The following is a 112,919-nucleotide window of genomic DNA, read 5'->3' as shown; positions in this document are numbered from 1 at the left end:
AGCACGCCGAGCGCGTACGCGCCGACGTCGCGATGCCTTTCCAGGGACCTCATGCCGAATCCTCGTGCCGTGAGTGCGGGTGGGGGTTACTCATTGCTCCTTGCCCCCACCCGTACGCAGTCGGCAGCCGTTTCACTCAAGGCACGTACAGAATCGTAATCAACGGATTCGGAGCGGCCGGGCCCGCGGATTGGTGCCGATTCAAAAAAGATGGATGGCGAGATGTCCGAGGGGCAGACCGAGCCGCCAGGCGGGGGTCCACACCTTCGGTCCGTCGTCCTCGCCGAACACCGAGCCGCCGCCGGGCACCGCGTCCAGGTCGGGCGCGAGCAGCTCGGTCTCCTCCAGCCAGCGCCAGGCCTCCGTGGCCAGGTCCAGGTCGGGTGACGGCGCGCCCGACTCGATCGCCTCGGTGGCCAACCGCGCCATGCGGTCCCCCACCCAGTGCTGCCACGGCTGGTCGTACGCCGTCAGCGAAAGCCAGTTCTCCAACTGGGACACGACCCGGATGCCCGACAGTTCGCCGTCCGTGTCGGAGAGGTAGATCGTCAACGCCAGCGCGTCCCGGCCGGCCCGGAACTCGAAGGACGTCGGTGGCATGAGATCGCCGGTGCGCAGCAGCTCGTCGGCGATGTACTCGGCGTACAACCAGGCCATCGGGACCGCCAGTTCCCCGCTACCGGCCCCGCCCGTGCTCTCTTGACCTCTGTGCAGCATCCCGTCCTGCCTTCCTCCGGTGCGCGCGCGTGGCCCCGACCCCGGGTCCGTCCCTCTCCCGGTGCGGAACACGGATGAAGACAGCTGATTGCTCAAACATGGTCCTCAGCAAGGCGCTTTACCGAGGTTTGACCTGGCTTACGGTTTCATCGCAGGTCGGGTGCATAACCGGGCAGAACCCGGCGCAGGGCGCGCAGCGCGTAGTACGCCCGCGATTTCACGGTACCGGGTGGAATGCCGAGGGTCTCGGCGGCCTCCGCCACACTCGCCCCCTGGAAATACACCAGCACCAGGACTTCACGGTGTTCCGGGGTGAGAGTCTTCACAGCCTCCCGCACGTCCAGCGCCGCGGCCGCGCGTTCGGCGTGGTCGCCGATGGCCCGGGTGTTCTCCAGGACGGCGTCGTGCACCTCGGGCGGCCGCGCCTGCCGGGCCCGGCGCGCGTCGATGGCGAGGCGCCGGCCGACCGTCAGCAGCCAGGGCAGGACGGAGTCGAAGTCGTCGGCGCGCAGCGCCTCGGGATGCTGCCAGGCGCGTACGAGGGTCTCCTGCACGAGGTCCTCGGCCCGTTGCCGGTCGCCGTCGCTGAGCCGCAGCAGCAGCGCGAAGAGCGGGCGCCCGTGCTCGCGCTGGAGTGCGGCGAGCTCGTGCTCGGCGGTCGTCGTCCCGTCGGGAAGGGTGGTTCCGGCCGTCATGGCCGTATGGCATCGCAGGGCCGGGCCCAGGGACAGGGCGAGCGCCGGGATCTGCGGCGGACGGTCGATCGGGTCGGCGAACGGTGCGACGAACGGTCCGTCACCCCCATTACCCCACCCGGATGGGTCAATCGGGACGCCTGAGTTGTTTGCGACCCCGCTTCAGTTCGTACCCATTGATCTGTAAATCGGACAAGGCTTGCGACTCTGGGGTGCTCCTGATGATCAATCGCAGACGCCAGGTGGTCCTGGCCCTGACCGCCCTCCTCGCCACCGCAGCCGCCTGCCAGAACCACGTACGGCAGGAGAACGCCGCCCCGACCGGCCGGCCGGCACCCACCGTGCCCGCTCCCGGCGGCGGCTTCACCCTCGTCGCCTCGGGTGACGTCATGCCGCAGAAGTCCGCGCTGGACCACGCGAACCTCGACGCGGGGGGCAACGGCCACGACTTCCGCCCGATGCTGGCGGGCGTCGAACCCGTAGTCTCCCACGCCGATCTGGCGCTCTGTCACCTGGCGACCGTGACCGACGCGGAGGGCGCGGAGTCCGGCTCCGCCGCCGTCACCTCCCCGCCGCAGCTCGCCGAGGGCCTCGCGGCCGTCGGGTACGACAGCTGTTCCACCGCCTCCGACCGCGCCCTCGACGGCGGCGTCGACGGGATCCAGCGCACCCTCACCGACCTGGACCGCACGGGCCTGCGGCACACCGGGACCGCCCGCACCCAGGCCGAGGCGGACGGCGTCACGCTGCTCAACGCGGGGCGGACCAAGGTCGCCCACCTCTCCTACACCTTCGACGTCAACGGCAACGTCCTGCCGCCCGGGCAGCCCTGGGCGGTCAACCTCCTCGACGAGAACCGCATCCTCGCCGACGCCCGCGCCGCCCGGCGGGCCGGCGCCGACGTGGTCGTCCTCTCCGTGCACTGGGGCACCGACGGCCAGGACGCCCCCGACCAGCAGCAGCTCACCCTCGCCAAGCGGCTCACCGCGGCCGGCACCGGCGGCCGCCCCGACATCGACCTGATCCTCGGCACCCATGCCCACATCCCGCAGGCGTACGAGAAGGTCAACGGCACCTGGGTGGTCTACAGCCTCGGCGACCAGATCGCCGGCGAGCTGAACAACCGCCAGGGCCGCCAGGACCCGCGCGGCAACCAGTCCACCCTCGCCCGCTTCACCTTCACCCCGCCCAGCCGTCCAGGCGGCCGCTGGGAGGTGGCCAGGGCCGAGTTCATCCCGCAGCTGTACGACGTCGACTCCGGCCGGGTCGTCGACCTGAACGCGGCCATCGGCCAGGGCGCCGACTACACGGCCGTACGCGACGGCATCCGGGACGTGGTGCTCGGCCGCGGTGCCGCCAAGGACGGGCTGGTGATGGGGGAGTAGCGGCACTCACGGCGCGTCGGGCACCCGCTGCACCTGGGGTGCTCACTCCACGTCGACGTGGTCGAACGTCCGCAGCAGCTGCTTCAGCACCCGTACGCACGCCGTGATCTCGGCACCGGTCAGACCGCCGCCGATCTGCCGGTTCACCGCGTGCTCGCGGGCGAGGATCGCGGTGATCACGGTCCGGCCCGCGTCCGTGAGCCGGATCAGGGAGGAGCGCTGGTGCGCCGGGTTGGGGATGACCTCGGCCCAGTCGCGCGCCACCGCGTCGTTCACCGTGCGCTGCACGAACTGCCGGCTCAGCGCCATGATCCGGCCCATCTGGGGCACCGTCATCGGCCCGAACCGGAGCAGCAGGTCCAGTACGGAGCGCACGCCGACGGAGGCCCCCTCGATCTGCTCGCCCAGCTCGATCTTGCGGAAGGCGCGCCGGTAGAGCGGGCCGATGAGGTCGTACACCTCGGTGATGCGCTCGCCCAGCTCGTCGGGGGCGAGGGGCTTGTCGATGTCGTTCACCCGGCCATCATGCACCGGGCCGCGGTGACACCCGAGGTGTCAAAGTCATCATGACAACCCAGTTGTCAAAACTCTCCGAAGATGACACCTTGGTTGTCATGAATGGTGCTGCGGACCTCCGCTTCTTCCCGTCCTCGGACGGCGACCTCGCCTACCTCGACACCGGATCCGGCGACCCGGTGGTCCTGCTCCACTCCGGGTTCACCGACCACCGCTTCTGGGCGGAGCAGATCCCGGTTCTCGCCGCCGGGTACCGGGTGATCGCCCCCGACGTCCGCGGCCACGGGTCCTCCGCCAACGCGACCGAACCGTTCCGGTGGGCCGACGACCTCGCCGGGCTGCTGCGCCATCTCGACGCCGGGCCCGCGGTCCTCGTCGGCGTCTCGATGGGCGGGGTGATCGCCACCGACACCGTGCTGGAACACCCCGAACTGGTCCGCGCGGTGGTCACCTGCGGGGCCGCCACCGGCGACTTCCGGTACACGGACCCCTGGCACACGGAACTCCAGGCCGAGTACGCCCGCACCCTGGGCTCCGGTGACGTCGAGGGCTGGCTCGACGCCTTCGTGCGGGGCGTACGGGGCGAACACCGTGACCTCGGTGCCCTCGACCCGGAGATCCCGCGCCGGCTCCGCGAGATGGCCGCACACACCCTCGCCAAGCACACGCCCGGCGAGACGGACCGGCATGTGCGGGTGACCGAGTCCTGGCCCCGGGTCGGGAAGATCGACGTTCCGGTCCTCACGGTCAACGGCGGCCTGGAACCGGCCGATCTGCTCGCCGCCGCCGAACGCCTCGCCCGCGAGGTCCCCGACGGCCGCGCCGAGGTCGTCGAGGGCGCGGACCACTACCCGAACCTGGAGCGGCCCGAGGCCTTCAACGACCTCCTGCTCGGCTTCCTGCGTGGGCTCTAACGCCCGGCCAGCCGCGACCTCTTGTACGAGTAGCCGAAGTAGATCACGCACCCGATCACGAACCAGACCGCGAACCGGACCCAGGTCTCCCACGCCAGGAACGTGATCAGCCAGATCGAGAAGACGACACCCAGCGCCGGCACGAACGGCATCCAGGGGGTGCGGAAGCCGCGCGGCAGGTCCGGCTGCCGGTAGCGCAGCACGATCACCGCCACGCACACCACCACGAACGCCAGCAGGATGCCGATGTTGGTGAGTTCGGCCGCCTCGCCGATCGGCACGAACCCGGCGAGGAGGGCCGAGGCCGCGCCGACGATCCAGGTCACCCGGGTCGGCACGTGCCGCGCCGGGTGCGTCTTCGCGAACCAGGAGGGCAGCAGCCCGTCCCGGGACATCGAGAACCAGACCCGGGTCACGCCCAGCATGAAGGTGAACATCACGGTGAGGATGCCGATGATCGCGCCCACCGCGATCACGTCCGCCAGACCGCTCAGCCCCACCGACTTGAAGGCCGTCGAGAAGCCGCTCTCCGGGTCGATGTCCTTGTAGTCCTGCATGCCGGTGAGGACCAGACAGGCCGCCACGTACAGCACCATGGAGATCGCCAGTGAGTAGATGATCGCCTTCGGCATGTGCCGCTGCGCGTCCTTCGACTCCTCGGCCGCCGTCGACATCGCGTCGTATCCGAAGACCGCGAAGAAGACCGTGGCCGCCCCCGTGAATGTCCCGCCGACGCCGAACGGGAAGAAGGGGTGGTAGTTCCCCGAGTCGATGTGGAACATCCCGACACCGATCACCAGCAGCACCACCAGCACCTTGAGCACCACCACGACCGTCTCGAACCGGGCCGCGCTGCGGATGCCGAGGTTGAGCAGGTAGGCGATCAGCAGACAGAGCACCGCGGCGAACAGGTCGACCCGGTGACCGGCGCCGGTGCCGGGCGCGCCCAGCATCCACCGCGGCAGTTCCGCGCCCATCTCCTCGACCAGGAAGCCGAAGTACCCCGAGATGCCGATCGCGACCACCGCCACGATCGCCGTGTACTCCAGGAGCAGGTCCCAGCCGATGAACCAGCCCGCGAACTCACCGAGCACCGCGTAGCCGTACGTGTACGCCGAACCCGCCTTCGGGATCATCCCGGCGAACTCGGCGTACGACAGCGCCGCGCAGGCGCTCGCCAGGCCGGCGATGAGGAAGGAGACCAGCACGGCCGGACCGGCCGTCTCGTTGGCGACCGTGCCGGCGAGGGTGAAGATGCCGGCGCCGATGATGCCGCCCACCCCGATCGCGGTCAGCTGCCACAGCCCGAGCGATCTGTCGAGCCGGGCCCCCTCGCCGGCCTCGGACTCCTCGATGTGTTCGATGGGTTTGCGACGGAGAATCCCTTCACCCATACGGAGCCTGGCCATGTGCCTCACCTCTTCGCTGATCGCGAACGGCTGACGGCGGATCATGATGGCTCAGGGGCGTCACGGACGGAAGACGCCACGCACGCTCTCGGCCCAGCCGGGCACCCAGGTCCGGGTCGTGGGACGCGGCGGCCGGGCACCGGCGAGATGGGCGCGCAGCACGGCCAGCGCCGGGTGCGGGTTGGCGGCCGTCCAGAGCAGGGAGTGCGGGTAGACGGGGGTCGGGTCGAGCAGCGGGATGCGGCGCAGATCATGGCCTTCCGGCCAGACCAGCCGGGTCCGCTCGCTCACCAGCGTCGCCAGGGTGCCGGAACCGGCCACCGCGTCCTGCACCGCCCCGCTGAAGTTGGGGCCCGAGGAGTCGATGGTCAGGCCGAACTCGGCGGCGAGGGAAGCGTAGTAGGCGGCCCACTCGGTGCCGTCCACGATGCCCGGCATCCAGATCCGGTGCCCGGCCAGTTCCCCGGGCGAGACCGCGTCGCGGCCGGCCAGGACATGCCCCGGGCCGGTGAGCAGCTGGACCGGCTCGTCGTACACCCGGGCCGCCTCGACGCCCCGGGGCAGCGGCCGGCCGGGCATGGCGACGGCCCGGAAGGACGCGTCGGCCGCACCGGAGCGCAGGGCGGTGAGCGCCGAGTCCACGTCGAAGAGCGTGACCACCTCCAGGGCGATCTCCGGGTGCGCCTCGTGGAAGCCGCGCAGCAGCGCCGCCGGGGCCAGCCGCGCACCGACCACGTCGACCCGCAGGGGGCGTCGCCCGGACCGTACCGAGGCGGTCGCGCGCTCCTCGGCCAGCAGCAGCTCACGGGCGTGCGGCAGGAAGGTCCGGCCGTCCACGGTCAGGTCCGCACCCCGGGGGGTGCGGGTGAACAGCCGTACCCCCAGCTCCTTCTCCAGCGCCGCGATCCGCTTGGAGACGGCCTGCTGGGTGACCGCCAGCACGGCGGCGGCCTCCTGGAACTGTCCCGAGTCGGCGACGGCGACGAAGGTGCGTACGGCTCTGAGGTCCACGCCCGACACCGTACAACCGATGGTTGTGACGGACACCCGGCGGGTTGTTTGATTCGGCGGCCACCTGCACGTTTTCATGTCCCGGGTCAACGGGAGGTTGTGCATGGGGCGGCGGTTCGGGTGGCTGTGGGCCGCGTATTCGGTGAGCGTGTTCGGCACCTGGCTCGCGTTCGACGCGTTCCCGCTGATCGCGGTCCTGGTGCTGCACGCGAGCGCTGCCCAGGTCGGGCTGCTCGCGGCGACCGGGCCCGCGGTGGGCGCCGTGGTGGCGCTGCCGCTCGGCCCCTGGCTCGAGTTCCGTCGCAAGCGGCCCGTCATGGCCGGGATGGACCTCCTGCGGTGCGCCGCGCTGCTGAGCGTCCCCGCCGCCTACGCGCTCGGCGGGCTCGGCATCGCTCAGCTGACGGCCGTCTCCGTGGTGGTCGCCGCAGCGGACATCACCTTCAACGCGGCCTCCGGGGCCTTCCTGAAGTCGCTCGTGCCGCGCGACCGGCTGCTGACCGCGAACGCCCGCTTCGAGTCCACGATGTGGACCGCCACCGTCCTCGGGCCCCCGCTCGGCGGCGTCGCCATCGGTGTGCTCGGCCCGATCACGACGGTGGTCGCGAACGCGGTCAGCTTCCTGCTGTCGGCCCTGGGCATCCGCGCCGTCGGTGACGGCGAGCCGAGCCCCCGGCGCAAGGGGGCCGAACGCCTGCGGGCCGCCGATCTGCTCGACGGCTGGCGGCACATCCTCACCAGTGCGGAGCTGCGGCCCCTGTTCCTCAACGTGGCCCTGGTCAACGGACTGATCATGGCCACCGCGCCCCTGCTGGCCGTCCTGATGCTCGGCCCGCTCGGCTTCGCGCCCTGGGAGTACGGCCTCGCCTTCGCCGTGCCCTGTCTGGGCGGCCTCCTCGGCTCCCGCCTGGCCCGCCCGCTCGTCGCCCGCCACGGACAGCGCCGTGTGCTGCTCACCTCGGGCGTGCTGCGCGCCGTGTGGTCCCTCGGGCTGGCCTTCGTCCGGCCGGGGCTGCCCGGACTCCTGCTGATAATGGTCACCGAACTGGGACTCATCCTCTGCGCCGGAGTCTTCAACCCGGTGCTCGCCACCCACCGCCTGGACCACACCCCGGACGACCGGACCGCCCGCACCCTGTCCGCCTGGTCGGTCGGCACCAAGGCCTCCATCGCCACGCTCACCGCGCTGTGGGGAGTACTGGCGGGCCTCACCGGGACGCGCACCGCGATCGCCGCGGCCGGGGTCCTGCTGCTCGCGACCCCGGCACTGCTCCCGCGTGCCCCGGCCCGGGCTACGGCACCACCGTCACCGGCCACCGTCCCGCCTTCACCAGACGGATCGCCACCGAGCCGATGAACCGGTGGCCGGCCTGCTCGGAGGCGCCCACCACGACGGCGTCCGCCTTCAGTTCGTCGGCCGCCTTCACCAGCCCGGCATAGGGGTCGCCGCGGAAGGTGTGGAACTCCCAGCGCACCTCGAATATCCCCTTGAGCCGCTCGGTCGCGTCCCGGATCTGGGCGACCAGGTCCTCCGCGATCTCGTCGGTCGTCTCCGCCACCGGGGCCCCGAGCGCCGCCCCGGCCGCCAGGACCGGCTGCACGTACACCACGGCGAGCAGCGCGCGCTGCCGCCGGGCCAGACCGGCGGCGTAGGAGGCCGCGCGCCACGAGGATTCCGAGCCGTCCACACCGGCCACGATGACCTTGGGCCCGTCCGTGCCCCGCTCGAACTGGTGTTGTTCCGCCACGCCCCGAGGCTATCGGAATTCACCGGTCCGGTGAGTGCCCAGGGTGGCCCGCCGCGCGCCGCACGGGGGCGGGTCGGTGGGAGCGGCGCGAGCAACCACCCACCAGCCCGCACCCGCCCTTCGAGCTCTGGCCGCTCGACGGGCGAGTCCGGCGGGCGCTTCCTACAGTCGGAGCATGAGTGCCGCCGTCGAACCCGCCCCGGGCAAGGAGACCGCTCGGCCGCCGCGCCCGCCTCGCGGCGGACGGCTCACCTGGGTGCCCGAGGCCTTCGGCACCTTCTTCGGCGCCCTCGCCCTGCTGTGCGCCCTGCTCTCCGTCATCGCCCCGCTGCGCGCGCTGCTCCGCCCGGTCGTGCACTTCCTCAACGCCGTCGTCGTGCCCGTCAGCCCCAACCTGGCCTACGCCGTCTTCCTGTTCCTGCTGGGCGGCGCCACCGCCGCCCGCAAGAAGGTCGCCTGGTGGCTGGTGGTGATCTACCTCGGCCTCCTGGTGCTGGCGGACCTCCTGACCGTCGCCTTCGGCTTCGACTGGTACTCCTTCAGCTCACTGCTGGTGTGCGGACTGGCCCTCGCCCTGCTGATCGTGGCCAGAGGCGAGTTCTACGCCGCCTCGCGCCGGGCCGCCGTACGCCGGGCCCTCGGTGTCCTCCTCGCCGGACTGGTCGTGGCGATCCTGGCCGGCTGGGGGCTGGTCTCGCTCTTCCCCGGCTCGCTCCCGCACGGTCAGCACCTGGCCTGGGCGGCCGACCGGGTCTGCGGCGGTCTCGTCGACGGCGGCAGCTACGGCGGCCGCCCGCCCCGGTTCGTCGCCTTCCTGCTCGGCCTCTTCGGCGCCCTCGCCCTGCTCAACGCCGCCGCGACCCTGTTCCGTTCGCAGCGCCTGGAGGCGGCCCTGCACGGCGACGACGAGACCCGTGTCCGCGCGCTCCTGAAGGCCTACGGCGACCGGGACTCCCTCGGCTACTTCGCCACCCGGCGCGACAAGGCCGTGGTCTTCTCGCCCAGCGGCAAGGCCGCCGTCACCTACCGGGTCGAGGCCGGCGTCTGCCTGGCCAGCGGCGACCCCGTGGGTGACCCGGAGGCCTGGCCGCACGCCGTCGCCGCCTGGCTGGACGTGGCCCGCCGGCACGCCTGGGTGCCCGCGGTGATGGGCGCCTCCGAGGACGGCGCCAGAGCCTACGTCCGCGCCGGGCTCGGCGCCCTGCAACTCGGCGACGAGGCGATCCTGCACGTCGCCGACTTCGACCTCGGCGGCCGGGAGATGCGGGTCACCCGGCAGGCCGTCAACCGGGTCCGGCGCTCCGGCGCCACCACCCGGGTGCGCCGCCACGCCACCCTCACCGAGGCGGAGATGGAGGAGGTCGTCGACAAGGCCGACGCGTGGCGCGACACCGAGACCGAGCGCGGTTTCTCCATGGCCCTGGACCGGCTCGGCGACCCCGCCGACGGCGACTGCCTGCTCGTCGAGGCCCTCGCCGAGGACGGCCGGCTGCTCGCCCTGCTCTCCTTCGTGCCCTGGGGCGGCGACGGCGTCTCCCTCGACCTGATGCGGCGTGACCGCGCCGCCCCGAACGGCGTCATGGAGTTCATGGTCGCCGACCTGTGCGCGGCCGCTCCCAAACTGGGCGTCCGCCGCGTCTCGTTGAACTTCGCCGTCTTCCGCTCGGTCTTCGAGGAGGGCGCCCGCATCGGCGCCGGACCGGTGCTGCGCCTGTGGCGCCGGCTGCTGCTGTTCTTCTCCCGCTGGTGGCAGCTGGAGGCCCTGTACCGCTCCAACGCCAAGTACCGCCCCGAGTGGTACCCGCGTTTCATCTGCTACGCCGAGACCGGCTCCCTCGCCCGGATCGGCGTCGCCTCCGGAATCGCCGAAGGCTTCGTCTCCGTACCCTCCTTGCGCAAACTCTGGGGAAAGGGGCGCCCGAAGACCGGACCGCGGCCCGTCGAGGCGCAGCGGTCTTCACCGGTGCCCGGTCTCGACGGAGGGGACGAGGCCGGCCCCGGAGTTCCGGAGCCCGGCCTGCCGGACCAGTTCCGCGTCCGGCGCGGCAAGCTGGACCGGCTGCGCGCGGCGGGTGTCGACCCCTACCCGGTGACGACGGTACGGCCCACCCGGGCCCTCGCCGAGGTCCGCGACGGCGAGCGGGCCACCGTCGCCGGACGGATCATGCTGGTCCGCGACTTCGGCGGCATCGTCTTCGTGACCCTGCGCGACTGGTCGGGCGACCGCCAACTCGCCCTCACCAGAGCCGAGTCCGGTCCCGCCCTGGCCCGCTTCACCGCCGAAACCGACCTGGGCGACCAGATCACCGCCAGCGGCCGGGCCGGCCTCAGCGACAAGGGCGAGCCCACCCTCTTCGTCACCGACTGGCAGCTCACCGCCAAGTGCCTGCGTCCCCTGCCCGACAAGTACCGGGGCCTCACCGACCCCGAGGCCAAGGTCCGCCGCCGCTACCTCGACCTCGCCACCAGTCCCGCCGCCCGCGCCGTCGTCCGCACCCGCTCCACCGCCGTACAGGCACTGCGGCAGGGCCTCCTCGACCGCGGTTACCTGGAGGTCGAGACGCCGATGCTCCAGCAGATCCACGGTGGCGCCAACGCCCGCCCGTTCACCACCCACATCAACGCCTACGACCTCGACCTCCATCTGCGCATCGCACCGGAGCTGTACCTGAAACGGCTGTGCGTCGGCGGGATGGAGAAGGTCTTCGAACTCGGCCGCACCTTCCGCAACGAGGGCGTCTCCCACAAGCACAACCCCGAGTTCACGATGCTGGAGGCCTACCAGGCGTACGCCGACTACGACGTGATGCTCGACCTCGCCCGCGAACTGATCCAGGGCGCCGCGACCGCCGCCCTCGGCTCCCCGGTGGCCCGCCGGGACGGGCGGGAGTACGACATCTCGGGGAGCTGGCCGGTCAGGACCGTGTACGGGGCGATCTCCGAGGCGCTGGGGGAGGAGATCGGCCCGGGCACCGAGCTGCTGCGGCTGCACCGGCACTGCGACCGGACCGGGGTGCCGTACACCGCCGACGACGGGCCCGCGGACGTCGTCCTGGAGATGTACGAACGCCTCGTGGAGGAGCGGACCGAGCTGCCCACCTTCTACAAGGACTTCCCCACCGACGTCTCCCCGCTCACCCGGCAGCACCGCACCGACCCGCGGCTCGCCGAGCGGTGGGACCTGGTGGCCTTCGGGACCGAACTCGGCACCGCCTACTCCGAGCTGACCGACCCCGTCGAACAGCGCCGCCGGCTGACCGCCCAGTCGCTGCTCGCGGCCGGCGGGGACCCCGAGGCGATGGAGCTGGACGAGGACTTCCTGGACGCCCTCGAATACGCGATGCCGCCCACCGGCGGTCTCGGCATCGGCGTCGACCGGCTGGTCATGTTCCTCACCGGCCTGACCATCCGGGAGACGCTCCCCTTCCCGCTGGTGCGCCGCCGCTGAACCCCAAGTTCCCCGACAGTCGGCCGGCCAGGGGCACTTGACCATTTCTTTCCGAAATCTCCGCGCGCTGGTCCGTGCGGGTGTTTTCGTGCCGCCGCACCGGTGTCTAAGTGGTGCGCCCAAGCCCGGCCGGGCGACTGATGAGTCATGCAGAAGGATCAGTTGTTCACCCGTCGCCGGCTTCTGCTCGCCGGAGCGGCCACTCTGGGTGCCGCGGGCACCGCGGGAATCGTGCTGGCGAGCGACGGCGAGGAGGCGGCGGGCACTGTCGCCGCGGCCGCCGGACCACCGGCCCGGCAGGCGCTCAAGTCCTCCGCCTTCCGGCTCCAGCCGCTCACCGGATACGGCCCGCCGCCCACCGCGCCGCGCAAGCTCAAGGTCCGCAGGCAACCCATCCTGCGGGTCCCGGGAAGCGGCCGGCGCATGATGCTCACCTTCGACGACGGACCCAACCCGGCCTACACCCCGCACATCCTGGACACCCTCGCCAAGTACGACGTGCACGCGACGTTCTTCCTGTGCGGGGAGTGCATCGTCGAGAACCGGGAGCTGGTGGCACGGATGGCCACCGAGGGCCATGTCGTGGGCAACCACACGTGGACGCATCCGCTGCTGACCACCCTGACCCGCCGTGAGATCCGCGACGAGATGGAGAGCACCAGCGACGCCATCGAGGACACCTACGGCGAACGCCCCCAGTGGTTCCGCGCCCCCTACGGCGCCTGGAACCGCGCGGCCTTCCAACTCGGCGCCCAGATGGGCATGGAGCCCATGGCCTGGACCGTCGACAGCACCGACTGGACCACCCCGGGCACTCGCACCATCGTCGACACGATCGAGAAGGGCGCCGGCCCCGGCGTCGTGGTGCTCTCCCACGACGCCGGGGGCGACCGCTCACAGAGCGTCCAGGCCCTGCGGGAATATCTGCCCTTCCTGCTGGACAACGGCTACCACCTGACGGCGCCGCGCCGCCGCACCTGACCCGGATCCGGGCCGCCCGGCCGGGTCCGGGTCAGCGGGCCTCGACCAGGCGGGCGAAGACCACCACGTTCCCGTCGTAACCGTTCTGCTTCGAGAATCCGCCGCCGCAGGTGATGACCCGCAACTCCGCTGTGCCCTTGGAGCCGTAGACCCGGTCGCCCGGGAAGTCGGCCTTCGCGAAGACCTCGATGCCGTAGATCTCGAACACCGCGGTCTTCCCGTCGGTGCGGTCGACCTCGATCCGGTTGCCCTTCTTCAGCGAACCGAGACCGTAGAACACCGCCGGTCCCTTCGTGTTGTCGACATGGCCGACGATCACGGACGTGCCCTTCTCACCGGGCGAGACACCCCCGGTGAACCAGCCGGCGAGATTCGGGTCGTCCGGCGGGGGCGCGGCGACCCAGCCGTCCGCGTCCAGGCCCACCGGCATCACGGGAGCGTCGACACGGATCGCGGGGATCCTGATCCTGTTCGCCGCCGAGTACGGCAGCGAGGCGGGCGCGGTGGCGAAGGTGTCCGGGACCGTGCTACGGGTGTCCGGGGCGGCGGCCGAGGCCGGCTGCGGCGGACCGACGTCGAACTCCCCGGAACCATTGCGGATGAGCGCCAGACCGGTCAGCAGAACGAGCGCTATCACCCCCCAGGGGGCACGCTTGCGCCGCCGTTCCTCCTCTTCGGCCAGCTCGGAAAGTTCGGACGCAGACATTCGCCATCCCCTCTCGACGCGGCCGCCGCGAAATCCGTAGCGCGCAGGTCCGCAGCGCGCATGGGAAAACGCTAAGTCCCGCACGCGCGTGCGGCGACGGGGCAACGGGCGAACGGGTGGCCCGCACGCATTCCGGTGCGCCATCCGAGTTGCCGTTCCCAGGATTTTTCTGACGGTCTGTGACCTGCGGCAATATCCGATTGTGTGCTTTTCGCTCGGCGTGTCTTCTCACCAGGACGGACCATTCTCGACATGCGGGCGTGTTCAAGGCATCTGAGGGTCTATGCGGGAGGTGCTTTCTCGCCGATCTACCGGGGACGGTTCCCGGGGCGCCTTCCGCGGAGGAAGAGATGCGAAACTCACGTGCGCTGGCGGCCGCGTGCACCGTGGTCGCCGTTCTCGGCGCCGCCGCCCCCGTGGCCGTCGCCGACGGCCTGGGCAATCCCGGCGGCCCGCCCAACACCCAGGCCCCGGTCGTCGGTGGGACGGGCGTCGCCCCCGGGGCCGGTGTCGCCCCCGGGGCGGGCGTCGGCGTCGCGCCCGGCGTCGGTGTCGCCCCAGGAGTCGGGGTGGGGGCCGTCCCCGGTATCGCGGCGATCCCCGGAGTCGTCGTTCCCGGGTACGGCTTCGGCGGAGGCGGGTTCGGGCGGGGCGGCTTCGGCGGGCGGGGCTGCGAGGGCTTCGGCGGGCGGGGCGGCAATGACTCCGGCGGCTGGGGCGGCAATGGCTCCGGCGGCTGGGGCGGCAATGGCTCCGGCGGCCGTGGCGGCGACGGGTTCGACGGACGGGGCGACGACGGGTTCGGCGGTGGCGGAGGCGGTGGCGGAGGCGGTGGCGGTGGCGGTGGCGGAGGCCGAGGGGACGAGGGGCGGTTCGACGGCGGCTTCGACTGCGGGGGAGAAGGGGTGCGCGACATCGTCGCCCAGCCCAGGGCGATCATGAGCGGCGCCCGCCTCACCGTCACCGTGAACGGCTGCCGCAGCGGCTCCATGAGCTCCCGCGCCTTCCGGACGACGTCGCTGTTCCCTTTCGGCGGGGACATGGCGCGCGGTGTCGCCACCATCGAACGGGATGCCCGCCCGGGCCCGTACGACCTGACCGTCCGCTGCAACGGGGGGCGGACCCTGACCCGGCAGAACGCGTTCTATGTGCTCGGCGGGGTCAGGGGCGGCCTCGGTGGCAGTGTCTCCAGCGGCGCCACCCCGGCCGACATGGCGATCGGCGGCGGGCTGGTGGGTGCGGCCGTGCTGGCCGGCTGCGGGTTCTGGCTGCGCCGTCGGCACGAGAAGCGGTTCTGACCGGTGCGGGCCGTCTTCGCCCCGGCCCCCGCGCGGGAGCGGGGCGAAGACCCGCTCGCTCGGGCGGCGGGCCGGGAGGCGATCAGTCACCGGTCTCGCCGGCCCGTCGGCGCGCGATGCGGTACGCGGTGCCGACCGAGCCCATGACGAGCGCGGCGCCGAGGCCGATCTCCTGGAGATCGAACCCGTCGACGCTGCCGCCCGCACCGGCCCGTACGCCCCGGTCGGGCGGGAGGGGCTGCGGGCTGAGTTCCGTACGCCCGTCGACACCGCTGTCGGCGCCGCCGTCGGACTGCTCGTCCGACCGGTCCCCGGTGTGGTCGCCGGACTGGCCGTCCGTGCCGCTGTGGCCATCTCCCGCCGACTGGCTGCCCGCGACGCTGAGTTCGGCCGACCCCGTCCTCCCGTCGCAGTCGACCGTCACCCGGTACGACGTCCGTGAGCGGGCGTCCGGGTCTACCGTGGCCGCCACCGTGTCCCGTCCCTCCGGGATCCGGACCGTGTCGAACACGTCCGAAGTGATCGTCGCGGCGCCCCGGCACCTCTCGCCGCGGTCCAGCCGCAGACTGACCCGGCCGCCGGCCGAGACGGTGGACGGTGTCACGTGGACGCCGAAGGAGGCCTGCCGCCCGCTGTCACCGCCCCCGTCGGCCTTGTCGTCCGTGAGGGCGGCCGGCGCGCCCAGGACGAGGGCTCCGATGCCGAGCAGCGCGGCCGAAGCGAGGCGTATTGCGTGCATGCTGGTTCCTCCGGTCCCCGAGGAGCTGTCCGCGGACCTGTTCCGCTCGTGCCGGACACGCACCTCGCTACTCGGAACGCTAGGAACGTCCGTACACGCGCGCGAACGCAGTAGTGCGAACGGGGGATGCCGGTGGGCCGTCCTGGGGACACCCGCGGCGTGGCGCGTCGCGGATGTCCTGTCCGGGCCTGCGGAGTCCGGGTCCCCTCAACCCCTGAGGTGCGGGAAGAGGTTCAGGAAGGGCTGCGCGGTCGCGGTGATGCCCCGGCTGTACGGTTCGTCGAAGTCCCAGATCAGGAAGAGCATGAAGGCGATGGTCGCGGAGAACAGTCCCGCCAGGATCAGTTCGCGGCGGGTGCGCCTGATCTGAAGGGCGAAGACCATGCCGACGGTGACCACGGCTCCGGTCAGCAGCCCGAACCACACCACGCTCGGCATGGTCGCCCCGGTCGAGTCGGCCCGGGCACTGCGCGACTGGTCGAGAGCGGCGACCTGGTCCACCAGCGGCTGGTAGGCCTGCGCCTGGAAGTCGGTCTTCGGCTGGTAGTCGGTGACGTCCTGACGGATGCGCGCGAGCAGGTCCGCACCGCGCGGGGTGAGACGGCCGTGGTCGGCCATCTCCTTCCACTCCCTGTCGGCGACCTGATGGGCGTAGGCCTCGACGTCCGCCCGGATCCGGTCGCGGGCGTCGGGCGGGTACACCCGTACCCGTTCGTAGATCTCGTGCAGTGCCTGCGCCTCCGCCTGGACGTGGTCCTGGGCGGCGCTGCGGGCCTCCCACACCCCGGCCACCGCCAGACCGAGGACGATGGCGTAGATGACGCCGATCCACATGGTCATGTATTCGATGACGTCCGGGGTCTCGGAGGGATCCTCGTCATCGGCCGCCCTCTTGTGCCGTACGAGGGTGATGACGACCACCACGGCACAGGCCGCGAGCATCGCGAGGACGAGAACAAGCCAATCCGGCAACGGAAGCCTCCAGAAATCAGCGGGCCGGCCGTCAGCGCGCGCGGAACGCGGCGATGGCGACGATGGCGGGTACGGCGATGAGCAGGACGTAGGTGACCGGAGAAGTGCGGTTCGGGGCCGTCGTCCCGGTCGACTGGATGTGGTACGGCGGATAGCTCACCGGGGTCGGCGAGGGCCGCGGGGTGGGCTTGGGCGGCGGGGTCGGGGTGGGCGTCGGCTCGGGCCGCGGAGCCGGTGGCGGGGCGGGCGCGGGCCTCGAGGCCGCCGCCGGGGCCGGCGGGGCGGGGGGCGGTGGCTTCGGGGCGGGTTTCGGTGTGGGCCTGGGCTTCGGAGCGGGCTTGGGCGTGGGGGTCGGTTTCGGGGGCGGAGGCGGTGATGGCGTGGGCGTGGGCGTGGGGCAGGGCGGTGGCGGCTCGGGAGGCGGGCAGGGTGGGGGAGTCGGCCAGGAGTCGCCGGCGACGGCCACCGCCCACGTGCCGTCGGGGCCCGTGGAGGCATAGGCGCAGGCGTCGGCCGACGCCGTGCCGACCGGGCAGCCCACCAGGGTCCAGGTCAGTGTCAGCAGGGCCAACACCTTCGGGACGGGGGCGAGTCGGGTCGCTTCGGGTGCATGCACGACGGAGATCATGAGGCGTCGCGTGCCGTCGCACGCCCGAGTGGGGAGGGATTGGCCCGAACGGGGGACAGGTGGCGTAAACCGGTTTGAATCGTACGGTCCGTCACTTGGCTCGAAGCGCACGTCCGTGCGGGACGTGAGGCGAGGACGCCGTGTCCGGGAAGAAATTTGTGCGGCCGTTGAACACTTCGGCCCCCGGCATCCGTACCTGGTGTCGTGCGGCGGCGCACAGGCGCTGCAATATCCAGGCGATTATGGGGAGTTGAAGATGAAGACCTCCTGGAGGAGCGCCTCTTTGGTGGCCACGGCCGCAGGCGTGCTGGCTTTGACGACGGGATGCGGCCAGGACAATGTGACCACTCCGTCCTCGGCGGCCCAGAACGTCGGTGCCACGGCCCCGGCCGGCGTCGGCAACGTGGGCAGTGTGACCAGCCCCTCCACCGGCGCCGGCAACGGTTACGGCGCGGACGGCAGCCAGGCTTCCGGCTCTCCGGCCGTGGTCGCTCCCGCGGGCAAGGTGAGCGTTGCCAGCAACCCCGATCTGGGCAAGGTGCTGACCGACGGCAGCGGTCTCACCCTCTACCGGTTCGACGCCGACACCGCCAACCCCCCCAAGTCGAACTGCGACGGCGGCTGCGCCACCACCTGGCCGCCGGTGCCCGCGGATGACGCCTCGGCCGGTGAGGGCATCGACAAGGCGCTGCTCGGCGAGGTCACGCGCACCGACGGCACCAAGCAGCTGACCGTGGGCGGCTGGCCGATGTACCGCTACGCCAAGGACGTCAACGCCGGTGACGTGAACGGCCAGGGTGTGGGCGGCAAGTGGTTCGCGACGGCCCCCGACGGCAAGAAGGCCACCCTGGCGGACCTGCCCGGTCTTTCCGTCCGCAAGGACGCCAAGCTCGGTGACATCATCGTCGACAAGAACGGTATGACGGTCTACCGCTTCATCAAGGACAAGGCGTGGCCCAAGTCCGTCTCGAACTGCACCGGTGACTGCCTGGCCAAGTGGCCGGCCGTCGCGGAGGTCGCCACCAACGACACCAAGGGCATCGAGAAGAAGGGCCTGATGGGCTTCGCCCGGTCCGACAACGGCCAGAAGCAGATGACGGTCGACTGCTGGCCCATCTACACCTTCTCCGGCGACACGAAGGCCGGGGACACCAACGGTCAGGGCGTCGGCGGCACGTGGTACGCCGTCTCGCCCGAAGGAAAGCTGGTCGGCGCGCCCGGCAAGTAGGGGATCACCTCCCCAGGGTTGATCGCCCCCGCCCAGGTCCCCGTTCGCGCACCGCGGAAGGGAGGGCAGAGGCCGGCGAGAGTCCCGGACGACGGCACAACGGCGCACGACCGCCCGCCCCCTCCGCACCGCACGGAGGGGGCGGGCTCCTGTGCTTTGTCTCTCCTGTGCGTGAGCCGTGCGGGACGCCTGGATGTGGTGTGCATCGCACCCGCTTCCGGCGGAATGCCCGAACACCCCCAAAGCGCACGCTGAATTCCCAGGTGATGACCGGGAACGGACGGTCAATTTCCGGTTCTGCTCGCCCAGTTCGCGGGCGATCAGTAGCCTCTGCTCGAACACCGGATCGCCTCAGCCTTGGAGAGATACATGGAGCGTCCCGCCTGGGCCCCGCGGAGCATCGACATCTCGGTGCCGAGTGTTTCGCGTATCTACGACTACTACCTGGGCGGTTCGCACAATTTCGAGGTCGACCGGGAAGCGGCCCGCAAGGCGATGACGTACCTTCCGGGCCTGCCGAAGATCATGCAGGCCAACCGTGCCTTCATGCGGCGGGCCGTGCGCTTCGCGGTGGGCGCCGGCATCGAGCAGTTCCTGGACATCGGCTCCGGCATTCCGACCTTCGGCAACGTCCACGAGGTGGCGCAGGCGGCGCACCCCGGCGCGCAGGTGGTGTACGTCGACCACGACCCGGTGGCCGTGGCCCACAGCCAGGCCGTACTCGTGGGCAACGAGAAGGCGGACGTGGTCGCCGCGGACCTCCGCAAGCCCCAGGAGATCCTGTCGAGCCCTCAGGTGGAGCGCCTTGTCGACCTGAATCGGCCAGTGGCACTGCTCCTCGTTGCCATACTGCACTTCGTGGAAGACGCGGACGACCCCTACGGGACAGTGGCACAGCTGCGTGACGCACTCGCGCCCGGCAGCCTGCTGATCCTCACGCATGCCTCGTACGAGGGAATCCCGCTGCCACCCGAGCGGGCCGAGAGCGCGGTGGACGTGTACAAGGACATCCGCAACCCGCTCATCATGCGCTCGCGCGACGAGATCGCCAGGTTCTTCGAGGGGTACGACATGGTGGAACCCGGATTGGTGCCGATGCCGCACTGGCGGCCGGATTCGGCGCCGGAGGACGAGGATCCGTATGCCTTCGCCGGATTCGCCGGCGTGGGGATCACGGCGTGAGCGCGGAGCCGGACGGCCCGGAGGACAGACTGCGCCGGTTCGCGACGATCTGGAGCCGGGCGGTCTTCCCGGTCACCTCGACGTCCCTGACCCGGCCCGAGTTCGAGGAACAACTCCTGCCGCTGGCGCGCAGGTTGAGCGAGGTGCTGCTGGCGCACGGCTTCGAGGCCGAGGAGGCCCGGCAGGTGGGGGCGGCGCTGATCGACGCTCACTGCACCGACCCCGAGGCACTCACCCGCACCCTCGACTGCGTCGACGCCTACCTCGCGCTGTACTGCGGCGGGGACGGCCCCCAGGACGAACTGCGGATGCGTTCCTCGCGGATCCAGCACGCGATGGCCGCCGGGTTCGCCCAGGCGCTGCGCGAGCGCACGCTCGCCGAGCAGGAGGCCATCGCGCAGGCCGCGTTGCGGGCCCAGGGCGTGGTCGCGCAGGCGCTGCACGCCAGCGAGGCGCGCTTCCGCGCCGTCTTCGAGGGCGCGGCGATAGGAATCTGCATCGCCGACCTGGAGGGCAACGTCCTCCAGGTCAACGGCGCGCTGCTGCGCATGTTCGGCGGCTCCGAACAGACACTGCGCGGCCGCAAGGTCATGGAGTGGGCGCATCCCGAGGACGCGCCCCAGACCTGGCGGCTCTACGAGGAACTGGTCCGGGGCGACCGCGAGCACTACCACGTCGAGAAGGCGTTCAACCGCTCCGACGGCACGGTCCTGTGGACCAACCTGACGGTCTCCCTGCTCCGGGACGCGGACGGCGAACCGCAGTACCAGCTGGCCCTCATGGAGGACACCACCGAGCGCCGGCTGCTCAACCTGCGGCTGCGCTACGAGGCCACCCACGACGCGCTCACCGGCCTGCCCAACCGCACGCTGTTCTTCGAGCGCCTGGAGAAGGCCCTGGCCGCCGGTGAGGGCCAGCGCTTCGGGCTGTGCTACCTCGACCTGGACGGCTTCAAGACCATCAACGACAGCCTCGGCCACTCGGCGGGCGACCGACTGCTGGTGGAGGTCGCCGACCGGCTGCAGTCCTGCGCGACCGCACCCGGCGAGATGGTCGCCCGGCTCGGCGGCGACGAGTTCGTGGCGCTGACCACCGGACCGGCCACCCAGCGCGAGGTCGACGACCTCGCCGACCGCATCATGAACGCGCTCGTCACCCCGATCAGCATCGACGGCCGCGAACTCATGGTCCGCGGCTCGATCGGCATCGTGGAGGGCCCGGCGGGCGAGCGCACCCCGGCCGAGGTGCTGCGCAGCGCCGACATCACGATGTACCGGGCCAAGTCGGCGGGCGGCAACCGCTTCGAGCTGGCCGATCCGGAGGCCGACGCCCGCGCCATCACCCGGCACGGCCTGACCACCGCGCTCCCGGCCGCCCTGGACCGGGGTGAGTTCTTCATCGAGTACCAGCCGCTGGTGCATCTGGGCGACGGCAGCGTGCGCGGCGCCGAGGCGCTGGTGCGCTGGCTGCACCCGCAGCACGGCGTCCTCGGCCCGGACCGGTTCATCCCGCTCGCCGAACACACCGGCCTGATCGTGCCGTTGGGCCGCTGGGTCCTGGAGGAGTCGATCCGGCAGGCCCGCGAATGGCGGGAGCGCTACGGCGAGCACGACGGCGCCGGCCCGCTGCGGATCAACGTCAACCTGTCACCGTGCCAGCTCACCCACCCCGGACTGGTCCAGGACACGGTGGACATCCTGGAGCGTGCGGGCGTGGCCGCCGACGCCCTCTGCCTGGAGGTCACCGAGTCGGCCCTGATCGGCGCCGATGACGATCTCCTCAAACCCCTGCGCCGGCTTGCCGAGATGGGCGTCGACATCGCCCTGGACGACTTCGGCACGGGCTACTCCAACCTCGCCAACCTCCGCCGTCTGCCGGTGAGCATCCTCAAGCTGGACCGTTCCTTCACCCAGAGCATGCAGCAGTTCCCGGCGGACCCGGTCGACCTCAAGATCGTGGAGGGCATCGTCTCCCTGGCCCACAGCCTGGACCTCGCGGTCACGGTGGAGGGCGTGGAGACGGGCGCCCAGGCCGAGCAGCTGCGGATACTGGGCTGCGACACGGCCCAGGGCTGGTACTACGCCCGCCCGGGCCCCCCGGAGCGGCTGCACGACCTGGCCCTGGTGGACGCGACGGGCTGAGCTGTCGACGGCCGGGGCCGCGATGCCGTGAGGGGCGCCGGGGTACCCCCGGCGCCCCTCACGGCGATCTGCCACGACGGCGCGGGTGCGTTCACCTCTCCAGGAGCATCCTCTGCAGCTCCCGCGCGGCCCGCGGCGGGGCCACGTCACTGCGGTGAGCCAGGGCGATGGTCCGGTGCAGCCCCGGCCGGGCCAACGGAGTCACCCGCAGCCCCCGTCCCGACCGAGCGGCGACCATCCGAGGGACCACGGCCACCCCCAGCCCGGCCCGCACGAATCCCAGCACCGCGTCCATCTCGCCGCCCTCCACGGCGAAACTCGGCTCGAACCCGGCGGAGCGGCAGGCCGCGACGGTCAGTTCCCGCAGGTCGTACCCGTGCCGGAACATCACCAGCCGTTCCCCCTCCAGGTCGGAGATCTGTACCCCGCCCCGCCCCCGCCCGGGGGCCCTCGCCTCCGGTGAGGACACCACCACCAGGTCCTCCCGCAGCAGCTCCACCGTGGTCAGCGCGGGTGAGGCCGGCGGCAGCGGCAGCACGATCAGCGCCAGGTCCAGCGCCCCGCGCGCCAGCTCCCGTACCAGGTCGTGGGAGCCGCTCTCCTCGACCAGCAGCTGGATGCCGGGGTAGCGGTCATGGAAGGCCCGCAGCACGTCCGGCACCAGCCCGGTGCACAGACTCGGTGTCGCCCCGAGCCGTACCCGTCCGCTGCGCAGCTGCACCAGCTCCTGCACCTCGTGCCGGGCGGTGTCCGCGTCCGCGAGGATCCGCCGGGCCAGCGGCAGCAGCGCCTCACCCGCGTCGGTGAGCGTGATGTTGCCCCGGGCTCGCAGGAACAGGTCCGCCCCCAGCTCCCGCTCCAGCGCCTTGATCTGCTGGGACAGCGAGGGCTGCGCGACATGGACCAGCTCGGCGGCCCGGGTGAAGTGCCGGGTCTCCGCCACGGCGACGAAGTACTGAAGCTGTTGGAACTGCATGACGAAACGATAGCTCCAGGCTATGGAATCAAGGTGGACCATGTCTTGGACCGATCGGCTGGTCCGGCCCTACCGTCGTCGCCATGGCTCTGGCAACGCGGACGGACCGACGGCCGTCCATGGCACGCACGATGTGGGACAGCTCCGTCGGCAAGAAGACCGTGATGGCCGTCAGCGGCGTGGTCATGCTGCTGTACCTGGTCGCGCACGTGATCGGGAACCTGAAGATCTTCTTCGGCGCGGGCGAGTTCAACCACTACGCCCACTGGCTGCGCACCGTGGGCGAACCCTTCATGCACTACGAGTGGACGCTCTGGCTCATCCGGGTCGCCCTGGTCGTCGCCGTGGTCGCCCACGCCACGTCCGCGTACCAGCTCAGCCGCCGGGACATCAGGGCGCGCCCCACCAAGTACGTGCACGGCAAGCCCCGGGCCACCTACGCCACCCGCACCATGCGCTGGGGCGGGATCATCCTCGCCCTGTTCATCGTCTGGCACATCCTGGACCTGACCACCGGCACCGTGCACTCCGGCGGCTTCCAGGAGGGCCACCCGTACCAGAACGTCGTGGACACCTTCTCCACCTGGTACGGCAACGTCATCTACATCGTCGCGATGCTCGCGCTCGGGCTGCACGTCCGGCACGGCTTCTGGAGCGCCGCCCAGACCCTCGGCGTCGGCAGCCGCACCCGCGACCGCTTCCTCAAGGCCACGGCCGACGTCCTCGCACTGCTGCTCACGGCCGGCTTCATCGCCGTACCCGTGGGAGTCATGACCGGAGTGGTGAGCTGAACATGACCGACTACGTGAACTACACCACCGGCGAGCCCGTCACCGACGGCAAGGCACCCTCCGGACCGGTCCACGAGCGCTGGGACAAGCGCCGTTTCGAGGCCAAGCTGGTCAACCCCGCCAACCGGCGCAAGCACACCGTGATCGTCGTCGGCACCGGTCTCGCGGGCGGTTCCGCCGGTGCCACGCTCGCCGAACAGGGCTACCACGTCGTGCAGTTCTGCTACCAGGACTCCCCGCGCCGCGCGCACTCCATCGCCGCGCAGGGCGGGATCAACGCGGCGAAGAACTACCGCAACGACGGCGACTCCGTCCACCGGCTGTTCTACGACACCGTCAAGGGCGGCGACTTCCGGGCCCGGGAGTCCAACGTCCACCGCCTCGCGCAGATCTCCGTCGAGATCATCGACCAGTGCGTGGCGCAGGGCGTACCGTTCGCACGGGAGTACGGCGGCCTGCTCGACACCCGGTCCTTCGGCGGCGTCCAGGTCTCCCGCACCTTCTACGCCCGCGGGCAGACGGGCCAGCAGCTGCTCCTCGGCGCCTACCAGGCGCTGAGCCGGCAGATCGCCGCCGGCAACGTGGAGATGCACCCGCGGACCGAGATGCTCGACGTCATCGTGGTCGACGGACGGGCCCGCGGGATCGTGGCGCGCGACCTGATCACCGGGAAGATCGACACCTACTTCGCGGACGCCGTCGTCCTGGCGAGCGGCGGCTACGGCAACGTCTTCTACCTGTCGACGAACGCCATGAACTCCAACGCCACCGCCGTCTGGCGGGCGCACCGGCGCGGCGCGTACTTCGCCAACCCGTGCTTCACCCAGATCCACCCCACCTGCATCCCGCGCACCGGCGACCACCAGTCCAAGCTCACCCTGATGAGCGAGTCGCTGCGCAACGACGGCCGCATCTGGGTGCCCAAGGCCAAGGGCGACACCCGGCCCGCGCACCAGATCCCCGAGGACGAGCGCGACTACTACCTGGAGCGCATCTACCCGTCCTTCGGCAACCTGGTCCCGCGCGACATCGCCTCCCGCGCCGCGAAGAACGTCTGCGACGAGGGACGCGGCGTCGGCCCCGGCGGGCAGGGCGTCTACCTCGACTTCGCCGACGCCATCGCGCGGATGGGGCGGGGGGCCGTCGAGGCCAAGTACGGCAACCTCTTCGACATGTACCAGCGGATCACCGACGAGGACCCGTACCAGGTGCCGATGCGGATCTACCCGGCCGTGCACTACACGATGGGCGGCCTGTGGGTCGACTACGACCTCCAGACCACCGTGCCCGGGCTGTTCGCGGTCGGTGAGGCCAACTTCTCCGACCACGGGGCGAACCGGCTCGGCGCGAGCGCGCTGATGCAGGGCCTGGCCGACGGCTACTTCGTCCTGCCGGCCACCATCAACGACTACCTGGCCCGCAACCCCCACCAGGAGGCGGTGACCGACGGCCACCCCGTCGTCCAGGAGGTGCTCGCCGAGACCGAGGACCGGCTGAACCTGCTGCTGTCCGTCGACGGTGACCGCACCCCGGACTCCTTCCACCGTGAACTCGGCGAACTGATGTGGGAGTTCTGCGGCATGGCCCGCACCGACGCGGGACTGCGCAAGGCGCTGGAGCGCATCCCGCAGATCCGGGAGGAGTTCTGGCGCCGGATCAAGGTGCCGGGAACCGGCGAGGAGTTCAACCAGTCCCTGGAGAAGGCCAACCGCATCGTCGACTACCTGGAGCTGGCCGAGCTGATGTGCCTCGACGCGTTGCACCGCGCCGAGTCCTGCGGCGGCCACTTCCGGGAGGAGTCCCAGACCCCGGACGGCGAGGCCGCCCGCCGGGACGACGAGTTCTCCTACGCGGCCGCCTGGGAGTTCACCGGCACCGGGGACGCCCCCGTGCTGCACAGGGAAGACCTGGTCTTCGAGTACGTCCACCCCACCCAGCGGAGCTACGCATGAGGCTCACCCTGCGCGTCTGGCGGCAGAAGAACGCCGACGCCGACGGCGCGATGTCCACCTACGAGGTGGACGGCATCTCGTCGGACATGTCCTTCCTGGAGATGCTCGACACCCTCAACGAGGAACTCATCCTGCGCGGCGAGGACCCGGTCGCCTTCGACCACGACTGCCGTGAGGGGATCTGCGGCGCCTGTTCCCTGGTGATCAACGGGGACGCGCACGGCCCGGAGCGCACCACCACCTGTCAGCTGCACATGCGGTCCTTCAAGGACGGCGACACGATCGACATCGAGCCGTGGCGGGCCTCCGCCTTCCCGGTGATCAAGGACCTGGTGGTGGACCGGTCGGCGTTCGACCGGATCATCCAGGCCGGCGGCTACATCACCGCGCCGACCGGCGCCGCGCCGGAGGCGCACGCCACCGCGGTCCCGAAGGCCGACGCCGACTTCGCCTTCGAGCACGCGGAGTGCATCGGATGCGGGGCCTGCGTGGCGGCCTGCCCGAACGGGGCCGCGATGCTGTTCACCTCGGCCAAGATCAACCACCTGAACGTGCTGCCGCAGGGGGCACCCGAGCGGGAGACGCGGGTGCTGGACATGGTGGCGCAGATGGACGACGAGGGCTTCGGCGGCTGCACGCTGACGGGAGAATGCGCGACCGCCTGCCCGAAGGGCATTCCGCTGGTGTCCATCACCAGTATGAACAAGGAGTGGCTGCGGGCCACCCGGAAGGCCGGGAAGCGGTAGCGCCGCAGGAGGCGCGTACATGAACGTTCGCCGACAAGCGCGGACGAGCGGGGCCGGGGCCGGTGCTCCCCGGCCCCGTTTCGGCGTTCACCGACCGTGGTGCCAAGGGCGCGCAACGGCCCGTCCGGGTCACGGTAGCGTTGCCTCAGCGCGTCCATCAGGACACGCGCGGGGGTGAGTCACCCCCCGAATCCCGGCATTCAGCAGCCGCACATCCCCGGGTCCCGCGCACGTCACGCCGAGTCCAGCCTGCCAAGGAAGAAAGCAGGTGCAGATTTCCTCAGCTACCGCTCGGCGCAGGAGACCTCCATGACCGCCATGCCCGCCTCACCCCCTGCTCTCGCCGCCCCGACCGGGGACTCCGGCTATCTGGTACAGCTCGCCCGCGACGAGGACGACGTCCGCGCCGCGCAGCGACTGCGCTACCAGGTGTTCGCCGGAGAGATGGGCGCCCGGCTCGACGGGCCGGAACCGGGTCTGGACGTGGACGCCTTCGACGCGTTCTGCGACCACCTCCTGATCCGGGAAGCCCTGACCGGCGAGGTCGTCGGCACCTACCGACTGCTGCCGCCCGAGCGCGCCGCCGTCGCCGGCCGTCTCTACTCCGAGGGCGAGTTCGACCTCGGTCCGCTCGCCGGCATCCGCCCCAACCTGGTCGAGGTCGGCCGCTCCTGCGTGCACCCCGCCCACCGCGACGGCGCCGTGATCGGCCTCATCTGGGCCGGCATAGCCCGGTACATGGTGGACCGCGGCCACGAGTGGCTGGCCGGCTGCTGCTCCGTCCCGCTCGCCGACGGCGGCGCCCTCGCGGCCGCCACCTGGGAGCGGGTGCAGGCCAAGCACCTGGCCCCGGAGGAGCTGCGGGTACGACCGCTGCGCCCCTGGGTGCCCGAGGGCCCGGCCCCGGAGGGCCGCGCCGAACTGCCCGCGCTGCTCCGCGGCTATCTGCGGCTCGGCGCCTGGGTGTGCGGCGAGCCCGCGCACGACCCCGACTTCGGGGTCGCCGACATGTACGTCCTGCTGTCGATGCGCCGGGTCAACGCGCGCTATCTGCGGCACTTCCTCTCGCTCGTCCCGGCCTGATGAGCGTCTGGCTGCCCAGCGCGCCGTGCACCCCCGGCGCCTGCGTGGAGTCCGCGAGGTCCCTCGCGGCCCTGCCGCGCGCCGTGCTGCGGTTCACCGCGGTCCTGGCGCTGATCGTCGTCGCCGTCGTGCTGCTCCCGCTCGGCGGGCGGATCCCCACCGCGTGGGTGCGGCGGTTCTCCCGGCTGGTCGTCCTGGCCGCCGGGGTCCGGATCCGGACCACCGGCCGTGCCCCGGCCACCGGCGGGGTGCTGCTCGTCGCCAACCACATCTCCTGGATGGACATCCCGCTGCTCGCCGCCGTACGGCCCGCTCGGATGCTCGCCAAGAAGGAGATCCGCGACTGGCCGGTGGCCGGCGCGCTGGTGGCCGGCGCCGGGGCGCTGTTCATCGACCGGGACCGGCTGCGCGCGCTGCCGGACACGGTCGGCCGGATCTCCGGCGCGCTGCGGGAGGGCGCCGCGGTGGTCGCCTTCCCCGAGGGCAGCACCTGGTGCGGCCGGGCCCAGGGCCGGTTCCGCCGGGCCGTGTTCCAGGCCGCCCTGGACGCCGGCGCCCCCGTGCAGCCGGTGCGGCTGCACTACCGGCTGGAGGCGGGCGAGGCGAGCACCGTGCCCGCCTACGTCGGCGAGGACACCCTGCTGGCCTCCGTGTGGCGCGTGGTGTCCACCCGTGGCCTGGTGGCCGAGGTGGACATACGGCCGCTGATACCGGCCGGCAGTCACCCGGACCGTCGCGCCCTCGCCCGCGCCGCCCAGCCGGCGACCCATGAGCCGGCCTGGACCCACGCGGCCCTGGTGAGCCCCGGCAGGAGCGTCCCGTGGCCGGCCTCCCAGCGGAGCCTGGGCAAGTCGACGCCCCAGGCGTGTCCGCACGGTCCTGTCTGCCTCGTGACGCCGGGACGCCCCACTGTCTGAAGGGCGCGGGAGGTGCCCCCACTCGCCGCACCGGGCACTGACCCGAGTACGCCCGCCCGGTACGAGGGTCCGCACCCGGCGCTCCCCAGCCTTCGGCCGGGGCCCCCGGAGCACGCACCGGACGCCCCGGGGCCCGCCTCCGGGCGGACGGCAGGACTGTGCGGACACGACCCCGGGCCTGTGGGGTGGGTCGTCCCGCGGACGCGGGGTCTGCCACGCCCATGCCCCGACGGGGGACCCCCAGCGGCGTCGTCGTCGGTTGTCCACGTCCCCCCGGCCTTCGGCAGGCACGTGCCCGCACCGCCTTGCCGCCCTCCTCCGCCTTGGACGCACCGGACCCCGCTCACCGGCGCCGGCGAGGCGCCGTCGACTTCGCGCGACCTGATCCGCCGGACAGGTTCTGGTCCGCGCACGCGGCCGGAGCCCGGGTGCGGTCTCGACCGTTCCCGGGGAGCGTCAGGGCAGGGACCGGGACAGATAGGGCGCGGTGACACTGCCCCCGGCCCGCGCGACCTCGGCCGGCGGGCCCGCCGCGACGATCCGGCCGCCCCGGTCCCCGCCGCCCGGCCCCAGGTCGATCACCCAGTCCGCGCCCGCCACCACCGCCATGTCGTGCTCGACCACCACGACCGTGTGCCCGGCGTCCACCAGTCCGTGCAACTGACGCATCAGCACCTCGACATCGGCCGGATGCAGGCCCGTCGTCGGCTCGTCGAGGAGGTACAGGGTGTGTCCGCGCCGCCCGCGCTGCAGCTCACTGGCCAGCTTGATCCGTTGGGCCTCGCCACCGGACAGCTCCGTCGCGGGCTGGCCCAGTCGCAGATAGCCGAGCCCCACGTCGAGCAGGGTTCCCAGACTGCGCGCCACCGCCGGGGTGTCCGCGAAGAATTCCGCGGCGCTCTCCACGGTCAGGTCGAGCACTTCGGCGATGTTCCGCCCCCGGTAGGGCACTTCGAGCGTCCCGGGGTTGTAGCGGGCCCCGCCGCAGTCCGGGCAGGGCGCGTAGGTGCTGGGCAGGAACAGCAGCTCCACACTGACGAAACCCTCGCCCTGGCAGGTCTCGCAGCGCCCTCCGGCCACGTTGAAGGAGAACCGCCCCGCGCCGAAGCCGCGCTCCCGCGCTTCGTCGGTGGCCGCGAACACCTTCCGTACGACGTCGAACAGGCCGGTGTAGGTGGCCAGGTTGGAGCGCGGGGTACGGCCGATCGGCTTCTGGTCGACGAAGACCAGGCGGCCGACGCCGTCCAGTTCCTCGGTGATCTCGCCGATCAGCGTCGACTTGCCCGAGCCGGACACTCCGGTGACGGCGGTGAGGACACCGAGCGGGAACCGGGCGGTGACCGCCCGCAGGTTGTGCCGGGTGACCGGACCGACCCGCAGCCACCCGGCGGCAGCGCGCGGCCGGCGGGCCGGGGCGGGCTCCGCCGCGAACAGGTAGCGGGCGGTGGCGGACTCCGCGACGCCGGCCAGCTGCGCCACCGGCCCGCTGTGCAGCACCCGCCCGCCGTGCTCGCCGGCGCCCGGGCCCACCTCCACCAGCCAGTCGGCGCCGCGCACCACGTCCAGGTGGTGCTCCACGACGAACACCGAGTTCCCGGCCTGCTTCAGCCGCGCCAGCACCGTCAGCAGCGCCTCCGTGTCCGCCGGGTGCAGACCGGCCGACGGTTCGTCCAGGACGTAGACGACACCGAAGAGCCCGGAGCGCAACTGCGTCGCCAGGCGCAGGCGTTGGAGTTCGCCCGCGGAGAGTGTGGGGGTCGCCCGGTCCAGGCTCAGGTAGCCGAGGCCGAGTTCGGCGACCGGGGCGATACGGGCGGTGAGATCCTCGGTGAGCACCCGCGCGGTCTCCGTCGAGGAGCCGTCGAGCAGCCCGGCGAGCTCGGTCAGGGGAACGGCCGCCAGATCGGCGATCGTACGGCCCCCGAAGGTCACGGCGAGTGCCTCGGGCCGCAGTCTGCTGCCTCCGCACACCGGACAGGGCGCACTCGTCAGGAACCGCTCCGCCTTCGCCCGCAGCGCCGGGCTCCTGGAGTCCGAGAAGGTCTTCATGACGTATCGGCGGGCGCTCATGTACGTGCCCTGGTAGGGCCGTTGGATGCGGTCGGCGTCCCGGACGGGGTGCACGGTGACCACCGGCTGCTCGTCCGTGAAGAGGATCCACTCGCGTTCCCCGGCGGGCAGTTCACGCCAGGGCCGGTCCACGTCGTGGCCGAGCGCGTCCAGGACGTCCCGCAGGTTCTTGCCCTGCCAGGCTCCGGGCCAGGCGGCGATCGCGCCCTCCCGGATGGACAGCGACGGGTCGGGGACCAGCGACTCCTCGGTCGTCCGGTGGACCCGGCCGAGGCCGTGGCACTCCGGGCAGGCACCCACCGCCGTGTTGGGGGAGAACGCGTCGGAATCGAGCCGTTCCGCGCCGGGCGGATAGTCCCCGGCACGCGAGAAGAGCATGCGCAGGGAGTTGGAGAGGTTGGTGAGCGTCCCGACCGAGGAACGGGAGGTCGGGGCCGAGCGGCGCTGCTGGAGCGAGACCGCCGGCGGCAGCCCGCTGATCTCACCGACCTTCGGCGCCCCCACCTGGTGGATCAGCCTGCGCGCGTACGGGGCGACCGACTCGAAGTAGCGACGCTGGGCCTCGGCGTAGATGGTGCCGAACGCCAGGGACGACTTTCCCGAGCCGGACACACCGGTGAAGACGGCCAGCACGTCCCGGGGGACGTCCACGTCGACGCCCTTGAGGTTGTGCTCACGGGCGCCACGGACGCGGACGCAGGGATCGTGGGGGATGTGCATCGGGGGGAGGCTCCGTACGGACGACTCGCCGGGCAGGAATGGACAAACCCCGCGAGTCTAGTCCGTGCGGTGTGTCAGGGCCGCGGAGGGTCGTTCCGGTTCCGCTCCTGGTCGATGTAGTCGCCGGCCTTCCGCTGGCCCATGTCGACCTGGGACTGGTACTTGTTCCCGGTCCGCTGGTCGATCATGTCGCCGCCCTTTTCGACGCCCTGTTTGGCCTGGTCCTCATGGCCCTTGAGCATCCCCTTGAGCTTGTCCAGCATGGACATGGCAGCCCTCCTCGCTGCTTGAGGCTTCCCCACCAGCGTCACCGGCCCCGGCCCGGTCCGCATCTCGGCGGGCGTCCCCGTGCGGGTCCGGCGCGCCTGTGCCAGGTTGGAACATGCGGAATCCCGCCGACCGCAGAGCTGATCGCAGAAAGGCCCGGGCCCCATGACTTCTCCCGGTTTCGGATTCGGACGCACTCCCTTCGAGGACTTCGACGAGCTGATGTCCCGGTTCTTCGGCGGATCCGGACCGGGCGCCCCGGCCCGCCGCCCGCAGCGCGTCGACATCGGGAGCCTGCTCTCCGAGCGGGCGCGCGAGCTGGTGGCCGAGGCCCGCGAGCTCGCCGGCGCCGAGGGCAGCGAGGAGCTGGACGCCAGACAACTGCTGGCCGCCGCCACCACCCACGACTCCACCCGGCGGCTGCTCACCGAGTCGGGCGCGGACCCCGACCAGCTCCGCGAGCGGCTCACCGCGGGCCACGGCGGCGGGGAGAGGACGGAGCCCACCACCCTCACCCCGGCCGCCAAGCGCGCCCTGCTCGACGCCTACCAGATCTCCCGTGCCGAGGGCGCCTCCTACATCGGCCCCGAGCACCTGCTGCGCGCGCTCGCCGCGAACCCGGAGTCGACCGCCGGGCGGGCGCTCGCCGAGAGCGGCTGGGAGCCCACCCGGATGCCGGCCGAGGGCACGGCGGAGCGGAAGGCGCCCAGCACCACGCCGACGATCGACGAGTACGGCCGTGATCTCACCGAGGACGCCCGGGCGGGCCGCCTGGACCCGGTGATCGGGCGGGAGGACGAGGTCGAGCAGACCATCGAGGTGCTCTCCCGGCGCGGCAAGAACAACCCCGTCCTGATCGGCGACCCCGGTGTCGGCAAGACCGCCATCGTCGAGGGCATCGCGCAGCGGATCGTCACCGGCGACGTGCCCAAGACCCTCGAAGGCAAGCGGCTGGTCTCCCTCGACCTGGCCGGCATGGTGGCCGGCACCAAGTACCGGGGCGAGTTCGAGGAGCGGCTGAAGAAGCTCCTCGACGAGGTCCGCGAGCACAGCGATCAACTGGTGCTGTTCCTGGACGAGTTGCACACCGTGGTCGGTGCCGGCGGGGGCGGTGAGGGGTCCCTGGACGCGGGCAACATCCTCAAGCCCGCGCTCGCCCGGGGCGAGTTGCACCTGATCGGCGCGACCACGATCGACGAGTACCGCAAGCACATCGAGAAGGACGCGGCCCTGGAACGCCGGTTCGCGCCCATCCTGGTCGGTGAGCCCAGCGTCGACGACACCATCGAGATCCTGCGCGGACTGCGCGACCGTTACGAGGCCCACCACCAGGTCCGCATCACCGACGAGGCGGTCGTCGCGGCCGCCGAGCTCTCCGACCGGTACATCACCTCCCGCTTCCTGCCGGACAAGGCGATCGACCTGATGGACCAGGCCGCCGCCCGGGTCCGGCTGCGTTCGAAGACCCCGCCCACCGACACCCGGGACATCGAGGACCGGATCGCCGCCCTGAGCCGGGAGAAGGACCAGGCGGTCGCCGACGAGGAGTACGAGCGCGCCAAGGACCTCCGCGACCGGATCAGGGAGACCGAGGCCGAACTGGCGCAGGAGGGCGCGGACGACGAGCACGCGCCGAAGGTCACCGCCGAGGACATCGCCGAGGTCGTCTCCCGCACCACCGGCATCCCGGTCGCCCAGCTCACCGAGGAGGAGCGGGAGCGGCTGATCAAGCTGGAGGAGCACCTGCACGAGCGGGTCGTGGGCCAGGACGAGGCGATCACCGCCGTCGCCCGCGCGGTCCGCCGTGCCCGGGCCGGTATGAGCGACCCCAACCGTCCCGTGGGCAGCTTCCTCTTCCTGGGCCCGACCGGTGTCGGCAAGACCGAGCTGGCCCGCGCCCTGGCCGCCGCCCTCTTCGGCGACGACACCCGCATGATCCGCCTGGACATGAGCGAGTTCCAGGAACGCCACACGGTCTCCCGGCTGGTCGGGGCCCCGCCCGGGTACGTCGGCCACGAGGAGGCCGGCCAGCTCACCGAGGCGGTGCGCAGGCAGCCGTACGCCGTACTGCTCCTCGACGAGGTGGAGAAGGCGCACCCGGACGTCTTCAACACCCTGCTCCAGCTCCTCGACGACGGCCGCCTCACCGATGCCCAGGGCCGTACCGTCAACTTCAAGAACACCGTCGTCATCATGACGTCGAACATCGGCGCCGACCGTATCCTGGCCGCCGGTACCGAGGACTACGCCAAGGTCCGCGACGCCGTGATGCCGGCCCTCCAGCAGCACTTCCGGCCGGAGTTCCTCAACCGCATCGACGAGATCATCGTCTTCCGCGGCCTTGACCGCACCCAACTGCGCCAGATCGTCGACCTGTTGCTGGAACACACCAGGCGCCGCCTGCACGCCCAGGAGGTCGGCCTCGAAGTCACCGACGCGGCCGCGGGGCTGCTCGCCAACCTCGGGCACGAACCCGACTTCGGCGCCCGCCCGCTGCGCCGCACCATCCAGCGCGAGGTGGACGACCGCCTCGCCGACCTGCTGCTGTCCGGCCAGCTGACGGCGGGCGACAGGGCCGTGGTGGACGCGGCCGACGGTGAGATCGTGATCCGCTCCGACCACCCGGCCGAGGTCTGATCAGGCGTTCACGATCTGGGCCAGCCGCCGGTACGAGTCCAGCAGGGCCGCACGGTCGTACGTGCTGGTGGTGACCAGGACCTCGTCGGCGGCGGTCTCCTTCAGGACCGTCTCCAGTTCGTCCGCGACCTGGTCCGCGGTACCGGCCAGGTGCCCGGCGAGTCCGGACTCGTAGAAGCCGCGCTCCTTCGCGGTCATCGCCCTGCCCTCGGCCGCCTCGGCCGGGGGCAGCGGCGGGAAGGTGCCGTGGGTGCGGGAGTACGCCATCGACCAGGCCTCCGGGACGAGCAGCCGGCGAGCCGCCTCGGGGGTACCGGCGACGGCGACGGTCCCGGAGACCACGACGTAGGGCTCGGCCGCCCAGGGCGAGGGGCGGAAGCGGTCGCGGTAGTGGTCGATGCCCCGGAGCATCCGCTCCCGGTTGCGCAGGTCGCCGATGACCATCGGCAGCCCGGTGCGGGCCGCGATCTCCGCGCCCTCGCCCATCGCCAGTACGAACGGCGGCACCCGCAGCCCCTCGGCCGGGCGGGCCCGTACCCCGGTCGGCGAAGTGCCCTCGAACCAGCCGAGCAGTTCGCCGAGTTGCGCCGCGAAGTCCTCGGCGTCGTCCTTGCCGCGCCCGAGCGCCCTGCGGACCCCGTCGGTGAAACCCACCGACCGGCCCAGCCCCATGTCGATCCGCCCGGGGAACAGCGACTCCAGCACCCCGAACTGCTCGGCCACGACCAGGGGCCGGTGGTTGGGCAGCATGACCCCGCCGGTGCCCACGCGGACGGTGCGGGTGGCGGCGGCGACGGCGGCGGCCAGCACGGTCGGCGCCGAACCGGCGACCCCGGGCACCCCGTGGTGCTCCGACACCCAGAACCGGTGGAATCCGAGTGCCTCCACCTCCCGCGCCAGCGCCACGGTGTCCCGCAGTGCCGCACCGGGGGTGTGCCCCTCCCTGGTGCGGGAGCGGTCGAGGACGGAGAACCGGGTCCGGGCGATCAGCGCGTTCACAGAGGGTTCAACACCGCGACGGCCCCAGGATTCCCGCCGCCGGCCGGCCCCGCCGGCGCCCGGCTAGGGTTGCCGCGTGACCGAGAGCAGCAAGCGTCCGATCGCCGTGTTCGACATCGACAACACCCTCGCCGACACCGCGCACCGGCAGCGGTTCCTGGAGCGCAGCCCCCGGGACTGGGACGCGTTCTTCGCGGCCGCGCCGCACGATCCGCCGCTCGCGGAGGGGATCGCGCTGGCCGTGGCGACCGCGCGGGAGTGCGAGATCGTCTATCTCACCGGACGGCCGGACCGCTGCCGACGCGACACCCTGGACTGGCTGGCCGCCCATGGGCTGCCCGAGGGCCGGGTGCACATGCGGCGCGACGCCGACCGCAGGCCCGCCCGGCGCACCAAGCTGGAGATCCTGCGCCGCCTCGCCGAACGGCGTGCGGTCCGGGTCCTGGTCGATGACGACGAGCTGGTGTGCGACGACGCCGAACGGGCCGGGTTCACCGTGGTGCGGGCCCGCTGGGCCGACCGCTCGGCCGCGCTGGAGCAGGCCCAGGAGGGGGAGGGGCGGACCTGAGCCACCCGGGCGGACCCGAACTCCGCGCGGCCGGGGTCCGGCAGGCGTCAGTCCTCGTCGTCGATGCGGAAGCCCACCTTCAGGCCCACCTGGTAGTGCTCGATCTGTCCGTTCTCGATCTGGCCCCTGACCTGCGTCACCTCGAACCAGTCCAGGTTGCGCAGGGTCTGGCCGGCGCGTGCGACACCGTTGCGGATGGCTTGGTCGATGCCCTCGGTGGAGGTGCCGACGATCTCGGTGACCCGGTAGGTGTGGTTCGGCATCGGGATGCTCCTCTCGTCGTCACTCCAAGGTCCCGCATCCGGACGCCGGGCGCGAGGCGTCGGCGATCGGGTCACCGGCGGCGAAGGGGCCGCCCGTGCCGAACACGAGCCGTGCGAAGTTCTCGGCGATGCGCCGGTGCCCCGCCGGATCGGGATGGATCTCGTCGGGCAGCGGGAACTGCGCGTACTCCCGCTCGCCGTACAGGTCACGGCCGTCCAGGTGGTACAGATGCGGGTCGTCGGCCGCGCGCTGTGCGACGATCCGGGCGAGTTCGGCGCGGATGACGTTGAGCGTCAGGCGCCCGGCGGCGCTTTCGGCCGGATCACCGGTCGCCCTGAACCGCAGGGTGCCGCCGTCGAAGTCGGGCGCGAGCGGTCCCGGTGTGTCCTCCTGGACCGGGCACAGGAGGGCCGACACGACCAGCAGCGGTGTGGTCGGATGCCCCTCGCGCAGGGTGTCGAGGAAGCCGTGCACCGCCGGGGTGAAGGTGCGCAGGCGCATCGCGTCGGCGTTGGTTGATGCCGATCTTCAGGCTGATCAGGTCCGCGGGGGTGTCCCGCATCGCGCGCGCGGTGAACGGGTCCAGCAGCGCGCTGCCGCCGAACCCCAGGTTCACCAGGTCCACTTCGCCCCGGGCGGCCGCCAGGGCGGGCCAGGTGGCTGTCGGATGCGTGGCGTTGGAGCCGTGGCTGATGGAACTGCCGTGGTGCAGCCACACCCTGCGCCCGCTGTCCGGCGCCCGCTCGACGGGGGCGTCGGTGCGCAGCACGATCAGCTCGGTGACCTCCGTGTGCGGAAGCCAGATCTCGACGCTCTTGTCCCCGGCGGGCAGGCCGGTGAACCGGGCCGTGCCGGCCGGCCCCTCCGTCAGCTCGGCGGACTGGGTGAACATGTCGGTGATCGTGTACACGTTGCCGCCGGTCACCGTGGCCTGGGCCGTGAGGCGGCCGTCGACCAGCAGGTCGTACACGCCGTCCGGCGGGGCCGGGAACCCTCTGTACACCCGTTTGGTGGGCCGTGTGTCCAGTTCGACCGTGGTGGCCCGGGTACGGAAGGCCAGCCGCACGCCGGAGGGCTGGGCCTCGGCCAGGGTCAGCTGGGCGTCCGGGATCTGCCGGCGCGCCCGGGTGGGCAGCCGGTGCGGCAGCAGGCCGAGCGCGGTCGTCTCCACGTCGAGGAAGCCGCGCAGCAGGTCCACGGTGACGGGTGTGGTGATCCAGTCGTGTTCGGTGTTCATCGCCTCAGCCCGTCGAGGTGTGTGTGGGGGTGGCCCGGCTCCGCAGCAGGGTGTCCAGGGACTCCACGATCCAGGCCCACGACTCCCGCGCGTCCGGGGCGCTGTGCTCGAAGCCCCCGGCCAGTTCCAGGCTGACGTAGCCGTGGAAGACGCTGCCCAGCATCCGGACGGCGTGGGTCTGGTCGGGTTCTGTCAGGTCGTAGCCGCGCAGGATGGCCCGTGTCATATGGGCGTGCCGCACCCCGGCACTGGCGGCCGCCGTCTCGGGATCGAGCCGGAACCGGGCGGCGTCGTAGCGGCCCGGGTGGTCACGGGCGTAGTCGCGGTAGGCGTCCGCGAAGGCGGCCAGGGCGTCCTTGCCGGCCCGTCCGGCCAGGGCGTCGGCGACCCGGTCGGCGAGTTCCTCCAGCGCGAACAGGGCGATCCTGGTCCGGAGTTCCTGGGAGTTCTTCAGGTGCGAGTACAGACTCGCGACCTTGACGTCGAACCGCCGGGCGAGTGCCGAGACGGTCACCTGGTCGAAGCCGACCTCGTCGGCCAGCTCGGCCCCGGCCATGGTCAGCCGCTCCGGGGTCAGCCCTGCTCTAGCCATAACCTTCCTCCTGTTCAGCGGTAACCATAATGCATTTGCCTAAAGCCTATAGGCAAATTAGCCTGCCGCTCATGAGACCCCTGAACGAGCGGGAGATCCGCACCGCCTTCGTGAACTGCACCAAGGGCGAGGCCAAGCGGCTGACCGTCCCCCACGACCTGGCCGACCGGCCCTGGGACGACCTGGACTTTCTCGGCTGGCGGGACCCCCAGGCGCCCGACCGGGCCTACCTGGCCGTCGAGCTGGACGGACGCCCGGTGGCCCTGGCCCTGCGCTCCTCCGGTGCCGCCTCCTGGCAGACCCGGCGCAGCATGTGCTCGATCTGCCTGACCACCCATACCGGAGGCGTCTCGCTGATGGTCGCCGCGAAGGCCGGCAAGGCCGGGCAGCAGGGCAATTCCGTGGGTGTCTACCTGTGCAGCGACCTCGCCTGCCCGCTGTACGTACGGGGCAGGAAGGACGCGGGCGCCGGCTCCCGTCTGCCCGAGTCGCTCACCCTGGAGGAGAAGGTCCGGCGGACCGTCGCCAACCTCGCGGCGTTCGTCGCCAGGGTCACGGCCTGAGGGGCGGTGACCCTGCGGGCCTTGACCCTGCGTATTGGTCCATACCAAAATCCCGTACACCCGTACGAGCCACCGTGCTCGTCCCCCACGTCGGGCCATTTCCCCTGTCCGCCAGACAGAACAGGAACCCCTCGTGAGACGTCGACGCCCGCTCGCCCTCGTCTGTGTGTCCGCCGCCCTGCTCGGCGCCTGTGGCGTCCTGCCGGGCGGATCGGGCGGGCGGCACACCGTCACGGTGTGGCTCATGCAGAACAGCGCCTCCCAGGAGTTCCTGCGCCGGTTCACCGCGGACTTCGAGCGCACCCACAAGGACATCCGCCTCGACATCCGTGTCCAGCAGTGGACCGGGATCGTGGACAAGGTGCAGGCGGCACTCAGATCCGACTCCGCGGACGCTCCCGACGTCATCGAGGTCGGCAACACCCAGGTCCCGCAGTACGTCGAGGGCGGCCGGCTCACCGACCTCACCCTGGAGTCGATGCGGGACTGGGGCAAGGAGCACTGGCTGCCCGGCCTCGCCGAACCCGGCCGGGACGACTCCCGCCAGTACGGCATCCCCTGGTACGCGGCCAACCGCGTGGTCATCTACCGCAAGGACCTCTTCAGGAAGGCCGGCATCACCTCGCCGCCCAGGACCCGCGACGAGTGGCTGGCCGACACCCAGAAGCTCGACTCCGACGGGAACCAGGGAATCTACCTCGCCGGACAGGACTGGTACACCCTCTCCGGGTTCGTCTGGGACGAGGGCGGCGATCTCGCCGTGGAGACGGACGCCGGCTGGAAGGGCACCCTGGACAGCCCGGCCGCGCTGCGCGGGATGGACTTCTACCGGCGGCTCCAGGCCCTCGGCAAAGGGCCCGTCGACGCCGACGAGGAACACCCGCCCCAGGCCCAGGTGTTCGCGGGTGGCCGGGTCGCCCAGCTCATCGCGGTGCCCGGCCTCGCCCAGTCCATCGTGCAGGAGAACCCCGAACTCAAGGACGAGATCGGTTACTTCCCGGTGCCGGGCCGCACCGCCGACCACCCCGGCGCCGTCTTCACCGGCGGCTCCGACCTCGTGGTGCCGCAGAACACGGATCGGCCCTACGACGCGACCGCGGTCGTCGGTTCCCTCGCCGGCGCCCAGTGGGACACCGAACTGGCCCGCACCATGAACTACGTGCCCAACAAGACCACGCTGGCCGGCGCGGTCGCCGGGTCGGAGGGGGTCGCCGCCATGGCGGCGGGCGCCGCGCAAGGGCGGGCGACCCCCCACACCCCGGACTGGCCGGCGGTCGAGGCCGACAACCCGATCAAGGGCTACATGACCAGGGTGCTCGGCGGGGCGGACCCCGGGACCGAGGCCCGCCGCGCCTCCCGCAAGATCACCGAGCTGCTCGCGCCGGACCTCGGCTGAGCCGGCGGGTCAGCGGGCGACGCTCAGGGAGAGCGCGAAGCGGTCCTGCGCGTCGGTCCACCAGTTGGTCAGCTCAAGTCCGGCAGTGGCCAGTTCGGAGGTCACGCCGTCCCGCCGGAACTTCGCCGAGACCTCGGTGCGCAGTTCCTCGCCCGCCGCGAAGTCCACGGCCAGGTCGAGCGCCGGCACCTTCACGGTCTGCGCGACCCGGGAGCGCAGCCGCATCTCGATCCACTCCTCGTCCGCGTCCCACAGGGCGACATGGTCGAAGGCGCCCGGGTCGAAGTCGGCGTCCAGTTCCCGGTCGACGACGGCCAGGACGTTCTTGTTGAACTCGGCCGTCACCCCGGCCGCGTCGTCGTACGCCCGGACCAGCACGTCCTCTTCCTTGACCAGGTCGGTGCCGAGGAGCAGCGCGTCACCGGGCGTGAGCAGCCCCCGCACCGAGGCCAGGAACCGGGCCCGCTCGGCGGGCAGCAGATTGCCGATCGTGCCGCCGAGGAACGCCAGCAGCCGCGGCCCCGGGGTCTCGGGCAGGCTCATCCGGCCGGTGAAGTCGGCGATCAGGGCGTGCACGGACAGCTCCGGCCGCTCCTCGATGAGCGCCTGCCCGGCCTGTGTCAGCGCGCTCTCGCTGACGTCGACCGGGACGTACACCTCCAGGGAGGTGAGCGCGTCGATCAGCAGACGGGTCTTCTCGGAGGAGCCGGAGCCCAGCTCCACCAGGGTGCGGGCACCGCTCGCGGCGGCGATCTCACCGGACCGGGCGAGCAGGATCTCCCGTTCGGCCCGGGTCGGGTAGTACTCGGGCAACTCGGTGATCCGCTCGAACAGTTCACTGCCCCGGGCATCGTAGAACCACTTGGGCGGCAGCGTCTTGGGGGTGGCGGTGAGGCCGTTCAGGACATCGGCGCGCAGTGCGGCGTCCGTCGCGTCCTCGGGAAGGGTGCGGGTGACACGGAGGGGACTCACGTACAGGGCTCCTTCGGGGATGCGGATGCCGGGGCCTCCACCGGGCCGTCGACCGGCGTCCCGACCGGGGCGAGGGTGACGCCCCGGCGGCTCGCGACGAGCAGCGTGCGGTCGGGGACCTCCTGCCAGCGCGGGTCGTCGTCGTACGGCTCGGAGGCGACGACGATGCGCCGGCCGGGTTCCGAGAAGTGGCTGAGGCTGTCGCCCCAGGCCGTGGCGGCGATGGTCTCGCCGTCGGTGAGCAGCAGGTTCAGCCGGGCCGCCGGGGCCGCCTCGGCGATCTGGAGAACCGTTTCGGCAAGGGCGGGGCCCGGTGGCGTGCCGGACCGCAACCGGTGCAGGACCAGCGCCCAGGCGAACGCCGAGTCGGTGCGTGCCTCCATCGACAGCAGGTCCACCGGGGGCAGCAGCGGGACCAGGGACGCCATGGCCTGGGGCCAGCCGGGGATCGCCCCGTTGTGACTGAACAGCCAGCGGCCCGCGGCGAACGGTGCCGCCGCGGCCTCCGCGTCCGCACCCGCCAGCGTCGCGTCGCGTACGGCGGCCAGCAGCGCGCCGGTGCGCACCACGCGGGCCAGGTCGGCGAAGGACTGGTCGGCCCAGATCGGCCCGGCCCGCCGGTACCGGGCCGGCTGCGGGTCCCCGGCGGCGTACCAGCCGACGCCGAAACCATCGGCGTTGACCGTCCCGTAGCGCTGCCGCCGGGGCGCCCACGACTGGCGGTACAGGGAGTGTCCGGGCTCCACGAGGAGCCGGCCGAGCGGCTCCTCGGGGCCCAGGCAGGCGAGGTGGCGGCACATCAGGCGCTCTCCGCGGTACGGGCGGTGCGGAAGCCGGAGAAGATCTGCCGCCGGATCGGGTAGTCCCAGTTGCGGAACGTCCCCCGGCAGGCCACCGGGTCCACGGCGAACGAACCGCCGCGCAGCACCTTGTACTCGGGGCCGAAGAACACCTCCGAGTACTCCTTGTACGGGAAGGCGGTGAAGCCGGGGTAGGGGAGGAAGTCGCTGGCCGTCCACTCCCAGACGTCACCGATCAACTGCCGTACACCCAGCGGCGACTCGCCCTCCGGGTAGCTGCCTGCCGGGGCGGGGCGCAGATGGCGCTGGCCGAGGTTGGCGTGCGCCGGCCCCGGTTCCGCGTCGCCCCACGGGTAGCGCCGGGACCGGTTCTCACCAGGGTGGTGCCGGGCGGCCTTCTCCCACTCGGCCTCGGTGGGCAGCCGGCGGCCGGCCCAGCGGGCGTAGGCGTCCGCCTCGTACCAGCACACGTGCAGCACCGGCTCCTCGGGTGGCACCACCTCGGTGGCCCCGAACCGGCGGCGCAGCCACCGGCCGCCCTCGCGGTGCCAGAAGTGCGGGGCGCTGATCGCGTGCTGCCGGATGTGCGCCCAGCCCTCGGGCGTCCACCAGCGCTCGTTCTCGTAGCCGCCGTCCTCGATGAACTCCAGGTACCGGCCGTTGGTCACCGGGGTGGTGTCGATCCAGTAGGGCGCCACCTCCCGCCGGTGCGCGGGACGTTCGTTGTCCAGCGCCCACGGCTCGGTGGAGGTGCCCATGATGAACGGGCCGCCGGGAACCAGTACTTCGGCCGGGCCGGTGAACGGCGGTGCCGGGTCCGGGTCCGGGGCGGTCAGGGCCTGGGGGCCCTTGCGCAGCTGATGGGTGATCAGCATCGTCTCGTCGTGCTGCTGTTCGTGCTGGGCGATCATCCCGAAGGCGAATCCCGCCTCGGTCAGCCGGGTGCCGCCGCCGAACGCCGGGCCCTCCAGCAGGTCCAGAGCCCGCCCGCGCACCTCCGCCGCATAGCGCCGGGCCTCCTCGGGCGGCAGCAGCGGCAGCGTGGGCCGTTCGGAGCGCGGGTGCTCGAAGGCGTCGTAGAGGCTGTCGATCTCGGGGCGCATCGCCTCCCGGCCGCCGACGTTGCGCAGCAGCCAGAGCTCTTCCTGGTTGCCGATGTGCGCCAGGTCCCAGACCAGTGGGGACATCAGCGGGGAGTGCTGGGCGGTGAGGTCGGGCCCCTCGACGCAGCTGGTCAGGAGCGTGGTGCGGTCCCGGGCCGTGGTCAGGGACTTCAGGGCCCGGTCGCGCAGGGTCTCGATGTCGATGTCGGTCTCGGGGGCGGTCATACGGGGATGTCCTTCCCGTGGGCGCGGCTCGGTGTGCCGCGCAGGGGGTCCAGCAGGTCGTCGGCCGGGCAGCGGCCCCGGCGGACGTACCGGTCGGAGTACTCGGTCACGGCGGCTAGGACCTCCGGGGTCGCTCCCAGCCGGGGCAGGGCCTCCAGCGCCGCCGCGAAACAGGCGACGGTCACCTCGTGCAGCTCCGGGTCGCGGAGCCCGGTGCGGGCCGCGTCGATCCACAGCGGATTGTGCGGGGCCGCTCGCGGCTGTGCCCGCTCGGTCAGCGGCTTCACCGTCCGGTACGCGGTCTCGGCGGCCTCCGCGTCGTCGAACAGCGCCGTCGTCACCGCCAGCGGCACGATCCAGCCGTCGTCGCCGGGCTGCGCGTCGATCATCCGCAGCTCCAGATGACCGCGCGGCCGGACCGGCGGGAACAGCGTGGTGAGGTGGTAGGCGAGATCAGCCCTGGTGGGCGATCCCGACCGGGTCCACTCCCGGAAGGTGAGCCCCTCGGGGACCTCCCAGGGACCGCCGTCGCGCCTGACGCACATCACCGGGGCGTCCAGCACGTGCCGGGCCCAGGACTCGCGCGGGTCGCCGGTCAGCGGGGGCGCTCCCGCGCGGCCCGCGCCGATCTCCATCCACAGCAGCTGCCGGGTGGAGACCCAGCCGGTGGGCCGCCCTCCCGCCAGGGGGGAGTTCGCGAAGGCGGCCACCAGGACCGGGCCCAGCTGGTGGGACAGCCACCAGCGGCGGACGTGTCCCAGCGGGCCCGGCTCCTCGTGGCCGGCGTCCAGGCAGACCTGGACGGACGCCGAGGAGCACATCATGTGCCGGCCGGCCGGGCCGGTCCGGTCCAGACAGGCCTCCATCGCGTCGTAGCGCGGCTCGCGCAGGAAACGGCGGGGCGTGTGCCAGGGTTCGTGACCGGCGCCCATGAGGCCGAGGCCCTGCCGGGCGAGGACGGTGCGGACGGCGTCCAGGTCGGCGGAGACGGTACCGATGCACTCCATCAGGGAGGCGGCGGGCGGCGAGCTCAGCTCCAGCTGGCCGCCGGGTTCGACGGTGAGTGCCGACCCCAGGGGTACCGTGCGCAGTGCGGCGTAGGCCGCTTCGAGTCGTTCCGGTGTCACGCGGAGCCGCGGTCGCCGCAGCTCGTGGACCAGCCATTCCACTTCGACCCCGACCGTGCGGGGCGGGCCGGTCTTGAAGCAGATGCCCTTGACGAGGGCCTCCACCTCGGCCTCGGTGACAGCGGTGCGGTCGTCCGAGAAGTCGGTCTTCACCGACCCGTCGGTACAGTGGCCGCCGTCGGATATCGAGTCGGACATGTAGGGATCCTCCTGAGATTCCACCATGTCGCCGGCCCGGCAGTTGTTGGGTCCGGGACGGCATCGTCCGTTCCACCCAAGACCTTCGCGCCGATTCGCACAAGGGCACCTATCGGGACGTTCTGGATCGGTAACCTCTGCTTCCTCGCACGTTCCGGCACCGTTTCGGGCGCGGGAAACTCCGTTGCACCGGATTACCAGCATCGCTCAGGATGCCTGTATGGGCACGACGGGGGAGATCGCGCGGGCCGCGGTCATGGCGTCCACGGGGGTGGCGCCATGAGTGCGCGCCTGCGTGGAATCGCCCAGGAGACCGAGCGGATCGTGGCGGCGGGGGGCTACCGGACGCCCGACGGCCGGGAGATTCTCCTGGCCGCCGACATCGCCGCCGCACAGGCCGGGACGCGGATCCACGGCCCGGAACCGGTGCCGGTTGCGGAGGTCTCACCGGCCCGGACCGTCGTCGAGGTGACCGGCGAGAGCAGCCTGGAGGCCGCCCGCCGGCTGGCCGACGCCCCGGTCGCCGTCCTGAACTTCGCCTCCGCCCGCAATCCGGGCGGCGGCTATCTGAACGGCGCCCAGGCGCAGGAGGAGGCCCTGTGCCGCGCCTCCGCGCTCTACGCCTGCCAGGTGCACGCCCGGGCCTTCTACGACCACCACCGCGCCCACCGCGACCCGTTCTACTCGGACCGGGTGATCCACTCCCCGGCGGTCCCGGTCTTCCGCGACGACCGCGGCCGGCTCCTCGCGGAGCCCTACCGCGCCGGTTTCCTCACCTCCGCGGCGCCCAACGCGGGCGTGGTCCGCCGTACGGCACCGGATCGCACCGGTGAGCTGCCGGGCGCCCTCGCGGTCCGGGCCGAGCGGGTCCTGGAGGTGGCCGCCGCGCACGGATACCGGCGGATGGTCCTCGGCGCCTGGGGCTGCGGGGTCTTCCAGAACGACCCCCGGCAGGTCGCGGAGGCCTTCCACGGCCTGCTGGGACCCGGCGGACGGTTCGCGCGGACCTTCGAGCACGTGGTGTTCGGGGTCCTGGACCGTACGCCGGGATCGCCGGTCCTTGCGGCCTTCACCGAGACGTTCCGGGAAGCCTCCGCCCTCGACGGTCAGCCGCTCACCGCCAGCCGTAGCGCTCGTGCAGCCGGTTGCGTACGAGGTTGAAGCGGCCCCGGTCCAGCGAGCAGGCCTCCCGGCGCATGCCGTCCTCGTGCAGCCGCAGCACTCGGTCCACGTCGATCCAGGAATCACGTCCCGACCGGTCCCAGGGGCCGCTGCCGATCGCCACCCACTCGCGGTCGTTGTCGTGCCGCTTGCTCGACAGTTGCACGGCGAGCAGGGTGCCGGCCGCCTCGCGGGCGACGACCAGCACCGGACGGTCCTTGCCCCGGCCGTCGTTCTCCTCGAAGGGCACCCAGGTCCACACGATCTCACCGGGATCGGGGTCGCCGTCGTGGGCGGGGGAGTATTCGGTGCGCACCCTGCCGACCCCGCGCGGGTCGGCTTCGGTGGTCGCGGTGGGGCCGTAACGGCCGGGAATGTTCTCGTCGTCGGTAAGCGCAGTCACGAGGGCACCCTAAGGGGCCTCAGCCTGCGAGAACACGCGGGGTGCCGGTACGGCGCAGCTCGGTCTCGATCAACTCGGCGGTGAAGTCGGCGCGTTCGATGTGCGGAAGGTGGCCGGCCCCGGGCACCGGCTCGAACCGGCCCTGGGGGAAGGCCTTCGCGTAGGCGGCTCCGTAGGCGGGGGTGACGACGCGGTCGCTCTCGCCCCAGATCACCAGTACCGGCTGCGCCACCCGTCCGAGCCTCGGCATCAGCTTCGCACTGGTCATCCGGCCGCCGTCGGTGAGCAACCGCATGGTCGCCATGTTGGCCCGGCGGCGGTCGAGTTCGGCGGCGGGGAGGGTGGCCGGGTCGACGTAGAAGCGGTCCGGGTTGTGCCAGGAGTGCTCGGCCTGGGCGCGCGGGTCCAGCGCGAAGAAGTCGGTGACCTGCTCGCCTTCGACGTCCGCGCCGACCGCGTTGACCAGGACCAGGCCGGTGATCAGCCCCCCGGTGTCGCGTATCGCCATCTCGGCGGCGAGTTGACCGCCCAGCGAGGAGCCGACCACCAGGACGTCGCCCGCCTCGCAGTCCTGGAGCAGGTGGAGATAGGCGACGGCGAGGTCCTCCACGCTCGTGAACCAGTCGGGGCGGGGCGTTCCGTCCCAGCCGGGATGGACGGGGGTGAGCACGCGGCCGGACTCGGCGAGGCGGGCGGCGAGACCGGCGACGGTGGCGGGGCCGCCGCCTCCGTGCAGGACGAGGACGGGGCGACCGGAACCGGCCTCGGTGAGAGAGACGGGCAGGTCGGGATACACCTGGACGGTGCGGTTCGTCGTCATGCCGGGAACTCTAACTAAACATCTTTATTTAAACAAGCTTAGTCATGAGTTAGACTCAGCCCATGCACGATGACCTGCACGTTCTCGGAAGAGCGGTGAAACAGGCCCAGTACCGGCAGCACCGGGCGATGGACAGCGCGCTCTCGGCCGTCGGTACCACCCTCGCGCAGTGGGACGCGCTGCGCGCCATCGACCGGCTGCCCGGCGCCTCGGCGCGCGAGCTGGCCGCCGCCACCTTCCAGAGCGAGCAGGCCTTCGGCACGCTGGTGGGCCGGCTGGCCGCGCAGGGTCTGGTGGAACGGCGGCCGGGCCACGGACGCCGCATCCAGCACCACCTCACCCCGGACGGCGAGCGCATCCTGGCGGCCGGGCACGGGGTGTCCGGCGAGGTGCTCGCCGGATGCTTCGCCGGGCTGACGGCGGCCGAGCGGAGCACCCTGCTGGAGCTGTTGCGGCGGCTCAACGAGCGAGAGTGAGCGCGGAGATGCCCCCGGACCTGCCGGGGGCACCCCTGTCGTGCGTCGCGCCGGCGGCTACTCGCCGTCCTGCTCCACCGGAACCTTCTGCGCCTTCGGGGCCGCGACGCCGTTGAGGACCGGCGAAGCCCCGGTGTGGTCCTGCCCGTTCTTGTTCATCGAGGCCAGCAGCTGGCGGGCCAGCCCCAGTCCGGTGCCGCCCATCGTGAGCGCCTTGGCGAACATCTCCCCCATGCCGTCGGCGCCGTTGAGCAGCACCATGTTGTCGACGTTGCCGAACGCCGAAGCGCCGGCCTTCACGATCTCCGGCCAGTTCTCGGCGAGTTGCTGGGCGACCACCGCCTCCTGGTTCTCCGCCAGGGCGGCGGCACGGGCCTTGATGGCCTCCGCCTCGGCGAGGCCCTTGGCCTTGGCCGCCTCGGCGTCCGCCAGGCCCCTGGCCTGTGCCGCGGCCGCCTCGGCCTCACCGGTGGCGCGGGTCGCGGCAGCGCTCGCCGTACCCCGGGCCTTGGTGGCCTCGGCCTCGGCGCTCGCGGCCGCCTTGACCCGGGTCGCCTCGGCCGCCGCCGCCAGTTCCGTCTCCTTCGCCTTGGCCTGGGCCGCCGAGATGCGTGCGTCCCGCTCGGCCTCGGCCAGCGTGCGCTTCTCGTAGGCCTTGGCGTCGGCAGGCTTGCGGACGTCCGCCTGGAGCTGCTGCTCACGCCGGTGCGCCTCCAGCTCGGCGACCCGCGTCTCCTGGACGACGACCTCCTGCCGGGCGGCCGCATCGGCGAGCGGACCGGCCTGGCGGGACTGGGCCGCCGCCTTGTCGCGCTCGGCCTGGTAGCCGGCCTGGAGGATCTCGCTGTCCCGGGTGGCCTCCGCCATCCGGGCGAACGAGGCCTGCTCCGCCTCGGTGGCGAGACGATTGGCCTCCGCCTGCGCGATCCGCGCGTCCCGCTGCACGGCGGCCGCGTGCGGCATCGCCAGGTTCTTGATGTACCCGGTCGGATCCTCGATCTCGTGGATCTGCAGGGAGTCGACGATGAGCCCCAGCTTCTCCATCTCCGTGCCACAGGCGGCCCGGGTCTGCCCGGTGAGCTTGTCCCGGTCGCGGATCATGTCCTCGACCGTCAACCCGCCCACGATGGACCGCAGATGACCGGCGAACACGTTGTGCACCCGCTCGGACATCAGCTTCTGCTGGTCCAGGAACCGCCGGCCCGCGTTGGCGATCGACACGAAGTCGTCGCCCACCTTGAAGATGACCACCCCCCGTACCTTCAGCGGAATGCCCTGCTGGGTCACGCAGTCCACCGACAACTCGGTCTCGTTCAGGTCCAGTGACAGCTTGCGCACCGCCTGCACGCCCGGCAGTACCAGCGTGCCGCGCCCCGTGACGATGCGGAAACCCATGCCTGCTTCGAGACCTTCGGTCCGATGGTTCGAACCGGAGATGATGAGCGCCTCGTTCGGCTCGGCGACCCGCCACATCATCTTGAACACACCGATCAGCACGAGAACGGCGAGAACCGCCGCCCCCGCAACGACGCCGACGACCATCGGCATTCGCCCCCTTTGCCTGGTGCCCTCACGGCACCGAACGAAGGGAGTGTGCGCTCGCGCGAGCGCGGGGTGAAGACACTGGCGGATCCTTGTTGCCATCTTGACGCATACGCCCCTCACCTGGGGCTACGCGTGCTCAACTGTCGTACGCGGGCATGACGTAGACCGTTCGCGGCGGCAGGTGCTCGACCACCGTCACCACCGTCCCCGGCTCGATCCGGGTGCCGGCGTCGGCGGCGTAGGCGAGGAAGTGCTCGGCGCCTCCGCGCACCCGGACGATCACCTCGCCGACGAGTCCGGGCCCGACCGTTCCGGTGACCCGCCCCATGAGCCCGACCATCGACGCATCGTCCATGGTCAGAGGGTACGGGCGGGTCAGGCGACGGGAAAGCCGCCGGGCGCCGGTCGCGGGGCCGTCATGCGGCCGGCGAGCCGGTCACCACGGCCCGGGCCGGCGGCCAGTGCTCGTGCCAGCGCAGTTCGGCCTCCAACTGGGCGGCGACGGACACGAGCAGCGGCTCGCTGTCGGCCGGGCCGAGCAACTGGGCGCCCACCGGGAGTCCGTCGCCCACGAATCCGGCGGGCACATTGACGCCCGGCCACCCCAGCACGTTCCACGGCCAGGCGTAGGGGCAGGCGGCGATCATCGCCCGGTCGGTGGCGAACTGGCCCAGCTCCAGCAGCGCGCCGACGCGGGGCGGGGGAGCCGCGGTGGTCGGCGCGAGGACCGCGTCGTAGGACGCGAAGAAGCCGCCGAACCTGTGGCGCAGAGCCGTCTCCGCGCGCCGGGCGGCCCGCAGCGGGGCGCCGCCGAGCAGCCGGCCCAGCCGGGCCGCCTCCAGGGTGCGCCTGTCGAGCAGAGCGGGTTGCGCGGTCTCGCGGACGCGTTCGGCGATCCCGACCGTGGCGCGCGGGACGAAGGTGAGTCCGATCCGGCCGTAGGGCGGGTCGGACTCTTCGACGGTGTGGCCCAACGCGGCGAGTTTCTCGGCGAGTTCCAGGATACGGGCGCGTACGTCCGGCTGGAGGCGGGCGGGCAGCGCGGTGAACGGCGGCTTCAGGGACAGCGCGATACGCAGCCGCCCCGGGTCGCGGCCGACCGCGTCGGAGGTCGTCAACTCCTGTGGGCGGTGCGGGTCCTGGGGGTGGTTGCCGCTGGCCGCGTCCAGCAGCAGGGCGGCGTCGGCGACCGTGCGGGCCAGGGTGCCGTTGACGGTGATGCCCTGGAAGGACTCGCCGCGCGGCCAGGTCGAGATCCGGCCGCGCTGGGGCTTGATGCCGACGAGGTGGGTCCAGGAGGCCGGTATGCGCACCGATCCGGCGCCGTCCGAGCCGAGCGCGGCCGGGACGAGCCCCGCCGCGACGGCGGCCGCCGACCCGCCCGAGGAACCGCCCGGAGTGTGTCCCGGCTGCCAGGGGTTACGGGTCGCGCCGAAGGCCGGTCCCTCGGTGAACGGCCACTGTCCCAGTTCGCAGGTGTTGGTCTTGCCGATGATCACCGCTCCGGCCGCCCGCAGCCGTCGTACCGCTTCACCGTCCTCGGCCACGGGCGGGAAGTCGCCCCGGCAGCCGAAAGCGGTCGGCTCGCCGGCCACGTCCGTGTCGTCCTTCACCGCGACCGGCACCCCGAGCAGGGGACGGCGCACCCCGGCGGCCAGCTCCCGGTCGGCGGCGTCGGCTTCGGCGAGCGCGGCGGACGCGCGGACGATCCGGAAGGCGTTGAGGGAGCCCTGGGTGGACCCGATCCTCTCGAGGCAGTCCTGGACGAGCTGACGGGAGGTCATCTCGCCGGCCGCCAGGGCGCGTACGGACTCGGCCAGACCCGGTGAACGGTCGGACGGCATGCGAACCCACCTTCTGTAGCGTGCCACTTACCGGAGGGTAACGTCGAGTCGGGCCGCGCCGGACAGTTTTCGCACAGCCGGCGCCCGGTCATGTCCCAGGACCGGTCCGCCCATTGACGTGAACCTGTTGCCCGCGTCCGCGACACACAGTCCGAGGAACACGGCCCGATCCTTCCGGTCCGTCAACTGCCCGGCCCGGTACTGGCAGGAGCGGTCCGCCCTTCCCGGCCTCCCGGTCGTGACGGGCTCCAGGTGCCGCCGCTGACCCCGATTCGACGCCGACGACGGCACGTCCCTGTTCGCGGGGGACGCCACGTTCATCGTCCGCACGGGCACGGACAGCGGCTCGGGGCGCTTCGAGTCGTACAACTGCCCCGGCTGCTACCTCCGCCACTACGACTGCCAACTCCGCGTGTCCGGCGCGGACGGCGCGGACCTGTTCCGCCGGGACAGTTCCTTCGTGCCGGTGACCGCATGGGCCTGAGCCGCGGCGTGCTCCCCGCTAAGGCGAGGTGGCCAGGTGCGGGGAGCGGAGTACGAGCAGGGTGATCTCGCTGGGGGCGAAGACGCGGAACGGCGGGCCCCAGAAGCCGGTGCCGCGGCTGGTGTAGAGCAGGGTCCGGGCGCCGTGGTGACTGAGGCCGGCGAGAGCGGGCTGGTCGATGCGGACCAGGTGGTGGAAGGGCCAGATCTGGCCGCCGTGGGTGTGGCCGGAGAGCTGAAGGTCGATGCCCTCGGCTGCCGCCCGGTCGATGAACTTCGGCTGGTGGGCCAGGAGCAGGACGGGCAGGTCGCGGTCGGCGCCGGCCAGGGCTCCGGCGAGATGGGCGCCGTGGCCTGCCAGACCGGAGGCTTCGGCGGTGACGTCGTCCACGCCGGCGACCACGAGGGTGTCGCCTCCGCGTTCGACCAGCAGATGGCGGTTGCGCAGCGGCTCCCAGCCCAGCTCGTCCATCAGGTCGACCCAGCCCTGGGCCTCGCTGTAGTACTCGTGGTTGCCGGTGACGTACACGCGGGCCCGGGTGGCCCGCACCGTACCGAGCGGGGCGGCCTGGGCGCGGCGGCGTTCGGCCGTACCGTCCGCGATGTCGCCGGTGTGGCAGACCAGGTCGGCCTCCAGGGCGTTCACCGTCTCGCAGACCCGGGCCGACCAGCGGGCGCGGTCGAGCGGGCCGTAGTGGGTGTCGGTGATGAGGGCGACGCGGATGCCGTCCAACCCGGCACCCAGTCGCGGGAGCCGCACCTCGAGTCGGCGCACGCGCGGCACGCGGCGGGCCTCGGCGTACCCCCAGGCGAGCAGCGCGGCGGTGACGCCGAGGACCGCCCAGGTGACGATCCGGGCTCGGTCCTGGCCCTCGCCGACACCGGCCACGGTCAGGGCGAGCCGGAGGAGGACGCCGATCAGGACGGACCAGGTGAACAGCACCCAGCCGACGCCCAGCAGGGTGTCACCGATGATCGCCGCCCCGTCCTGCTGGCGCCGGCCGTGGCCGCGCGCCATGGCGAGCGGCATACCGATGAGGCCGAGGGCGAACAGGGCGGTGCCGGCCGGTGTGACGGGCAGCGGCCAGTGCTGGCCGCCGTACAGGAGCACCCAGCAGGGCACGGTCCACAGCAGGACGGGGGCGATCAGCGGGATGTAGCGCATCAGGCGGTGCAGCGGGCTCCGCCGCGGCGCCTGCGCCTCCGCATCGGCGGGCCGGGTGTTGCTGGTGTCGGTCACGCTTCCCCTCCCTGACCAGGCTGCCGTCTCGCGCACTGTATCCGGTCGCTCCCGTTGTTACTCACTTTCGGGTGACGGCCTGGGTGGTGGGGGTGGTGCGGTGGGCCGGCGGGTGGGGCGCAAGCCCGCAGTCCGTGGGGGATCGAGCGGTGGGTGGGCGTCAACACCGCGCATTCGGCGCATACATGGAGGTTGCAGGGGAGAGTCATAGGAACATGACGGAACTGTCATGACCTTCGCGTACCCCTCACCTTCCCTCCGCACGGCGGGCAGGGTGTGGGTGTGCGGCCGACCGGCCGCCGACCCGCACCACGCATCCCGGGTGGCCTGCGACGTTCCCGTCGCCCGCCCCGGGTGTGCCGGCTCCGAGAAGGGGGACCTCGTGTCCGTATCCGTGACCGCCCGCCGTCTGACCGCCGCCGCTGCCGTGGCCGCTGCCGTGGGCGCGCTCGCCCTGCCCGCCGCCGCCGACGGCCGTCCGGGCGCCCGCCCGCACGGCGACGTGGTGATCAGCAAGGTGCAGTACGACTCCCCGGGACGCGACGACCGCTCCAACCGCTCCCTGAACAACGAGTGGGTGGACATCACCAACGCCACCCGTCGGACGGTGAACCTGGACCACTGGACCCTGACCGGCAGGGACGGCCGCCGCTACACCTTCCGCCACGTCCGTCTGGAAGGACGGGCCACCGTCCGCGTCCACACCGGGGTGGGCCGCGACAACGCCCGCGACGTCTACCAGGACCGCCGCGGCTACGCCTGGGACGACCACAACGACACCGCGACCCTGGGCAACGACCATGCCCGCATCGTCGACCAGGTCAGCTGGGGCCACCGCCACGGCCACCGCAACGGCGGCCACCGCAACAGCACCCCCAACCGCCACTGACCCGTCCACCGCGCTCCCCACGGGGAGCGCGGGGAAGGGCCCGGCGGGCATCACCACGCGCGCCGGGCCCACCGTCGTGGAGTACGTGGTCAGCGGCGCCTCCGGTAGGACCAGCCGGTGCCTATTCCCGCCACGTGCAGAGCCAGGGCGGTCAGGCCCAGCAGCATCAGGTTCGTGGAGGTGAAGGTGTCGTTGGTACTGATGTCCGCCGCGTTGATCAGGAAGGCGATGAAGAACAACACCGCGGCGATGATGGCGGCCATGAGCGGGCTCCTCTCGATGGGGTGAATCCCGTATGCCCGCACATCACCTCCACAAGCCCGTTGCCGGCCGGCCATGAGGAGTGAGGGCCGAGGAGCGAACCGTCAGAAGACCCGGATCGGGATCTCGGCCGGGTCGGTGAGCAGGCCGAAGATCTCGTCGTCCAGCCGTACCAGGGTGACGGAGGCGCCGGCCATGTCGAGGGAGGTGCAGTACTCGCCCACGTAACTGCGCCCGACCTCGATGCCGCGCTCGGCCAGCTGCTTGTGGGCCAGGCCGTACACCAGGTACAGCTCACCGATCGGGGTGCCGCCGAGGCCGTTGACCATCAGGGCGACGCGGTCACCCGAGGAGAAGGGCAGGTCGTCCACGACCGCGCCGACCAGCTCGGCCACCATCGCGTCCGCCGACTGCAGCTTCTCCCGCCTGCGGCCCGGTTCGCCGTGGATGCCCACGCCCATCTCGACCGCGTCGTCCGGCAGTTCGAACAGCGGTGCGCCCTTCGCCGGAGGCGTGCAGGCGGTGAGTGCCATGCCCATGGTGCGGGTGACCGAGTTGACCTTCTCGCCGATCCGGTACACCTCGTCGAGGTCCGCACCCCGCTCGGCGGCCGCCCCGACGGCCTTCATCACGAAGAAGTTCCCGGCCACCCCGCGCCGGCCGACGGTGTACGTCGAGTCCTGTACGGCCACGTCGTCGTCGATGAAGAGAGTGCGGACGGTCACCCCGTCGGCCCGGGACAGCTCCTCGGCCATCTCGAACGCCATGCGGTCCCCGGTGTAGTTGTTGACCAGCAGCAGCACACCCTTCGGGGAGGCGACCAGCTTGACCGTCTCGTACACGTAGTCGGCGGGCGGTGCGGCGAACACGTCTCCCGGACAAGCGGCGTCGAGCATCCCCTTGCCGACGGTCATCACGTGGGCCGGCTCGTGACCGGATCCGGAGCCCTGCACGATCGAGACCTTGTTCTCCCGCGGGGCGTCGGCACGCATGATCAGGTTGTACTCGGGCACGTACCGCAGCGTGCCGGGGTTGGCCAGGGCCAGTCCCTCCAGCATCTGCGCCACGTAGTCCTTCGGGTCGTTGACGAACTTCTTCATGCCGTGACTCCTCCTGGTCCAGCCGGTCGCGTCAGTCGCGTGCGTCCCACTCGGCGGCGACGCGCTCCGCCATGACCGCGATCGCCACCGCGCCCGGGTCCGGCGAGCCGATGCTGCGCTCACCGGTGTAGCTCTGGCGGCCGCGGCGGGCCTGCATGGATGCCGTCGCGTCGGCGGCGGCGCGCGCGGTCGTGGCGGCCAGGGCGGCCAGTTCGGCTGCGCCGGCGGCCGGTTCGCCCGGTGCCAGCCGCCGCTCCAGGGCGTCGGTCATCGGGATCAGGGCATCCAGCAGGGTCTTGTCGCCGACGTCCGACCTGCCTCGCGCCTTGATGCCCTCCGCGGCGGCCCGCAGCATGCCGACCGCGTCCCCGGCGTCCAGTTCCGGCCGGTCCTTCACGGCGCCGGCGGCTCGCAGGAAGGCGGTGCCCCACAGCGGCCCCGACGTGCCGCCGACCCGTTTGGAGATCACCATCGCGACCTTCTTCAGGAAGTCGGCCGGCGCGTCCGCGGCGAGGTCGTCCCAGTCGGCGAGCACGATCTCGAAACCACGGGCGAGCGAGTACCCGAAGTCCCCGTCCCCCGCGACGGCGTCGAGGTCGCTGAAGGCCCGTTCGTTGTCCACCGCGGTCCGGGCGATCGTCCGCACCACGAAGGTGAGGTCGCCACCGGGCGCCGACGGCGACGGGGGTGACGATGGCGATGGTGCTGACATGTCTCTCCTGACTGCCGTGACGTCAGTGCGGTCGGGGGTCGGCCGGCGCGGGGTCCCTGGCATCGGGTCCCGGGCCGGCGGCGGTGAGCAGGCCGGCGAGGTCCGCGAGCACGACGTACGGCCCCGGGTCGACACCGAACGGATCGCTGAGCACCCGGGCGACGGTCTCCCGCGGCGGCGGATCGCCGAGCGAGGTGACCACCAGGGCGGCCCCGGTGAAGTCCTCCTGGCCCGTGTAGGCGCTGGTCGTGACCGTGCAGGTGAGCCCGGCGCCGAGCGCGGCCAGCAGTCCGTTGCGGCTGTCCTCGATCACGACGGCGTCCGCGGGCCGCAGGCCCAGCCGGTCCAGGGCGAAGGCGTAGATGTCCGGGGCCGGCTTCTTTCGCTGGACCACGTCCCCGGCGAAGACGGCGAAGCGGGAGGCCAGCTCGGGACCCATGGCGAGTTCGAGCACGCTGCGGACGGACGGCTCCGCGGAGGTGGAGGCGACCGCGAGCGCCCACCCGGCCTCGTGCGCCTCCGTGGCGACCCGTCGCACCCCGGGCCGGGGCGGAATGCTGCCGCCCCCGATGATCGCCGTGTAGATCTCGGTCTTGCGCCGGTGCCAGGCCGCCACCCGTTCGTCGAGCGCGGCCGGGTCGGTGGGCAGGCCGGCGGCGGCGACGAAGTCCGGGGTCAGCAGCGTGCGCATGCGCTCCTTGCCGCCACCGACCCGCACCTTCCGCGCGTACTCCTCGTCGCTCCACCGCACCGGGAGACCGAACTCCTCGAACGTCCTGTTGAAGGCGGGCAGATGACCGTCGCGTTCGGTGTCGGCGAGGACGCCGTCGCAGTCGAAGACGAGCGCGGGCACGGCTACCTCGCCTGCCCGGCGCTGCCGAAGAGCCTCATCAGCGAACCGGCCAGCTCTACGACGTCCCGGCGGACGTCCCGGAAGAGCGAGGGCGGATCCCACTTCTGCCGCTCCTCGGCAGTGCGCAGGAAGGCCAGGTTCGACTTCATGTACGTCTCCTTGAGGGCCGTGGAGATGTTGACCTTCGCGCACCCCCGGGAGATCAGGTCGCGGAACTGTTCGTCGGAGAGCCCGCTGCCGCCGTGCAGCGCGATGGGTACCGGATGGGCGGCCACGATGTCGGAGACGCGCTGCGCGTCGAGCACCGGCGCCTGCCGGTACGATCCGTGCGCGTTCCCGATCGCCGGTGCGAAGACGTCCACCTGCGTGGTCCGCAGGAACTCCAGGGCGACCGCCAGATCCTGCCGCTCGGCGGCGACGTCGGTGCCGATCCCGTCCTCCACGCCGGTGATCGACTCGATCTCGCCCTCTACCGCGGCGCCGAAGGCGCGGGCCTCGGCGACGACCTCGACGGTCTGCCGCATGTTCTCCTCGACCGGCAGCGTGGAGGCGTCGAAGAGCACCGAGTTCCACCCCCGCCGCAGGCACTCGGTGATGACCTCACGCTCCGGGCAGTGGTCCAGGTGCAGGGTGACGGGGACGTCGATGCCGGCGGTCATCGACGTCCACATGGCGTAGAGCACGTCACTGCCGATGGACCTGACCGTCTTCACCGAGGTCTGCACGATCAGCGGCGACGCGTTCTCCACCGCGGCCGCCAGCACGGCCTCCAGCGTGAGGTCGTTGAACACGTTGATGGCCGGTACGGCGTAACGCTCCTCGAAGGGCCTGGCGAGGATCTCGGTCAGCGGTGTCACACCCACGACGCCTCCACCTCTCCACCGACCGCCCCCGCTCCTCCATTCCACGCCCGGGCCGCACCCGCCGCCACTTTTACCGCGGGCGCGGGCCGGCCTCGTGCGGACCACGGTCTGCCCGTCGCGGTGACCGTGTGGAGATCCGTCGACATCCATCCGACCGGGAGCCGGGCCCGGCCGCGGTCCGCGGCGGAGACGGGTGTGGGCGTCGGCACCCTGCCCGCGGTGACTACGTCGTGAACCGGTCCTTCGTCGACAGAGGAGCTTCGGACGCCTCTGCTCAAGTACTCGGTTGCCGTCGTGTTCGTGGCCGCGGCGGCCTGCGCCGCTCTCGCCCCGCAGGCCATGGCCGCCCCCATGCCCTGGGAGACCGGCAACACCCCCACGGCCACCGTGCTGTGCGGGAGCCCCTGCTATCAGTGACGGTACCCGCGCCGCCGTCCGCCGCCGCGGTTCGGCTCCGGCGTCGCAGCGGTCCCGTGCGAGGACGGCAGCGTGCGCGTACGGCACTGAACGCAGTCGTGCGATCATATAAGGACGTGTCCGGGAATGAGCGACATGTCGTGCGCGTTGGCGGGGCAGGACGACGAGTACCGGAGTATCACGTGAGCGCTGCGATGATCGCGACATCTTTGGTCGAGACCCTGCGAGAACGGCGCCGTTCCGCGCCGGGGCGTCTGTGGCTGGTCGTCCCTCTGCTGCTGGTCGTGACGATTCCGGTGGCCGACGTGTTCCTGCCGCCGGACATCCATCTCGCCCACCTCCTCGTCGTCGCCGTGGCCGTCACCGCGGTCGGCACCGGGCCCCGCGCCACCGGGCTCATCGGGTTGCTGGCGGTCCTCGCGCTCGTCCTCGCCGGCCTGGAGCGACGGACACTGGTCACCGAGAGTGTCCTCGTGGAGCTCGCCGCTCTCCTCGCCGTCTGTGTCTTCTTCGTCCTCTTCACCCGGATGCGGGACCGGCGCGAGCGCGAGCTGGTCCGGGCGCGTTCGGTGTCCGACGCGGCACAGAGCGTCGTACTGCGGCCGCTGCCGCACCGGGCCGGGCCCGTCACGCTGGCCTCGCGGTACCGCAGCGCGGAAGCGGACGCGACCATCGGCGGCGATCTGTACGCCGCCGCCCGGATCCCCGGCGTCACGCGGCTGCTCATCGGGGACGTCCGGGGCAAGGGTCTCCCCTCCATCAGCGACACGGCGATCGTGCTGGGCGCCTTCCGTGCCGCCGCGCACCGCAGGATCCCGCTGCCGGAACTGGTCGCCTACATCGAGGACGCCGTCCGGTGGGGGCTCGCGGAGTTCTCGGAGCCGGGGGAGGACGCCGCCGAGCGCTTCGTGACCGCCGCCGTCATCGACATCCCGGACGACGAGCCCGTGATACACCTGATCAGCTGCGGGCATCCGCCGCCCCTCCTGCTGGACCATTGCGGCAAGAAGGTGCGGTCGCTGACGGTCCCCGAACCGTCGCCCCCGCTCGGCCTCGGTGCGTGGGCCGTCGACTCGAACGGCGCGGACGGCGTCCGCCCCTGCTACGTCCCGGCGACCTTCCCGTTCGAGCACGGCGACCGGCTGGTGCTGTACACCGACGGGATCAGCGAGGCCCGCAACGCCGAGGGCGACTTCTATCCGCTCGCGGAACGCGCCATGGTCTGGGCCGACGAGGTACCGGGATCGATGGTCGAGCGGCTCGCCGCGGACGTCGGCGCGTACACGGGGGGACGGCGGGACGACGACATGGCCATGATCGTCGTGCAGCGCGACTGATCGTCCGGCGCGGCTGACGGTCCGGCGCCGCTGCTCCTCCACTGCCGCTGAACAGCGTCACCGCGGCCTGCCTCCCCAGGCGGGCCGTTCCGTTTTCGCCGGGGTGTTCCGGCAGGTGCGGGACCGGTCGGGGGCGACCGGAAAGCGTTGTCGCGGAGCTCGAAACCCTAGCTCGCAACCACCAGTTCAAGCCGATGTTGTGATGCGGTCATGACAGTCCTGTGCGGCGGATGCCAATCTGCTCTCCGGAAGTTCACTGCCCACTCACAGGCACCTCACGCCATATCCTCATCTCCTTTCCCCACGTCACCGGCACGCCCCGAGCAGACGTCACCCCGTCGCCCCGTGCCCATTCGGCTCTTCCTCCTGCACCCGCGCGCCGCCGGACGGCTCGACCCAGCCGACCCGCTCTCCCGGGCTCCACCGAGCCCGACCACCCCACAGAAGGAGAACGCCATGTTCCGGCAGGACCGTCACCATCGCCGTGTCAGAGGCGGCGTCAGCCTGGCGCTGGCCGCCGCCACCACCCTGCTCGCGGCCGGCCTGCAGCAGGGCACCGCCCTGGCCACGGCCGGCGAACACGCCCCCGCCCGGATCCTGGCCACACCCAGGGCCGGCGCGGCCCCCGCGGCACTCTCACCGGCCAGACGCACCGCACTGCTCAGGAGTGCCGCGACCGCGGCCCCCGACACCGCGAAGACCCTCGGCCTGGGTGCCGGCGAGAAGCTGGTCGTCAAGGACGTCACCCAGGACGCCGACGGTACGACGCACACCCGCTACGAACGCACGTACGAGGGCCTGCCCGTCCTCGGCGGGGACCTGATCGTCCACCGGAGCGGCAGCCGGCTCACCGTGTCACGGGCCACGAAGGCATCCCTCGCGGTCACCTCCACGAAGGCGAAGATCTCCTCGGCCACGGCGAAGACCCAAGCGCTCACCGCCGCGGCGAAGGCCGGCGCGGAGCACCCCGCGGTCGGTTCCAGCCCCCGTCTCGTCGTCTGGGCCGCCTCGGGCCGGGCCGCCCTGGCCTGGGAGTCCGTCGTCGGAGGCGTCCAGGACGACGGCACGCCGAGCGAACTCCACGTCATCACCGACGCGGCGTCCGGCAAGCAGCTCTTCCACTACCAGGGTGTCGAGACCGGCACCGGCACCGGGCAGTTCGACGGGACCGTGCCGCTCGGCACCACGCTCTCCGGTTCGACCTACCAGCTCGTCGACGGCGACCGTGCCGGGCACCGCACCTACGACCTGAACCAGGGCACCTCGGGCACCGGCACCCTCTTCACCGACGACAACGATGTCTGGGGCGACGGCACGGTCGCCAACCGGCAGACCGCGGGCGTGGACGTCGCCTTCGGCGCGGCGGCCACCTGGGACTTCTACAAGGACGTCTTCGGCCGCAACGGCATCCGCAACGACGGTGTCGCCGCCTACAGCCGCGCCCACTACGGCAACAACTACGTCAACGCCTTCTGGCAGGACAGCTGCTTCTGCATGACGTACGGCGACGGCTCCGGCAACACCCACCCGCTCACCGCGCTCGACGTCGCCGCGCACGAGATGAGCCACGGCGTCACCGCCGCCACGGCGGGGCTCACCTACTCCGGCGAGTCGGGCGGCCTGAACGAGGCGACCTCCGACATCTTCGCCGCCGCCGTCGAGTTCTACGAGAACCTGCCCGCCGACGTCCCGGACTACCTGGTCGGGGAGAAGATCGACATCAACGGCGACGGCACCCCGCTGCGCTACATGGACAAGCCCTCCAAGGACGGCGCGTCCAGCGACTACTGGAGCCCGTCGCTCGGCGGACTCGACGTCCACTACTCCTCGGGCCCGGCCAACCACTTCTTCTACCTGCTCTCGGAGGGCAGTGGAGCGAAGACCGTCAACGGGGTCGCCTACGACAGCCCCACCTACGACGGGCAGCCGGTGACGGGCATCGGCATCGACAACGCCCGGCAGGTCTGGTACCGGGCTCTGACCACCTACATGACGTCGAGCACCGACTACGCGGGCGCCCGCACCGCCACGCTCCAGGCCGCGACCGACCTCTTCGGCGCCTACAGCCCCGCCTACCTCGCCGTCGCCGACGCCTGGGCGGCGATCAACGTGGGCAACCGGGTCGCGATCGGCGTCAACGTCGCACCGATCGCCGACCAGATCAGCGGTGTCGGGCAGGCGGTGTCCCTCCAGACGGACGCCTACACGACCAACTCCGGCGCGGGCCTGACGTACACGGCGACCGGCCTGCCGGACGGACTGACGATGAGCGACACGGGACTGATATCCGGCACCCCGACCACGCTCGGCGCCAGCGACGTCACGGTCACGGTCACCGACGACACGGGCGCGTCCGCCACCCGGCACTTCTCCTGGCAGGTGGCCTACATCTACGCCAACGCCACCCGGGTCGACATCCCCGACAACGGCGCCGCGGTGGAGTCCCCGGTCACCGTCACCGGCCGGACCGGGAACGCCTCCGCCACCACCCAGGTCTACGTCAAGATCATCCATACCTACCGGGGTGACCTGACCGTCGACCTCGTGGGCCCCGACGGAACCGTCTACTCCCTCCTGAACCGCAGCGGCGGCTCCGCCGACAACGTCGACCAGACGTTCACCGTCGACGCCTCCGCACAGCCCCTCGCCGGCACCTGGAAGCTCCGGGTCCAGGACCGTGCCGCGATCGACGTCGGCTACATCGAGCAGTGGCGGCTCATTCCCTGATCCCGCCGCTACGGCGCCCCAGCGGCCCCTCCGGTCCGACCGCCGCGTCGGACCGGAGGGGCCGTCGCGATCAGGGATCTCCAGGACCTGTTCCGTTTGAAGGGCATCTCGAAGACCCGGGAGAACAGCCATGCGCCGAGCACCGAAACCGGCAGGGCCAGGGCGAGTGTGCAGCAGAACGCGGGCAGGCCGGGAGACGCGACGTGCGGGGCGACGCGGCGGATCACGGTCATGACGATCGGCAGGTGGATCAGGTAGAGACTGTAGGAGAAGTCGCCGAGCCGCCGGACCGGCCGGGTGGTCAGCAGCCGCAGGAGCGGGGCGGGCCTGCCGGTGGCCACCGCGGCCAGCAGCATCGTCATGGCGGGGGCGACGGCGAGGTCGATCCAGAAGTAGTGGTGCACCGTCCACACGGAGCCCTTGACGAGACCGAGGACCAGAACGGGCAGGGCGGCCAGGGCCGCGAACCATCCCCAGGGCAGGCGCCGGACCCGCTCTCGCGCGGCGACCACCCCCGCGCCGATCACACCAGCGACGAACACGGGCGCGAGGTGAGGGGCGAGCCAGTTGTCGCCCTCCACCGGATCGGCGCCGGGTGCCGCCAGGCCGAGGGCGATCACCGGAAGGGCCGCGCACGCGGCCAGCACCACGGCGTTCGTCCGGCGCCGGACAAGGAGGAGCAGGGGGAAGAGGAGGTACAGCTCGGCCTCCACTCCGATCGACCAGAACGCGCCGTTCGGTGTGGGCGCGGTGATCATGTCCTGGGCGACGAGGCCGAACACGAGGGCGGTCCTGCCGGTCGGCGGTCCGAAGTGCGAGGCCGGCACCACGAACAGGGAGACGAGCAGGCTGATCGCCAGCGCCGCCCAGTACGGCGGCAGGATCCGCCAGGCACGCCGGCGCAGGAACCGGGCGACACCGCCCGTCCGCCAGCCGTGACGCGCCGGGGAGAGGGCCAGGGAGAAGCCGGACAGCACCAGGAAGAAGACGACGGCGAGGCGCCCGAACATCAGCCCCTTCAGCCACGGCGGCGCCGAACTGTCGGGATATCCGGGGAAGGTGTACAGCCAGCAGTGGAACAGCACGACATACAGGGCGGCCAGGCCGCGGAGGCCGTCCAGGCCCACCACCGGTGAGTGCGCGCGGGCCCCGGCGGCCGTCTCCTCCTGCCCCGCCGGGGCCGGGGCGGTCGGGCCCGGAGTGCTGTCGGCCGGACGGCTCAGGTCCGTGGAAATCGTTCAACCCCTTCTCCTGGCAGCGCGGGTGCCGCCGAGGTGTCTCGGAGGCGGTGCGCCGGGCGGCACAGGGCCACCACAGAGACTTGGTACGTGCCGGCGGGCCCGGCGGTTCAGTGCGGAGCCGGCGGTCCCTGTCGCCGACAGCACCGGAGCCGGAGTGTCAGCCCGTCTCGGCGGCCTTCTGCCCGGACGGGGCGACGGCGTACCACTGCGCGTCCTTCCCCTGGCCGTTGGCCTGCCGGGCCCCGGTGTCGCCGTTGTACCGGTAGAGCGGCCATCCGGCGAGGGTGAGCTGCTTCCTGCCGTTGCGGTGCACCGTGCCGAGCAGGTTCTCGGCGACTCCCGAGGTCCGCACCGAGTCTCCCACGATGACCGGCAGCCACGTCTTCGTACAGGTGCCGGAGCACGTCCACTTGGACGGATCGGACTCGTCCTTGTCGTAGCGGTAGAGGGTCATCCCCCGGTCGTCGGCGACCACGGTGCCGATGCCGTCCATCGCCTCGGCCGTCACGCCGGTGGTGAGGGCCGAGGACCCGGTCCCGGAGCCGTCACCGCCGTCCGCCGCCGAGGTGGCCGGTGCGGAGACCGCGGAATCCGACGCGGCCGGGGCCGCCGGCGCGACACTGCCGCTGCCGTTCGAAGAACCGCACGCGCCCAGCAGGAGCGGGGAGGCGAGCCCCGCGGCGAGGCTCAGGACGATGCGTCGCAGGATCAAGGAGTTGCCCTTTCAGGAGTCGCGGCGACTTGCCTCCCTTGGTACGTCGCCCGGCTCCCGCCCTCTCAGCCGCGGACACGAGATGACGCAGTCTTGACCATCGCCGCCCCGGTGACGGCCGTGGCGGCCTGCGCGGTCACGGCGTCGGCGCGTCGGCGTCCGTGCGAGTGAGGTTCTCCTCGATCCGCGCCAGGAACCGCATGCCCTCCCGGTACTCCTGAGGACCGCGTCGTCCTCGCCCCGGGCCGATCCGGACGCCGGCCGCACGGCTGCCGTTCCTCCTCGCACGGCGATCGCGCACGCTGAACGCGTCGCCCGTCGTGGAAGTGTCCGGCCCGTACCGATGGGGACCGCGGAAGCCCCGCCGACGCCACGCGATCTTGGTGATTCGCCCACCGTTCATGGCGCCCTCACCTGGCGGGCGGCGGCTGTTCGGGCCACGCAGGAAGGGTCCTGGCGGCCTGTCACAACCGAACCCCAGGACGGATTTCGTGATCGAATCACGCGTTCGCCGGTGGCGTCACAGCCTCCGTGTTCTGCTCGTCGCCGTCGCCGGCCCGACGCTCGCCGTCGGCGCCCTGACCGCGTCGCCCGCCCACGCGGCGGCGGCCGACGACATCCGGATCAACGAGGTGGTGACCACCGGGGACGTCAACGACTCGGTGGAGCTGTACAACAGGGGCACCGCCTCGGTGAACCTGTCCGGCTGGATCCTCAAGGACGACGACAACAGTTCCAAGTACGCGATAGCCGCCGGGACCACGCTCGCCCCCGGCGGTTTCGTGGCCTTCGACGTGCACAACTCCTTCGGTCTCGGCTCCGACGACGAGGCGCGTCTCTACCTCGCCGACGGCACCACCCTGGTGGACAGTTACAGCTGGAGCGAGCACTCCGACCCGTCGTGGTCGCGCTGCCCCGACGGCACCGGTTCCTTCGGCTCGGCGAAGGTGACGCTGGGCGCCGCCAACGACTGCGGATCCGGCGGGGTTTCGGCGACGGCCTGGCCGGGCGGCGGCTCGGTCTCGACCGCCGACACCAAGAACGCCTTCGGCTCCGACCTGAGCGGCCTCTACCAGGAGGGGAGCGTGATGTGGGCGGCGCAGAACAGCGGAAAGCTGTGGCGACTGGTCCCGAACGGCTCCACCGCCTGGAAGGCCGACACCGGCAACGGCTGGACGTCCGGCAAGGCCCTGAAGTTCCCCGGCGGCTCGGGCACCCCCGACGACGAGGGCGTCACGCTGACCGGCGCCGGATCGAGCGGGGGCGTCTACGTGGCGAGTGAGCGCAACGCGGACTCCTCCGGCACCAGCCGGCTGTCCGTCTTGAAGTACGACGTGAGCGGCACCGCCACCACGCTCACCGCCGCCACCGAGTGGAACCTGACCCCGGACCTGCCCTCCGTGGGCTCCAACCTCGGCCTGGAGGGCATCACCTGGGTCCCGGACGCCACCCTGACCGCGGCCGGGTTCAGGGACGCCACCACCGGCGCGGCCTACAACCCGGCCGGCTACGGTTCCCACACGGGCGGGGTGTTCTTCGTCGGCGTCGAGGGCACCGGCATGATCTACGGCTACGTCCTCAAGGACGGCGGCACCTTCACCCGGGTCGCCTCCGTCAGCAGCGGCATGGCCGGCGTGATGGAACTCCAGTGGGAGCCGCAGGCCTCGCGCCTCTGGGCGGTCTGCGACGACACGTGTGACGGCCAGCACCGGACCATGAAGATCAACGCGTCGGGTGTCCTCGCCACCACCGCGATCTACAACCGCCCGTCCGGCATGGACAACCTCAACAACGAGGGCTTCGCGGTCTCCGGTGCCGACGCGTGCAGCGGCGGCACCAAGCCCGTGTACTGGTCCGACGACAGCAACGACAGCGGCCACGCGCTGCGCCGGTCCACCATCACCTGCTGACCCTGCCGGCGCGCCGGTACCCCGCTGTATCGTACCCGCGGCATCTCACGCACCACCGGAACACAGCGTCAACTCCCTTACCAGCACGTCGACTTCACCGATGTGCCGGTCCCGTTCGCCGCCCCCGGAGGACCCGTGGCAACCGACCGCCCCCACCGTTCTCGTGTGCCTGCGACCCGACGCAGATCCCTCGCCCTGACGGCGGCCCTGGCCGCCGTCTGCTGTGCCGGCCTCACCCTTCCCGCCCAGGCCCGTGCCGACTCCACCGCCGACCGGGCGGCCCTCGCCCAGTGGTGGGCCCCCGTCCACTTCCAGGACGTCGACTCCACCGGCGAGACCGCGCTCGGCGGCAGGTCCGACTACATCACGTCCTACGACTACGACGGCGACCTCAACGGCCGCGACAACTGGGAGAACACCAGCCAGGCCGCGCTCGCGGCGCATGTCTACTACTCGGTCGTCCAGACCCCGTCCTTCTCGTACCTGCTGTACACGTACTTCCATCCCCGCGACTGGTCGGACGGCGTGCTGGACAACTACCAGGAGGACCTCAGCGAACACGAGAACGACTCCGAGGGCGTACTCGTCGTCGTCGCCAACGACGGTTCCGCACACGGTCAGTTGAAGGCCGCCATCACCGTCGCGCACAGCAACTTCTACTCCTGGGTGCCCGCGGGCAGCGACTTCACCAGCGGGCAGGAGAGCGTCGACGGCACCCTGAAGCTCCAGGGCGACCCGCACGACGACGGCCACGGACGCCCGTTCACGACCCAGCAGCCCAACACCCACGCCGCGTGGGCCGAGGGCTACCTCTCCAAGGAGCGCGACCAGTACGCGAACGGCGACGGCATCGTCTACTACCCCGGCTCCACCGCCGAGGTGCCCTCCGGCTCCAACGACCGTGACGTGCAGTACACACTGACCGACGTCTTCGCCCCGGGCGGCATGTGGGCGAACCGCACCCTGACCACGCTCTTCGCGACCACGAACAACTTCGCGGGCGACGACGGCTCCAACCCCTACGGTGCCAGGTGCGGCGCGGGCGGGGTCCTCGGCCCGGCCAACGGCACCTGCGACACCGACGCGGCCAACCCGCCCTGGGCCTGGGACGACGCCGACGACCTGCCCGGCCGGGGCTACCTCGCCACCAACCCCGCCGAACTCGTCTGGGACTACTTCAACTGGTCCGGCAAGCCCTCCTCGCCCGACCTCGCCTACACCTGGGACCAGTACAACGGCATCACCTCGTAACACCCGGTACCGATAGCGTCACTCCGTCGCGAACGGGGCTCACCGCGCGCGATCGGCCCGGAGCTGGTGTGCTGGGGGAGGGGGTTTCGGCCGTTCCCGTCGTACCGGTTCCGGGAGAGACGCATGAGTACCTACCGAGTCGCGCAGGTGACCGCCGCGGGCGGACCGTTCGAGGTCGTCGAGCGTGAGGTGCCCCGGCCGGGTCCCCGGCACGTGCGGATCGCCGTGGAGGCCTGCGGAGTCTGCCGCAGCGACAGCTTCTTCGTGACCGCCGGGCTGCCCGGCGTCACGTTCCCCGTGGTGCCCGGACACGAGATCGCCGGACGGATCGAGGAGATCGGCGAGGGCATCGAGGACTGGGGCTGGCAGATCGGTGACCGGGTCGGCGTCGGCTGGTTCGGCGGCAGCTGCGGTCACTGCAAGCCCTGCCGGCAGGGAGACTTCATCGTCTGCGAGAACCTCCAGGTACCCGGCTGGGCGTACGACGGCGGCTTCGGCGAGACGGTCATCGCCCCGGTCGACGCCCTGGCCCGCATCCCCGACGGACTGACCGCCGCCGACGCCGCGCCGCTCGGCTGCGCGGGCGTGACCACCTTCAACGGGCTCAGGCGCAGCCCGGCCGAGCCCGGCGACCTGGTCGCCGTCGTCGGCCTCGGCGGACTCGGCCACCTCGGAGTGAAGTACGCGGTGGCCATGGGCTTCGAGACGGTGGCCATCGCCCGCGGCGCCGAGAAGGCCGACTTCGCCAAACAGCTCGGCGCCCACCACTACATCGACTCCACGACCTCGACACCCGTCGCGGAGGCCCTCCAGTCGCTCGGCGGCGCCAAGGCGGTGCTCGCCACCGCGGGCAACTCCCAGGCGATCTCGGCGGCCGTGGACGGCCTGGGACCCAGGGGCGAGCTGGTGGTGATCGGCATCGACCCCGAGCCCCTCGGGACCAGCCCGCTCCAGCTGCTCACGAAGGCCCGGGAGATCCGCGGCCACCCGTCCGGCACCGCCCAGGACGTGCAGGACACCATGGAGTTCAGCGCCCTGCACGGGATCCGTCCGACGATCGAGACCGTACCGCTGGAGGAGGCGGGCGCGGCCTACCAGAAGATGATGGACGGGGCCGCGCGCTTCCGCATGGTGATCACCTACGGCTGAGCCGCACGTCTCGGCCGTACGGCACGGGCCGCGAGCAGCGCGATGTCGTCCTCGGAGCCGGTGGCCAGGCGCTCGAGGACGGTGTCGACGATCTTGTCCAGCGGGTCGGCGGGGGACAGCGACAGACCCGTCAGACGGGCCAGGCCCCGGTCGATGTCCTCACCGCGCCGCTCCACCAGCCCGTCGGTGTACAGGAGCAGCACACCCCCGCGTTCCGGGGTGACGCGCTGTTCGTAACAGCCGAGCCCGCTGCCCAGCGGCGGGCCGACCGGCACCGGCACCAGCTCGATCCCGCCCTCGGGGTTCAGCCAGACCGGGGGCAGATGCCCGGCGCTGGCATAGGTGAGGGTGGCGACGTCCACGTCGCTCAGCGCGAGGAAGCAGGTGGCCACCCGCTCGAAACCGGAGTCCGAGACCATCCGGTCCGCGTGCTCCAGGATCCGGCCCGGGGAGAGTCCCGCGCGGGCCAGGGCACGGAGCGTCGAACGGTAGTGGCTCATGGCCACCGCCGCGTCCACGCCGTGCCCCATCACGTCCCCGATGACCAGCATCGTACGGCCGTCCGGCAGAGCTACGACGTCGTACCAGTCGCCGCCGATCAGCGAGCCGTCGTCGGCGGGACGGTACCGCCCGGTGGTCTCCACACCGGCGTGCTGCTGCAACTGGCCCGGCTCGGCCAGCAGCGCCCGCTGCAACTCCAGCGCCATGGTGTGCTCGCGCTCGAAGCGGACCGCCCGGTCCAGGGCGCGCGCGGCCCGGTCGGCGAGTTCGCGGGCCACCGTGGCGTCCTCGTTCGAGAACGGCGCGGAGTCGCCGGCCCGGGCCAGCTGCAGACTGCCGAGGTACCGGCCCTCCGAGACCAGCGGCGACAGGAGCACCGAGTGGACACCGGCGGTCAGGCACGCACGGGCCGGCGGCCAGCTCGGGATCAGTGCCCGCCACTGCGCCGCGGTGATCGCGTTGCGCCGCAGCACCCGGCCCGCCGCCAGGTTGCGCCGGGTGCCGATGCCACGCGGCCAGCCGACCAGCTCACCGCGCGCGTCGAGGGCCGCGAGCCCGGTGACCAGATCGGGCCTGGTGGCGTACGCGGCGAGCCGGACGGGCGCCCGCCGCCCCGTGGCCGTGTCCGGCGGCACGAGCTCCACCCCGGCGGCGTCCGCCAGCTCCGGCACCACGAACTCCGCCAGCTCCCGGCAGGTCCCGGCGACATCGGTGCCGGTACCGATCCGGGACGCGGCCGCGTCGAGCAGCGCGAGGCGCCGATGGGCCCGCTCCAGCTCGTACAGGTACTGCTGCGGCTCACTGATCTCCAGGCCGACTCCGGCGACGCCCACCACCTTGCCGCTGCTGTCCACCATCCGGTGGTACACGCACCGCCACTCCCGGACCTGGTACGGCGAGTCCACCCAGGTCCGCCCGGCGACGATGGTCTCGCGCGGCCGTCCGTCGTGCAGGACGTCCCGCAGCACCGCCTCCGGCCGCTGGATGTGCGGCAGCACCTCGTGCAGGGTGTGCCCGACGTACGCGGCGGCGGGCAGCCCCGTCATCCGGGCCATGTGCGGGTTGACGTACAGGTAGCGCAGGTCGGTGTCGAGGACCGCGAAACCGACGGCCGCGCCCTCGACGATGCCGCGCAGCAGATCGATGTAGCCGATGTCCACCGCCGGTGCGCCCGAGGAGGCCGGTCGTCGCGAGGAGGTGTCCCTGTCCACCCGGTCCTCCTCGCCTGCCCCCGCCCACGGCCGCCCCCATCCTCCACCAGGCCCCGGTACCGCGCATTCCGGGGCATACCATGACAAATAATACCCGCCTGCTCACATCGCCGGGTGCCGGTCTGTGCGGCGGCCTTAACCCCCGTTGATCAGGAGCGGTGACGCCGGCGTAATCACCGGTGCCTACGGTCGGGGGCCGGAGAACAGAAGCCGACCAGCAGGAACAGGGGGGTGACCGTGGCCGCGCCGGACTCGCGCAGTACCGACACCGGCACGGTGCGGACGGTCTGCTCGTACTGCGGGGTCGGCTGCGGCCTGGTCCTGGACATCGGCAGCGGCCCGGACGGCCGACGTACCGTCCTCAATGCCTCCGGCGACAAGGAGCACCCGGCGAACTTCGGGCGGCTGTGCACCAAGGGTGCCACCACCGCCGACCTGCTCGCCGCGCCCGGCCGGCTGACCACCGCCCTGCTGCGGCCGGCCCGGGGCGAGGAGGCCGTCCCCACGGCCGTGGACACGGCGGTCGCCGAGACCGCGCGACGGCTGCGCGCGGTCGTCGACGAGCACGGCCCCGACGCGGTCGCCCTCTACGTCTCCGGCCAGCTGAGCCTGGAGGCCCAGTACCTGGCGAACAAGCTCACCAAGGGCTTTGTGCGCACCAACAACATCGAGTCCAACTCCCGGCTGTGCATGGCCAGCGCGGCCACCGGCTACAAGCTCTCCCTCGGCGCCGACGGCCCGCCCGGCTCCTACGAGGACCTCGACCGCGCCGACGTCTTCCTGGTCATCGGCGCCAACATGGCCGACTGCCACCCCATCCTCTTCCTGCGCCTGATGGACCGGGTGAAGGCGGGCGCGAAGCTGATCGTCGTCGACCCGCGCCGTACCGCCACCGCCGCGAAGGCCGACCTCTTCCTCCAGGTCAAGCAGGGCACCGACCTCGCCCTGCTCAACGGCCTGCTCCACCTGTTGCACGAGAACGGGCACACCGATCCCGGGTTCATCGCCGCCCACACCGAAGGCTGGGAGGCGATGCCCGACTTCCTGGCCGGCTACCCGCCCGCCGCCGTCGCCGCGATCACCGGCGTCCCCGAGGCCGACCTGCGCGCGGCCGCGCGGCTGATCGGTGAGGCGGGGGAGTGGACCAGCTGCTGGACCATGGGCCTCAACCAGTCCACCCACGGCACCTGGAACACCAACGCCCTGGTCAACCTGCACCTGGCCACCGGCAGGATCTGCCGCCCCGGCAGCGGGCCGTTCTCCCTCACCGGCCAGCCCAACGCCATGGGCGGCCGCGAGATGGGGTACATGGGCCCCGGGCTGCCCGGCCAGCGGTCGGTCCTGGTGGACGCCGACCGCGCCTTCGTCGAGGACGTGTGGGGACTGGAGCCCGGCACGATCCGCGCCGACGGCGTCGGCAAGGGCACGGTCGAGATGTTCCGGAAGATGGCCGACGGCGAGATCAAGGCCTGCTGGATCATCTGCACCAACCCGGTCGCCTCCGTCGGCAACCGGCGGACCGTCATCGAGGGCCTGGAGGCCGCCGAGTTCGTCGTCACCCAGGACGTCTTCACCGACACCGAGACCAACGCCTACGCCGACGTCGTCCTGCCCGCCGCCCTGTGGACCGAGGCCGAAGGTGTCCTGATCAACAGCGAGCGCAACCTCACCCTCGCCCGTCCCGCCGCCGACCCGCCCGGCGAGGCCACCGCCGACTGGCAGCTGATCGCCGCGGTCGCCCGCGCGATGGGCTTCGGGGACGGCTTCCGCTACGACAGCGCGGAGCAGATCTTCGAGGAGATCAAACGCTTCCACAACCCGGCGACCGGCTACGACCTGCGCGGAGTCAGCTACGACCGGCTGCGGGCCACGCCGGTGCAGTGGCCCGCGGCCGCCGCCGACGGTCCCGACCGCAACCCGGTCCGGTACGTCGGCCCCGACGGCACCCTCGCCTTCGCCACGCCCTCCGGCCGCGCCGTCTTCCACGCCCGGCCGCATCTGGACCCCGCCGAGATGCCCGACGACGACTACCCGTTCGTCCTCAACACCGGCCGCCTCCAGCACCAGTGGCACACCCTCACCAAGACCGCGAAGGTCGCCAGGCTCAACAGGCTGAACCCCGGTCCGTTCGTCGAGGTCCACCCCGAGGACGCCGCCGCGCTCGGCCTCGCCGACGGCGACTCCGTCGAGGTCGCCTCCCGGCGCGGCCGGGCGGTGCTGCCGGCCGTCGTCACCGACCGGGTGCTGCCCGGCTCCTGCTTCGCGCCCTTCCACTGGAACGACCTGTTCGGCGAGTACCTCAGCGTCAACGCGGTGACCGGCGACGCGGTCGACCCGCTGTCCTTCCAGCCCGAGCTGAAGGTGTGCGCGGTGTCGCTGACCAAGGTGTCCACCCCGGTGAGCGTGCGGGTGCCCGGATTCGAGGAGACGCCGGCCGTCGTCGCCGCGCCCACCGGCGTGCCGCCCTCCGCCGCCGCCTTCGGTCTCGACCCCGCCCCGCCGCCGGCCCTCACCGCGTCCGAACGGCAGTACCTGATCGGCTTCCTCGCCGGCATCCCGGCCGGTGCCCCCGGCGTCCCCGTCCTGCCGCCGGACGCGCCGTTCAGCCCCGACCACGCCCTGTGGGTCAACGGCACCCTCGCCGGCATGTACTCCCGGTCCGCCACGACCACGGTGACGGCCGCCGAACCGGCGACGAGCCGCCAGGTCGTCATCCTGTGGGCCTCGCAGACCGGCAACGCCGAGGACTTCGCCGCCACCACCGCCGAACGCCTCGCCGCGAGCGGCCACCCGGCCTCCCTGGTCGCCATGGACCAGACCGACCCGGCCGACCTCCCCGTCGGCGCCGACCTGCTGCTGATCACCAGCACCTTCGGCGACGGCGACGCCCCCGACAACGGCACCGGCTTCTGGGACGGCCTCGCCGGCCTCGACCCCGGAGGCCTCACCGGCCGCCGGTACGCCGTACTGGCCTTCGGGGACTCCCAGTACGCCGACTTCTGCGGCCACGGGCGGCGCCTGGACGGCCGTATGGACGAACTCGGCGCGGTCCGGCTCGCCCCGCGCACCGACTGCGAACCGGACTACGAGACGCAGGCGCAGGCCTGGCTGGACCAGGTGCTCACGGCTCTCGAGGACGAGGCCGCGGCCGCCTTTGGGCCGGCTGCCGCGATCGCCTCAGTGGCGGCTCCCGTGCCCGCTGCCGCGCCGGCCAGGTCCCGGCGGCCCGCCCCCACCACCGCCCGGCTGGTCGGCAACCGGCTGCTCAGCCTGCCCGGTGCCGGCAAGGAGGTCCGCCGGTTCAGCTTCGACACCCGCGACAGCCGGACCCCGCTGGTCTACGAGGCGGGCGACGCGCTCGCGGTCCACCCCCTCAACTCCCCCGGCCTGGTGGCGGAATGGCTGACCGTGACCGGTCTCGACGGGACGACCGGCGTGCCCGTCGACGGGGTCGGGGAAGTACCCCTGGCCGAAGCCCTCTCCCGGTACCTCGACATCACCCGGATCACCCCGGACCTGCTCCGTTTCGCCACCGAACGCACCCGCGACCCGCGCGAACTGCGCAAGCTGCTGCGCCCCGACAACAAGGACGAGCTGGCCAAGTGGTGCTGGGGACGCCAGGCGGTCGACGTCGCCGCCGAGTTCGGGATCCGTGCCGACGCCGGGGAGTGGGCGGGCGTCCTCGGCAGGCTGCAACCGCGCCTGTACTCGATATCGTCCAGCCCGCTCACCGACCCCGACCTGGTCTCCACCACCGTCTCCGTCGTACGTTACGAGAACCTGCACGGCAGGCCCCGGCAGGGCGTCTGCTCCCCGTTCCTCGCGGACGCCGGACCGGGCACGCCCGTCCCGGTGCACGTCCGGCGCTCCCCGCACTTCCGCCCGCCCGCCGACCCGGCGACGCCCATGGTGATGGTCGGCCCCGGCACCGGCGTGGCGCCGTTCGTCGGCTTCCTGGAGGAGCGCCGCGCTCGCGGCCATCGCGCCCCCAACTGGCTGTTCTTCGGCGAACAGCACCGGGCCACCGACTTCTACTACGAGCAGGAGCTGACCGACCTGCTCACCGGCGGGACCCTGAGCCGCCTCGACACCGCCTTCTCCCGCGACCAGCGGGCCAAGGTCTACGTCCAGGACCGGATGCGTGAACACGGCCCGCTGCTGTGGTCCTGGCTCCAGGACGGCGCCCACTTCTACGTCTGCGGTGACGCCTCCCGGATGGCCAAGGACGTCGACCGCGCCCTCAAGGACATCGCCGCCCTGCACGGCGGACTGAGCGAGGCCGAGGCGACCGCATACGTCAAACAGCTCGCCGCGGACCGGCGTTACGTGCGTGACGTCTACTGAACACGTCCACTGATCAGGTCCACTGATTACGCCCGCTCACTGGTCACATCTGCTGATCTTCCGGCAGCTGCTGCATCATGAGCGCCAGTTGGAGCCGAAGTCGGACCTGCGGGGTGCGCACCGACCGGCCCAGCAGATGCTCAGCGTGCGTCAACCGGTCCTGGAACGTGGAGTGATGCACGCCGACCTCCCCCCGGCGTGCTCAGCCCCCCGGCAGGCGCCGTAGGCAGTTCAGGTGGGCCGCTCTTGCCGACCGGGACAGGGCGGCCTGCGGGGCGAAGCCGTCGAAACCGTGGAAGCCGCCGGGCCAGACGTGGAGTTCGGCGGTGCCGCCCGACTGCCAGATGCGGGAGGCGTAGGCGACGGTCTCGTCGCGGAAGGTCTCGTCGGGGCCGCCGCGGGCCCTGGCCGAGGAGCGCGGTCCAGCCGGTCTCGTTGGCCGTGCGGTCCCAGACGCCGAGGCCCTTCATCTGATGGCCGGACGGGGTGTCGTTGCGGTCGTCCAGCATCGGGCACATCAGCATCTGGCCGATCACAGACCGCCCTCACGGTTCATCAGGAGAGGGGCCGGCGCCGCGATCACGATCCGCTCGGGGTCGTCGCCGATCTCCCGCGCGTGCTCCGCCGTCCACAGCAGCCCGGTGTACACGTCCTCGACCGGCGCCGGATGCGGATGCGGATGCTCGGGCGCCAGCCGGTACTCGACCGACACCACCACCGCGCCCAGTTCCTCCGCCCAGGCCGGCGGGACGTCGACGCCCAACCGGTTGCCGCCGTTCACCATGCCGCCGCCGTGCACGTGGTAGACCACCGGCAGTGGCGCGGACACCGCGGGCGCGGTGGGCCGGCAGATCAGCGGGGAGATCCCGGGGTCGCCCGCCGGGCCGGGCACCGCGCGGTCCGCCGCCTCGAACGCGCCGTCCATGGGCAGGTCCACCTCGGCGAGCAGCCGGGTCCCCGCGCTCTGCCGGACGGTGGCGATGTCGTCCGGGGTGACTCCCTGATCAGCTCCAGGGTGGCGGAGAGTTCGGGGTCGAACGGGGGCGGCGGGGAGGTCATGGCGGCTCCTCGCGGCGGTGGTGAACGGAACTGCTCGCAGTACCGTGATCCGCGCGCCCCGTCGGGGCCCGGGGCCGCCGTCCCGGCCACCGCCTTGACTTCGAGAGCGCTCGAAGTTCTAGCGTCGGACGGACAGCACACGATCCGGGCGGAACGGAGAACGGCCATGCGCGTGGGCGTGCACATCAACCGGTTCAACCATCCTGGCGGCAGCCCCGCACTGGGCGCCGAACTCGCCGCCGCCGGTGCCGCGGCCGAGGCGGCGGGCGTCAGCTGGGTCTCGGTGATGGACCACTACTTCCAGATGGAGTTCAACGGCGGCGCCGAGGACGCCATGCTGGAGGCCTACACCACCCTCGGCTTCCTCGCCGGCCGTACCTCCACCGTCCAGCTGGGCGCCCTGGTGACCGGAGTGACCTACCGTCACCCCGGACTTCTCGCCAAGATCGCCACGACCCTGGACGTGGTGTCCGGCGGCCGGGCCACGCTGGGCATCGGGGCCGCCTGGTACGACCGTGAGCACCATGGTCTCGGCGTGCCGTACCCGCCGCTCGCGGAGCGCTTCGAGCGGCTGGAGGAGACCCTGAGGATCTGCCTGCAGATGTGGGACCCCAAGGACGACGGGCCCTTCGAGGGCAAGCACTACCGGCTCGCCGAGACGCTCTGTGTTCCGGCGCCGGTCAGCTCGCCGCACCCGGAGATCATGATCGGCGGCGGGGGAGAGAAGAAGACCCTGCGTCTGGTCGCCCAGTACGCGGACGCCTGCAACCTGATCCCCTCCTCGCCGGAGGAGCTGCGGCACAAGCTGGAGGTGCTGCGCGGGCACTGCGACACCGTCGGGCGCGACTACGAGACCATCCGCAAGACCATCGCCTACACCGGGGACGCGGCCACCGACGGAGACCTGGACGCCTTCACCCGGGACATCGAGGGGTACGCCGGGCTCGGCCTCGACACCGTGATCGTCGGCCCGCGCCTGGGGGAGACCTCGGGGTGGATGGAGACCTTCGTGGCCCCGGCCGTCGAGCGGCTCGCCGCGATCGACTGAGACGCCGAGGGGCCGGGGCTCATCGGGCCCCGGCCCCTGTGTCACCCGGGTGGTGCCTCAGGCGGCGACGCCCACGTTGCCGTGCAGACGCGCGACGACCTCGGTCAGCTGGGCGGCGACCTCGGTGTCGTCGGCCGGGTGGGTCTCCGCGAAGCGGGTCACCGAGCCGGGGATCGACAGCTTGATTTCCTCGATCACCTTGCCGCCGGCGATGCCCACGGCCTTGCGGGCCTCGTCCTGCGCCCACACGCCGCCGTACTGGCCGAAGGCGGTGCCGATGACGGCCACCGGCTTGCCGCCGAAGCCGCTGGCGCCGTACGGGCGGGACAGCCAGTCGATGGCGTTCTTCAGGACGGCCGGGATGGTGCCGTTGTACTCGGGGGAGAAGAGCAGGAACGCGTCGGCGGCCTGAGCGGCCTCGCGCAGCTTCGCGGCGGCGGCCGGGACGTTGCCCGCGACGTCGATGTCCTCGTTGTAGAACGGGATGTCGGCCAGGCCCTCGAAGAGCTCGACCACGGCACCCTCGGGGGCGAGCTTGACGGCCGCCTCGGCGAGCTGGCGGTTGTGCGAACCGGCGCGAAGGCTGCCGACGAGCGCAAGGATGCGGACAGACATGGGGGAACTCCAAGGGGGGTGAAACACTGCCGTTACGAATACGGACCGGGGTCCGGTTAATTTCTAACACCTCAAACGGACCGCGGTCCAGTTCTGTTCCTTATGCTTTACGCTGTCTTCATGTCCAGCGTCCTGCCTCCCTTCCCGCAGCCCCAGGAGCCCTTCGACGCGCCCCAGTTGCTCGAGGTGGGGCCGGCCCCCGAAGAGCTGTGCCTGCGCGCCGACGCGGCGCGCAACCGCGCCCGGCTGCTGGAGGCCGCTGCCCGGCTGATCGCCGAGCACGGCGTGGCCGGCGTCACCATGGAGGCGGTCGCCGCGGCGGCCGAGGTGGGCAAGGGCACGGTCTTCCGCCGCTTCGGAGACCGCACCGGGCTGCTGATGGCGCTGCTCGACCACTCCTCGCGCCAGCTCCAGGCGGACTTCCTGGGCGGCCCGCCGCCTCTTGGCCCCGGCGCCCCGCCGGTCGAGCGGCTGCGCGCGTTCGGCGTCGCGGTGCTGTACCGCGCCTCCGAGCAGCTCGACCTCCAGCTGGCCGCCCAGCCCGAGCCCACCCGGCGCTACGCCAATCCCCCGATGCAGGCGCTGCGCACGCACGTCACGATGCTGCTGCGGCGGATCCAGCCGGAGGCCGACTGCGAACTGCTCGCCCACACGCTGCTGGCCTATCTCGACCCGGCCCTGGTCCACCATCTGACCAGGCAGTGCGGGATGACGATGGAGCGCCTGGAGGCCGGCTGGATCGACCTGGTCGCCCGCGTCACACGGACGGCGTCGCCTCGCTGACGTCCGGCCCGTGGGCGGTGAACATGTCGACCAGGCCCTGCGGGGCGTCGGCCCGGAACAGCAGGTCCCCGCTCGCCGCCGACTCGGCCGCCGACGTCTCGGCGCGTGCGAACATCCGCTCCTCGTAGGCGGCCAGGGCGGCCTCGGTGTCGCCGGGGTGCGCGACCAGCGCGAGGCCCAGGTCGCAGCCGTCGATCAGCGCCAGATTGGCGCCCTCGCCGGCGAACGGCGACATCAGATGGGCCGCGTCGCCGAGCAGGGTGACGCCGGGCACCCGGTCCCAGCGGTGGCCGACCGGCAGGGCGTGGATCCGTCGGGGCACCAGGGCGCCCTCCGCGTCGGCGACCAGCGCCCGCAGGCTCTTGTCCCAGCCGTCGAAGCGCTCCAGGACGGCCCGCTTGGCCGCCCCGGTGTCGGTGAAGTCGATCCCGTCCAGCCACTCCTCGGACGCCTTGACCGCCGTGTACACGTGCAGACTGCCGTCGCTCTCCCGGTGGGCGAGGAAGCCCCGGCCCGCGCCGAGCGCGAACAGCATGCCGCCGCCGATCACCTCGGCGCTGACCGGATGCCGTACGTCCGCGTCCGGCAGGTCCGTCTCCACGAACGAGACCCCGGTGTACGCGGGTGAGGCGTCCGAGAGCAGCGCGCGCACGCGTGACCAGGCGCCGTCCGCGCCGACCAGCAGATCGGTCGTGAAGGAGCCGCCGTCCGCCAGGGACACCTCGTGCCGGCCGTCGCCGAGCGGACGCGCGCCGGTGACCTTCGCGCCCCAGCGGATCACGCCCTCGGCCAGCGAGCCGACCAGCAGCCGGCGCAGGTCGCCCCGGTCGATCTCGGGCCGCCCGCCGGTGCCGTCGTCGGGCGATTCGAGGCGGACCCGGGCGTCCTTGTCCAGCACCCGCACCGACTGGCCGCCGGCGTGCACCTGGGCGAGGAACTGCTCGTGCAGTCCGGCCGCGCGCAGCGCCGCCTGGCCGGAGTCGTCGTGGATGTCGAGCATGCCGCCCTGGGTGCGGGCGGCGTCCGAGGCGTCGAGGTCGAAGACGGCGGCCTCGACGCCGTGCACCTGAAGCACCCGGGCGAGGGTGAGCCCGCCGAGACCGGCGCCGATGACGGCTATGGGGTGGTGGGGAGTCGGCATGGTGGTCTCCTAGTCGCGAGGTTCGGGTACGGCGGTACGTTCGATGCCGCTGATCAGGGCCTGGAAGGCCCAGGAGGCGCGGTCCCCGGGTGCCCCCGACAGGAGCAGCCCGGACGCGGCGGCGATGTGCGGGTGGGTCCGTTGCGAGACCTTGCCGAGCGCGTCGCCGAGCGCGTCCCAGTCCCCCCGGGACTCCCCTCCCGCGTGCTCGGCGGCGGTCGCGGTGGCGCGCTGCAGCAGCAGGTCGACACCCCAGGCGGCCCGCTCGCGCGGTACTCCTCCCTCGTCGAGCAGGCCCAGCAGGTTCTCGATCAGGTCCAGGTAGTGCGGGCCGCTCGGCCAGGCGGTCAGCGCGGAGCGCGCGAGGCTCGGATGCTCCAGGAGCATCTGCGTGTACGCGATGAGCACCCGCTCCAGCCGCTGCCGCCAGTCCCCTTCCGCCGGAGCCGGGGGCAGGGTGCCGAGCAGCTCGTCCAGGACCGCCGCGTGCAGCTCCGCGGTGTTGCGGACGTAGACGTACAGCGAGGCCGGGCCCGTGTCGAGTTCCTGGGCGAGGCGCCGCATGGTGACCTTCTGCAGTCCCTCGGTGCGCAGGATCTCGACGGCGACGCCGACGATGCCCTGTCTGCTCAGGGCGGGCTTGGCGGGACGCTCGCGGCGGGAGCGGGGGGTGGCTGGCATGCGCCCACGGTAACGAACATGTTCGTCAAGAACAAGTTCGACACGAACATGTTCGTCGAGGCCTGGGTGCGGCGGACGCTGTGGCGCGGGACCCGCGGGCCCGAATGCTCCAAGGGTGAACCACCTTGACCCGCCGGAACTGCCTCCCCGGCGCTCTGCCAAGATGCCGTACGTCATGGTGCAGATACCGAATACGCCCTCGGCAGCGTCGCCGACTCCGCGCTCGGTCCCCACGAGCGCAGATGTGGCAAGTCTGGCCGGCGTCTCCCGTGCGACCGTCTCCTACGTCCTCAACAACACCAGTGCCGTACGGATCAGCGAGCCCACCCGCCGCCGGGTCCACGAGGCCGCGAAGGAGCTCGGGTACGTCCCGCACGCGGCCGCCCGCAGCCTGCGCGCCGGTCACAGCCGGATGGTCCTGATGCCCGCCCCGGCCATCGCGATGGGCCCGCTGTACGGCCAGTTCATCACCGACCTCCAGTGGGCCCTCAGTCGCCTCGACTACACGGTCGTCCAGTACGGAACCGCGGGCCTGCGCGGGGACGAAGCCGCCCGCGCCTGGGCCGAGTTGAGGCCGGTGGCCGTGCTGGTCCCGGGCGCCGGACTCGGTACCGAGAGTGTCGCCGTCCTCAAGCGGGCCGGTGCCCGCGCCGTGGTCACGCTCGGCCCCGAGCGGGTCGACGGGGCGCACGCCCTGCTGATGGACCATGAAGCCGTCGGCCGCTGCGCCGGTGCCCACCTGTACGCCCGCGGCCGGCGCCGCGTCGGTGTGGTCGTCCCCGAGGAGGCGGGTCTGGAGACCTACTCCAGGCCCCGTCTCCAAGGCGTCCGCCGGGCCCTGTACGGCACCGACGCCACCGTGACCGAGCTGTCCCTCGGCTACACGGAGGAGTCGGCCGCCGGACTCGCCGCCCGGTGGACGGAGTTGGGGATCGACTCGGTGTTCGCGTACAACGACGAGTACGCGATGCTGGTCATGCGCGCCCTCCAGGACGAGGGCGTGCGCATCCCCGAGGACACCGCCGTGGTGGGCGCCGACGACCTGATGCTCGGCCGGCTGCTGCGGCCCCGGCTCTCCACGGTCCACATCGAGCTGCCCTCCGGCCGTGATCTCGCCGAACTGGTCGACCGCGTGGTGCGCGACCCGGGCGGCGCACCGGAGACGCACGAGGTGCTCGGTGCCTCGGTGGTACGGCGCGAGTCCAGCTGATGCCTCACCCTGGTCGGGGCGGTGCTTTTCCGGGCCCCCTGACTAGGATGTTGCGCGCTCAACAAAACGGCTCGCGGGCGCCGTGGGCCGTGCAACCCCGGTGATCGATCGGAGAGCCGTCATGTCGCTGCTCGACCCGAAGACCTGGCAGGCGAGCGCCCTGTCCGGCCCCCAGTACGCCGTCACCGAGCCCGCCACCGGTGATACGCTCGGCACCGTCACCCTGGCCGCCCCCGCGGACGTCTCCCCGGCCGCCGCGGCCGCGCGGGCCGCGCAGCGCGAGTGGGCCCGCGCACCCCACTTCGTGCGGGCCCAAGTCCTGCGCCGTGCGGGCGACCTGTTCGCGGAGCACGCCGAGGAACTGCGCGAGTGGATCGTCCGCGAGTCGGGCTCCGTACCCGGCAAGGCGGATTTCGAACTGCATGTCGCCGCCCAGGAGTGCTACGAGGCCGCCGCCCTCGCCTCCCGCCCTGCGGGCCAGGTGCTGCCCAGCGAGGCCCCCCGGCTGTCCTACACCCGCCGGGTCCCGGTCGGTGCGGTCGGGGTGATCGCGCCGTTCAACGCGCCGCTGATCCTGTCCATCCGGTCGGTGGCGCCCGCCCTCGCGCTGGGCAACGGGGTGGTCCTGAAGCCGGATCCGCGCACCGCCGTCTGCGGTGGGCTGTCCCTCGCCGCCGTCTTCGCCGAGGCCGGGCTGCCCGAAGGGCTGCTGCAGGTGCTGCCCGGCGCCGCCGACGTCGGCGCGGCGCTGGTCGAGGATCCGCTGATACCGGTGATCTCGTTCACCGGATCGACGGCGGCCGGCCGCGCGGTCGGCGAGGCCGCGGGCCGCCGCCTGAAGCGTGCCCACCTCGAACTCGGCGGCAATTCCGCCCTGATCGTCCTGGAGGACGCCGACCTCGACGCGGTGATCTCCACCGCCGCGTGGGGATCCTTCTTCCACCAGGGCCAGATCTGCATGACCACCGGACGGCACCTGGTCCACAGCTCCCTGGCCGAGGAGTACGTCGAACGCCTCGCGGCCAAGGCCGACTCCCTCGCCGTCGGTGACCCGCACCGCGCGCAGGTCCACCTCGGTCCGATCATCGACGACGCTCAACTCGCCAAGATCCACGGCCTGGTGGAGGCGAGCACCGCCCAAGGCGCGAGACTCGCCGCCGGCGGCACCCATGAGGACCTCTTCTACCGGCCCACCGTCATCGCCGGCGTCGGCGACCGCACGCCCGCCTACGCCGAGGAGGTCTTCGGGCCGGTTGCGCCCGTCCGATCCTTCGCCGACCTCGAGGAGGCCGCCGCCCTCGCGGCCGACAGCTCCTACGGCCTGTCCCTCGGCATCGTCACCCGGGACGCGGCGCGCGGCCTGGACCTCGCCGAGCGCATCCCGACCGGCATCGTCCACATCAACGACCAGACCGTGAACGACGAGGCCGTGGCCCCCTTCGGCGGGGTCGCCGCTTCCGGCACCGGGGCGAGGTTCGGCGGCGAGTCCAACCTGGACGCGTTCACGGACGTGCGCTGGACGACCGTACGCGGGGACGTGGCGCCGTACCCCTTCTGAGGCGAGCCAGGCCGAGCGGGCCCGAACAGGGCCCGATCCAGAACAGGGCCCGATCCAGAACAGGGCCCGATCTAGATGGACGGCTCTCCATACATCCCAAAGCCAATAGCCGCAGTTAGAGAGTCTAACTGCGGTTATTGGGTATTTCTCGGACGACGGTGTGCCGGCCCCGCGTCAAGCCGTCACTCGGCCTGCGCGCTGTCCTGCTGCTGCGCCGCGACGCTCTTGCGCACCTCGTCCATGTCCAGCTTGCGGGCCTGGCCGATGACGTCCGTCAGAGCGGCCTCCGGGAGGGCGCCGGGCTGGGCGAAGACGGCCACCTGGTCACGGACGATCATCAGGGTCGGGATCGACTGGATGTTGAAGGCCGCGGCCAGCTCCGGCTGTGCCTCGGTGTCGACCTTGGCGAAGACCAGATCCGGGTTGGCCTGCGCGGCCTTCTCGTAGACCGGGGCGAACATCCGGCACGGGCCGCACCACGCCGCCCAGAAGTCGATGAGAACGAACTCGTTCTCGCTGACCGTCTGGTCGAAGTTCTCCTTGGTGAGTTCCACGGTGCTGCTCATGCGTGTTTCCCTCTTCCTGACGTGGGGGGCGCCCCGCTCCGGGACGAGCCGTCCGCACAACACGTCCGACCGGGTGGGTATTCCGGGCCCCTACCCGTGTGGCCTCGGCGCACGCCACCCGGGAGACTGACCCCATGACGGAAACGGAATCCATCGCTTACGACGTCGTGGTGCTAGGGGCCGGGCCCGTGGGGGAGAACGTCGCCGACCGCACCCGTGCGGCCGGCCTCTCCACCGCGGTCGTGGAGAGCGAACTCGTCGGCGGCGAATGCTCGTACTGGGCGTGCATGCCCAGCAAGGCCCTGCTGCGCCCGCTCATCGTCCAGGCCGACGCCCGCCGCCTGCCCGGTCTCAGCCAGGCGGTCCAGGGCCCGCTCGACACCCCGGCGGTCCTCGCCCGGCGCAACTACTTCACCTCGAACTGGAAGGACGACGGCCAGGTCGCCTGGCTGGACGGCATCAGCGCCGACCTGTACCGCGGTCACGGGCGGCTCGCCGGGCCCCGCACGGTCACGGTGACCGGCGCCGACGGCACCGTCACCACCCTCACCGCCCGGCACGCGGTCGCCGTCGCCACCGGCACCCGCGCCCAGCTGCCGGGCCTGCCGGGACTCGCCGAGGTCAGGCCGTGGACCAGCCGTGAGGCCACCAGCGCCCAGCAGGCACCCGGCCGGCTGATCGTCGTCGGCGGCGGTGTCGTCGCCACCGAGATGGCCACCGCCTGGCAGGCCCTCGGCTCCCGGGTCACCCTGCTGGTCCGCGGCAAGGGCCTGCTCAACCGCATGGAGCCGTTCGCCGGCGAACTCGTCGGCGAGGCGCTCAAGGAGGCCGGCGTCGACGTCCGTACCGGCACCTCGGTCGTGTCGGTGACCCGGGAGAACGGCACGGTCGTGGCCGTGACCGACGCCGGTGACCGCATCGAGGCCGACGAGATCCTCTTCGCCACCGGGCGCATCCCGCACACCGACGACATCGGCCTGGACACCGTCGGCCTGGAACCGGGCTCCTGGCTCACCGCCGACGACACCCTGCTGGTCGAGGGCACCGACTGGCTCTACGCGGTCGGGGACGTCAACCACCGGGCGCTCCTCACCCACGAGGGCAAGTACCAGGCGCGGATCGCGGGCGACACCATCGCCGCCCGGGCCTCGGGAACGCCCGTGCTGGACGGCCCCTGGGGCGCGCACGCGGCCACCGCCGACCACCACGCCGTACCGCAGGTCGTCTTCACCGACCCGGAGGCGGCGGCGGTCGGTCTCTCCCTCGCCGAGGCGGAACAGGCCGGGCACCGGGTGCGGGCCGTCGACGTCGAGTTCTCCTCGGTCGCCGGGGCGGGGCTGTACGGCGACGGCTACAAGGGCCGCGCCCGGATGGTCGTGGACCTGGAGGCGGAGATCCTGCGCGGGGTCACCTTCGTCGGGCCGGGCGTGGGCGAGCTGATCCACTCGGCGACGGTCGCCGTCGCCGGCCAGGTGCCGGTCAGCCGGCTGTGGCATGCGGTGCCGTCGTATCCGACCTTGAGCGAGGTGTGGCTGCGCTTGCTGGAGGCCTACCGGGGGTGAGGCCCCTGCGGGGAGCGTGGGCCTGATCAGGGCAGCCTGAAGCCCAGCTCCGCCGCCGCCGTCGCCGGGGTCGGCTCGGCCCAGCGTTCCGCGGCCGTCTCCGTCGACGACAGCGAACGCAGCTCCGCACGGTCCAGGTAGAGCGTGCCGTCGAGGTGGTCGGTCTCGTGCTGGACGATCCGGGCCGGCCATCCCGTGAACACCTCGTCGACCGCGTGGCCGTGCTCGTCCTGGCCGCGCAGTCGCACCTGGGCGTGCCGGGCCACCACCGCCTGGTAGCCCGGCACGCTCAGGCAGCCCTCGAAGAAGGCGGCACGGGTGCCGCCGACGGGCTCGTAGACCGGGTTGACCAGGACACGGAACGGCTGCGGGACCCGGCCGCGGACGACGGCGACCTCCTCGGGTACCGGCGCCGGGTCCTCGATCACCGCGATCCGCAGTCCGATGCCGACCTGGGGCGCGGCCAGGCCCACGCCCGGTGCCGCGCGCATGGTCTCGCGCAGCGCCCCGACGAACCGGGCCAGCAGCTCGGGGCCCAACTGGCCGTCGTACGGCTCGGTTCCGCGGCGCAGTACCGGGTCGCCGGCCGCGACGATGGGCAACGGGCGGCCGGTGGCGAGGAGTTCCTCGACCCGCTCGGCAAGGGATGCGCGATCACTGGGGGATGCCATCGCGCCAGCATGCCATGACGGCGAATGTGACGCAGGTCACTTTACCTGCCGGGAGCTCCGCTCCGACACCCTCCGACTACCGGACCGTCACCGCTCCCGTACGAGTCCCCGGAGAAGCCCCCGACGGCCATCGCCCCCTCGAACTCCCCCCGTCCCGGCTCCGCCCGCCCTGGAGGACCCCCCTCGGACGAGGTCCCGGAACCGGCCCTCCCGGCCGCGCCCCGAGCCGCTGGGCACCGCTGCGTCCGCCGGTCCCGCGCCTGCACTTCTACGCCGGCGTCCTGGTCGCCCCCCTTCCTGCTCACCGCCGCCGCCACCGGCCTGCTGTACGCCTGTCCCTTCCCGGCCGGGAAGCTGGTGTACGCCCACGAGCTGACCGTCCCGGCGGCCGGGTCAAAGCCGCCGGTGCCGGATCAGGCCGCCGCCGCGCGCCAGGCCCATCCCGAGGGCACCGTCTCCCCGATACGGCCCGCCCCGGAAGCCGGCGCGGCCAGCAGGGTCCTGCTGTCGGGCGTGAAGGGCGTCGGCGCGGACCACACCCTCGCCGTGTTCGTCGGCCCCTCCACCGGGAAGGTGCTCGGCGCGCTCGAACAGTACGGCTCCACCGGCGCGCTGCCGCCGCGCACCCGGATCGACGAACTCCACCGTGATCTGCACCTCGGCGACACCGGCCGGCTCTACAGCGAACTCGCCGCGAGCCGGCTGTGGGTGATCGCGGGCGGCGGCCTGGTCCTGTGGTTCTCGCGACGGCGGGCGCTGCGCAACCCACGTACGCCGGTGCCCACGTCGACGAGCTGCGCACCTCGTTCGGCCAGGCCACCGCGTCCGTCTCGGCGGCCCCGAGCGGCGGCGGACACGCCGGGCACGACATGGCGTCGACGACCGGCGGCGGCGCCGACCACGGGGCGGACCTGGACAAGGTGCTCACCGCCGCCCGCGCCGAGGGCCTCGGCAACCCCGTCGAGATCGTCCCGCCGGCCGACGCGAACAGCGCCTACGTCGTCCGGCAGGTGCAGCGCAGCCGGCCCGAGAGGCAGGACGCCGTCGCGTCGACCCGGCCACCGGCGAGGTGACCGACGTCCTGCGGTTCGCCGACCATCCGCTGCTCGCCGAACTGACCCGGTGGGGCATCGACCCGCACACCGGCGTCCTCTTCGGGATCGTCAACCAGCTCGCCCCGGCACTGCTCGCGCTCTGCCTGATCCTTTGGGGCTACCGCAGGTGGTGGCAGCGCGGCCGCGGCTCTGCCTTCGGCCGGCCGGTCCCGTGCGGCGCCTGGGCGGACGTCCCGCCGTACCTGCTCGTCCCGGCGATGGCGGTGACCGCGGTGGTCGGCTGCTTCGCCCCCCGCTCGGGATCCCGCTCGCCCTGTTCATCGTCCGCCCTGTTCATCGTCGTGGACATCGCGCTCGGCGAGATCGCGCATCGCGCACTGCCGCGGGCGGCGGACGTACGGGGGCAGGGCGGCGTGAAGTAGCGTGGTCGGACACGCCGACGCCGGAGGGAGACGGGATATGGCGCGGGCCCGGCGCGGTCAGGGGGAGCTGGAGGGCCAGGTGCTCGGCGCGCTGCGCGAGGCCGGCGGTCCCGTCACCGCCGCGTGGGTGCAGGAGCGGCTCGGCGGCGACCTCGCCTACACCACCGTGGTGACCATCCTGACCCGGCTGCTCGCCAAGGACGTCGTCGCCCGTGAGCGGCAGGGCCGTGCCTTCCTGTGGACGCCGACCGCCGACGTGGCCCGGCTCGCCGCCCTGCGGATGCGCCGGCTCCTCGACGGGGAACGGGACCGCGAGGCCGTCCTGGCGAGCTTCGTCACCGCGCTGCCGCCCGGCGACGAGCAGGTGCTCCGGGCGCTCCTGGAGGCCGCGGGACCGGGCCGGGTGAACGGTCGGAACACCTCGCCCAGCGACCCCGGCGGTACGGAAGACTGACCGCCCATGGGGGTCTTCGTCTTCCTTCCGCTGGTCCTTCCGCTGACCGCCTGGCCGGTCGCCAGGCTGGCCGAGGGACGGCTGCATCCGCGCACCGCCACCCGGCTGCTCACCGCGGTGGCCGTGGTGATGGCCGTGTGCAGCACGCTCTGCCTGGCCCTGCTGATGGTGGTCGGCACGGCCCAGCTCCCCGGCAACCCCCTCCCGGACGCCTGGTCCGACCCGGAGGTACGGGCCGCCGTGCCGCAGGACGAGATCGCCGGCCGCGCCGCCATCCCCGCGCTCGGCGTGGTCGCCGTACTGTGCGGGCGCACTCTCCACCGGCACCGCCGGGTCACCCGGCTGGCCCGGCGCGCGCTGACCGGAGTGCCCGGCCGGGAGGTGGCCGTGCTGCCCGACCCCACCCCCTACGCCTACGCGCTGCCCGGCCGGATCGTGGTCACCACCGCGCTCCTGGAGGGGCTGGCCCCCGGTGAGCGCCGGGCCCTGTTCGCCCACGAACGCGCCCATGTCGGCGCCCGGCACCACCGCTGCCTGCTCGCCGTGCACCTGGCGGCCCGAGCCAACCCCTTCCTGCGGCCCCTGCGCACCGCGGTCGCCTTCACCGCCGAGCGCTGGGCGGACGAGGCGGCGGCCCGAGCGGTGGGGGACCGGCGCACGGTCGCCCGGGCCATCGGCAGGGCGGCGCTGCTGTCGCGGGGCACCCCGGCCCCCACCCTGGCCGCGCTGGCCGCCACCGGACCGGTGCCCCGCCGGGTCGCCGCGCTGCTCGGTCCCGCCCCGTCGGCCGGTGGCTGGCCGTCGGCGTTCACCGGGGCCGGCCTGGCCGTCTGGGGCGCGGCGGCGGGCACCGTCGTGTCCGCGATGTCCTCGGCGAACTCGGCGGTCACCCTCTTCCTGGTCCTGCGCACGGCCACACCCCTCTGACGGCACGGACCGGGTCGCGGGCAGCGAGGAAAGGGCCCCGGGAAGACCCGGGGCCCCTCTCCTGGCCGTTGTCCACTACTCCTGCGGGAAGTCGCCCGCCAGCGCCGAGGCGAGACGCAGGTGCGGCTCCGCCTCCTCGTGCCGGGCCTGCCGCTGGAGCGTGCGGCCCAGCATCAGCCGGGCGTAGTGCTCCACCGGGTCACGCTCGACGATCTCGCGCAACTCGACCTCGGCACGCCGCAGTTGGGCGGAGTGGTAGTAGGCGCGCGCCAGCAGCAGCCGGGGCCCGGTCTGCTCCGGCACCTCCTCGACCAGCCCGGCGAGCACCCGCGCGGCGCCCGCGTAGTCCTTGGCGTCGAAGAACAGCCGGGCGCGGTCCCAGCGCTCGGTGAGAGTCCCCTGGTCGTAGTACGTGGTGTCCACTCGTGACCTCCTTCGACGCCGTCAACCGGCCAGAGTTGTTGAATATTCCACTACTGGACCGGCCTGCCGTCCCGGCTGCCGGGGTCGTGGTCCGTACCTGTCTTGTCCGACCCTACGAATTTTCTGCGTGACGGGTACACATCACCGGCAGGCTCTGATAGGAAACCTTCCTAATAGTGGATCCCCAGTCCACCCCCCACCACCACCTGGAGCCCACGTGAGGCATCCGAACACCCCCGCGACGACCCCCGCCCTGACGTCCCGGCGCACCCTGCTCGCCCTGCTCGGCGCGTCCGCCGCCGGCGCCGTACTGCTGCGTCCCGCACACGCCTCGGCCGCCCCGGCCGGCACGGCCGCGAGCTGTGTGGGCCTCGACGACGCGGCGAAGAAGGAGATCGCCATGAAGCTGGTGTCGAGCGCGGAGAACTCCTCGCTCGACTGGAAGGCGCAGTACAAGTACATCGAGGACATCGGCGACGGCCGCGGCTACACCGCCGGGATCATCGGATTCTGCTCCGGCACCGGCGACATGCTCGACCTCGTCCAGCTCTACACCGACCGCAAGCCCGGCAACGTCCTCGCCAAGTACCTCCCGGCGCTGCGCCGGGTCAACGGCACCGACTCGCACTCCGGCCTCGACCCGAACTTCCCCGCGGACTGGCGCAAGGCCGCCCAGGACACCGCCTTCCAGCAGGCGCAGAACGACGAGCGCGACCGGGTGTACTTCAACCCGGCCGTGCAGCAGGGCAAGACGGACGGGCTCGGCACGCTCGGGCAGTTCGCCTACTACGACGCCATCGTCATGCACGGCGACGGCGACGACGCCACCAGCTTCCGCAACATACGCAAGCGCGCCCTCGGCCAGGCCAAGCCGCCGGCGCAGGGCGGCAACGAGACCACGTACCTCAACGCCTTCCTCGACGCGCGCGTGTGGGCCATGAAGCAGGAGGAGGCGCACAGCGACACCACCCGGGTCGACACCGAGCAGCGGGTCTTCCTGAACAAGGGCAACCTGTGCCTGAACACCCCGCTGGACTGGAAGGTGTACGGGGACAGCTACCACATCGGCTGACCCTCCCCGGGCTGTCGTACCGCCGAGTCCCCGCGCGGTACGACAGCCCGAAGGCGGATCCCCCCACGGCGGCCGTTACGGCTTGATGCCCACCCCGGTCCACAGGCTGACCTCCGCGTCGGTGGCGCCCGGCTCCTGGTCCGGGCGCCAGCGGTGGCCCACGGACACGCCGGGGTCGAGCAGTTCCAGCCCTTCGAAGAACCGCGCCACGTCCGCCCGTGAGCGGAACTGCACCGGGGTCCCGGCGTTGTTGTAGATGTCGGTGACCTTCTGCCAGGTGTCCGGGGCGAAGTCGGGCGTGCAGTGGCTCAGGGCGAGCGCGCTGCCCGAGGGAAGCACGTCGAGCAGCCGGCTGACGATGCCGTACGGGTCCTGCGCGTCCGTCACGAAGTGCATCAGGGCGTTGAGCGACAGTGCCACCGGCTGGCGGAGGTCCAGGACCTCCGCCAGTTCGGGGGCGTCCAGCAGCGTCTGCGGGTCGTTGACGTCCGCCTCGATGTAGGTGGTACGGCCCTGCGTCGTGCTGCGCATCAGACGCTCGGCGTACTTGAGCACCAGCGGGTCGCTGTCGGCGTACACCACCCGGGCCTCGGGGACCACGGACTGGGCCACCTGGTGCAGGTTCGGCTCGGTGGGGATGCCGGTGCCGATGTCCAGCCACTGCCTGATGCCGTGCTCGCGGGCGAGAACGCGGGTGGCCCGGTGCATGAAGGCGCGGTTCTCCCGCGCGCACACGAAGATGCCCGGGTAGGCGGACGCCACGGTCTCGGCGGCGTGGGTGTCCACCTCGAAGTGGTCCTTGCCGCCCAGGTAGTAGTTGTACATGCGGGCGGAGTGGGGCCTGCTGGTGTCGATGTCCCGGGCCGTGGGGGAGTTGGTCATCCTGAACCTTTCAGAGGAGGAGGGTGGGGGAGGGTCAGCCAGTGGTGAGGTGGTCGGCGAGGCCCCGTTTGACCCCCGCGACGAACGCGGTGATCTCCTCCGGGGTGTAGATCAGGGCGGGGCCGGCCGGATCGGTCGACTGCCGCAACGCGACCCGGCCGTCGGCGAGTTGCTTCGTCTGTACGCACTGGCCTCCGTTGGGGCCGCTCCAGGGTGACTCCCAGCCCTGCTCGCCGAGGTCCGAGGCGGGCATGCCGTTGTACACGTCATGGGCACTGCCGTCGCTGATGGTCATGCGTACTCCTTGCGCATGCGGTCCAGGAGCGCCCTGCTCTGCGCGTCGGAGGTCAGCAGGGACATGCGGTTGTGCGCCTCCAGATGGGCGACGACGTCGGACCGCTGATCCAGGTACATCGCGCCGGAGAGGATCTCGCTGTACACGACGTCGGGAAGCTCGGGCTCCTCGAAACGGAAGTAGGTGAACGGGGCGCACGCGCCCACATGGGCACCGGCGGTGAACGGCACGACGTCGACGCTGACGTGCTCCAGCTCCGTGACCTCCAGAAGCCGTTCGATCTGCCCCCGCATCACCTGGGGGCCACCGACGACCCGGTGCAGCACGGCCTCCTCCATGACCACCCACAGGGTGGGCGCCTCGGGCCGCTCCAGCAGGGACTGACGGCGCAGCCGGAGGTCCACCCGCCGTTCCAGTTCCTCGTCGCCGTCGTTCGGGAAGCCGCCGCTCAGCACCGCACGCGCGTACTCGCGGGTCTGAAGGAGCCCCGTGGCGTAGTGCGGCTCGTAGGTGCGCAGGGTCGTGGCACCGGTCTCCAGGCTCACGTAGGCGCTGAACCAGGAGGGCAGCACGTCACGGTAGGTGTGCCACCAGCCGGGCTCGTTGGCCCGCTCGGCGAAGGCGACGAACTCCTCGGTCTCCTGCCGGTCGGCACCATAGGTCTCGAGGAGTTTCTCCACGTAGAGAGGCTTGAGTGCCACCTCCGCCTTCTCCAGGCGGCGGATGGTCAGGGGAGCGACCCGCAGCGCCCGCGCCGCCTCGTCCAGTGACACGCCCGCTTCCTGGCGCCGTTCCTGGAGCCTGCGGCCCAGGATCATGCGCAGCACGGTGGGCGCACTGGCGCTGCTCGCGTTCGACCGGCCTTCGCTCACGCCCTACCTCCTGAAGGAACGTCACCGGTACGAGTTTGACAGGCACTTGACGAAGCGACCACACCGACACCGGCAGTCTGAAATTATCAGGGAGTCGGTTGCAGGGTGAAGCCGACTGCGAGCATAGTTACTTGAGCAATCGCGGTTCGCTCACGGGCAACTCGCTCCTCCCGCGCGGACGTTGCCCAGTTCTGCCTGCTTCCCGCCGCAGCCGCCTCACGGAAGGCAACCACGTGTCCCCCCACGCGACCTCACCGCTCGACCTGTTAGACGTCGTCGACCCCGATCGGGCGCACTGGATCGAGCTGCCCTCGCACCGCTCCAGCGTCAGAGTCGCCCGCCGCTCCATGAGAGAGCGTCTGGGGGCATGGGGAATGCCCGGCGAGCTGTGCGAGGACGCGGTGCTGCTGGTGTCCGAGCTGGTCACCAACGCCATCCGTCACACGTTCAGCGTCCGCATCCTGTGTGGCATGGGCATGATCGCCGAAGGATGTGTGCGGCTGGAGGTGCACGACCACGACTACTCGCGGCAGGGTCTGCTCCGGCGTGAGCCCGGCCCGGACGACGAGGGCGGCAGGGGGCTGCTCCTCGTCGAGGAACTCGCCGACTCCTGGGGCGTCGACCGGTCCCGGCTCACCAGCGGCCACGCCGTGTGGGCCACACTGACGCCCTGACGCAGGCGCCGGGCACCCGGGACTGAGGGGGACGGTCCTGGTGTGCTGGACGGGTGAGCGGGGGACTCGCCCGATCCGGCTCCGTGGTGATCCGCGGGGCCGGCGCCGGCCCCGGTGAGCACGCTCGCCCTAATTGGGGGAGGGTGGCCGTGCTCACCGGGGCACTTCCGCGCCGGAATCGGCACGCGGCCGCGGGGGGTCGTTCCCCGGGCTCACCGGCCGTTCCGCACCTGTGTGAGGTCCGCGGTCCCGCGGGGGTAACGGGGCCGGGCCGGCGAGCCCCGGCGGAGCGTCGCCCGAATCTTCCGGAGGGAGCAGTCGAGGCGGGCCGGATGCGTCGGGTCGGGTTCCGCTCCTGTCCCTCCGCCTTTCGGGCGGTCTCGGCCGTCCGCCGATTTCCGGGCCTCATCGCGGCCCGAGCCGGAAAAAGGGCACGTCGGGCGCGGTCACGGGCCGCGACGACGTGGCGGCGACGCGCATCGCCAGCGGACCGGCCCGCATGACCTGGCTCGGTACGGGGCATTCGGCAGTCATGAAAGACGCGCCTGTGGTGGTGCAGCCGCCGGGCCCCGACGGTGGCAGGCGGGTGACCATCCGCGGAGAGTATGTCGGCACCGCGTATCACCTGCTCGATGTCGTCGAGTTCCTGCGCCGGGCCGGGCTGCCCGAGGCCAATACGACGGTCGACGACCCGGATCTGATCGAGTGGCGCGGCATGGGTCCGAAGGCCTGGACCGCCGCCGGCTGATCCGGCCGCGGCCCACCGGGTCGAGGCCCGCCCAGGACCGTGGCCCGGACCGCCGACATGCCCGGACGCCGTCACCGACGTGCCGGACGCCCTCACCGAGGTGCCCGCACACCGTCACCGACGTGCCCGCACACCGTCACCGATGTGCCCGGACGCCGTTGCCGCGACCGGCTCGGCGACGAGGCCTGGCGTCACTCCCGGAGGCCGGGCGATTCCCTCGCGTGACGACGTCCGGGCCACCCCTCTACCGGTCCGGTCCCGGAGCGCTGCCGGTTGGGGGACCGCCATGTGGGTGAACCAGTCCCTGCCCGTCCCGGCCTGAATCCCGGGATGCGGCCCGACTCGGCCCTCTTCCCGAGTCGTTGAACCCATGGCAAAAGTGGCAGACGTAGATCGCTCTGGACAAACTGAATCCGCCGGTTCGTGATCAGGAACATCCACGTTCTCCAGGAGATCGCATGGTGGAACAGTCCTCCGAGGTCGTTTCGGAGCCGGGTGAATCCGTCGTCGCGCTGAGCGGCACCGGCCATCGGGGGGAGGAGACGGAGCGGCGGCTCGCAAGGGCACTGGCTGATCTCCTGGACGCCGAGAGCGTTCCGGTCGACGGCCACTTCTTCACCGACCTGGGTGCCAACTCCCTCGTCATGGCCCAGTTCTGCGCGCGAATACGCAAGACCGCCGATCTGCCCTCCCCGTCCATGAAGGACATCTACCAGCACCCCACGATCCGGAGTCTGGCCACTGCGCTGGGGGATCCCGCCCCCGCCGGTCCGGCGGACGCACCGTCCCCGACGGCGCCCCCGCCTCAGGCTCCGGGGCCGCGCGCGAGACGGCGCACCCACCTGTTCTGCGGAACCGTCCAACTGCTGGTCTTCCTGGGCTACTCGCTGGTCTACGGATTCGCCACCGCGGCGGGGTACGAGTGGGTCGCCGACGGCGCGAGCCTGATCGACGTCTACGTGCGGTCGGTCCTGTTCGGCGGCATCGCCTTCGTGGCGCTGTGTGCCTTCCCGATCGCCGCGAAATGGCTGCTCGTCGGCCGCTGGCGACCCGACGAGTTCCCCGTCTGGGGCCTGGCGTACGTGCGCTTCTGGCTCGTCAAGGTGCTGATCCACGCCAACCCGATGATCCTCCTCGCCGGAACCCCGCTGTACGTGCTGTATCTGCGCGCCCTCGGCGCACGGATCGGCAGGGGGGTCACGATCCTCACCCGCACCGTCCCGGTCTGCACCGACCTCCTGACGGTCGGCGCGGACACGGTGATCCGCAAGGACGCGTTCCTCCTCTGCTACCGGGCCCACGCCGGACACATCCAGACCGGCCCGATCACCCTCGGCGCAAACGTCCTGGTCGGCGAGAAGACCGTCCTGGACATCGACACCGCCCTGGGCGACGGCGCTCAGCTCGGCCACTCGTCCGCCCTGTACCGCGGGCAGTCGATTCCGGCCGGCGAGCACTGGCACGGATCCCCCGCGGAACCCACCGGGGTCGACTACGCCAGGGTCGCACCGGCCCGCTGCGGTACCCTGCGCCGCGCCTGGTTCGGCCTGGGCACGCTGACGCAGCTGTTCGTCGTGTACATACCGCTGCTGGTCGGCGGGGTGTACATGCTCTTCACCGGGGTACCGGCGATCGGCAAACGACTCGACCCGCAGTCGGTGGCGCTCAGCCCCTCGGAACTGGTCCCCGACGCCCTCGTGCTCTCCGGCGTCCTGTTCTTCGGGTTCGTGATCCTCGGGCTGCTGGTCCTTTGCACCGTGCCGCGACTGGTGGGCCTGGTCCTCAAGCCCGACAAGGTCTATCCGCTCTACGGATTCCACTACGTGCTGCAACGCTTCACGGCCCGCATGACGAACATCAAGTTCTTCACCTGGCTCTTCGGCGACAGCTCGTACATCGTCCACTACCTCCGCGGCATCGGATACGACCTGTCACGCGTCGAGCAGACCGGCTCGAACTTCGGCACGGAAGTGCAGCACGAGTCGCCCCTGCTGGTCACCATCGGCAGCGGAACGATGATCGCCGACGGACTCTCCGTCGTCAACGCCGACTTCTCCAGCACCTCCTTCCGGCTGTCCAGGGTCGCCATCGGGCCCCGCAACTTCCTGGGCAACAACATCGCCTATCCGGTGGGGGGCAGGACGGGCGCGAACTGCCTGCTGGCGACGAAGGTGATGGTTCCCCTCGACGGCGAACTCAGGGAAGGCGTGGGCCTCCTCGGCTCACCGTGCTTCGAGATCCCCCGCACGGTGGACCGCGACACCCGGTTCGACCACCTCAGGACCGGCGACACACTCCGCCGCCGGCTCGCCGCGAAGAACCGGTACAACCTCCGCTCCATGGCGGGCATGCTGCTCGTGCGCTGGCTGCACACCTTCGCGCTCACCCTGTTCGGCCTGGCCTCCGTGGACCTGTACGGCATGCTCGGACAGGTGGTGATCGGCGGATACCTGGCCTTCAGCCTCGTCTTCACCACCGCGTACTTCGTCCTGGTGGAGCGCTTGATCGGGAGGTTCCGGGCACTGCGCCCCCGGCTGTGCTCCATCTACGACCCGTACTTCTGGTGGCACGAGCGGCTGTGGAAGGTCCCCGACCAGTACCTCAACATCTTCAACGGCACCCCGTTCAAGACCCTGGTCTGGAGGCTGCTGGGTGTCCGCATCGGCAGCATGGTCTTCGACGACGGCGTCTACATGACCGAGCGGACGCTCAGCACCATCGGCGACGAGTGCACCCTCAACGCCGGCAGCAAGGTCCAGTGCCACTCGCAGGAGGACGGCACCTTCAAGTCCGACGTCACCACCCTCGGTGCGGGCTGCACCCTCGGCGTCGGCGCGCATGTGCACTACGGCGTGACCATGGGCGACGGCTCGGTGCTGGCGCCCGACTCCTTCCTCATGAAGGGCGAGGAGGTCCCGGCGCACGCCCAGTGGGGCGGCAATCCCGCGGTGGACATGCCGGAGAGCGGCGGCCGGACCGGCGCCACAGGACGGACCACGTCAGCAGCCAACGCCAGCACGGCGAACCTGAGTTGAGGAAGGCCATTCGATGGGAACGCGCGTGGAATCGGACCGGGAGTTCTGGAGCCGGGTACTGACCTCAGGCAGCGCCACCGCCGTGCCGCGGTGGGCTCCGCAACCGGCTCAGGGTACGGCCGAGCACGAGATACCCGTGCCGGACGGCACTGCGCAGGCGGTGCGGGACCTGGCAGGGCGACGGAGCCTGCCGGTCGACGCGCCGATGCTGGCCGCGCACCTCAAGGTGCTGGCCGTGCTCTCCGGCGAAACCGACGTGGTCACGGGGTACACCACCGGCGCGGACGGCGATCCGCTGCCGTGCCGGGTGTCCGTCCCCTCCGGGTCCTGGGCGGACCTGGTCACGGCCGCACACCACGCCGAGGCGGAGATACGGGCCCACCGCGACTTCCCGGTGGCCGAACTGCGCCGGGAACTGGGCCTGACGGAACCGCCGTTCGAGGTCGTGTCCGGGCCGGCGGCGGACCGGAACCACGCCGGCCGGACCCCTGCCGACGACGCTGTCCTGCACGTGCGCTGGTCCGACCGGGACGGACGGCTGACGCTGCTCCTGCGGTACCGCACGGACGTGCTCGACGCCCCGGCCGCCGTCCGGATCGGCGGCTACCACCTGACCGCCCTGCGGCTGATGACCGCGGAGCCCGACGCGGGCCACGCCCACCAGAACCTGCTGTCCGCCGAGGAGGAACGCGAACAGCTGGAAGGCCTGGCCGGACCCGACCGTCCACTGCCGGACGCGCGGGCACACGAACTCTTCGAGCGGCGCGCCCGGACACATCCGGAAGCGGTGGCCGCCGTACACGGCGACCAGCAGTGGACGTACGGCGAACTCGACCGCAGGGCCAACCGGCTGGCGCGCGCACTGCTGGCCAGGGGCCTGGGCCGGGAGGACGTCGTCGCCGTCGTCACCGAGCGCAACCTCGACTGGCTGGCGGCCGTGCTCGCGGTGTTCAAGGCGGGCGGCGCGTATCTGCCGATCGAACCGCACTTCCCGGCCGGCCGGATCGCGGCGACGCTGTCCCGGGCGCGGTGCCGGCTGATCCTCACCGAGTCCGGCAGCACCCGCACCCTCGACGAGGCGCTGACCACCCTCGAGGACGTCGAGAAGCTCCTGACGGAGACGGCGTACGCCGAATCGCACGCCGACGAAACCCCCGGCATCCGGGTCGACCCCGGCCAGCTCGCCTACATCTACTTCACCTCCGGCTCCACCGGTGAGCCCAAGGGCGCGATGTGCGAGCACGCGGGCATGCTCAACCACCTGCACGCCAAGATCGACGACCTGTCGATCGGCGAGGGCACCGTGGTCGCCCAGACCGCCCCGCAGTGCTTCGACATCTCCCTGTGGCAGCTCATGGCCCCGCTGCTGGTGGGCGGCCGGACCCTGCTGGTGGAACAGGACGTGATCACCGACGTGGAGCGGTTCGTCGGCACCCTGGAACGCGGCCGGGTCGGCGTGGCGCAGCTCGTGCCGTCGTACCTGGAGGTCGTCGTCTCCTACCTGGAGCGACACCCGCGGATGCTCCCGGACCTGCGCTGCGTCTCGGTGACCGGAGAGGCACTCAAACGGGAGCTGACCCAGCGCTGGTTCGCCGTCCAGCCGGGCATCGCACTGCTCAACGCCTACGGGCTGACCGAGACCTCGGACGACACCAACCACGAGCTCCTGAGGGAGGTACCCGAACGGGTGCTGCTGGGGCGGGCCGTCAACAACGTACGCGTCCATGTCGTCGACGAACAGCTCGCGTTGGTACCGCTCGGCGCCCCCGGACTGATCGCCTTCTCCGGTGTCTGCGTGGGCCGCGGGTACGTCAACGATCCCGAACGCACCCGGGAGGCGTACCGGACGGACCCGTACCGGCCCGGTGAACGGCTCTACCTGGGCGGGGACTGGGGCCGCTGGCACCCCGGCGGCAAGCTGGAGTTCCTCGGCCGCCGGGACAACCAGGTCAAGATCCGCGGCTTCCGGATCGAGATGGGCGAGATCGAGAACTCCCTGCTGCGGGTGGACGGGGTGCGGGACGGCGCCGTGGTCGTCGCCGAACGCACCGGCGGCGGCAGGCAGTTGATCGCCTTCTACTCCGGTGACGAGCATGAACCCGAGACCCTGCGCAAGGAACTCGGCGCGGCCCTGCCCGGCTACATGGTGCCGTCGGCCTTCCACTGGCGCGACAGCCTGCCGCTGACCCCCAACGGCAAGATCGACCGCAAGGCCCTGACCGCCCTGGCCGAGCAGTCGGCACCGGACACGGACACCGCGGACACCGCCGCCCCGCTCAGCCCGACCGAACGGCGGCTGGCCGCGGCCTGGGCCGAACTGCTGGGGGTGCCCGAACGGCGGATCGGCCGCACCAACCACTTCTTCGACGCCGGCGGCACCTCCCTGACCGCGGTCAAGCTCAGCCTCGCCCTGGACCGCGCGGTGTCCCTGAAGGACATCACCCGGCACCCGGTCCTGGCCGACCTGGCCGCCCTGCTCGACGGCACGGCCCGGCAGCGCCCCGAGCTGCTGCTGCCCCTGTCGGGCGGGAGCCGCACCTGCGAATGCGCCCTGGTGTGCTTCCCCTACGCGGGCGGCAACGCCGTCAACTACCAGCCCATGGCCAGCGCGCTGGCGGGCAGCGGCCTGCCGGTCCTCGCCGTGGACCTGCCCGGTCACAACCTGGCCGCGCCCCCCGAGCCGTTCGCGACGATCGAGCAGGTGGCCGAGCAGGCCGTCACCGAGATCACGGCCCGCGGTCTGAGCAGGGTCGTGCTGTGGGGCCACTCCTCGGGAACCGCGGCGGCCGTCGAGACCGCCCTCAGACTCCAGCAGCGGGGCGTGGAGGTGGCCCGGCTCTTCCTCGGCGCGCAACTCCTCGGCACCGCCGCCGACCGGTTCGCCGCCATCGTCGAACTGACCGGCAGCAGCGACGCCGAGATCGCCGAGCGGCTGACCGGGGACGGCGGCTACGCGGAACTCGTGGAACTCAACACGCCGCACGCCGAACACATCGCCGCCGCCTACCGGCACGACTGCGTGGCCGCGCACCGCTACTTCCACCAGATCCTGGAAGCCCCGCCGCAGGTGAAACTGGCCGCGCCGGTCTCGGTGGTCGTCGCCGCCGACGACCCGCACACCGCCGGCCACGCCCAGCGGCACCGCGACTGGCGGCTCCTGGCCGACCATGTCGATCTCCATGAACTCGCCGGCGGGGGCCACCACTTCCTCCGCACCCGTCCGGCCGAGACGGCGCAGGCCGTTCTGAACAGCGTCCTTCCCCTCGCCTCCTCCTGACCTCCGTCACACCCCAGGCGGTCGACCGAAAGGAAACCGAGATGCCGTTCTCCTCCCTGGCATCACCACTCGATGTGGAGCTGCGGCCGGACAAGCCGGCACTGCTGTGCGTCGATCCCCCCGACGACGCCGCGACATGGACGGCCGAGTACCGCGAGGCGCTACGCGCGCAGGTCACCGAGCACGGGGCGCTGGTCGTGCGCGGTCTCGGCCTGCGCGACGCAGGCCAGGCCGGTGCCGTCTTCGCGCGGCTGGCCGGCGACCTCATGACGGAGCGGGAGGCCTTCGCCCCCCGCGAGGCCCACGGCCGGGGGGTCTACTCCTCCACGCCCTGGCCGGACAACCAGCCGATGTGCATGCACCACGAGCTGAGTTACCAGCAGGAGGTGCCGGGACTGGCGCTGTTCGCCTGCCTCACCGCGCCCCAGCAGGGCGGGGCGACGGCGGTGGCCGACGCCGAGGAGGTGCTGCGGGCGCTGCCCTCCGGGCTCACCGAACGGTTCGAGCAGGAGGGCTGGATCCTGACCCGCAGCTACAACGACGAGATCGGGGCGAGCCTCGCGGAGTCGTTCGGCACCGCCGACCGCGCCGGGATCGAGCAGTACTGCCGGGCGAACGCGATCACGTGCACCTGGCAGCCCGACGGGTCCCTGCGCACCGAGCAGCGCCGCGCCGCCGTCGTCCGGCACCCGGTCACCGGGCGGCGCTGCTGGTTCAACCAGATCGCCTTCCTCAACGAGTGGACGCTGGACCCGGAGGTCCGCGAGTACCTGCTCGACGTCTACGGCCCGGACGGGCTGCCGTTCAACACCCGCCACGGCGACGGCTCCCCGATCGGCGAGGACGTCGTCAAGACCATCAACAGCACCTATGAGGCGCACACCAGGCGCGAACCCTGGCAAGCCGGTGACCTGCTGCTCGTGGACAACATCCGCACCGCGCACAGCAGGGAGGCGTTCTCCGGGGAGCGCCAGGTACTGGTCGGCCTGGGCGAGCCGCTGCGGCCCGCCGACGACTGCCCGGCCCTGGAGGCGAGCGAGCGATGACCGACACCCTGTCGACCACCACCCGGTCCGCGGCACCCGACGGGCCCGCCGTGCCGACCTTCGCGGTGATCACCGGCGAGCAGGTGCAGCAGGCGCTGAGCGGACGCGAGAAGCACCTCGTCGAGCTGGTCGAGACCGTCTACCGGCTGCACGACGCGGGAGACTCGGTCAACCCGCCGTCGTACTTCCTGCGCTTCCAGGACCGGCCCACCTCACGGATCATCGCGCTGCCGGCCTCCCTCGGCGGTTCGGTCCACGTGGACGGCCTGAAGTGGATCTCCAGTTTCCCGGAGAACGTGAGCGCCGGGCTGCCGCGGGCGTCCGCGGTGCTCATCCTCAACGACCACGACACCGGCTACCCGTTCGCCTGCCTGGAGAGCTCGATCATCAGCGCCACCAGGACGGCGGCCTCCGCCGCGCTGGCCGCCGACTGGCTGAGCCGCAACCGGACGCGCCCCACCCGGGTCGGGTTCTTCGGCACCGGCCTGATCGCCCGGTACATCCACACCTTCCTGGCCGGCAGCGGCTGGGACTTCGACGAGGTCGGCGTGCACGACCTGGCCGCGGACAGCGCCGCCGGCTTCTGCGGCTACCTGCGGGAGACCGGCAGCGCCGCGCGCATCACCGTGCACGACACCGCCGAGGACCTGATCCGCGCCAGCGACCTCGTGGTCTTCGCCACCATCGCCGGCCGGCCGCACGTGACCGACCAGGCCCTGTTCTCCCACAACCCGCTGGTCCTGCACGTCTCCCTGCGCGACCTCGCCCCGGAGATCCTGCTGGGCTCGGCCAACTTCGTCGACGACGTCGAGCACTGTCTCAAGGCCGACACGTCACCCCACCTGGCCGAACAGCTCAGCGGCAACCGGGACTTCCTGAACGGAACCCTCGGCGACGTCATGGCCGGACGGGCCGCGCCGCCGGCCGACCGAACGGTGATCTTCTCACCCTTCGGACTCGGCGTCCTCGACCTCGCCGTCGGCAAGCACGTCTACGACGAGGTGTCACGGTCGGGAGACCTGTGTCTCATCGATGACTTCTTCCACGAACTGCGTCGGTACGGCTGAGGCCGCGGTCCTCGGCCCGGCACCAGGAGGCCCGCCGTGCCCGTCATATCCGCTCCGCATGCCTTCAACGAGGGCGACCTCTTCGTCGATCTCGCATCGATCTGCGGTCACCCGCTCTACCTGAAGTGCGAGGCCTTCAACTTCGCCGGTTCCATCAAGTTGAAGGCAGCCAACGAGATGGTGGAGAGCGCCGAGCGGGACGGAATCCTGACAGCGGATTCCGTCCTCGTGGAGTCCTCCTCCGGAAACCTCGGCGTCGCGCTCAGCATGATTGCCGCAAGCAAGGGCTACCGGTTTCTGTGTGTGACGGACTCCCGGTGCAACCTGTCGACCAGACTTCTCATGGAGGCGCTCGGCAGCGAGGTGCACATCGTGGCCGACCAGGACGGCAACGGCGGCTTCCTGGGCAAGCGGATCGACTACGTCCGCTCGCTGTGCGCCTCCGACGACCGATACGTCTGGCTCAGCCAGTACACCAACGCCGGCAACTGGCTGGCCCACTACCGTACGACGGCTCCGGAGATCGCCCGCCGGTTCCCGGATCTGGACGTGCTGTTCGTCGGGGCCGGTACCACCGGAACCCTGATGGGCTGCGCGCGCTACTTCGGCGAGTGGTCCCGGCCGGTGCGGATCGTCGCCGTGGACGCGGTCGGCTCGGTGGCGTTCGGCGGCGAGCCGGGCCGCCGGATGATCCCGGGCCTCGGCATGAGCATGCGGCCCCCCCTGCTCGACGAGTCCCTCGTCGACGAGGTGATCAAGGTCGAGGAGCCGGACACGATCCGGATGTGTCACCGCATGGCCAGAAGCGGCTTCCTGTTCGGCGGCTCCACCGGCACCGTCGTCAGCGGCGCGACCGACTGGCTGTCCCGGCACGGCAGCCCTGACCTCACGGCGGTGGCCATCGCCCCCGACCTGGGTGAGCGCTACCTCGACACCATCTACCAGACCAACTGGCTCCACGACCTGTACGGCGACGACGTGCTCGACCCCGACGTCGGCGGCGCCGTACAGACGCAGACCCCGGTCCGGGAGCCCAAGTCCGCGTCACGTGCGCCGGCCCGCCGACGCACCAGCACCTGACCCCCGCACCCGCCTGGGCAGCCCCTCGGACAGCCACCACACCGGCGACGTCCGAGGGGCTGCGGCGGGATGCACGCCGGCCGGCGGCAGCGCCTACGCCGGGAACGCCGGCAGCGCGCTCTCGAAGCGGTCGACGGCCTCGGCGTGGCCGAAGAGTCCGGCCAGCCCGCCGGTGTGCCAGAAAACGGTCGTCCTGCCGGGTGCGACGGTGCCGTCCTCGACCGCGGCCACGAGTCCGGCCATGGCCCGCCCGGTGTAGACCGGGTCGAGTGCGATGCCCTCGGTGCGGGCGGCGAGGCTCAGGGCGGCGGCGGTGGACTCGGTGAGCCGGCCGTACCCGGCGCCGACCTGGTCCGAGCGGACGCGGAGCCGCTTGTGCACCTCGGCCCCGGTGAGTTCGCCTGCCATGGCGGCAACGGCCGCGGCGGGTTCGTCCATCGCGCCGGTGTCGACACCCAGGACCCGGTCGGCACCCAGCGCGGCGACCAGGCCGGCCATGGTGCCGCCCGAGCCCAGGGCGACGACGGCCAGGTCCAGCGAGGGAAGCTGGGCCAGCAGTTCCCTGCCGGCCCGCTCGTATCCCCGGGCACCGACGGCGTTGGACCCACCGAACGGGATCAGCTCCGGACGCGCCCCACGGCGGCGCAGCGCCTCGACGACTTCCTGCGCGGCCACGGTCAGGCCGACGTCACCCGCCCAGTGGACCCGGGCCCCGAAGAGGGCGTCCAGGACCAGGTTCCCCGACCGTGACCCGCCGGGGCAGCCCGGGAAGACCAGCACCACGTCCAGGCCCAGCCGGGCTCCGGCCGCGGCCGTCAGCCTCGCGTGATTGGACTGCGGAGCCCCCACGGTGACCAGGGTGTCCGCCCCGGCGGCCAGGGCGGCGCCGATCGTGTACTCGAGTTTGCGGACCTTGTTCCCACCCGCCCCCAGGCCGATCAGATCGTCGCGCTTGATCCACAGATCGTCCTCCCGCAGGCCGAGGGCCGCAGCCAGCCGCGGAGCCTTCTCCAGCGGCGTCGGCCAACTCGCGAGGGACGTGGGCGGGGCAGGGTTCACGGAGTTCCTCCGACGGGACAGGTCCGGGCGATCACTCGTCGTCGGCCGCGGCTCCGCGCCCGCGCCCCCGCGGTGTCTCCGGCAGCGCCGGGGCCCGCAGCGGGTCGCCGTCGTAGCCCTTCACCTCGCCGAAGCGGGTACCCCCGGTCACGTCCTCGCGGGCCTGTGCGATCTCCTGCTGGGTCCGGGCCGCGAAGTTCCACCGCGCACCGCGGGTTCGGCGGCTCTTCCCAGGCGCGGGTGGCCGGCTCGGCATGCGGCATGACTGGTTCCAGATCCGAGCGCAGCCGGAAGGTACTGCCGCCGCGGCGGCAGCTGAACCTCCACGGTTGCGTGTTGTGCACGGACGGAGCGGCCGCGGCGTCTTCGGCCGGTGCCGTCACGGTCCGTTTATCGAGTGGGTGTACGAACACTGATCTGCTTCTCTCCCAGGCCGACCGGGCGTTCATGGAAGGCGACTCCCGTCTCCTCCACGATTTCACGGAGGACCGGGAGGTCCTAGCCGAGGAGGCCCGAGGATGAGGCGTTCCGCCCCGGCGGGCCGCCTGAGCGGGGTGCGCCCGGACGTGGTCAGCCCTTGCCGAGACGGGGGCCGTCGTCGGCGCGCAGGACTGCCAGGCGGCGCCGGTATTCGTCCTCGTCGATCTCTCCGCGGGCGAAGCGATCGGCGAGGACTCGCTCGGGCGTCGGGCCGGTCGGCGGAGCGGTCCCGGTCGCCCCGCCGCCGGCCGGCCGGGACAGCGCCCGGAACAGCAGGACGCCGACGGCGGCCAGTGCGGCCCAGAAGAGGATCATGCCGACCGACATGGCCATCCAGCTCCATCCACCGGGGTCATGCCCGTACCAGAGGTTCACGGTCACTCCCTTCCTCGCGGCTACGGGACGAGGACCTTCTCGTCCGTGCCCCGTGGTCCTTGCGTCTTCCCTCCGGGGTGGGCCCGTCCGCCTGCCCGTCATGGGCCGAAGGGGCCCTCCCGCCCTGGGACATCGTTCATCGGCCTGCGGGGCTGTTGCCGGTGCCGTCCGCCACCTCGGAGCGGGTGCCCGGCGTACTCATGTCTCCAGCCCGATGTCGATCACGGGCGGTTCGCGCAGCGTGTTGTGGACGGTGCAGTGCGCGGCGACCGCCAGTATCGCCGCATGGCGTTCGGCGGACAGCGCAGGCGGCGGGACGATGACCAGACGTACGGACGCGACCCGGGCCGGGCGGTCCGCGGCCATGGTGAACTCCGCACGGACCCGCAGTCCGGCGCGGGACAGTCCGTGACGCTGGAGGTAGCGGCCCGCGTAGAAGGCGACGCAGGTGGCGAGGGACGCGGCGAACAACTCGACAGGTGTAGGCGCGGTGTCCGTCCCGCCCGCGTCAGTGGGCTGGTCGACCAGGATGCGATGGCCTCGGACGTCCACCGCGTACGCGTCACCGTTGACGTGTGCGACGTCCAGTCGGTGCACGTCCCCCTCCGGCGCCGGGCGCACGGTCGGATTCGTCGGTGCTGTGCTGGTCATGGCGAGCCCCTTTCGGCGACGGGTCCTGCCGGCGATTCCCAGTTCAGCGCGGGTGGAAGGGCGGATCGAGAGGCCGATCGGGTGCGTGCGGGGCCGGTCGGCCCTTTCTGCGACCGGTATGACGCGGAACTGCGCCGGGGAGCGGCTTGCCGCGTGCGGCCCCGCGGATCCTCTCTCGCGGCGCCCGTGCTCCGTGGCGGGGAAGCGCCGGCGGCGGTCGGCTGTCCGTCCTGGCGTACCCACCGCGGAGACCAGGCCGGAGCCCTCGATCTGTTTGGGGGCATAGCCCGACACCCCGGCCGTGATCGCGTCGAGCAGGGCCTCCTCGTCGTCGAACGAGGTCAGCATGAGGCGGGCCGGCTCCGGCATCCGGTCGCGCAGCTCCCGGCGGACCGTGACGCCGTTGCCGTCCGGCGCTGACGATGTGCGGCGTGCCGTGCGTGGTCACTCCTCAGTCCTGTGCCGGGGCGCGTCGGACAGCCTGCCGGCGCCGTGCGGGGCGTACAGGTCCACCAGCCGCGTCCTGGCCGCGCGCAGACGGTGAGCGAGCACCTGACCGACCCACTGGCTGACGTCGTCGCCCAGCGCCGGGTCGTCCTGGCACATGGACCGGACGGCCGTGCCGTCGAACTCGTAGGCCCGCACGGGCGCGGTCGTCTCGGCGCCCAGGTGCCAGAAGCGCGGGGCGAAGAGCCAGGACCAGCCGACCAGTTCGCCGTGCCCGGGGTTCTCGGCCACGGCCGTGCGGTGACCGGGCACCCGAAGGTCGAGTTCGATGCTGCCGGTGCGGATGATCCAGAAGCGGTCGGCGCGTCCGTCCTCCTCGGACAGGCGGGTCCCCTGCGGGAGGGACACCTCGCGGGCGACGCGCATGAGCCGCTCGCGGTGTTCGGCGGACAGCGAGGGCGCCATGGCAGGGGTGGGCGAAGCGGTCATGGCCTGCCTCCGGGCGGATGTGTGAACTTCCGGAGCCGGCGTGGGGTCGTGTCGCCGAGCAGGCCATGGGCCGCTCGGTCCGCTGACCGGTCTGTTCGGTACCTCAGAGGGAATTTCGGTACGGCGGCCACGTGCGCCGCCAGGGGTGGTGCGCCTGTCCTGCGGCCTCGCGCGGGGGCGACGGCTGATCGTCTTCTGGTCACGGGATCCTGGGCCGCCGAAGCCCCCGGGTGCTGACGGCCCCTCAGAGCGGCCCACGCTACCCGCGTCCAAGGCCGGTTGGGCTGCACGGACCTTCAGGACCGGGACCTTCGGGAACCGCGCGGGACCGTATGGCCGGTGCCCCGATCCGGCATGGCGCAGAAGCATCGTTCCGTGGCCGCGGCATTCGCAGCGACCTGCATCCACCGCGTCTCCAGCGACTTGCACAAGGAGCACAGCCATGTCCAGACCCACGACCAGTGGTGAGCGAGCGGCGCCCAGGGCCGCTCTCGGGCTGCCCGCCGCGTCCGCACTCGTGATCGGCAGCATCATCGGTACCGGAGTCTTCGCCCTGCCCTCGGCCCTCGCCTCCTACGGGCCGATCTCCCTGGTCGCCTTCGTCGCCGTGACCCTGGGCGCGCTGACGCTCGCGTCGACCTTCGGTTCCCTGTCGAAGCGGGTCCCGGCGAGCGGCGGACCCTACGTCTACGCCCGGGAGGCCTTCGGCGAGTTCGCGGGCTTCCTGAACGCCTGGTCCTACTGGATCACCGCATGGGCCGGCAACGCGGCGATCGTCGTGGCGTGGGTCGGCTACGTCGAGGTCTTCGTGAACACCGGCCACAAGACGTGGATCTCCGTGGGCCTCGCGCTGGTCGGACTCTGGATACCCGCGGCGATCAACCTCACCGGGGTCCGCAACATCGGCGCGTTCCAGGTGATCACGACCGTGCTGAAGTTCATTCCGTTGATCTTCATGGCCAGCATCGGGCTGTTCTTCATCGATCCGGACAACTTCGGTGCCTTCAACGCCAGCGGCCAGTCGGCGTTGGGCGCGATCTCCGCCGCCGGCGCCATCGCCCTGTTCAGCTACCTCGGGCTGGAGGCCGCCTCGGTGGTCGCCGGCCGGGTGCGTGACCCGGAGCGGAACGTGCCTCGTGCCACCGTCTACGGCACGCTCGTCTGCGCGGTCATCTACATCCTGGGCACCCTGGCCGTCTTCGGCACCGTCTCGCACGCCGAACTGGGTTCCTCCACGGCGCCGTTCACCGACGCCGCCAACAACGTCTTCGGCGGCACCTGGGCCGGGAACGCCGTCGCCGTCGCCGCGGTCGTCTCCGGCATCGGCGCGCTGAACGGCTGGACCATGCTGTGCGCGGAGATGCCGTACGCCGCCGCCCGCGACGGCCTCTTCCCCGGCGCCTTCGCCAAGCTCCGCGGGCGGAACGGCGTGCCGGCCTTCGGCATCATCGCCTCCACCGTGCTCGCCTCGCTGATCACGGTATTCAGCTACACGCGTTTCGAGGACGTCTTCACCAAGATCGTGCTGCTGAGTGTGCTCACCGCGGTGATCCCGTACCTGTTCTCCGCGGCCGCCCAGCTGTACTGGCTGCTGGTTCGCGGGCGGGAGAGCCTCAGCCCGCGTCGACTGGCCCGGGACGTGACCGTCGCCGCCGCCGCGATGGCCTTCTCCTACTGGTCGATCCAGGGCAGCGGCTACCAGACCGTCTACTACGGCCTGTTCGTGCTGCTGCTGGGGCTGCCGGTCTACGTCTGGCTGAAGCGGAGCCAGGGCGCCTACGGCGACGCGAACGCGGCGATCCCCGCCGCCCGCACTCCGCGCGAAGAGCGAGCCCCCGAGACAGCGGCGCCGGCACCGGCCAAGCGGATCTCCCGCGGACTGGGCACCAACCGTGTCGGAGGCCCACGTAGGCGGAACGCCCACCGCCACCAGGACTGACCGCCGTCACCTGGGCCGACAGCCCCCGTTCGGGCCCGCCCCACACCCCACGTCGGAGGAATCAAAGCCATGAACACGTTTCACGTCGACTCCGAGGTCGGCCGCCTTCGCCAGGTGATCCTGCACCGCCCCGGCCTCGAACTCGCCCGCCTCACCCCGCGCAACGTCGACGCCCTCCTCTTCGACGACATCCTGTGGGCCAAGCGGGCCCGCGAGGAACACGACGCCTTCGCGCAGGTGGTGCGCGACCACGGCGCCCGCGTCCACTACTTCGCCGATCTGCTCGCCCAGACCCTCGACACCCCCGAGGCCCGCGACTGGCTCCTGGACCGGGTCGTCACCCCGGCCGGCGTCGGCCCCGCCCTCGTCGACCCCGTGCGTGAACTCTGCGCCGAGCTCGACGGGGAGACGCTCGCCGGCTACCTGATCGGCGGGATCCTCAAGGGCGACCTGCCGCTCGCGTCCCCGCACAGCCTGGTCTGGAACGCGCTCGACGCGGACGACTTCGCGCTCACCCCGCTGCCCAACCACCTCTTCCCGCGCGACAACTCGTGCTGGATCTACGGCCGTCTGTCGGTCAACCCCATGGCCAAGCTCGCCCGCCGCCGGGAGAGCCTGCACGCCGAGGCCATCTACCGCTTCCACCCGATGTTCGCGGGCTCCGCCCCCGAACCGCTCCTGGACGGTGCGGTCGGCACCCTGGAGGGCGGTGACGTCCACGTCCTCGGCAACGGCGCCGTCATGGTCGGCATGGGCGAGCGCACCACCGCCCAGGCCGTGGAGAACCTGGCCGCCCGGCTGTTCGCCGACGGCACCGCGAACCGGCTGATCGCCGTCCAACTGCCCGCCACCCGCGCCTTCATGCACCTCGACACGGTGCTGACCATGGTCGACCGGGACGCCTTCACTATCTACCCGGGACTCGCCGACTCGCTGCGCTCCTGGACGCTCACCCCGAGTGCCGAACGCGACACCGGCTTCGAAGTGTCCCCCGACTCCGACCTGGCGACCGCGCTCGCCGAGGCCCTGGACCTGGACAAGGTCCGGATGCTCTCCGCCCCGCAGGACATCCGGGGCGCCGAGCGCGAGCAGTGGGACGACGGCAGCAACTTCCTCGCCGTCGCTCCGGGGGTCGTCGTCGGCTACGAGCGCAACGTCACCACCAACACCTACCTCCGCAAGCAGGGCATCGAGATCGTCACCATCGCCGGCGCCGAACTCGGCCGCGGACGGGGCGGACCGCGGTGCATGAGCTGCCCCGTCGAACGCGACCCGGCCAACTGACGCAGCAAGGGGAAGCCACCATGACCGTCGACCTCCGAGGCCGCTCCTACCTGAGCGAACTCGACTTCACCGCCCCCGAGATCCACCACCTCCTCACCCTTGCCGCCCATCTCAAGGCCGAGAAGCGCACCCGCACCGAGCGGCCCCGGCTCACCGGCCGGCACCTCGCGCTGATCTTCGAGAAGACCTCCACCCGCACCCGCTGCGCCTTCGAGGTGGCCGCCGCCGACCAGGGCGCCCGCACCACCTACCTCGGCCCCGGCGACACCCACATCGGCGGCAAGGAGTCCATCGCCGACACCGCCCGCGTGCTCGGCCGCATGTTCGACGCCATCGAGTACCGCGGCTCCGACCAGGCACTCGTCACCGAACTCGCCGAGCGCTCCGGCGTCCCCGTCTACAACGGCCTCACCGACACCGCCCACCCCACCCAGAGTCTGTGCGACGTCCTCACCATGCGCGAGCACAGCCGCAAGCCCCTGCAGGACATCGCCTACTGCTACCTGGGCGACGCCCGCAACAACATGGGCAACTCGCTGCTGTCCATGGGTGCCCTGCTCGGCATGGACGTCCGCATCGCCGCCCCGCGCCGGCTGTGGCCGGACGGCGAACTGGTCGCCCGGTGCCGTGAGCTCGCCGAGCACAGCCGAGCCCGGATCCTGCTCACCGAGGACGTCGAGACCGCCGTACGGGGCGCCGACTTCCTGCACACCGACGTGTGGGTCTCCATGGGCGAGCGCGCCGACACCTGGCGGGAGCGCATCGAGCTGCTGCTGCCGTACCAGGTCAGCGACAAGACCCTCGCCCTCACCGGCAACCCGGACGTGAAGTTCATGCACTGCCTGCCGGCCCTGCACGACCGCGGCACCCGCCTTGGCCGGGACCTCTTCGACACCTATGGCCTGGACGGCCTCGAGGTCGCCGACGACGTCTTCACCTCCCCGGCGTCGATCGTCTTCGACCAGGCGGAGAACCGGCTGCACACCATCAAGGCCGTTCTCGTCGCCACCCTGGAGGACTGAAGCATGCGTATCGTCGTCGCCCTCGGCGGCAACGCTCTGCTGCACCGCGGTGAACGCCCCGACGCGGCCGTCCAGCAGGCCAACATCGACCGGGTCGCCACCGCGCTGGCCGCCCTCGCCCACGAGCACGAACTGGTCATCACCCACGGCAACGGCCCCCAGATCGGCCTGCTCGCCGTGGAGAGCGCAGCCGACCCCGCACTGAGCGTCCCGTATCCGCTGCACCTGCTCGGCGCCCAGACTCAGGGGATGATCGGCTCCCTGCTGGCCCGCACGCTGCACAACGCCCTGCCGGGCCGCAGTGTCGCCACGCTGGTCACCCACACCCTGGTCAGTGCCGACGATCCGGCTTTCGCACGCCCCACCAAGTTCGTCGGCCAGGTCTATCCGCGCGAGGTGGCCCGCTCCCTCGCCCGCGAGCGGGGCTGGCACATCGCGCAGGACACCACCGGCTGGCGTCGCGTGGTTCCGTCCCCGGTACCGGAACGGATCGTGGAGACCGACACCGTCCACGAACTGCTCAACAGCGGGAACCTGGTGATCTGCGCGGGCGGCGGAGGCGTCCCCGTCACCGCTGACCGGGACACCGGGGCGCTGACCGGCGTGGAGGCGGTCGTCGACAAGGACCTCACCGCAGCCCTGCTCGCCGAGGACGTGAAGGCCGATTTCCTGCTGATCCTCACCGACGTGCCGTGCGTGTACGAGGGGTACGGGACTCCTGAACAGCATCCAATCCTCGACGCCACCCCGGGCGAGTTGCGCCGAGGTGGCTTCCCGGAGGGCTCGATGGGTCCCAAGGCCGAGGCCGTGTCCCGGTTCGTCGAACGGACCGGGGGGCTCGCCGCCATCGGCGCCCTGGAGGCGGCGTACGAGATCGTCCACGGCAGGTCGGGCACCTTGATCCGTCCCGGCTTCGTGGCCGGCTGACGTGCCGGAGCGGGGGAGCCGCCCACGGGCACTGTCCGGACGCTGAGGAGATCGCCCAGCTCAGAGCCGATGCCGAGGACCGGAGACCCTCACACAGTCGGTGCCTCCCGGCCTCCTGCGAGAATCCGACAAGACCTGAGGAGACTGGTCAGTACGGACCGCGCGGACTCTGCGACTGGTCCCCGGTCCCCAAGTCACCTACGCGTTGTTGTCCGGTCGTCGTGCCGGTGAGTGGCGTCAGCGTCCACTGCTCCGCGAGCGCGCGCACGCCGTAGGGCGGCGGCCCCTCGCAGCGGACGTCGTCGGCGGGTGCGAACCAGGGGGGCCAGTTCTCGGGGCGGGCTGCGATCTGCTCGACGACGGCGCCGGGCCGGCTACGGCACCTGGCGCTACCGGGATGGCGACCGTCGACTCGACGCCGGTCTCTTCGCTCCTGCCGTGCGGAAACGGCCCGCTCACCGCGATGAGGGGGCGAATTCGGCGATCGCCGTGCCGAGCGAGGAGACACTGACACCGGCACGCAGCCAGGCCGGACAGGGACGTGGGGGACCACCGAGGCCGGACATACCGTTCGAGAACGGCTTTGTCTGGTGACCGGGTGCGGGAGGGTCAGCTCCCGTGTCTCCCGGGCGGCCTACCGCAGAGGCAAGCCGTCCGGACCTCTGTGCCGGCGCGGCGGTCCCGGCGCGAGCCGGTGCCAACCAGGGTGCCCGCACCAGCCGTTGGCCATGTGCCGCCCTTCACCGGGCGATCCCGTCCTCCACCCGGCCCGTCCCGGGCACGGAACCGACGTCGTGTGCATGTCCAAAAGGCCTTGCGGACAGGGCCGTTCGGCCCAGCGGGTGCGGACCTTCGGCATCGGGTGCGGGCGTTCGCGGGCCACGAGAGTAAAGGACGTCAGGCAAGGAACAGTTCGCCCCCGGCTTCCCGAAGGGATCACCACCATGGCCGTGCACGAGCATCCTCACCGTAGCTTCGGCTTCCACCCGCCGTCCTTCCGTCGGCAACGGGCAGCCGCCGGCTCCGAGTCCGCGGCGGCGACGACCGGTACGCACGCCGCGCGGGCGTACGCGCTGGCCTCCCTGCGGTTGCTCACCGGGTTCGTCTTCCTGTGGGCGTTCCTCGACAAGACCTTCGGCTTCGGCTACGCCACCCCCGCCGGCAAGGCCTGGATCGACGGCGGCTCGCCGACCAAGGGCTTCCTCGGCTCCGTCGCCGCGGGGCCCATGGAGTCCACCTTCCACTCCTGGGCCGGGGACACCTGGGCCGACTGGCTGTTCATGCTCGGCCTGCTCGGCGTCGGCCTCGCTCTGGTCGCGGGGGTCGCACTGCGGCTCGCCGCCGTCGCGGGCACCGTGATGATGGCGCTGATGTGGATCGCCGAGTGGCCGCCCGCCAAGCACCTCTCCGACGGCTCGCTGAGCATGTCCACCAACCCCTTCGCCGACTACCACGTCATCTACACCCTGGCCATGATCGTCCTGGCCCTGACGGCCGCCGGCGACGCCCTGGGCCTCGGCCGGCTCTGGGCCGGACTGCCGGTCGTCCGCGACCACGGCTGGCTGCGCTGACCGACCGGACGCGGTGGGCCGCTCTCAACCCACCGCGTTGTGCCGCACAGGGGACGGCCGGACCTGATCGGGCACCGGTGGCCCCTGGCCGAAGAGACCCCCGCAGACGACGCCGGAATCGCGTCCCGTGCCCAGGAAGGCAGAGATCATGCCCGGAACCATCACGATCGGCTTGGACGGATCGCCGGAGAGCCGGGCCGCCGCGGAATGGGCGGCCCGCGAGGCGGAGCTGCGCGGCCTGGCCCTGAAGATCGTCCATGTCTGGGAGCCGGTCCCCGAGCCGATGGCGCAGGCGCCGCTGGTCGGAGCCGAGACCCAGCAGCACTGGACCGAGCGAATACCGCGCGAAGCCGCCGACGAGCTCCGCCGGCGCCACCCCGGCGTCGAGGTGACCGTCGAGCAACTGTCGGGCGCGCCGGGTGACGTGCTCGCCGAGGCTGCGAAGGACGCCGAACTGCTTGTTCTCGGCTCACGCGGCCTGGGCGGCATCGGTGGCTTCCTGGTCGGCTCGGTCAGCCTGAGCGCCGTGGCCCACACCGGGCGCCCCGCGGTCCTGGTCAGGGCCGGGGAGCAGGCCGTAGACGAGCACGAGACGGACCCTGCGGGAGTCCCCTCCGCCACGGCACCCTTCCGGCCCGTCGTCCTGGGCCTGGACACCGATCATCCTGACGACACGCTGATCGAATTCGCATTCGAGGCCGCACAGCTCCGCGCCACTTCCCTGCGCGTCGTGCACGGCTGGTTTCCGCCGCCGTACTTCGCGTACGGGATGCCCGTGAACCCGCCCCTGCACGAAGCGCTCTGCCTGAGCGAGCAGGAGGCACTCGCCGAGTTGCTGCGCCCCTGGCGGCGGAAGTACCCGGACGTCGAGGTCGGGGAGGAGTCCAACTACGGCAGCGCCGCCGTGCTCCTCGTCGACGCGGCACAGACGGCGTCCCTCGTGGTCGTCGGCCGGCGCATCCGGCGCAATCCCCTCGGCGCCCACATCGGTCACGTCACGCACGCCGTGCTGCACCACGCCACCGCCCCCGTCGCCGTCGTTCCCCACGGCTGACCAGGAACAGAGGAGAGAACCACCATG

At 72.0% G+C, this 112,919-nt stretch carries 98 protein-coding genes and 6 pseudogenes (1 of these 104 running past the window's edge); 51 read left to right on the top strand and 53 right to left on the bottom strand.

The genetic code is table 11. The annotated features are described in order from the left end of the window. The 3 genes from ACZ4O3_RS37105 to ACZ4O3_RS37095 form a co-directional block, all read right to left on the bottom strand. Positions 1-53, bottom strand: the 5' portion of a protein-coding gene (locus tag ACZ4O3_RS37105; RefSeq protein WP_362715369.1) for a zf-HC2 domain-containing protein. It extends 604 nt beyond the left edge of the window; 53 of the gene's 657 nt are visible here — the first part of the coding sequence; it begins with the start codon at positions 51-53; its stop codon lies beyond the left edge, outside the window. A 148-nt stretch (positions 54-201) separates the two neighbouring features. Beyond that, positions 202-717 carry a hypothetical protein gene (locus ACZ4O3_RS37100; protein WP_362715371.1) on the bottom strand — a complete coding sequence of 172 codons (516 nt, stop codon included), beginning with the start codon at positions 715-717 and terminating at the stop codon, positions 202-204. Between the two features lie 146 nt (positions 718-863). Continuing rightward, positions 864-1,412: a sigma-70 family RNA polymerase sigma factor gene (locus ACZ4O3_RS37095; RefSeq protein WP_351703654.1), complete on the bottom strand. Its 549-nt coding sequence runs from the start codon at positions 1,410-1,412 to the stop codon at positions 864-866. A 221-nt stretch (positions 1,413-1,633) separates the two neighbouring features. On the opposite strand from ACZ4O3_RS37095, the gene ACZ4O3_RS37090 reads away from it, so the two are divergent. Then, positions 1,634-2,797 carry a CapA family protein gene (locus ACZ4O3_RS37090; RefSeq protein WP_467726567.1) on the top strand — a complete coding sequence of 388 codons (1,164 nt, stop codon included), beginning with the start codon at positions 1,634-1,636 and terminating at the stop codon, positions 2,795-2,797. Positions 2,798-2,839: 42 nt separating this feature from the next. Here ACZ4O3_RS37090 and ACZ4O3_RS37085 read toward each other — a convergent pair whose 3' ends face one another. Continuing rightward, positions 2,840-3,313, bottom strand: coding sequence for a MarR family winged helix-turn-helix transcriptional regulator (locus tag ACZ4O3_RS37085; RefSeq protein WP_362715378.1), 474 nt, complete (start codon positions 3,311-3,313; stop codon positions 2,840-2,842). Between the two features lie 98 nt (positions 3,314-3,411). Between ACZ4O3_RS37085 and ACZ4O3_RS37080 the strand changes: the two genes are divergently transcribed. Next, a complete protein-coding gene (locus ACZ4O3_RS37080; RefSeq protein ID WP_362715380.1) occupies positions 3,412-4,227 on the top strand; it encodes an alpha/beta fold hydrolase in 816 nt (271 codons plus the stop codon). On the opposite strand, the gene ACZ4O3_RS37075 is transcribed toward ACZ4O3_RS37080, so the two are convergent. Both ACZ4O3_RS37075 and ACZ4O3_RS37070 read right to left on the bottom strand, forming a co-directional pair. Continuing rightward, positions 4,224-5,636, bottom strand: a complete 1,413-nt coding sequence (locus tag ACZ4O3_RS37075; RefSeq protein ID WP_362715383.1) for an amino acid permease — start codon at positions 5,634-5,636, stop codon at positions 4,224-4,226. The genes ACZ4O3_RS37080 and ACZ4O3_RS37075 overlap by 4 nt on opposite strands. Positions 5,637-5,696: 60 nt before the next feature. Continuing rightward, positions 5,697-6,647 carry a LysR family transcriptional regulator gene (locus tag ACZ4O3_RS37070; RefSeq protein ID WP_362715386.1) on the bottom strand — a complete coding sequence of 317 codons (951 nt, stop codon included), beginning with the start codon at positions 6,645-6,647 and terminating at the stop codon, positions 5,697-5,699. A gap of 103 nt (positions 6,648-6,750) precedes the next feature. On the opposite strand from ACZ4O3_RS37070, the gene ACZ4O3_RS37065 reads away from it, so the two are divergent. Continuing rightward, the gene (locus ACZ4O3_RS37065; RefSeq protein ID WP_362715389.1) at positions 6,751-8,004 is read left to right on the top strand and encodes an MFS transporter; all 1,254 of its coding nucleotides are present in this window, start codon (positions 6,751-6,753) and stop codon (positions 8,002-8,004) included. Here ACZ4O3_RS37065 and ACZ4O3_RS37060 read toward each other — a convergent pair. Continuing rightward, positions 7,940-8,395, bottom strand: coding sequence for a universal stress protein (locus ACZ4O3_RS37060; protein ID WP_384996388.1), 456 nt, complete (start codon positions 8,393-8,395; stop codon positions 7,940-7,942). The two genes, ACZ4O3_RS37065 and ACZ4O3_RS37060, sit on opposite strands and share 65 nt — an antisense overlap. A 175-nt stretch (positions 8,396-8,570) precedes the next feature. On the opposite strand from ACZ4O3_RS37060, the gene lysX reads away from it, so the two are divergent. Both lysX and ACZ4O3_RS37050 read left to right on the top strand, forming a co-directional pair. After that, the gene (gene lysX / locus ACZ4O3_RS37055; RefSeq protein ID WP_467726565.1) at positions 8,571-11,843 is read left to right on the top strand and encodes a bifunctional lysylphosphatidylglycerol synthetase/lysine--tRNA ligase LysX; all 3,273 of its coding nucleotides are present in this window, start codon (positions 8,571-8,573) and stop codon (positions 11,841-11,843) included. A 147-nt stretch (positions 11,844-11,990) separates the two neighbouring features. Then, on the top strand, positions 11,991-12,824 hold the full coding sequence (locus tag ACZ4O3_RS37050) for a polysaccharide deacetylase family protein (RefSeq protein ID WP_362715396.1): 834 nt from the start codon (positions 11,991-11,993) through the stop codon (positions 12,822-12,824). 31 nt (positions 12,825-12,855) lie between these two features. Here ACZ4O3_RS37050 and ACZ4O3_RS37045 read toward each other — a convergent pair whose 3' ends face one another. Beyond that, positions 12,856-13,530: a class F sortase gene (locus tag ACZ4O3_RS37045; RefSeq protein WP_362715399.1), complete on the bottom strand. Its 675-nt coding sequence runs from the start codon at positions 13,528-13,530 to the stop codon at positions 12,856-12,858. A gap of 350 nt (positions 13,531-13,880) precedes the next feature. Between ACZ4O3_RS37045 and ACZ4O3_RS37040 the strand changes: the two genes are divergently transcribed. Further along, positions 13,881-14,828 carry a hypothetical protein gene (locus tag ACZ4O3_RS37040; RefSeq protein WP_467726563.1) on the top strand — a complete coding sequence of 316 codons (948 nt, stop codon included), beginning with the start codon at positions 13,881-13,883 and terminating at the stop codon, positions 14,826-14,828. An 82-nt stretch (positions 14,829-14,910) separates the two neighbouring features. Here the strand turns inward: ACZ4O3_RS37040 and ACZ4O3_RS37035 are convergent, their stop codons facing one another. From ACZ4O3_RS37035 to ACZ4O3_RS37025, 3 genes are all read right to left on the bottom strand, one after another. Next, positions 14,911-15,567: a hypothetical protein gene (locus tag ACZ4O3_RS37035; RefSeq protein WP_467726561.1), complete on the bottom strand. Its 657-nt coding sequence runs from the start codon at positions 15,565-15,567 to the stop codon at positions 14,911-14,913. A 207-nt stretch (positions 15,568-15,774) separates the two neighbouring features. Continuing rightward, the gene (locus ACZ4O3_RS37030) at positions 15,775-16,539 is read right to left on the bottom strand and encodes a bestrophin-like domain (protein WP_362732325.1); all 765 of its coding nucleotides are present in this window, start codon (positions 16,537-16,539) and stop codon (positions 15,775-15,777) included. 31 nt (positions 16,540-16,570) lie between these two features. Then, a complete protein-coding gene (locus tag ACZ4O3_RS37025; protein WP_362732327.1) occupies positions 16,571-16,699 on the bottom strand; it encodes a hypothetical protein in 129 nt (42 codons plus the stop codon). Between the two features lie 724 nt (positions 16,700-17,423). On the opposite strand from ACZ4O3_RS37025, the gene ACZ4O3_RS37020 reads away from it, so the two are divergent. From ACZ4O3_RS37020 to ACZ4O3_RS37010, 3 genes are all read left to right on the top strand, one after another. Next, positions 17,424-18,395, top strand: coding sequence for an SCO0930 family lipoprotein (locus ACZ4O3_RS37020; protein ID WP_362729844.1), 972 nt, complete (start codon positions 17,424-17,426; stop codon positions 18,393-18,395). Between the two features lie 369 nt (positions 18,396-18,764). Next, positions 18,765-19,577 carry an SAM-dependent methyltransferase gene (locus tag ACZ4O3_RS37015; protein WP_362729846.1) on the top strand — a complete coding sequence of 271 codons (813 nt, stop codon included), beginning with the start codon at positions 18,765-18,767 and terminating at the stop codon, positions 19,575-19,577. Beyond that, complete coding sequence (locus tag ACZ4O3_RS37010; protein WP_467726559.1) at positions 19,574-21,718, top strand: putative bifunctional diguanylate cyclase/phosphodiesterase; 2,145 nt, start codon at positions 19,574-19,576, stop codon at positions 21,716-21,718. The genes ACZ4O3_RS37015 and ACZ4O3_RS37010 overlap by 4 nt, the downstream gene beginning before the upstream one ends. A 91-nt stretch (positions 21,719-21,809) precedes the next feature. Here the strand turns inward: ACZ4O3_RS37010 and ACZ4O3_RS37005 are convergent, their stop codons facing one another. Further along, on the bottom strand, positions 21,810-22,694 hold the full coding sequence (locus ACZ4O3_RS37005; protein ID WP_362723185.1) for a LysR family transcriptional regulator: 885 nt from the start codon (positions 22,692-22,694) through the stop codon (positions 21,810-21,812). A 119-nt stretch (positions 22,695-22,813) separates the two neighbouring features. Here ACZ4O3_RS37005 and ACZ4O3_RS37000 point away from each other — a divergent pair, with 119 nt between their 5' ends. The 5 genes from ACZ4O3_RS37000 (at position 22,814) to ACZ4O3_RS36980 (ending at position 28,183) form a co-directional block, all read left to right on the top strand. Then, a complete protein-coding gene (locus ACZ4O3_RS37000) occupies positions 22,814-23,485 on the top strand; it encodes a succinate dehydrogenase (RefSeq protein ID WP_362723194.1) in 672 nt (223 codons plus the stop codon). Between the two features lie 2 nt (positions 23,486-23,487). Next, entirely contained in the window at positions 23,488-25,437 is a 1,950-nt protein-coding gene (locus ACZ4O3_RS36995; protein WP_362723182.1) for a fumarate reductase/succinate dehydrogenase flavoprotein subunit, read from the top strand. Further along, positions 25,434-26,183 carry a succinate dehydrogenase/fumarate reductase iron-sulfur subunit gene (locus ACZ4O3_RS36990; RefSeq protein WP_362723179.1) on the top strand — a complete coding sequence of 250 codons (750 nt, stop codon included), beginning with the start codon at positions 25,434-25,436 and terminating at the stop codon, positions 26,181-26,183. Before ACZ4O3_RS36995 ends, ACZ4O3_RS36990 begins: the two co-directional genes overlap by 4 nt. A 309-nt stretch (positions 26,184-26,492) precedes the next feature. Continuing rightward, positions 26,493-27,266: a GNAT family N-acetyltransferase gene (locus ACZ4O3_RS36985; RefSeq protein ID WP_467726557.1), complete on the top strand. Its 774-nt coding sequence runs from the start codon at positions 26,493-26,495 to the stop codon at positions 27,264-27,266. Then, the gene (locus tag ACZ4O3_RS36980; protein ID WP_467726555.1) at positions 27,266-28,183 is read left to right on the top strand and encodes a lysophospholipid acyltransferase family protein; all 918 of its coding nucleotides are present in this window, start codon (positions 27,266-27,268) and stop codon (positions 28,181-28,183) included. Before ACZ4O3_RS36985 ends, ACZ4O3_RS36980 begins: the two co-directional genes overlap by 1 nt. A gap of 456 nt (positions 28,184-28,639) precedes the next feature. On the opposite strand, the gene ACZ4O3_RS36975 is transcribed toward ACZ4O3_RS36980, so the two are convergent. Together ACZ4O3_RS36975 and ACZ4O3_RS36970 are read right to left on the bottom strand one after the other, a co-directional pair. Then, positions 28,640-30,973: an excinuclease ABC subunit UvrA gene (locus ACZ4O3_RS36975; RefSeq protein WP_362722390.1), complete on the bottom strand. Its 2,334-nt coding sequence runs from the start codon at positions 30,971-30,973 to the stop codon at positions 28,640-28,642. Between the two features lie 74 nt (positions 30,974-31,047). After that, on the bottom strand, positions 31,048-31,242 hold the full coding sequence (locus tag ACZ4O3_RS36970) for an antitoxin (RefSeq protein ID WP_362722395.1): 195 nt from the start codon (positions 31,240-31,242) through the stop codon (positions 31,048-31,050). 163 nt (positions 31,243-31,405) lie between these two features. Between ACZ4O3_RS36970 and ACZ4O3_RS36965 the strand changes: the two genes are divergently transcribed. Continuing rightward, positions 31,406-33,877, top strand: a complete 2,472-nt coding sequence (locus ACZ4O3_RS36965) for an ATP-dependent Clp protease ATP-binding subunit (protein WP_467726554.1) — start codon at positions 31,406-31,408, stop codon at positions 33,875-33,877. On the opposite strand, the gene ACZ4O3_RS36960 is transcribed toward ACZ4O3_RS36965, so the two are convergent. Next, positions 33,878-34,876 carry an LLM class flavin-dependent oxidoreductase gene (locus ACZ4O3_RS36960; protein ID WP_467726552.1) on the bottom strand — a complete coding sequence of 333 codons (999 nt, stop codon included), beginning with the start codon at positions 34,874-34,876 and terminating at the stop codon, positions 33,878-33,880. Between the two features lie 76 nt (positions 34,877-34,952). Between ACZ4O3_RS36960 and ACZ4O3_RS36955 the strand changes: the two genes are divergently transcribed. After that, the gene (locus ACZ4O3_RS36955; RefSeq protein ID WP_467726550.1) at positions 34,953-35,444 is read left to right on the top strand and encodes a phosphatase domain-containing protein; all 492 of its coding nucleotides are present in this window, start codon (positions 34,953-34,955) and stop codon (positions 35,442-35,444) included. 47 nt (positions 35,445-35,491) lie between these two features. On the opposite strand, the gene ACZ4O3_RS36950 is transcribed toward ACZ4O3_RS36955, so the two are convergent. From ACZ4O3_RS36950 to ACZ4O3_RS36940, 3 genes and pseudogenes are all read right to left on the bottom strand, one after another. Further along, positions 35,492-35,707 (bottom strand): dodecin, encoded by a 216-nt coding sequence (locus ACZ4O3_RS36950; RefSeq protein WP_362722408.1) that lies wholly within the window; start codon positions 35,705-35,707, stop codon positions 35,492-35,494. 19 nt (positions 35,708-35,726) lie between these two features. Further along, positions 35,727-36,945, bottom strand: a pseudogene (locus ACZ4O3_RS36945) (GDSL-type esterase/lipase family protein). A 4-nt stretch (positions 36,946-36,949) separates the two neighbouring features. Next, entirely contained in the window at positions 36,950-37,537 is a 588-nt protein-coding gene (locus ACZ4O3_RS36940) for a TetR/AcrR family transcriptional regulator (RefSeq protein ID WP_362729581.1), read from the bottom strand. 71 nt (positions 37,538-37,608) lie between these two features. Between ACZ4O3_RS36940 and ACZ4O3_RS36935 the strand changes: the two genes are divergently transcribed. Then, positions 37,609-38,100, top strand: coding sequence for an FBP domain-containing protein (locus tag ACZ4O3_RS36935; RefSeq protein WP_467726549.1), 492 nt, complete (start codon positions 37,609-37,611; stop codon positions 38,098-38,100). Positions 38,101-38,233: 133 nt separating this feature from the next. Beyond that, positions 38,234-39,496, top strand: a complete 1,263-nt coding sequence (locus ACZ4O3_RS36930; RefSeq protein ID WP_467726548.1) for an extracellular solute-binding protein — start codon at positions 38,234-38,236, stop codon at positions 39,494-39,496. Between the two features lie 9 nt (positions 39,497-39,505). Here ACZ4O3_RS36930 and egtD read toward each other — a convergent pair whose 3' ends face one another. The 4 genes from egtD to egtA are packed head-to-tail and all read right to left on the bottom strand — an operon-like array spanning position 39,506 to position 43,921. After that, entirely contained in the window at positions 39,506-40,468 is a 963-nt protein-coding gene (gene egtD / locus ACZ4O3_RS36925) for an L-histidine N(alpha)-methyltransferase (protein ID WP_467726546.1), read from the bottom strand. Continuing rightward, entirely contained in the window at positions 40,465-41,268 is an 804-nt protein-coding gene (gene egtC, locus ACZ4O3_RS36920; protein WP_467726544.1) for an ergothioneine biosynthesis protein EgtC, read from the bottom strand. Before egtC ends, egtD begins: the two co-directional genes overlap by 4 nt. Beyond that, positions 41,268-42,596, bottom strand: coding sequence for an ergothioneine biosynthesis protein EgtB (gene egtB / locus ACZ4O3_RS36915; RefSeq protein WP_362720568.1), 1,329 nt, complete (start codon positions 42,594-42,596; stop codon positions 41,268-41,270). The genes egtC and egtB overlap by 1 nt, the downstream gene beginning before the upstream one ends. Beyond that, complete coding sequence (egtA, locus tag ACZ4O3_RS36910) at positions 42,593-43,921, bottom strand: ergothioneine biosynthesis glutamate--cysteine ligase EgtA (RefSeq protein ID WP_467726542.1); 1,329 nt, start codon at positions 43,919-43,921, stop codon at positions 42,593-42,595. The genes egtB and egtA overlap by 4 nt, the downstream gene beginning before the upstream one ends. 279 nt (positions 43,922-44,200) lie before the next feature. Here egtA and ACZ4O3_RS36905 point away from each other — a divergent pair, with 279 nt between their 5' ends. Continuing rightward, positions 44,201-45,082, top strand: coding sequence for a TIGR02452 family protein (locus ACZ4O3_RS36905; RefSeq protein ID WP_467726541.1), 882 nt, complete (start codon positions 44,201-44,203; stop codon positions 45,080-45,082). Here ACZ4O3_RS36905 and ACZ4O3_RS36900 read toward each other — a convergent pair. Both ACZ4O3_RS36900 and ACZ4O3_RS36895 read right to left on the bottom strand, forming a co-directional pair. Continuing rightward, on the bottom strand, positions 45,036-45,485 hold the full coding sequence (locus ACZ4O3_RS36900; RefSeq protein ID WP_467726539.1) for a type II toxin-antitoxin system PemK/MazF family toxin: 450 nt from the start codon (positions 45,483-45,485) through the stop codon (positions 45,036-45,038). The genes ACZ4O3_RS36905 and ACZ4O3_RS36900 overlap by 47 nt on opposite strands. A 19-nt stretch (positions 45,486-45,504) precedes the next feature. Continuing rightward, positions 45,505-46,305: an alpha/beta fold hydrolase gene (locus ACZ4O3_RS36895; RefSeq protein ID WP_467726538.1), complete on the bottom strand. Its 801-nt coding sequence runs from the start codon at positions 46,303-46,305 to the stop codon at positions 45,505-45,507. A gap of 62 nt (positions 46,306-46,367) precedes the next feature. Between ACZ4O3_RS36895 and ACZ4O3_RS36890 the strand changes: the two genes are divergently transcribed. Beyond that, positions 46,368-46,781: a MarR family winged helix-turn-helix transcriptional regulator gene (locus ACZ4O3_RS36890; protein WP_362720583.1), complete on the top strand. Its 414-nt coding sequence runs from the start codon at positions 46,368-46,370 to the stop codon at positions 46,779-46,781. A 57-nt stretch (positions 46,782-46,838) separates the two neighbouring features. On the opposite strand, the gene ACZ4O3_RS36885 is transcribed toward ACZ4O3_RS36890, so the two are convergent. The 3 genes from ACZ4O3_RS36885 to ACZ4O3_RS36875 all read right to left on the bottom strand — a co-directional run bounded on the left by ACZ4O3_RS36885 (position 46,839) and on the right by ACZ4O3_RS36875 (position 50,170). Then, entirely contained in the window at positions 46,839-48,329 is a 1,491-nt protein-coding gene (locus ACZ4O3_RS36885) for a flotillin family protein (RefSeq protein WP_362720587.1), read from the bottom strand. Between the two features lie 133 nt (positions 48,330-48,462). Next, positions 48,463-48,681 carry a hypothetical protein gene (locus tag ACZ4O3_RS36880; protein WP_362720590.1) on the bottom strand — a complete coding sequence of 73 codons (219 nt, stop codon included), beginning with the start codon at positions 48,679-48,681 and terminating at the stop codon, positions 48,463-48,465. 61 nt (positions 48,682-48,742) lie between these two features. Further along, a complete protein-coding gene (locus ACZ4O3_RS36875; RefSeq protein WP_467726535.1) occupies positions 48,743-50,170 on the bottom strand; it encodes an amidase in 1,428 nt (475 codons plus the stop codon). 283 nt (positions 50,171-50,453) lie between these two features. Between ACZ4O3_RS36875 and ACZ4O3_RS36870 the strand changes: the two are divergent. Continuing rightward, positions 50,454-50,654: pseudogene (locus tag ACZ4O3_RS36870) on the top strand (AbfB domain-containing protein); the annotation flags it as partial. An 18-nt stretch (positions 50,655-50,672) separates the two neighbouring features. Here the strand turns inward: ACZ4O3_RS36870 and ACZ4O3_RS36865 are convergent. Then, positions 50,673-51,893, bottom strand: coding sequence for a metallophosphoesterase (locus ACZ4O3_RS36865; RefSeq protein ID WP_467726533.1), 1,221 nt, complete (start codon positions 51,891-51,893; stop codon positions 50,673-50,675). A gap of 382 nt (positions 51,894-52,275) precedes the next feature. Between ACZ4O3_RS36865 and ACZ4O3_RS36860 the strand changes: the two genes are divergently transcribed. Continuing rightward, the gene (locus ACZ4O3_RS36860; RefSeq protein ID WP_467726532.1) at positions 52,276-52,782 is read left to right on the top strand and encodes a lamin tail domain-containing protein; all 507 of its coding nucleotides are present in this window, start codon (positions 52,276-52,278) and stop codon (positions 52,780-52,782) included. Positions 52,783-52,871: 89 nt separating this feature from the next. Here ACZ4O3_RS36860 and ACZ4O3_RS36855 read toward each other — a convergent pair whose 3' ends face one another. The 5 genes from ACZ4O3_RS36855 to ACZ4O3_RS36835 form a co-directional block, all read right to left on the bottom strand. Continuing rightward, positions 52,872-53,045: a hypothetical protein gene (locus ACZ4O3_RS36855; RefSeq protein ID WP_362730647.1), complete on the bottom strand. Its 174-nt coding sequence runs from the start codon at positions 53,043-53,045 to the stop codon at positions 52,872-52,874. 102 nt (positions 53,046-53,147) lie between these two features. Next, positions 53,148-54,143 carry a dihydroxyacetone kinase subunit DhaK gene (gene dhaK, locus ACZ4O3_RS36850; RefSeq protein WP_362730649.1) on the bottom strand — a complete coding sequence of 332 codons (996 nt, stop codon included), beginning with the start codon at positions 54,141-54,143 and terminating at the stop codon, positions 53,148-53,150. Positions 54,144-54,174: 31 nt separating this feature from the next. Continuing rightward, on the bottom strand, positions 54,175-54,855 hold the full coding sequence (gene dhaL / locus ACZ4O3_RS36845) for a dihydroxyacetone kinase subunit DhaL (RefSeq protein ID WP_467726530.1): 681 nt from the start codon (positions 54,853-54,855) through the stop codon (positions 54,175-54,177). A gap of 22 nt (positions 54,856-54,877) precedes the next feature. Further along, positions 54,878-55,708 (bottom strand): HAD-IA family hydrolase, encoded by an 831-nt coding sequence (locus ACZ4O3_RS36840; protein WP_467726528.1) that lies wholly within the window; start codon positions 55,706-55,708, stop codon positions 54,878-54,880. A 2-nt stretch (positions 55,709-55,710) separates the two neighbouring features. After that, positions 55,711-56,571 carry a class II fructose-bisphosphate aldolase gene (locus tag ACZ4O3_RS36835; RefSeq protein ID WP_362724619.1) on the bottom strand — a complete coding sequence of 287 codons (861 nt, stop codon included), beginning with the start codon at positions 56,569-56,571 and terminating at the stop codon, positions 55,711-55,713. Positions 56,572-56,865: 294 nt separating this feature from the next. On the opposite strand from ACZ4O3_RS36835, the gene ACZ4O3_RS36830 reads away from it, so the two are divergent. From ACZ4O3_RS36830 to ACZ4O3_RS36820, 3 genes are all read left to right on the top strand, one after another. Next, entirely contained in the window at positions 56,866-56,988 is a 123-nt protein-coding gene (locus ACZ4O3_RS36830; RefSeq protein WP_362724622.1) for a hypothetical protein, read from the top strand. Positions 56,989-57,182: 194 nt separating this feature from the next. After that, a complete protein-coding gene (locus ACZ4O3_RS36825) occupies positions 57,183-58,325 on the top strand; it encodes a PP2C family protein-serine/threonine phosphatase (protein ID WP_467726526.1) in 1,143 nt (380 codons plus the stop codon). 456 nt (positions 58,326-58,781) lie between these two features. Then, a complete protein-coding gene (locus ACZ4O3_RS36820) occupies positions 58,782-61,052 on the top strand; it encodes a M4 family metallopeptidase (protein WP_467726524.1) in 2,271 nt (756 codons plus the stop codon). An 8-nt stretch (positions 61,053-61,060) separates the two neighbouring features. Here ACZ4O3_RS36820 and ACZ4O3_RS36815 read toward each other — a convergent pair whose 3' ends face one another. Beyond that, positions 61,061-62,179, bottom strand: a complete 1,119-nt coding sequence (locus tag ACZ4O3_RS36815) for an acyltransferase family protein (protein WP_467726522.1) — start codon at positions 62,177-62,179, stop codon at positions 61,061-61,063. Between the two features lie 271 nt (positions 62,180-62,450). Then, on the bottom strand, positions 62,451-63,005 hold the full coding sequence (locus ACZ4O3_RS36810; protein WP_467726521.1) for a hypothetical protein: 555 nt from the start codon (positions 63,003-63,005) through the stop codon (positions 62,451-62,453). A 491-nt stretch (positions 63,006-63,496) separates the two neighbouring features. Here ACZ4O3_RS36810 and ACZ4O3_RS36805 point away from each other — a divergent pair, with 491 nt between their 5' ends. From ACZ4O3_RS36805 to ACZ4O3_RS36795, 3 genes are all read left to right on the top strand, one after another. Next, positions 63,497-64,915, top strand: coding sequence for a lamin tail domain-containing protein (locus tag ACZ4O3_RS36805; protein ID WP_467726519.1), 1,419 nt, complete (start codon positions 63,497-63,499; stop codon positions 64,913-64,915). A 165-nt stretch (positions 64,916-65,080) separates the two neighbouring features. Then, entirely contained in the window at positions 65,081-66,166 is a 1,086-nt protein-coding gene (locus ACZ4O3_RS36800) for a hypothetical protein (protein WP_467726517.1), read from the top strand. Positions 66,167-66,289: 123 nt separating this feature from the next. Further along, positions 66,290-67,315: an alcohol dehydrogenase gene (locus ACZ4O3_RS36795; protein ID WP_467726515.1), complete on the top strand. Its 1,026-nt coding sequence runs from the start codon at positions 66,290-66,292 to the stop codon at positions 67,313-67,315. Here the strand turns inward: ACZ4O3_RS36795 and ACZ4O3_RS36790 are convergent. Continuing rightward, positions 67,306-69,027: a SpoIIE family protein phosphatase gene (locus ACZ4O3_RS36790; protein ID WP_467726514.1), complete on the bottom strand. Its 1,722-nt coding sequence runs from the start codon at positions 69,025-69,027 to the stop codon at positions 67,306-67,308. The genes ACZ4O3_RS36795 and ACZ4O3_RS36790 overlap by 10 nt on opposite strands. Before the next feature lie 237 nt (positions 69,028-69,264). Between ACZ4O3_RS36790 and ACZ4O3_RS36785 the strand changes: the two genes are divergently transcribed. Continuing rightward, positions 69,265-73,371, top strand: coding sequence for a molybdopterin-dependent oxidoreductase (locus ACZ4O3_RS36785; RefSeq protein WP_467726590.1), 4,107 nt, complete (start codon positions 69,265-69,267; stop codon positions 73,369-73,371). A 43-nt stretch (positions 73,372-73,414) separates the two neighbouring features. Here ACZ4O3_RS36785 and ACZ4O3_RS36780 read toward each other — a convergent pair. Further along, a pseudogene (locus tag ACZ4O3_RS36780) lies at positions 73,415-73,561 on the bottom strand (helix-turn-helix domain-containing protein); the annotation flags it as partial. Positions 73,562-73,573: 12 nt separating this feature from the next. Further along, positions 73,574-74,430 (bottom strand): annotated as a pseudogene (locus ACZ4O3_RS36775) (alpha/beta hydrolase). A gap of 166 nt (positions 74,431-74,596) precedes the next feature. Here ACZ4O3_RS36775 and ACZ4O3_RS36770 point away from each other — a divergent pair. Then, the gene (locus ACZ4O3_RS36770; RefSeq protein ID WP_467726513.1) at positions 74,597-75,478 is read left to right on the top strand and encodes an LLM class F420-dependent oxidoreductase; all 882 of its coding nucleotides are present in this window, start codon (positions 74,597-74,599) and stop codon (positions 75,476-75,478) included. A 57-nt stretch (positions 75,479-75,535) separates the two neighbouring features. Here ACZ4O3_RS36770 and ACZ4O3_RS36765 read toward each other — a convergent pair whose 3' ends face one another. Then, positions 75,536-76,093, bottom strand: a complete 558-nt coding sequence (locus tag ACZ4O3_RS36765; RefSeq protein ID WP_362717950.1) for an NADPH-dependent FMN reductase — start codon at positions 76,091-76,093, stop codon at positions 75,536-75,538. Positions 76,094-76,195: 102 nt separating this feature from the next. Here ACZ4O3_RS36765 and ACZ4O3_RS36760 point away from each other — a divergent pair, with 102 nt between their 5' ends. Continuing rightward, on the top strand, positions 76,196-76,876 hold the full coding sequence (locus tag ACZ4O3_RS36760; RefSeq protein WP_362717947.1) for a TetR/AcrR family transcriptional regulator: 681 nt from the start codon (positions 76,196-76,198) through the stop codon (positions 76,874-76,876). Here ACZ4O3_RS36760 and ACZ4O3_RS36755 read toward each other — a convergent pair. Both ACZ4O3_RS36755 and ACZ4O3_RS36750 read right to left on the bottom strand, forming a co-directional pair. Further along, on the bottom strand, positions 76,851-78,017 hold the full coding sequence (locus tag ACZ4O3_RS36755) for an FAD-dependent oxidoreductase (RefSeq protein ID WP_467726511.1): 1,167 nt from the start codon (positions 78,015-78,017) through the stop codon (positions 76,851-76,853). The two genes, ACZ4O3_RS36760 and ACZ4O3_RS36755, sit on opposite strands and share 26 nt — an antisense overlap. A 9-nt stretch (positions 78,018-78,026) precedes the next feature. Then, the gene (locus ACZ4O3_RS36750; RefSeq protein ID WP_362717941.1) at positions 78,027-78,698 is read right to left on the bottom strand and encodes a TetR/AcrR family transcriptional regulator; all 672 of its coding nucleotides are present in this window, start codon (positions 78,696-78,698) and stop codon (positions 78,027-78,029) included. Positions 78,699-78,861: 163 nt separating this feature from the next. On the opposite strand from ACZ4O3_RS36750, the gene ACZ4O3_RS36745 reads away from it, so the two are divergent. Together ACZ4O3_RS36745 and ACZ4O3_RS36740 are read left to right on the top strand one after the other, a co-directional pair. Beyond that, positions 78,862-79,908: a LacI family DNA-binding transcriptional regulator gene (locus ACZ4O3_RS36745; RefSeq protein ID WP_467726588.1), complete on the top strand. Its 1,047-nt coding sequence runs from the start codon at positions 78,862-78,864 to the stop codon at positions 79,906-79,908. Between the two features lie 121 nt (positions 79,909-80,029). Further along, positions 80,030-81,466: an aldehyde dehydrogenase family protein gene (locus ACZ4O3_RS36740; protein ID WP_362717937.1), complete on the top strand. Its 1,437-nt coding sequence runs from the start codon at positions 80,030-80,032 to the stop codon at positions 81,464-81,466. Between the two features lie 182 nt (positions 81,467-81,648). Here the strand turns inward: ACZ4O3_RS36740 and trxA are convergent, their stop codons facing one another. Next, complete coding sequence (trxA, locus tag ACZ4O3_RS36735; protein ID WP_467726510.1) at positions 81,649-82,032, bottom strand: thioredoxin; 384 nt, start codon at positions 82,030-82,032, stop codon at positions 81,649-81,651. 134 nt (positions 82,033-82,166) lie between these two features. Between trxA and ACZ4O3_RS36730 the strand changes: the two genes are divergently transcribed. Then, entirely contained in the window at positions 82,167-83,594 is a 1,428-nt protein-coding gene (locus ACZ4O3_RS36730; RefSeq protein ID WP_467726509.1) for a dihydrolipoyl dehydrogenase family protein, read from the top strand. 26 nt (positions 83,595-83,620) lie between these two features. On the opposite strand, the gene ACZ4O3_RS36725 is transcribed toward ACZ4O3_RS36730, so the two are convergent. Further along, positions 83,621-84,265, bottom strand: coding sequence for a peptide deformylase (locus ACZ4O3_RS36725; protein ID WP_467726508.1), 645 nt, complete (start codon positions 84,263-84,265; stop codon positions 83,621-83,623). Positions 84,266-84,291: 26 nt separating this feature from the next. Here ACZ4O3_RS36725 and ACZ4O3_RS36720 point away from each other — a divergent pair. From ACZ4O3_RS36720 to ACZ4O3_RS36710, 3 genes and pseudogenes are all read left to right on the top strand, one after another. Beyond that, positions 84,292-85,742 (top strand): annotated as a pseudogene (locus ACZ4O3_RS36720) (PepSY-associated TM helix domain-containing protein). A 37-nt stretch (positions 85,743-85,779) separates the two neighbouring features. After that, positions 85,780-86,196, top strand: a complete 417-nt coding sequence (locus ACZ4O3_RS36715) for a BlaI/MecI/CopY family transcriptional regulator (RefSeq protein ID WP_467726506.1) — start codon at positions 85,780-85,782, stop codon at positions 86,194-86,196. Positions 86,197-86,202: 6 nt separating this feature from the next. After that, the gene (locus ACZ4O3_RS36710; RefSeq protein ID WP_467726504.1) at positions 86,203-87,123 is read left to right on the top strand and encodes a M56 family metallopeptidase; all 921 of its coding nucleotides are present in this window, start codon (positions 86,203-86,205) and stop codon (positions 87,121-87,123) included. A 75-nt stretch (positions 87,124-87,198) separates the two neighbouring features. Here the strand turns inward: ACZ4O3_RS36710 and ACZ4O3_RS36705 are convergent, their stop codons facing one another. After that, positions 87,199-87,546, bottom strand: coding sequence for a tetratricopeptide repeat protein (locus tag ACZ4O3_RS36705; RefSeq protein WP_362732193.1), 348 nt, complete (start codon positions 87,544-87,546; stop codon positions 87,199-87,201). A 217-nt stretch (positions 87,547-87,763) separates the two neighbouring features. Between ACZ4O3_RS36705 and ACZ4O3_RS36700 the strand changes: the two genes are divergently transcribed. Further along, a complete protein-coding gene (locus ACZ4O3_RS36700) occupies positions 87,764-88,618 on the top strand; it encodes a chitosanase (protein WP_384996551.1) in 855 nt (284 codons plus the stop codon). 75 nt (positions 88,619-88,693) lie between these two features. Here the strand turns inward: ACZ4O3_RS36700 and ACZ4O3_RS36695 are convergent, their stop codons facing one another. From ACZ4O3_RS36695 to ACZ4O3_RS36685, 3 genes are read right to left on the bottom strand one after another with little or no spacing between them, the layout of a single operon-like run. Continuing rightward, positions 88,694-89,500, bottom strand: a complete 807-nt coding sequence (locus ACZ4O3_RS36695; RefSeq protein ID WP_467726502.1) for an SAM-dependent methyltransferase — start codon at positions 89,498-89,500, stop codon at positions 88,694-88,696. Positions 89,501-89,534: 34 nt separating this feature from the next. Beyond that, positions 89,535-89,795, bottom strand: coding sequence for a DUF397 domain-containing protein (locus tag ACZ4O3_RS36690; protein ID WP_362724022.1), 261 nt, complete (start codon positions 89,793-89,795; stop codon positions 89,535-89,537). Beyond that, the gene (locus ACZ4O3_RS36685; protein ID WP_362724024.1) at positions 89,792-90,667 is read right to left on the bottom strand and encodes a helix-turn-helix domain-containing protein; all 876 of its coding nucleotides are present in this window, start codon (positions 90,665-90,667) and stop codon (positions 89,792-89,794) included. The genes ACZ4O3_RS36690 and ACZ4O3_RS36685 overlap by 4 nt, the downstream gene beginning before the upstream one ends. Positions 90,668-90,900: 233 nt before the next feature. On the opposite strand from ACZ4O3_RS36685, the gene ACZ4O3_RS36680 reads away from it, so the two are divergent. The 7 genes from ACZ4O3_RS36680 (at position 90,901) to sbnA (ending at position 101,594) form a co-directional block, all read left to right on the top strand. Continuing rightward, on the top strand, positions 90,901-91,341 hold the full coding sequence (locus ACZ4O3_RS36680; RefSeq protein ID WP_467726500.1) for an ATP-binding protein: 441 nt from the start codon (positions 90,901-90,903) through the stop codon (positions 91,339-91,341). Between the two features lie 499 nt (positions 91,342-91,840). Next, entirely contained in the window at positions 91,841-92,089 is a 249-nt protein-coding gene (locus tag ACZ4O3_RS36675) for a hypothetical protein (RefSeq protein WP_362724029.1), read from the top strand. A gap of 458 nt (positions 92,090-92,547) precedes the next feature. Next, entirely contained in the window at positions 92,548-95,124 is a 2,577-nt protein-coding gene (locus ACZ4O3_RS36670) for a Pls/PosA family non-ribosomal peptide synthetase (protein WP_467726498.1), read from the top strand. Between the two features lie 13 nt (positions 95,125-95,137). Continuing rightward, entirely contained in the window at positions 95,138-98,401 is a 3,264-nt protein-coding gene (locus ACZ4O3_RS36665) for a non-ribosomal peptide synthetase (RefSeq protein WP_467726496.1), read from the top strand. A 41-nt stretch (positions 98,402-98,442) separates the two neighbouring features. Then, the gene (locus tag ACZ4O3_RS36660; RefSeq protein ID WP_362725545.1) at positions 98,443-99,447 is read left to right on the top strand and encodes a TauD/TfdA family dioxygenase; all 1,005 of its coding nucleotides are present in this window, start codon (positions 98,443-98,445) and stop codon (positions 99,445-99,447) included. Next, positions 99,444-100,514, top strand: coding sequence for a 2,3-diaminopropionate biosynthesis protein SbnB (sbnB, locus tag ACZ4O3_RS36655; protein WP_467726494.1), 1,071 nt, complete (start codon positions 99,444-99,446; stop codon positions 100,512-100,514). Before ACZ4O3_RS36660 ends, sbnB begins: the two co-directional genes overlap by 4 nt. Positions 100,515-100,550: 36 nt before the next feature. After that, positions 100,551-101,594, top strand: coding sequence for a 2,3-diaminopropionate biosynthesis protein SbnA (sbnA, locus tag ACZ4O3_RS36650; RefSeq protein WP_467726493.1), 1,044 nt, complete (start codon positions 100,551-100,553; stop codon positions 101,592-101,594). Between the two features lie 93 nt (positions 101,595-101,687). Here sbnA and ACZ4O3_RS36645 read toward each other — a convergent pair whose 3' ends face one another. The 6 genes and pseudogenes from ACZ4O3_RS36645 to ACZ4O3_RS36620 all read right to left on the bottom strand — a co-directional run bounded on the left by ACZ4O3_RS36645 (position 101,688) and on the right by ACZ4O3_RS36620 (position 105,095). After that, a complete protein-coding gene (locus ACZ4O3_RS36645) occupies positions 101,688-102,653 on the bottom strand; it encodes a D-cysteine desulfhydrase family protein (RefSeq protein ID WP_467726492.1) in 966 nt (321 codons plus the stop codon). 31 nt (positions 102,654-102,684) lie between these two features. After that, the gene (locus tag ACZ4O3_RS36640) at positions 102,685-102,909 is read right to left on the bottom strand and encodes a hypothetical protein (protein ID WP_467726592.1); all 225 of its coding nucleotides are present in this window, start codon (positions 102,907-102,909) and stop codon (positions 102,685-102,687) included. A gap of 314 nt (positions 102,910-103,223) precedes the next feature. Beyond that, entirely contained in the window at positions 103,224-103,508 is a 285-nt protein-coding gene (locus ACZ4O3_RS36635) for an SHOCT domain-containing protein (protein WP_467726490.1), read from the bottom strand. A 198-nt stretch (positions 103,509-103,706) separates the two neighbouring features. Next, positions 103,707-104,159 (bottom strand): OsmC family protein, encoded by a 453-nt coding sequence (locus ACZ4O3_RS36630; RefSeq protein ID WP_362722031.1) that lies wholly within the window; start codon positions 104,157-104,159, stop codon positions 103,707-103,709. Positions 104,160-104,393: 234 nt separating this feature from the next. Further along, a pseudogene (locus tag ACZ4O3_RS36625) lies at positions 104,394-104,576 on the bottom strand (response regulator); the annotation flags it as partial. Between the two features lie 27 nt (positions 104,577-104,603). Next, the gene (locus ACZ4O3_RS36620; RefSeq protein ID WP_467726488.1) at positions 104,604-105,095 is read right to left on the bottom strand and encodes a Crp/Fnr family transcriptional regulator; all 492 of its coding nucleotides are present in this window, start codon (positions 105,093-105,095) and stop codon (positions 104,604-104,606) included. Between the two features lie 517 nt (positions 105,096-105,612). Between ACZ4O3_RS36620 and ACZ4O3_RS36615 the strand changes: the two genes are divergently transcribed. The 6 genes from ACZ4O3_RS36615 to ACZ4O3_RS36590 all read left to right on the top strand — a co-directional run bounded on the left by ACZ4O3_RS36615 (position 105,613) and on the right by ACZ4O3_RS36590 (position 112,892). Continuing rightward, the gene (locus ACZ4O3_RS36615) at positions 105,613-107,034 is read left to right on the top strand and encodes an APC family permease (protein WP_467726586.1); all 1,422 of its coding nucleotides are present in this window, start codon (positions 105,613-105,615) and stop codon (positions 107,032-107,034) included. Positions 107,035-107,103: 69 nt separating this feature from the next. Further along, entirely contained in the window at positions 107,104-108,318 is a 1,215-nt protein-coding gene (locus tag ACZ4O3_RS36610; RefSeq protein ID WP_467726486.1) for an arginine deiminase, read from the top strand. 20 nt (positions 108,319-108,338) lie between these two features. After that, on the top strand, positions 108,339-109,340 hold the full coding sequence (gene argF / locus ACZ4O3_RS36605) for an ornithine carbamoyltransferase (protein WP_467726484.1): 1,002 nt from the start codon (positions 108,339-108,341) through the stop codon (positions 109,338-109,340). Positions 109,341-109,343: 3 nt separating this feature from the next. Next, positions 109,344-110,267, top strand: coding sequence for a carbamate kinase (locus ACZ4O3_RS36600; RefSeq protein ID WP_467726483.1), 924 nt, complete (start codon positions 109,344-109,346; stop codon positions 110,265-110,267). Positions 110,268-111,211: 944 nt separating this feature from the next. Then, positions 111,212-111,838, top strand: a complete 627-nt coding sequence (locus ACZ4O3_RS36595; RefSeq protein ID WP_467726481.1) for a hypothetical protein — start codon at positions 111,212-111,214, stop codon at positions 111,836-111,838. Between the two features lie 148 nt (positions 111,839-111,986). Beyond that, the gene (locus ACZ4O3_RS36590) at positions 111,987-112,892 is read left to right on the top strand and encodes a universal stress protein (RefSeq protein WP_467726479.1); all 906 of its coding nucleotides are present in this window, start codon (positions 111,987-111,989) and stop codon (positions 112,890-112,892) included. The last annotated feature ends 27 nt before the right edge of the window (positions 112,893-112,919 follow it).

The sequence above is a fragment of the Streptomyces sp. NPDC026515 genome, from assembly GCF_055567595.1.
The sequence above is the reverse complement of the archived record's forward strand: the minus strand, read 5'-3'. Positions and strand labels throughout refer to the sequence as shown.

What these genes read in the sequence shown, in the direction of transcription:
- ACZ4O3_RS37100 (WP_362715371.1), bottom strand. Translation starts at nt 717, where the DNA reads ATGCTGCACAGAGGTCAAGAGAGCACGGGCGGGGCCGGTAGCGGGGAA.
- ACZ4O3_RS37095 (WP_351703654.1), bottom strand. Translation starts at nt 1,412, where the DNA reads ATGACGGCCGGAACCACCCTTCCCGACGGGACGACGACCGCCGAGCAC.
- ACZ4O3_RS37090 (WP_467726567.1), top strand. Translation starts at nt 1,634, where the DNA reads ATGATCAATCGCAGACGCCAGGTGGTCCTGGCCCTGACCGCCCTCCTC.
- ACZ4O3_RS37080 (WP_362715380.1), top strand. Translation starts at nt 3,412, where the DNA reads ATGAATGGTGCTGCGGACCTCCGCTTCTTCCCGTCCTCGGACGGCGAC.
- ACZ4O3_RS37075 (WP_362715383.1), bottom strand. Translation starts at nt 5,636, where the DNA reads ATGGCCAGGCTCCGTATGGGTGAAGGGATTCTCCGTCGCAAACCCATC.
- ACZ4O3_RS37065 (WP_362715389.1), top strand. Translation starts at nt 6,751, where the DNA reads ATGGGGCGGCGGTTCGGGTGGCTGTGGGCCGCGTATTCGGTGAGCGTG.
- lysX (WP_467726565.1), top strand. Translation starts at nt 8,571, where the DNA reads ATGAGTGCCGCCGTCGAACCCGCCCCGGGCAAGGAGACCGCTCGGCCG.
- ACZ4O3_RS37050 (WP_362715396.1), top strand. Translation starts at nt 11,991, where the DNA reads ATGCAGAAGGATCAGTTGTTCACCCGTCGCCGGCTTCTGCTCGCCGGA.
- ACZ4O3_RS37045 (WP_362715399.1), bottom strand. Translation starts at nt 13,530, where the DNA reads ATGTCTGCGTCCGAACTTTCCGAGCTGGCCGAAGAGGAGGAACGGCGG.
- ACZ4O3_RS37040 (WP_467726563.1), top strand. Translation starts at nt 13,881, where the DNA reads ATGCGAAACTCACGTGCGCTGGCGGCCGCGTGCACCGTGGTCGCCGTT.
- ACZ4O3_RS37035 (WP_467726561.1), bottom strand. Translation starts at nt 15,567, where the DNA reads ATGCACGCAATACGCCTCGCTTCGGCCGCGCTGCTCGGCATCGGAGCC.
- ACZ4O3_RS37020 (WP_362729844.1), top strand. Translation starts at nt 17,424, where the DNA reads ATGAAGACCTCCTGGAGGAGCGCCTCTTTGGTGGCCACGGCCGCAGGC.
- ACZ4O3_RS37015 (WP_362729846.1), top strand. Translation starts at nt 18,765, where the DNA reads ATGGAGCGTCCCGCCTGGGCCCCGCGGAGCATCGACATCTCGGTGCCG.
- ACZ4O3_RS37005 (WP_362723185.1), bottom strand. Translation starts at nt 22,694, where the DNA reads ATGCAGTTCCAACAGCTTCAGTACTTCGTCGCCGTGGCGGAGACCCGG.
- ACZ4O3_RS37000 (WP_362723194.1), top strand. Translation starts at nt 22,814, where the DNA reads ATGGCACGCACGATGTGGGACAGCTCCGTCGGCAAGAAGACCGTGATG.
- ACZ4O3_RS36995 (WP_362723182.1), top strand. Translation starts at nt 23,488, where the DNA reads ATGACCGACTACGTGAACTACACCACCGGCGAGCCCGTCACCGACGGC.
- ACZ4O3_RS36990 (WP_362723179.1), top strand. Translation starts at nt 25,434, where the DNA reads ATGAGGCTCACCCTGCGCGTCTGGCGGCAGAAGAACGCCGACGCCGAC.
- ACZ4O3_RS36985 (WP_467726557.1), top strand. Translation starts at nt 26,493, where the DNA reads ATGACCGCCATGCCCGCCTCACCCCCTGCTCTCGCCGCCCCGACCGGG.
- ACZ4O3_RS36980 (WP_467726555.1), top strand. Translation starts at nt 27,266, where the DNA reads ATGAGCGTCTGGCTGCCCAGCGCGCCGTGCACCCCCGGCGCCTGCGTG.
- ACZ4O3_RS36975 (WP_362722390.1), bottom strand. Translation starts at nt 30,973, where the DNA reads ATGCACATCCCCCACGATCCCTGCGTCCGCGTCCGTGGCGCCCGTGAG.
- ACZ4O3_RS36970 (WP_362722395.1), bottom strand. Translation starts at nt 31,242, where the DNA reads ATGTCCATGCTGGACAAGCTCAAGGGGATGCTCAAGGGCCATGAGGAC.
- ACZ4O3_RS36965 (WP_467726554.1), top strand. Translation starts at nt 31,406, where the DNA reads ATGACTTCTCCCGGTTTCGGATTCGGACGCACTCCCTTCGAGGACTTC.
- ACZ4O3_RS36950 (WP_362722408.1), bottom strand. Translation starts at nt 35,707, where the DNA reads ATGCCGAACCACACCTACCGGGTCACCGAGATCGTCGGCACCTCCACC.
- ACZ4O3_RS36940 (WP_362729581.1), bottom strand. Translation starts at nt 37,537, where the DNA reads ATGGCTAGAGCAGGGCTGACCCCGGAGCGGCTGACCATGGCCGGGGCC.
- ACZ4O3_RS36935 (WP_467726549.1), top strand. Translation starts at nt 37,609, where the DNA reads ATGAGACCCCTGAACGAGCGGGAGATCCGCACCGCCTTCGTGAACTGC.
- egtC (WP_467726544.1), bottom strand. Translation starts at nt 41,268, where the DNA reads ATGTGCCGCCACCTCGCCTGCCTGGGCCCCGAGGAGCCGCTCGGCCGG.
- egtB (WP_362720568.1), bottom strand. Translation starts at nt 42,596, where the DNA reads ATGACCGCCCCCGAGACCGACATCGACATCGAGACCCTGCGCGACCGG.
- egtA (WP_467726542.1), bottom strand. Translation starts at nt 43,921, where the DNA reads ATGTCCGACTCGATATCCGACGGCGGCCACTGTACCGACGGGTCGGTG.
- ACZ4O3_RS36905 (WP_467726541.1), top strand. Translation starts at nt 44,201, where the DNA reads ATGAGTGCGCGCCTGCGTGGAATCGCCCAGGAGACCGAGCGGATCGTG.
- ACZ4O3_RS36895 (WP_467726538.1), bottom strand. Translation starts at nt 46,305, where the DNA reads ATGACGACGAACCGCACCGTCCAGGTGTATCCCGACCTGCCCGTCTCT.
- ACZ4O3_RS36890 (WP_362720583.1), top strand. Translation starts at nt 46,368, where the DNA reads ATGCACGATGACCTGCACGTTCTCGGAAGAGCGGTGAAACAGGCCCAG.
- ACZ4O3_RS36885 (WP_362720587.1), bottom strand. Translation starts at nt 48,329, where the DNA reads ATGCCGATGGTCGTCGGCGTCGTTGCGGGGGCGGCGGTTCTCGCCGTT.
- ACZ4O3_RS36880 (WP_362720590.1), bottom strand. Translation starts at nt 48,681, where the DNA reads ATGGACGATGCGTCGATGGTCGGGCTCATGGGGCGGGTCACCGGAACG.
- ACZ4O3_RS36875 (WP_467726535.1), bottom strand. Translation starts at nt 50,170, where the DNA reads ATGCCGTCCGACCGTTCACCGGGTCTGGCCGAGTCCGTACGCGCCCTG.
- ACZ4O3_RS36855 (WP_362730647.1), bottom strand. Translation starts at nt 53,045, where the DNA reads ATGGCCGCCATCATCGCCGCGGTGTTGTTCTTCATCGCCTTCCTGATC.
- dhaK (WP_362730649.1), bottom strand. Translation starts at nt 54,143, where the DNA reads ATGAAGAAGTTCGTCAACGACCCGAAGGACTACGTGGCGCAGATGCTG.
- dhaL (WP_467726530.1), bottom strand. Translation starts at nt 54,855, where the DNA reads ATGTCAGCACCATCGCCATCGTCACCCCCGTCGCCGTCGGCGCCCGGT.
- ACZ4O3_RS36825 (WP_467726526.1), top strand. Translation starts at nt 57,183, where the DNA reads ATGATCGCGACATCTTTGGTCGAGACCCTGCGAGAACGGCGCCGTTCC.
- ACZ4O3_RS36820 (WP_467726524.1), top strand. Translation starts at nt 58,782, where the DNA reads ATGTTCCGGCAGGACCGTCACCATCGCCGTGTCAGAGGCGGCGTCAGC.
- ACZ4O3_RS36795 (WP_467726515.1), top strand. Translation starts at nt 66,290, where the DNA reads ATGAGTACCTACCGAGTCGCGCAGGTGACCGCCGCGGGCGGACCGTTC.
- ACZ4O3_RS36770 (WP_467726513.1), top strand. Translation starts at nt 74,597, where the DNA reads ATGCGCGTGGGCGTGCACATCAACCGGTTCAACCATCCTGGCGGCAGC.
- ACZ4O3_RS36765 (WP_362717950.1), bottom strand. Translation starts at nt 76,093, where the DNA reads ATGTCTGTCCGCATCCTTGCGCTCGTCGGCAGCCTTCGCGCCGGTTCG.
- ACZ4O3_RS36760 (WP_362717947.1), top strand. Translation starts at nt 76,196, where the DNA reads ATGCTTTACGCTGTCTTCATGTCCAGCGTCCTGCCTCCCTTCCCGCAG.
- ACZ4O3_RS36755 (WP_467726511.1), bottom strand. Translation starts at nt 78,017, where the DNA reads ATGCCGACTCCCCACCACCCCATAGCCGTCATCGGCGCCGGTCTCGGC.
- ACZ4O3_RS36750 (WP_362717941.1), bottom strand. Translation starts at nt 78,698, where the DNA reads ATGCCAGCCACCCCCCGCTCCCGCCGCGAGCGTCCCGCCAAGCCCGCC.
- ACZ4O3_RS36745 (WP_467726588.1), top strand. Translation starts at nt 78,862, where the DNA reads ATGCCGTACGTCATGGTGCAGATACCGAATACGCCCTCGGCAGCGTCG.
- ACZ4O3_RS36740 (WP_362717937.1), top strand. Translation starts at nt 80,030, where the DNA reads ATGTCGCTGCTCGACCCGAAGACCTGGCAGGCGAGCGCCCTGTCCGGC.
- trxA (WP_467726510.1), bottom strand. Translation starts at nt 82,032, where the DNA reads ATGAGCAGCACCGTGGAACTCACCAAGGAGAACTTCGACCAGACGGTC.
- ACZ4O3_RS36730 (WP_467726509.1), top strand. Translation starts at nt 82,167, where the DNA reads ATGACGGAAACGGAATCCATCGCTTACGACGTCGTGGTGCTAGGGGCC.
- ACZ4O3_RS36725 (WP_467726508.1), bottom strand. Translation starts at nt 84,265, where the DNA reads ATGGCATCCCCCAGTGATCGCGCATCCCTTGCCGAGCGGGTCGAGGAA.
- ACZ4O3_RS36715 (WP_467726506.1), top strand. Translation starts at nt 85,780, where the DNA reads ATGGCGCGGGCCCGGCGCGGTCAGGGGGAGCTGGAGGGCCAGGTGCTC.
- ACZ4O3_RS36710 (WP_467726504.1), top strand. Translation starts at nt 86,203, where the DNA reads ATGGGGGTCTTCGTCTTCCTTCCGCTGGTCCTTCCGCTGACCGCCTGG.
- ACZ4O3_RS36695 (WP_467726502.1), bottom strand. Translation starts at nt 89,500, where the DNA reads ATGACCAACTCCCCCACGGCCCGGGACATCGACACCAGCAGGCCCCAC.
- ACZ4O3_RS36690 (WP_362724022.1), bottom strand. Translation starts at nt 89,795, where the DNA reads ATGACCATCAGCGACGGCAGTGCCCATGACGTGTACAACGGCATGCCC.
- ACZ4O3_RS36675 (WP_362724029.1), top strand. Translation starts at nt 91,841, where the DNA reads ATGACCTGGCTCGGTACGGGGCATTCGGCAGTCATGAAAGACGCGCCT.
- ACZ4O3_RS36670 (WP_467726498.1), top strand. Translation starts at nt 92,548, where the DNA reads ATGGTGGAACAGTCCTCCGAGGTCGTTTCGGAGCCGGGTGAATCCGTC.
- ACZ4O3_RS36665 (WP_467726496.1), top strand. Translation starts at nt 95,138, where the DNA reads ATGGGAACGCGCGTGGAATCGGACCGGGAGTTCTGGAGCCGGGTACTG.
- ACZ4O3_RS36660 (WP_362725545.1), top strand. Translation starts at nt 98,443, where the DNA reads ATGCCGTTCTCCTCCCTGGCATCACCACTCGATGTGGAGCTGCGGCCG.
- sbnB (WP_467726494.1), top strand. Translation starts at nt 99,444, where the DNA reads ATGACCGACACCCTGTCGACCACCACCCGGTCCGCGGCACCCGACGGG.
- ACZ4O3_RS36640 (WP_467726592.1), bottom strand. Translation starts at nt 102,909, where the DNA reads ATGCCGAGCCGGCCACCCGCGCCTGGGAAGAGCCGCCGAACCCGCGGT.
- ACZ4O3_RS36630 (WP_362722031.1), bottom strand. Translation starts at nt 104,159, where the DNA reads ATGACCAGCACAGCACCGACGAATCCGACCGTGCGCCCGGCGCCGGAG.
- ACZ4O3_RS36620 (WP_467726488.1), bottom strand. Translation starts at nt 105,095, where the DNA reads ATGACCGCTTCGCCCACCCCTGCCATGGCGCCCTCGCTGTCCGCCGAA.
- ACZ4O3_RS36610 (WP_467726486.1), top strand. Translation starts at nt 107,104, where the DNA reads ATGAACACGTTTCACGTCGACTCCGAGGTCGGCCGCCTTCGCCAGGTG.
- argF (WP_467726484.1), top strand. Translation starts at nt 108,339, where the DNA reads ATGACCGTCGACCTCCGAGGCCGCTCCTACCTGAGCGAACTCGACTTC.
- ACZ4O3_RS36600 (WP_467726483.1), top strand. Translation starts at nt 109,344, where the DNA reads ATGCGTATCGTCGTCGCCCTCGGCGGCAACGCTCTGCTGCACCGCGGT.
- ACZ4O3_RS36595 (WP_467726481.1), top strand. Translation starts at nt 111,212, where the DNA reads ATGGCCGTGCACGAGCATCCTCACCGTAGCTTCGGCTTCCACCCGCCG.
- ACZ4O3_RS36590 (WP_467726479.1), top strand. Translation starts at nt 111,987, where the DNA reads ATGCCCGGAACCATCACGATCGGCTTGGACGGATCGCCGGAGAGCCGG.